The sequence below is a fragment of the Ensifer sp. Root142 genome (assembly GCF_001426785.1).
GTDB classification, from domain to species: Bacteria; Pseudomonadota; Alphaproteobacteria; order Rhizobiales; family Rhizobiaceae; genus Ensifer; species Ensifer canadensis.
Genome location: NZ_LMFK01000048.1, coordinates 1 through 113,938 on the forward strand (window position 1 = coordinate 1; position 113,938 = coordinate 113,938).

Here is a 113,938-nt window from a genome sequence, read left to right on the forward strand (position 1 = left end):
GCCGTGTCGCACAGACGGGCTTGGAACCTGGAACCGATACTTTGAGGATGACGACATGTTTTAACTAACTTGACACAGAGGTTCCCATGTGAGGTTTCACCAGCGCTGCGGCAGCGTTTTCACGGGTCTGTGCGACAACGACATTGCAAGTGCCGTCCGCGACCGGCTGACGACAAACCCGGCTGAGCGGAAACTCCTATACTGGCTGACACTAAATTCCCATATACCTTACGTGCCTAAGCAGGGAGGCAATTTCAAATGCGGCAGTGACGCAGCTGAAATTGCCAATACGAAAGTCTGCGAGCTGACCGAGCTGTGGGCTGACGTTTTTGACGGCGTCGCGTCTATTGCCACAGACCCGAACCTGCCGCCGACCGACATCTTCATCGTTGGTGACCATCCCACGCCGTTGTGGGAACGTGCAGCGGCAGAGCATTTCACCCCCCACAAGGTGCAGTGGCACCTGTTGCGCGACAACCGCACCACAACCCACGGAGAGTGACGCCTACCCGCCCGTGGCCGCTTTGATCAGCGCTTTGGCATCGTCGCTGTCCCAGGCCGCCGGGCCATTCATCGAGCCGATCAGGCATCCCTTGTCGTCGAGCAGCAAGGTTGCCGGCAGGCCGAAGGCAAGGCCTTCCTTCTTCAGATTGTTGAAGACGCCCATTGACGCATCGCGATAGTAGCGCAGGTCGTGCACGGCGGTCTCGTCGAGGAAGGCCTTCGGCTTCTCGTCGTCGCCGACGTCGATGTTGATCGCGACCACCTCGAACTTGTCGCTGCCGAGGGACTTCTGCAGCGCGTTGAGGGCAGGCATTTCCTCGCGGCAGGGGCCACACCAGGTGGCCCAGAGATTGACAAGCATCGTCTTGCCGGCAAAGGCGGCAACCGTCGTCGGCTTGCCGTCCGGGTCGTTGAAATCGAGTGCGATCGGGCGTGGCGAGGCGGCCGGCGACATCGCCGCCACCTGGCCCTTCATGAACGGCGTCAGCGAGGCGACCTTTTCGCCCGTCAACGGGCAGACGGCAGCTGCCGTTTCGGTCGGCTCGGCATTGCCAGACCCCGTCTCCTTCACGTATACCGCAGCCGCACCGATGATCACGCCGAACAAGGCGGCGAGCGCGAACAATTTCACGGCCGGGGGGGATTTCTTCTGGTCCGGCATTTCATTCTCCAAGGCGGGCATTCTTCATGGCTGACGGCAATTCCGAGACAAAAACCTCCAACCAGATGTGGGGCGGTCGCTTCGCCTCGGGTCCGGACGCGATCATGGAGGAGATAAATGCCTCGATCGGCTTCGACAAGAAGCTCTATGCTCAGGACATCCGCGGCTCAATAGCGCATGCGACCATGCTGGCGCATCAAGGCATCATTTCGGCCGAGGACAAAGACAAGATCGTTCACGGTCTCAACACGATCCTGTCAGAGATCGAAAGCGGCCAGTTCGAATTCTCTCGCCGCCTCGAAGACATCCACATGAACATCGAGGCCCGGCTTGCGACCCTGATCGGCCCGGCCGCCGGCCGGCTGCACACGGCCCGCTCGCGTAACGACCAGGTGGCGCTCGATTTCCGTCTGTGGGTCAAGGAAGAGCTGCAGAGGACCGAAAAGGCGCTGACCGGCCTGATCGCCGCCTTCCTCGACCGCGCCGAGGAACATGCCGAGACCGTCATGCCCGGCTTCACCCATCTGCAGACGGCCCAGCCCGTCACCTTCGGCCATCACTGCATGGCCTATGTCGAGATGTTCGGCCGCGACCGCTCGCGCGTGCGCCACGCCATCGAGCACATGGATGAAAGCCCGATCGGCGCGGCCGCCCTTGCCGGCACCGGCTTCCCGATCGATCGGCACATGACCGCGAGCGCACTCGGCTTTGCCGGCCCCACCCGCAATTCGATCGACACAGTTTCGGACCGCGACTTCGCGCTCGAATTCCTGTCGATTGCCGCAATCGCCGCCACGCACATGTCGCGCCTTGCCGAAGAGATCGTCATCTGGTCGACGCCGCAGTTCGGCTTCATTCGTCTGTCCGACGCGTTTTCGACCGGCTCCTCGATCATGCCGCAGAAGAAGAACCCCGATGCCGCCGAGCTGGTGCGCGCCAAGACCGGCCGCATCAACGGCTCGCTGATCGCGCTTCTGACCGTCATGAAGGGCCTGCCGCTCGCCTATTCCAAGGACATGCAGGAAGACAAGGAACAGGTCTTCGACGCGGCCGAGAGCCTCGAACTCGCCGTTGCCGCGATGACCGGCATGGTGCGCGACATGACCATTCGGGCCGACCGGATGAAGGCGGCTGCCGGTTCCGGCTATTCGACAGCGACCGACCTTGCTGACTGGCTGGTACGCGAGGCCGGCCTGCCCTTCCGCGACGCCCACCATGTCACCGGCCGCGCCGTCGCCCTTGCGGAACAGAAGGCCTGCGACCTCGCCGACCTCTCGCTTGAAGACCTGCAGTCGATCCATCCTTCGATCACCGCCAAGGTGTTCGACGTGCTGACCGTCGAGGCCTCGGTCGCCAGTCGCACGTCCTTCGGCGGCACCGCACCGAACGAGGTTCGCAAGCAGATCGCCTGGTGGCGCGCGCGCAACTGATGCTTGTCCCCCGAGACCGCGTTGCGGTTTCGGGGCAACGACGTGCCTGAGCGCAAGGGGCTGAATCCCGTCGCAGAATCAGGGTGCACAAGCGCCGGAAAAATCGATAAGACATCGCACCAGCATCAGTCCCCGCGAAGGAAAATCACGATGACATTCACGAAGGCGGCCCGGTTTGCGCTTCTTCTGGCGATCCCCGGGCTGGTTCTTGTCGGTTGTGGACGCAAGGGCGACCTCGACCGACCCGGCTCGACGGCGCCGATCAACACCCTGGCCCCTGCCGGAACTGTCGAAAAGAAAGAACAGGCTGACGACCGCCCTTTCCTGCTCGATCCCCTCCTCTAAGCCGAGCCACGCCCCGTGAACCATTTCGAATACCGCGACGGAATTCTCTACGCCGAAGACGTGCCGGTGACCGACATCGCCCGCGCCGTCGGAACGCCCTTCTACTGTTACTCGACGGCGACGCTCGAGCGGCACTACAAGGTCTTCTCCAAGGCCTTTGCCGACGTCGATGCGATGGTCTGCTACGCCATGAAGGCCAATTCGAACCAGGCCGTGCTGAAGACGCTTGCGCGCCTTGGCGCCGGCGTCGATGTGGTGTCGGGCGGTGAGTTGCGCCGCGCGCTGGCCGCCGGCATTCCGGCAAGCCGCATCATGTTCTCCGGCGTCGGCAAGACCCCGCAGGAAATGGACCTGGCGCTCGAGGCCGGCATCTACTGCTTCAACGTCGAGTCCGAACCGGAACTCGAGGTCCTGAACCAGCGCGCCGTTCGCGCCGGCAAGCGTGCTCACGTCTCCTTCCGCATCAACCCGGATGTCGACGCGCGCACCCACTCGAAGATCTCGACCGGCAAGAAGGAAAACAAGTTCGGCATTTCGTGGGAGCGTGCCCGCGCCGTCTACGCCCATGCCGCGACACTGCCCGGCATCCAGGTCACCGGCATCGATATGCATATCGGCAGCCAGATCACCGAGCTGCAGCCCTTCGACGACGCTTTCAAGCTGCTGCGCGAACTGGTCGACACGCTACGCAGCGACGGCCACGCGATCGATCACGTCGATATCGGCGGCGGTCTCGGCATTCCCTACAAGGAAGACAACAATCCGCCGCCGCTGCCCGATGCCTATGCCGAAATCGTCAAGAGCCAGCTGCAGTCGCTCGGCTGCAAGATCGTCACCGAGCCGGGCCGGCTGATCGTCGGCAACGCCGGCATCCTCGTGACCGAGGTCATCTACGTCAAGGATGGCGGCGACAAGACCTTCGTCATTGTCGACGGCGCCATGAACGACCTGATCCGCCCGACGCTCTACGAGGCCTATCACGAGATCAGGCCGGTTCGCATTTCAGCCGCCAATGCGCCCCGCATCAAGGCCGACGTCGTCGGCCCGGTGTGCGAGACCGGCGACTATCTGGCGCTTGACCGCGAAATGGCCATGCCGAAGCCGGGCGATCTCTTCGCCATCAGTTCTGCCGGCGCCTATGGCGCTGTCCAGGCGAGCACCTACAACAGCCGGCTGCTGATCCCGGAAGTGCTGGTCAAGGGCGATCGCTTCCACGTGATCCGGCCGCGCCAAAGCTACGATGACCTGATCGGGCTTGATTCGGTTCCGGACTGGCTCGACTGAGCAGTCTTTCGGATCGGACGATGATCTGTGGATCGCCCGCGCGGGCGATCACGATTTTGTTGTCGCCCTCGTCTTCGCCACAAACGATGTTATCCTGATCATTCAATAGGTCGGTCACGAGCGGTCATGAGCGACCGAAAGGGAACTTGGGCGGATGACGCAATTCCGGCAGGATGAAACGCCACAACCGAAGTCGTTTGCCAGAACGCTGGCGCTGAAAAGGTTTGTCGCGCGGGCGGTGTTGATCGCCGAGCAGGTTTTGCCGCGCGCCCTCGTTCCCGCTTCGATCGTGCTCCTGTTTCTGTCGGCCGCCTGGCTCGGCCTCTTCCGCATTGCTCCGCTTTGGCTGCATGCCGCCCTGCTTCTGGGCTTTCTCGTCGCCTTCATCGCCTCCCTCGTTCCGCTGACCCGGTTGAGATTACCTGGGAACGTCGATGCCGATCGGATGCTGGAAGAGCGCAACGCCCTTCCCCACCAGGCGATCCGTGTTCAGGACGACATTCCGGCAACCGGCGGCGCCTTCGGCGAGGCGCTGTGGCGCGAACATCAGACGCGCATGGCGGGGATGATCCGTGCCCTCGACACGGGCCTGCCGCGTCCCGACATTGCCCGCCACGACCCTTTCGCGCTGCGGGCGCTGCCGGTTCTGATCGCCTGCGTCGCTTTCGCCTATTCCTATTCCAACCGGGCGGGGCTTCTCTCGGACGCCTTCCACCTGCCGCAGCCAGCAAGCGAAGTCGCCGACATCCGGGTCGATGCCTGGGTGACACCGCCCGCCTATACCGGGCGTGCGCCCGTCTTCCTCACGGGCCGCCAGGGCGTCGCGTCCCCATCTGACGAAACGGCGGCGATTACCATTCCGCAGTTCAGCGATCTGACCGTGCGCGTCACTGGCGCCGGCACGGAAGAAGCCGTCCGCTATTCGGAACACGGATCGGCCGACGCGATCGTCATCCCGACCGCCGGGGAAAAGCCGGACGAAAAGACTGCGTCAGCGGAACCGGCCGCCCAGAAGGCGCCCGACAATGCCGTGCGCAATCACCTCTACAAGATCGTAAAGGACGGCGAACTCTCCGTCGGTGGCCAGAAGTGGACGTTCAAGATCACCCCCGACAGCGTGCCTCAGATCGCCTTTGACGGCCTGCCAAAGCCCACCCCAAATGCCTCGCTCGACATCGCCTTCCTGGCGAGCGACGACTACGGCATCGCTCAGGCCTGGGCTGAGATCAAGCCTTTGGACGAACAGGCGAAGGACGCACGGCCGCTCTATCCGCTTCCCGAGTATCGTCTCGACCTGCCGCGCCGCAACGCCCGCGAGGCCAAGGGCACGACCAGCCGCAACCTCAGCGAACATCCGCTGGCCGGCAAGCGCGTTCGCGTCACCCTCGTTGCCCGCGATGCCGCCGGTCAGGAGGGGAGAAGCGTGCCGCAGGACATGATCCTTCCGGCGCGGCAATTCTTCAATCCGCTGGCGGGCGCCGTTGCCGAACAGCGACAGGTCTTTGCACTCAACGCCAACGACCTGCCGCGGGCGATCGACCTCAATGACGCGATCGCCAGCTTCGCCGAGGAAACGATCCCCAACCTCACCCATTTCCTGCTCCTGAAATCGGCACGTTCGCGCATGGCGCTGGCGCGCAACGACGACATGCTGCGCGACGCCGCCAAGCATCTCTGGGAAATCGCGCTAGGCATCGAGGATGGCGATCTGTCGCTCGCCGACCGACGTCTGCGCGATGCGCAACAGGCGTTGTCGGATGCGCTTGATCGCAATGCGCCCGACGAGGAAATCGCCAAGCTGATGAAGGAACTGCGCGAGGCCATGCAGGAATATATGCAGGCGCTGGCCAAGGAGGCCGCGAAAAACCCGCGCATGGCCGCCAATCCGGATCAGAACAATGTTCTGCGCCAACAGGATCTGGACAGGATGATGAACCAGATCGAGAACCTGGCGCGATCGGGTGCGCGCGACCAGGCCCGTCAGATGCTGTCGGAGCTTCAGCGTCTGATGAACAACCTGCAGGCCAACCGCGGCCAGCAACAGATGGGCGAACAGAACAACGCCATGCGCGAGCAGATGGACAAGCTCGGCCAGCTGATGCAGGAGCAGCAAAAGCTGATGGACGAGACGTTCAAGCTCGACCAGGCGCAGCGAGACCGCATGCAGCGCGGCGACCCGCTGCAGGGCGAGGACAACGAGCTTTATGGTCAGGACATGCCGCAGGATCCGGGCCAGCGTGGTGACGAGAACGGCCAGCCCAGCCCGCTCGACGACATGACCGCCGAGCAACTGAAGGAAGCGCTGAAGCAGCTGAAGCAGCAGCAGGATGCGTTGGGCAAGCAACTCGGCGAACTGCAGAAGGGTCTGGAGAGCCTTGGCATCAAGCCCGGCAAGGGGTTCGGCGACGCCAAGCGCGAAATGGAAGGCGCCTCCGGCTCCCTTGGCAAGGGCCAGGGCGAACCGGCCGTCGGCAGCCAGGGCCGCGCACTGCAGGCGCTGCGTGACGGCGCCCAGGACATGATGAACCAGATGCAGGCCCAGGGACAAGGACCCGGTCAGGGCGTCCCGCAATACGGCCAGAATGGTCGCGACCCGCTCGGTCGACGCCAGCAGAATGCCGGTCCGGACTTCGGCGACCAGGTGAAAGTTCCCGATGAAATCGACACCCAGCGGGCGCGTGAGATTCTCGACGAAATCCGCCGCCGCCTTGGCAACACGCTGTCGCCCGAGGCCGAGCGCCAGTATCTCGAACGCCTGCTCGACATGCGCTGACCCTCGGCCAAAAGAGCCGGAAACGACGACGGCCCTGGAGCGGAAACGCGCCAGGGCCGTATTCAATTTGTCAGATCGCCAAACAATCAATGCCTCGCCCACGATCGGGCGATGGAGGGGGACCCGTCAGGCAGCGAGCGCCAGGGCCACCGCCTTGCGGATGTCAGGCAGGGAAAAGGGCTTGGAGATGACGTCGACGATCTTGTCGGCGAGATCGTCGGCCCGCTCGCGCTGTTCGGCGTAACCGGTCATCAGCAGGATCTTCATCGCCGGAAAGGCTGCGGACGCCTGATGCGTCAATTCGATGCCGTCCATGACGGGCATGCGGATATCTGACAGCAGCAGATCGAAATTCTCGGTCTGCAGGCAGGCAAGCCCATCTGCGCCGTCTCCAGCCTCCACGGTCTCATGTCCATCGAGCCTCAAGGCCCGGGCGACGAAGGAGCGCAATGCATCCTCGTCCTCGGTAATCAGGATCTTCGCCATCATGGCCTCCCGCGTTCGCTGCAACGGCACGGCTCTCTCGCGAAGAGGCCGGCCCATTCCAATGGATACGGCAACACTCACAAGAATCGTGAGGCAGTCCGCAGCGGCACGTGGCATCCCAGGGGGCGAAACGCGACACGACCCCAAACAACCAGCTTTTTCTTTGTGTTCGGTAAACGCCGGGCGGCTGGATTTCGGAATGCGCGTTTTACAGCGGCCCTGCTTCGAGCGCTGAACGCGGCCTGGAGGTCATTACAGCGCCGCGATCTCAAACGCCGCAGCGCTGCACATTCTCGTCTCTACTCGGCGTCGCCGGTGACGACGCCAACGAAGGGCAGTTCTCGGAACGCGTAAGCCACGTCCATGCCGTAGCCGACGACGAAATGATCAGGGCATTCGAAGCCAACATAGTCGGCCTCGAGCTCGACCTTGCGCTTGACGCGCTTGTCGAGCAGCACCGCAATGGTGACGTTGCGCGCGCCGCGCTCGTACATCAGTTCCTTCGCAAAACGCAGGGTGCGCCCGGATTCCAGGATATCGTCGATCAGGAGCACGTCGCGGCCATGCACGTCGCTATCGATGTCCTTGATGATCTTTACGCCCTGGGAGACCGTGCCGAGCCCGTAGCTCGACAGCGTGATGAACTCGACTTCCGGTGCCAGGCCGGTGTTGTGCATGGCGCGGATCAGGTCCGCGGCAAAGATGAACGAGCCCTTGAGCACCGCGATCACCAGAAGGTCCTTGTGCGGACCCTCGACGATCATGTCGGCAAGCTCGGTGTTGCGTGCGGCGATCGTCTCTGCCGTATAAAGGGGCTCGATATTCTTTCCGCGAACGACGGGCATGCGGTTTCTCCAGCGTTTCATCCGGAAGACAAACGCCTTCCCTTTTGCGCCCGCTTAGCACAATCAGCGCACGGAGACACCGTTTTCGGCGAAGGAAACCTTCACCTCGGGCATTTTTCCACCTGCATATGGGAGCCTGGTCACGAAGCGGCGGCTCTCGCCGGGTGCGATGGCGGCACCCTCCGGCATCAATCGCGTCGCCGTAACCTTGCGGCCATTGCTGACCACATCCACCACGACCAACGGCAGTCGCTGCAGGGCGGAAGAGGAATTGTCGATGGAGCCGTAGACCGAAAGTACCCGCATGCCGCCGGAATAATCGAGCGACGCAGTGACGTCGGTGATCGCCAATGGCTCGCTTTCGACCCCGTCACCGGTCGAAAGGACGATGATAGCCGCAAACGCCGCAAGGGCGAAAGCTGCGACAAGCGCGGCGAACCGGCGTGCCGGCATGGCGCGCAACCAAGTCTCGGCGAGAGACAACAGGCGCCTGAGGGCGGCCTTCTCGTCGCGAACGACCGTCAATGTCGGGCCGTGGCGTCGAGTGTGCCGCCGATTGTCATTGAAAACGGGATAGGGATTGCGGCGGGCCGTCGCCGAAACGGTCTCGAATTCGGCGTCGACATAGTCGACGCGGCGCGGCGCGGGTGCAGCTTCGCGTGGACCGCGGTCCGGTGGCAGCAGATCGGCATAGGCCGCGGCTCCAGCCGATTTCGTGCGGAATGCCTGCATCGCCTTTTCCTCCTGGATCGCGGACGGACCTGCCATCCATGCGAAACCATCGGGCAATGCGCCGATCCCTGGCGGTGCAAGAATCAGGGCATTGCATCAAATCTTTCCGACACGTAAACCGAAATGGTTAATGCTTCGGAAAGAGGCCGTGAAAGCGGCGTCTTTTCATGAAAAATTAACCGCTGCTTAACCATGATTCCGCTGGCGGTTTTGCCTTTCGGCGCTTGGCGTCCTATGCGCAGATAGCCGTCCCCAAGCAGAACCGCACGGGTCGTGAGAGAGATGGGTACCCATTGATTCATTTTGAGAACGTCGGATTGCGTTATGGCATGGGGCCGGAAATTCTCCGGGACCTGACCTTCGACATTCCGCGCCGGTCGTTCCAATTCCTCACCGGCCCCTCCGGCGCCGGCAAGACGACGCTGTTGCGCCTGCTCTTCCTCTCGCTGCAGCCGACGCGCGGTCTGATCCGCATGTTCGACCGCAACATTTCGTCGATCCCGCGCGAAGAGTTCCCCATGCTGCGCCGGCGCGTCGGCATCGTTTTCCAGGACTTCCGCCTGCTCGATCATCTGACCACCTATGAGAACGTTGCGCTTCCGCTGCGCGTGCGCGGCAAGGACGAATCGAGCTACCGCGCCGACGTGCTCGAACTGTTGAAATGGGTTGGGCTTGGCGAGCGCATCAATGTGCTGCCGCCCGTACTTTCCGGCGGCGAGAAGCAACGCGCGGCAATCGCCCGCGCGCTGATTGACCGCCCCGAAATCCTGCTTGCGGACGAGCCGACCGGCAACGTCGACCCGCCGATGGCCCGCCGCTTGCTGAACCTCTTCCTCGAACTCAACCGGCTCGGCACCGCCGTCGTCATTGCCACCCACGATCTGTCGCTGATGGATCAGGTCGAGGCGCGGCGCATGATCCTTTCGCAAGGGCGGCTCGATATCTATGAGTGAGGGCCGCACCAAACGCACCCATGAGGTGCCGGAGCAGCAACCGGAACCGCAGCAGCAGCCGCGCCGCACGGAGATGCGCGTGCGCCCGATGGGGCCGATCGTGCCGTCGACGAACGTGTCCGGTCACGCGCTGATGTGCGTGATCGCGATCATGTCGTTCCTCGCCTGCCTCACGCTCGGCGGTGTCAGCATGGTGCGCGCCACGGCCCAAAGCTGGCAGAGCCAGATTTCCCGCGAGATCACCATCCAGATCAAACCGGACGACGGTCTCGATATGGAAAAGGCGCTTGCCGATGCGCGAGATCTGGCCCTGACCTTCAGCGGAGCGACAGGTGGCAACATCGTCGACCGCGCAGCAACGGCCCGCCTGCTTGAGCCCTGGCTCGGCGAAGGCCTCGATCTCGACGAATTGCCCGTTCCCCGCCTCGTCATCATCACCATCGATGAAAACAATCCGCCCGATTTCGCAGCCATGCGCAAGGCGCTGACCGAGATCATCCCGCAGGCCTTCCTCGACGATCACCGTACCTGGGTCGACCGCCTGGTGGCGATGGCAAACACCACGGCAATGATCGGGACCGGCGTGCTGATCCTCGTTTTCTCGACCATGGTGCTGACCGTCATCTTCGCCACGCGCGGCGCACTGTCCGGAAACCGCCATATCGTCGAAGTGCTGCATTTCGTCGGCGCCGAGGCAGGATTCGTGGCATCGGAGTTCCAGAAGCATTTCCTCAGAATAAGCCTCAAGGGGGCCGGCGCCGGCGGGCTGCTGGCGGCGCTGTTCTTCGCGCTTGCTGGCTACTGGCAATCGCGCACATTGGCGACGCCGGAAACGGACCAGGCCACCGCCCTCTTCGGCACGTTCACCATCGGTTACAGTGGCTATCTCGGTATTCTTGCCATCATGATCGTCATTGCGGTGTTGACGACGCTGACGGCTCGGCTCACGGTAACGCGCACGATCTACGAGATCGACCTGATCCGCTCTGATCCCGGACGTACGGATACCTACCAAAGCTGACGCCCAGATGTTTCACCTTTATTCGATCCATTCCTTGCCGCAATCTGGCGCTATCTGAAGAGAATCATGATGGCGCAAGGACTTCGCGGGAGCGGGATGGCCGGAGGAGGCAAATGGCAAGGCGGGGCCGAGCAGGAACGCCGACCCCGTAGTCCCTTGCGCAAAATTCTCCGCCGGACCTTTTTCATTCTGCTTGTGCCGTTCGCGATCGTGGTCGCGGCCTTCCTCAATTTCGCCGATACCGTCGCGTCCATGCAACCGCCGGAAGACCCGAAGGCGGAAGCGATCGTCGTCTTGACCGGCGGCTTCCAGCGCATCGATCAGGCGGTCGACCTCTTGAAATCCGGGGCCGGCAAAAGGCTGCTGATTTCGGGCGTCCACCCGGCGACCACCGGCAGCCAGATCCGGCGCAACACCCAAAGCTCGGCCGATCTCTTCAAATGCTGCGTCGACATCGGCCACGAGGCGATCGACACGATCGGCAATGCGACCGAGGCGAGCCAATGGATCAGCGATCACGGCTACAAGCGCGTACTTGTTGTGACCAACAACTACCATATGCCGCGAAGCCTGCTCGAGTTGCGTCGCGCCCGCCCGGAGACCGAATTCATCGCCTATCCTGTCGTCAACTCCGACCTCAAGACGACGAACTGGCTGCGCAATCCGATGGTGCTGAAATCGATCCTGCTGGAGTTCGGCAAGTATTCCGTCGCCTCCGTGCGCGATATGGCCGGTGCCCGCCCGGCGAGCGGATTGCGCACCGTTCCCTCGCGTGCGACACCGGCCGAAGAATAATCGCTGCCACCCCTTAATCAGCAAAGTGACGACGGGCGGTTTTCCTTCGGCGTTTATTCGTGTACGCAGCGATCCATCGGCCCACGGGCTGGATATCCCTGAACTCGCCTCGAGAGCCTGCTGATGATCGTCCTGCGTTCGGTCCTTTTCAATCTGGTCTTCTACGTCAATCTGATCCTGCAGATGATTGTCTTCACGCCGGCCTATTTTCTGGTGTCGCGGAAGAAGGCCTGGTTCGTTCCGAAGAACTGGGCGCGCAGCAATCATTGGCTGTTCAAAAAGATTGTCGGCACGACCTTCGAGATCGAGGGCTTGGAGAACATCCCCAAGAGCGGCTACATCTTCGCGCCCAAGCACCAGTCGTTCTGGGATGTCTATGCGCTCCTGCCCTGGCTCAACGATCCCTTCTTCATTCTCAAGCGCGAACTGACCTGGATCCCGCTCTTCGGCTGGTACGTCCGCAAGCAGCGCATGGTGCCGGTGAACCGTGCCGCGCGTGGCCGGGCCATGACCGAAGTCATGGATCGGACCAAGCAGGAAATGGCGTCCGGCCGAGAACTGATCATCTATCCCGAAGGCACCCGCAGGCCGCCCGGCGCACCGCCGCACTATAAATATGGCATCGCCCGACTTTACCGTGACCTCAACGTGCCTGTTGTGCCCGTCGCCATGCATCCAGGCCTGTTCTGGCCGCGCCGCAAGTTTCTGCGTTTCCCCGGCCATTTCAAGGTTCGCGTGCTGCCGCCGATCGAGGCGGGCCTCGATCCGGACGAGTTCCTCGCCAGGCTGATCGAGGTGACCGAGACGGCAAGCGACGAGCTTCTGATCGAGACGGTCAGAAACAACCCGCATCTGCCGCTGCCGCCGACGGCAAAGCAGCGCCTTGCCGAACTGAAGGCGATGGGCCGCGGCTAAACCGAGCCTGATCCCGGACATTATGCGTTAAGGGTCGCCACGACCTCTTCCAGCCAATGGTCGCGAATGCCCATCTCCTTGAGGTGGGCAAGCGTGTTGAACACGTATTCGCTGTTCGGACCCGACTTTCCCGACGAGACGGCGACGATCGCCGCAGCCTCCGGAGCGCTCAGCGCTCCGGCATACTGCACATGGGCGCGGTCGATCACATAGGTCAGCGCCGGAACCCGCCGCCCGTCGGCAAGCTGCACCGGCATCGTCTTTTCCTTGTAGACATGCGTGACAAGCTCGCGTTCCCGCAAATAGTCGATCACCGCCGCCCTCTCGCCGTTGTCGATGCGAAAAGCCGCGCCGATGCACGAGCCGCCATAGTCGAGCCCGAGCACCAGGCCCGGCCGCTGCTGAGTACCGCGATGCACCCAAGAGCGCACGCAAAGCGACCGACGATAGCCAAATGCCCGCGCCGTCGATCTTTCCTCGAACCGGAAGCCCGGGTTCCACATCAGCGACCCGTAGCCAAAGACCCAAAATTCGTCCATATCCACTGTCATTCAATCCGCGCTGTCTGCTCATCGCCGAATCGTCGGCTCATCGGTGGCCAGCCATGTCGGTTTTTCTACGGCACAGCATCTCGGCACGGAAGAGACAAGTCGTTCCCGTGCATAGAATGAAAGATAATAAGCAGGATCGGCGGCGCCACCCGAAAGGCGGCCGCGATCTGAGTTTGGTGGAGTACGCGTTACCATGACCGCAACCGCAGTCGCCAATCCCTCGCCGGTCAGCCGGAAGTTTCGCTGGCTTATCGCCGGCATAGTGATCGTCTGTGCCGCCTATTCGGCCGGCTGGTATGCCGTCGCCGACCAGGTCGAGAAGCGCCTGACGACCCAGCTCGCGGACGGCCGGGCAAACGGGCTCGGCGGCGAGTGCACGAACATGGACGTGCGCGGCTTCCCGTTCCGCATCGGCCTGTTCTGCGACAAGGTCAATCTCGACGACACCCGCCGCGGTGCCTCCGCCTCCTTCGGCGCGCTTCGGACCGCGGCACAAGTCTACCAGCCCAGCCATGCGATCATCGAGCTCGATGGTCCGGCCGAACTGCGCGTTTCGCCCGACCTCAATGTCTCGGCCGACTGGACGCTGCTGCATGCAAGCGTCAGGGCGACCCTTTCCGGGCTCGACCGCAGTTCGCTGACCTATGACAACCTGACCGGCACCGTGCGTCTGCCGCTGACCGGCGACAGCTTCGGCTTCGGCGCCAGCCACGGCGAAATGCACCTGCGTCAGAACGGCAACGATCTCGATGCGGCCTTGAGCGTCGACAAGCTCGATCTTCGTCCTGAGAACGGCGCAAGCTTCGCGCCACCCGCCAATCTTGCCGCCGACCTCACCTTTGTCGACAAGGCGAGCTGGATGGGCTCCGGCATCCCGACGCCGGCGATGCTGCGCGGGAGCAAGGGCGAACTGCGCCAGATGACAGTCGACCTTGGCTCGGGCATGAACGCCAAGCTGTCGGGCCCCTTCTCGGTCAACGACCAGGGGCTGATCTCCGGCGAGTTTTCGCTGACGATGACCAATATCGACGCCTGGCGCACAAACCTGGTCACGCTGATCCCCGACGATGCGAACCTGGTCAACAACACGGCCAACATGCTGAAGGCGCTGGCCAACGGCAAGAACGAGGCGACAGTCAAGCTCAACGTGCGCGACGGCACCGCCTTCCTCGCCTTCATCCCGATCGGCGTGCTGCCGACGCTCTGATCCCGGTGCAGCGAAAAGCCGCTCGCTCTGGCGGCCTTCGCGAGAATACAAAGAGCCCGGGGCGTGGATGATCCACGCCCCGGGCTCTTTCGTTTATCGGCTACTTCTGATCCATCGCGTGACGGCCGAAGTCCGGCATGGCCGTGTCCTGACCTGCCTGGATGATCGACCGCCGGATCGCGCGGGTGCGGGTGAAGAGATCGAACAGCTTGTCGCCGTCGCCCCAGCGGATTGCCCGCTGCAGATAGGCGAGGTCCTCGGAAAACCGCGACAGCATTTCGAGGATCGCGTCCTTGTTGTGCAGGCAGACGTCGCGCCACATGGTTGGGTCGGACGCGGCCAGGCGGGTGAAGTCGCGGAAACCGGACGCGGAATATTTGATGACTTCGGATTCGGTCACCGCTTCCAGATCGTCCGCCGTGCCGACGATGTTGTAGGCGATGATGTGCGGTAGGTGCGAGACGATCGCCAGCACCTTGTCGTGATGCTCGGCATCCATTTGCTCGACCATAGAACCAAGCGTTTCCCAGAACAGCCGCAGCCGCGCGATCGCTTCCTCGTCCTGGCCGTCCGGCGGCGTCAGGATGCACCAGCGACCGCGGAAGAGGCCGACGAAGCCGGCGTCCGGACCGGAATGCTCGGTACCGGCGATCGGATGCCCTGGCACGAAATGAACCGTGGCGGGCAGATGCGGCGCCATCTGGGCGATGACCGAGCCCTTGGTCGAGCCGACATCGGTGACGATCGCGCCAGGCTTCAGGTGGGCGGCGATTTCCGCGGCCACCGCACCGGACGCACCGACAGGCACCGACACGATGACGAGATCGGCACCGCGCACCGCATCGGCAGCCGACAGCGTATAGCGATCGCCAAGGCCAAGCTCCTCGGCGCGCGAAAGCGTCGCTTCGCTGCGGGTCGAGATCACCAGGGTTTGGGCGAGCTGCTTGTCTCGGATTTCCCGGGCGATCGATGAGCCGATGAGGCCGATGCCGATAAGTGCGATCGTTTCAAACTGCTGTGTCATCATTTCCGTCCCATGAATTCTGTCAGTGCCGCGATCACGCCCTCATTGGCTTCCTGCGAGCCGATGGTCATGCGCAGGGCATTGGGAAAGCCGTAGGCCGCAATCGCACGCAGGATGTAGCCGCGATGAGTGAGGAACGTATCCGCGTCGTTCGCACGCATGCCGTCCTCGTCCGGGAAATGGATGAGCACGAAGTTGGTAACCGATAGCGTGATCGTGAGACCGATCGATTCCACCGCGCGGCTGACACGCTCCAGCCAGACGAGGTTATGGTCGACCGCCTCAGCGACGAAGGCCTGATCGCGCACGGCCGCGGCACCGGCTGCAATCGCCGCCGCACTGAGGTTGAACGGCCCGCGCACGCGATCGACCGCGTCGATCACTTGCGGCGGAGCGTACATCCAGCCGATACGCAGACCGGCAAGACCGTAGATCTTGGAGAACGTCCGGGTCATGACGACGTTGCGGTTGGCCGACACCAGTTCGAGCCCGGCCGCATAATCGTTGCGCCGAACATATTCGGCATAGGCGGCATCGAGCACCAGAAGCACGCCCTCGGGCAGGCCCGCATGCAGACGGCGAACTTCGTCGACGGGAATATAGGTTCCAGTCGGGTTCGCCGGATTGGCGATGAAGACGATCTTCGTGCGCTCGGTGACCGCCGCGAGAATGGCATCGACGTCGACGGTCGCGTTGCGCTCCTTGACCATGACCGGCGTACCGCCGGCGGCCATGATCTGGATCTTGTAGACCACGAACCCGTGCTCCGTGATGATGCCTTCGTCGCCGGGCGCCAGATAGGTGTGGCACAGGAGACCGAGCAGTTCGTCCGAGCCGTTGCCGCACAGGATGTTTGCCGGGTTGAGCCCGTGCACAGCACCGATCGCCGCGCGCAGCGCCTGGGCCTGGCCGTCGGGGTAGCGCTCCAGGTTGAAGGCCGCGGCCTGGAAGGCCTCGATCGCCCTGGGGCTGGCGCCGAGTGGCGTCTCGTTGGACGAGAGCTTGTGGACCTTGGCGACACCGGGGGCATGCTCCTTGCCGGGCACATAGGCGGCAATGTCCAGAATGCCGGGACGCGGCTGCGGGCTCTTCGAGGCAAGGCTCATCGGATCAGCTTTCAAGGCAGGAAATGAGGCCAAGCCAATACCGGCGCAATCGGCATTTGTCGAGGGTCGGCAAGCCCGGCAGAGTGGCGATCAAGGCTGGGCGCGCGGGCGCTCCCGGGTGCTCGGGATACCCTGTGGCGCCAGCACCGGCACGAACACGCGCCGCGACGCACGCGCGGCAACCGGCAGGCCCTGATAAAGCCGCTTCTGCGCCTCCACCACGATCACGCCCGAGAAGACCGGCCAGAGCGAGCGGCCAAGCCGCTCGAAGCCCCGGCGCAGGCGCAGGATCATCTTCAGCTTCGACGGCGGGAAGAACAGTGCCTCCGACGAGGCGCCGGGTGTGAAGTTCGTCTCGCGCAGAAGCGCCGTCAGCTGACCGCGCGAATAGGGCCGCCCCGAGCCGAACGGCGTATGCTCCATGCGCGCCCAGACACCACGACGATTGGGCACGACGATCACCAGCCGGCCGCCCGGCGCCAGCACCCGCCAGATCTCCTTCATCGTCTCGCGCGGGCTTTCGGCAAATTCCAGCGAATGCACCATCAAAACCCGGTCGATGGAAGAATCGGGCAGCGGCAATTCCTCGTCGAACACCAGCGCGGTCGACGACAACTCGGCAACCGGCCAGTTCACCGCCCCCTGCCCCGCCGGCATGAAAGCAAAGGTCCGCTCCGTGTCCTTCCGGAAACGCTCGAGATAGGGCACGGCATAGCCGAGCCCGACAAGCCGCTCCTCGGGCAGGCGCGCCCAGACCGAAGACAGCGCAATGGTGACGGACTGTTCGGCCATGCGGCCCAGTTCGGAGTGATAGAATTCTCGGAGGTCGACGATATCGGTGTGCATGCGCAACATGTTAGCCTTGAAGCGGTAGACTTCAAGGCAAGCCTCGCTACATTCGGCGGCAGTCACCACAGCACCGCATGCTCATAGAGCGTGCAAAGGGGCGCTGTAGCGTTAAACTCGCCGCATGATTTGTCCTTTGATCGACCGCGATCGAAGGCGCCTGCAGCAGAAGCCCGATCGGAAGACACGCCATGGCCGCGCTCGAACTTGACCTCTTTCTTTGCCGCACCGACAATTTCGGCGTGCTGCTGCACGATCCGGTAAGCGGCGCCACCGCCTCGATCGACGCGCCCGAGGAGCAGCCGATCCTGGAGGCCCTGGAGCGGCGTGGCTGGACGCTCACCCATATCCTCACCACCCATCACCACGGAGACCATGTCGCGGCCAACGTCGCGCTCAAGGATCGTTTCGGCGCCACCATCATCGGGCCGGCGGCAGAGGCGGCCAATATCCCCGGCATCGACAGGAGCGTGCGTCACGCTGAACGCTTCGATTTTGCCGGCCACCCGGTCGACGTCATCGAGACGCCCGGCCACACCGCCGGCCATATCTGTTTCCACCTTCCTGAGGATAAGCTGCTCTTTGCCGCCGACACCCTGTTTGCGCTCGGCTGCGGCCGCCTGTTCGAGGGAACGCCGGAAACGATGTGGCAGTCGCTCAGCCGACTTCTCGCCCTGCCCGACGACACTACTGTTTATTTCGGCCACGAATACACGCTGTCGAACGCCCATTTCGCCGTGACGATCGACCCGGACAATGATGCATTGAGGGAGCGTGCGGCCGAGATCGAAGAAACCCGCTGCGATGGCGGCTTTACGGCGCCGACGACCATCGGCCTCGAAAGGCGCACCAACCCGTTCCTGCGCGCCGCCGACCCGAAGATCCGCGCGCATCTCGGCATGGAAGGGGCGACCGATGCGGCTGTCTTTGCCGAAATCCGCAAGCGCAAGGATAATTTCTGATGACGGCCGATCAGGAACTGACGCCGGCCGCCATCATCGAGATCCTTGGGCTGACGCGCCACCCCGAAGGGGGCTGGTATGTGCAGACCTTCCGCGACGCCAACGGCGGGCCGCGCGGCCACTCGACGGCGATCTACTATCTGCTGGAGCGCGGCGAGCGCTCGCACTGGCATCGGGTACGTGACGCCGCCGAGGTCTGGCATCACTATGCTGGCGCGCCGCTGGAGCTCAGCATTGCCGCCGACAGCGAGCCTGCAACGGTTCTGCGCCTCGGCCCCGGCATTCTCGGCGGCGAGCGCCCACAGGGGCTCGTGCCGCCCAACTGGTGGCAATCCGCCGTCTCGCTCGGCGACTGGACGCTTGTCGGCTGCACGGTGGCGCCGGGCTTCGATTTCTCAGTCTTCGAGATGGCGGCCCCCGACTGGGCGCCGCCTGAGAAATAGAGCATTTTCAGGAAAAGTGTGAAGCGGTTTTCCGCCCGGAAGGTTACTCTGCCGGCTGCACCGCCGTGCGCGCCTTACGAAAGATCATGTCCTTGGCCGCCAGCACCGCGCCGCCCGTCACGAAAAGGCATGCGGCGGCGATACGCCATGACGGCTCGGCAAAACCGAACAGGATGAGGATCAGCGTCGACAGAACCGGTGCGGCGTAGCTGGCAACGCCGAGCAGCTGGATATTGCCGTTCTTGACGCCGAAGTCCCAGGCATAGAAGGCGGCACCGACCGGCAGCAGGCCGAGGCCCGCAACCGCCAGCCACTCGAACGTCGTTTCCGGCCAGACGGTCGTCTCGAGACCAAGATGGCAGACGAACGAGAGAAGCGATGTCGCCAGGCAGAAGCCGGTGACGACGTCGGTCGAGACCGCCTCGAAGCGGCGCGTCAGCAGCGAATAACCGGACCAGGTGAAGGCGCACAGCAGGGCTGCGCCGTACCCCATCAGATAGGCGTCGTCAAAGGCGATACCGTTGCGGGCGATGATCATGATCGTTCCCATCAGGCCGGCAAAAGCGCCGGCAACGTGGTACCAGCGCAGCCGCTCGCCCGGCAATAGGGCAGAGCCGACGACGATCAGCAGCGGCCAGAGATAGGCGATCAGACCGGCTTCGACAGCCGGCGCGTTGCGAAGTGCGGTAAAGTAGAGAAAGTGATAACCGAAAAGACCGGCGATGCCGGTGATCCAGACCTTCGCCGGCTGCTTCAACAGCGCCAGCCGCTCCGGCTTCAGCGCGAGAACGACGACCCCCGGAATGCTGCCGATGAGGAAACAGATGGCTGACAACTGGAACGGCGGCATCTTGCCGGATGCAGCGGTAAACAGCGCCAGGAGCGACCACATCAAAATGGCGGTTGCACCGATCAACGTTGCCTTGAATTTCATGTCTTATCCCCTCGTGCAGCCTCCAACTGCATAATTCCTTAGATCGGAATCGATTTAAGGAGAAAATTATGCAGCAAGCTTCAAGCGCTACAGCGCAGCACGTCACGTTTGACGCGCTGCGCTGTAGCGGAAACCGGCGCGGATAAAATCACGACTCGGCGCGAAATGTTAGTACTCGGCGTGAAATGTTAGTGATAATCTCCACCATTCGGTGGATCAACCGCCGAATCGCGTCGCGGAAACCGTCACGGGGCCAAGCTTGGTCGGGATGCGCACATAGACGGGCGCATAGACATCGACGACATCAGATTTGGCAAACCAGATTTCCATGGTCTGCAGCTGCCTGAGATATTCGACGTCTTCGCGCCCCTTCTTGTAGCCCGCCTTCGGAACAAAGCGGATGCCGCAGACGATCACCTCGCCTTCGAATCCCTTGGTCTTGAACGGCCTGGTCCCCCTCGCCGACAGCTTGATGTCGAGACGCGATTCGCCGTCGAAGATCGGAAGGGTATTGGGGCAGACGCGGGCATTACCGGGAATGATAAGGCCGGACAAGGGATCGAGCACGTTGCGCATGTCGCGCGAGGTCACCGGCACCCAGTTCTTCGGCAGCGGCGTGCGCTTCGGATTCATGCTGGCATGCACGACGTTGCCGTTGCTGTAGGTGACGCTGATCGCCCGGCCCTTCTTGCCGCTGCGATAGGACATCGAATATTCGTTTGCGCGCAGATAGTCGCGGCCGATGACGCCGGAAACACGGGTCTGCCCCGAAGTCCGGCTGAAAATGTCGACGAGGCCGGCCGAATGCAGCGTTCCTGATATCGTGTAGCGATTCTTTACAAGCGCCGTATGGAACGACGCTCTCGCAAGCGGCAAACCGGCAAGCGAGATGCTGTAATCCGTCTGATGTTCGATATCTGCAGCAAGCGATGCTGTGGAAAACATTGCCACTGACAACAGCGCTACCGCGCGAGAACCGATGCGCAACTTCATGCCCTGAGAGATCCATTACTCGAATGCCGTCGCCATGCCTTGGAATGCAGGTCGTTTACGGCTTTTCTACGCCTTTTCCGACAGATCCGGCGGCCGGAACGCTACCGCATCATGGACCTCTGCTGCATCCGCAGGACAACAGATAGCGCATCGTAAATCAGCTTGGAATGACTCGCGTGAAGCATTATTGTGGCCGCGATCGAGCTTGCCTGATGCAGAAACAGCCGGGAGAAACGGCGGTTTTCCGAGAATGCAAGAGGTTTGGCTTGACGGGCGGGCTGTCTCTGACTATAGAACCGCAACTTTCCAATAATGGCCAACAGGAACGCGGCCTGGGCTCTGGGCCCGCTACCGCATCGTCCGGCGGCGATAAAGAGAATAGGTGTACCATGTCCCGTAGTTGCGAATTGACCGGCAAGGGCGTCCAGTCGGGCAACAATGTCAGCCACGCCAACAACAAGACCAAGCGCAAGTTCCTTCCGAACCTGTGCAACGTCACGCTGATTTCCGATGCTCTCGGCCAGCGCTTCCGCCTGCGCGTTTCCGCAGCGGCTCTCCGCTCGGTTGAACACCGCGGTGGTCTTGACGCTTTCCTCGTGAAGGCCGACGAGAACGAGCTGAGCATGCGCGCTCGCCTGCTGCGCCGTCAGATCGTCAAGAAGAACGCTGAAGCCGCTGCCGCTTAATCAGCGCCAGCGTCTGTCTTCGACACGACTTTAAAAAGGCTTGCGGGTTTATCCGGCAAGCCTTTTTCTCGTGTTTAATTTGCAGATTTTCATCGGCCCGGCGTTCAAGCCTGGCTTCCGCTCAACTGGTGGCATCTCCCAGGATAAAAAAATGCTGATCAACCGCACGTTCTTCATCTATGTCGCGTTCATGACCTTGGTGGTCGTGGCCTCAAACTTCCTCGTTCAGTATCCGCTGCCGGGCTCGATCGCCGGCATGCAGCTCGGCGACCTCCTGACCTGGGGTGCCTTCAGCTATCCCTTCGCGTTCCTCGTCACCGACCTGACCAACCGCCATTTCGGCCCGCGCATTGCGCGTCGTGTCGTCGTTGTCGGCTTCCTCGTGGCGATCGTTCTGTCCTTCTTCGCAGCGACGCCGCGCATCGCCATCGCTTCCGGCTCCGCCTTCCTGTTCGGCCAGCTGCTTGATATCTCCGTGTTCAACAAGCTCCGCCGCCAGAGCTGGTGGCATGCGCCGCTGGCAGGCTCGCTGATCGGCTCGGCGCTCGACACGGCCATGTTCTTCTCCTTCGCCTTTGCGCCGTTCTTCGTGTTCTTTGGGCCGAATGACAGCTTTGCGCTGGAGACAGCACCGCTGCTCGGCATCCTTGCGACCGAGGCTCCGCGCTGGATCTCCTGGGCGCTCGGCGACCTGACGGTGAAGATCCTCTGCGGCATCATCATGCTTTTGCCCTACGGCGCGCTGATGAGCGTGATCAAGCCGATGCCATCAGGCAAGGCGACAGCCTGATACTACAGCGCAGCGCGTCTTATAGACGCGCAAAGGTCGCTGTAGCACTTTGAATTGCTGCATGTTTTGATCCTTAAATCGAATACGATTTCAGGAAACATGCAGCAGCAGAACAAGTGATTGATGACGGGGCCGAATGGCCCCGTTTTCATTTGATCAGGCGGAATTCCAGCATCAGATTGCGCTCGAGGATCGAGTGGTTGTCATCGGAGATGACGATGACGCGGACATCGCCACTGGCGCCAGCGACCACGTCGAGGCCCTCCATGTTGTCGATCTGATAGCCCATGTCGGCTTCGAGAATGACGTCGCCGTCGACCACGGCGCCAGGCCGAATGCTGGCTCCCGGAATGCGGCGGATGCGCATGCCGAGACCGGAGGCGAAGTTGAACCGACGTTCCAGCAGCAGAAGGTCGCCATCGGGCAGGAAAGCGCCGTCGGTAACGGCGTAGGGATCGGTACGGGTAACGGCAAAGGCGCCCTTCATCGGGCCATCGAGAATGCCTGCCAGAAGATTGTCCGCCTTGTCGACGCTGCGCTCGGACACGGTGACGGCAGCGCCGCCGAGCGGGCCATCCTTCGGCGAAATCGCCACGGTCTCAAGCCCGCCATTGTTGCGCAGCTCGGTTGTTGGAAATGGCAGCGGCATGCTGCCGACCGGCCCCGAAGTCGAGAAACCCGGATCCGGGTAGATATCGATGCGGTGGGCCTGCTCGTAGCTGACGATCACCTCGCCCTCGCGCAGTGCCAGACCTTCGGAATCCACCTTCCATTTCTCCAGCCCGACCGCGCCGCTCCTGTCCGCCATCGGTGTTGCCGTCAGGTCCGTGAGACCGGAAAGCCTGCCGTTCGCATCACGGATCACCGCCCCTTCGAGCCAATGCCCCGTATCCATGACGGCGACGAAGGAGGTGCCATCCGGCCGGAATCGGATCGCGGATACGGCGCCGAACAGCGCATTGGAAGACGTCATCTCCAGGCCGCCGATGAATTCCAGCTGACCGAACCGCGTCTGGTTGGAGCCGACCTTGAATGGGTCTATCTGCCGGCTGCGAATGGGCAGCGTCTCGCTGCCGCCGGCGGCCAAAGCCACGCCGGTCGAGGCCAACAGGGAAAGAACGAGGAGACCGCGGCCAAGCATCTGGGGGAGTTCCTTCGGGCGGGCAGAATAGGCGGGGAGGAGATGGCAACCGCGGCAGCGGCCTAGGGGATGAACGGGGCGACAGACGGTCGCCCCGGTTTCGCGAAAGATTAGCTAGCGCGGCGCATGCGCCCCGGACGGCGGCGCATGCTTTCGTCTTCGAACAGATCGGCGAGCTGCTCGGTCATCGCGCCGGCCAGTTCATCCGCATCGACGATGGTCACGGCGCGGCGATAATAGCGCGTTACGTCGTGACCGATGCCGATTGCCAAAAGCTCGACCGGCGAGCGCGTCTCGATCTGCTCGATCACGGCACGCAGGTGCCGTTCGAGATAGTTGCCCGGATTGACCGACAGCGTCGAGTCGTCGACCGGCGCGCCATCGGAAATCATCATCAGGATGCGGCGCTGCTCGCGCCGCGCCATCAGGCGCTCATGCGCCCAGATCAGCGCCTCGCCGTCGATGTTTTCCTTGAGCAAGCCCTCGCGCATCATCAGGCCGAGATTGCGGCGTGCACGCCGCCACGGCGCATCGGCCGACTTGTAGATGATATGGCGCAGATCGTTGAGGCGGCCCGGCGATTGTGGCTTGCCACCGGCCAGCCACTTCTCACGCGATTGCCCGCCCTTCCACGCCTTGGTGGTAAAGCCAAGGATCTCGACCTTGACGCCGCAGCGCTCCAGCGTGCGCGCAAGGATGTCGGCGCAGGTCGCGGCAACCGTGATCGGCCGGCCGCGCATGGAGCCGGAATTGTCGATCAGGAGGGTCACGACCGTATCGCGGAAATTGGTATCCTTCTCGCGCTTGAACGACAGCGGCTGCATCGGATCGATGACGATGCGCTGCAGGCGCGCAGTGTCGAGATAGCCCTCTTCCAGGTCGAACTCCCAAGAGCGGTTCTGCTGCGCCATCAGGCGGCGCTGTAGCCGGTTTGCAAGCCGCCCGACGGCACCTTGAAGGTGCGAGAGCTGCTTGTCGAGGAACGCGCGCAGCCGGTCGAGTTCCGCCTCGTCGCAGAGCTCTTCCGAGGCGATGGTCTCGTCGAACTCGCGGGTGAAGACGGTGTAGTCGACTTTCTCGTTGAAGTCGGCAAACGGCTGGTTCGGGCGCTTGACCTCGCCGGGCGTCTCGCTGTCCTCGTCACCCTCGTCCTGCAGGTCGTCGTCGGAGATCTCCGCGCCGTCCATCTCGCCTTCTTCCATCTGCTCTTCAGCAGCCTGGTTTTCGTCGGCAGGGGCCGCATCGTCGCCGGCTTCCTCGTCGCTGGCGTTTTCGTCCTGCTCCTGGCTGCGCGGCTGATCCTCGTCGGTCTCGCTTTCCTGCTCGTCCGGCTCGATGTCGTCGTCGCCGTATTTCTCGGCAACATCCATCGATGTCAGCATATCGCGCACGACGCGGGCGAAAGCCTGCTGGTCGTTGAGCGTCGACGACAGATTCTTGATGTCGCCGGCAGCCTTCTCCTCGATGAAGTCGCGCCAGAGATCGAGCACCTTACCGGCGGATGCCGGCGGCTTCTCGCCGGTCAGCTTCTCGCGCACCAGCAAAGCAACAGCCTCGCCGAGCGGTGCATCGGCCTGCTTGCTGATCGCGCCGAAATTGGCCTTGGAATATTTCTCTTCGAGCATCGAGCTCAGGTTCTTGGCAACGCCTTCCATGCGCAGCGAGCCGATCGCCTCGACACGCGCTTGCTCGACGGCATCGAAGATCACCCGCGCGTCGGCGCCCTGCGGCGACATCGTCGCGTGGACGCGTGCGTCATGACAGGCCTTGCGCAGCGCCATGCTGTCGCCGAGACCGCGCGTCACGGCAAGTTCCTGCCGCGTCGGCCGCTTGGAGATTTCGGGCAGACGGATGCGTTCGCCTGTTATGCCCGGTCGCTCGTTGGCAAAAGCCACCTCGACCTCGGCATCGCCCGCGATCGATCGGATGCAGCCGGAAAGCGCCCGCTTGAACGGTTCGGCTGCATTTTCGCGCGTGGTCGGCTTTGCCTTGGAGTTCGAGCTCACGACAGTTCCTTCTTCAGCCAGATGCGATGATGCCTGGTGGGGCATCATCGAGTTTGCCACAGGGTCACAAGTCCGCCTTTCCCGGGGAAAGACGGACGATGGATCAGGCGGTGGCTTCAAGCACGATGTTGGCAGCGCTTTCCTTCAGCTCGATGCCGAAAGCGCGCTGATAATGCTCGGCGACAAGCGCCCGCTCCAGCTCGTCGCACTTGTTGAGGAAGGTCACGCGGAAGGCAAAGGCGATATCGCCGAAGATATAGGCGTTCTCGGCCCAGGTGATGACCGTACGCGGGCTCATGACCGTCGACAGGTCGCCATTGATGAAGGCGGCGCGGGTAAGATCGGCAACGCGCACCATCTTCGATACCGTCTCGCGGCCCTTGTCGGCGGTAAAGCCCTTGACCTTGGCGGCGACGATATCGACTTCCTTGTCATGCGGCAGGTAGTTGAGCGTCGTCACGATCGACCAACGGTCCATCTGCGCCTGGTTGATCTGCTGCGTGCCATGGTAGAGGCCGGTGGTATCGCCGAGACCGACCGTGTTGGCGGTTGCAAACAGGCGGAATGCCGGGTGCGGACGAATGACGCGGCTCTGGTCGAGCAGCGTCAGGCGGCCGGAGGATTCCAGCACGCGCTGAATGACGAACATCACGTCCGGGCGGCCGGCATCGTATTCGTCGAAGACGAGCGCGACGTTGTGCTGGTAGGCCCAGGGAAGGATGCCGTCCTTGAACTCGGTGACCTGCAGGCCGTCCTTGACGACGATCGCGTCCTTGCCGACGAGGTCGATACGGCTGACATGGCTGTCGAGGTTGACGCGCACGCACGGCCAGTTGAGGCGCGCTGCGACCTGCTCGATGTGGGTGGACTTACCGGTTCCGTGATAACCCGAGACCATCACGCGTCGGTTATGGGCAAAGCCTGCGAGAATGGCGAGCGTGGTTTCGCGGTCGAAGAGGTAGTCCGGATCGAGATCCGGCACGTAGGCGTCGGCCTTCGAGTAGGCGGGAACGCGCAAATCCGTGTCAATGCCGAAAACGTCCCGAACCGAGACGGTTGTGTCGGGGAGGTTGGAAATGTCGAGGTCAATCTTGCTCATCATGTCTCCAGAGCGGCCACCGGACGGCACCCGCGCATTCGCCTGCAAAAGTGCTTCTGTAATAATCCGCGTTGTTAGCAGAAACCAGCCTGTTTTAACAATTGGTAGGCTTGAATTACTGCGCGAAAACGCTCCTCCGATCCCCTGTCCCCGCCATTGGCATCAGGGTGGTGTTTCTTGACCAGATCCTTGTAGGCCGCCTTGATATCGCTGGCTGTCGCCGAAGCGCTAAGGCCGAGCGTTTCATAGGCCTTGGCTTCGAGCGTCTTCAGCTTGCGCTGGCGCGGCTCAGGACGGCCGGCGCGCGCTTTTGCCTCACTGACGAACCCGAAGGGATCGCGCATGCGCGCCTGCGCCCCGGCAGAGCCCGAACGGGTCTGCGATTGGGTCGGACTATTCTTGGCATTCTTGTTGACGCCGACCGTCCAAGTCGGACGATGCCCGGTCACCGCTTCCTTCTGATAGCGCGCGACTTCGCTGTCGGACAGACCGGAGAAGTAGTTGTAGCCCTTGTTGTATTCCTTCACATGCTCGAAGCAGAACATGAAATACTGCCCCTCGGCGTTGCGGCCGACGGGTGCGCGATGAACGCCCTTCTTGTCGCAGCCGTCCCACTGACAGGTGGGGGCGGCCGGCTCTGCGCGCGGCTCGACCTTGCGCCGTGTCCGAATGCGATCGAAGTATTTTGAATCGAGTCTCATGGCGCTCATTATGGGGGTTGGCCGGGGCCACAACAAGAATTGACAAAGCGGAATGTTGCTGGCTTTGTGCGGGCATTTTGCGCCGCCTAGGCCGCGCTGCCGGACCCGACCAACATAAGGGCATCCAGCAACCAAGGAAATGGGACGGAAGAATGTCGCTGCGGGACACGATCGAACAGAAATTGACCGAAGCCTTCCACCCCGAACGGCTGGCCGTGATCAACGAGAGCCACCTGCATGCGGGTCATCATCCTGATTTCGACGGCGGCGGCGAAACCCACATGCGGGTCCGCATCGTTGCCGACGCCTTTGCCGGCATGAGCCGAGTGGCGCGCCATCGCGCCATCAACGACCTGTTGAAGCCCGAACTCGACGCCGGCCTGCACGCGCTGGCCGTCGAGCCTGCAGCCCCCGGTGAGCCGACGCGCTGGTAGGCATCAGCCGATCGGCGTCTGGTCCTCGGCCGGGCGGATCCTGAGTTTCGTGATCCGGTTCTTCACCCGCTTCATCACGATGAAGCGCTTGCCATGGAAGGTGAAGGCCTGGCGCTCCTCCGGGATGCTTTTCGACTCGTGGATCACCAAACCGGCGACCGTCGTCGCTTCCTCATCCGGCAGTGACCAGTCGAGCGCACGGTTGAGGTCACGGATCGGCACCGAGCCGTCGACCACGATGGACCCGTCTGCCTCCTGGCGAACACCCTGGATATCGAGATCGTGCTCGTCGGCGATATCACCGACGATCTCCTCCAGAATATCCTCCAGCGTCACCAGTCCCTGAACCTGACCGTATTCGTCGACGACGATAGCAAGATGCAGCTTGCGGCGCAGGAAGGCGTTGAGCTGGTCCTTGAGGTTGGTCGTGTCGGGGACGAACCAGGGTTTCTGCGCGATCTTGACGATGTCGAGGTTTTCCGGCTCGACATCCGGCTCGGCAAGCGCGCGCAGCAAATCTTTCGAATGCACCACCCCGATGATGTTGTCGGTGGAGCTCCGCCACAGCGGCAGGCGCGTGAACGGGCTCTGCAGGATATCGCGCACGCAGATTTCAGGCGGATCGTCGGCGTTGATCGCCCGCATATTGGTGCGGTGGATCATGATGTCGGAAATCTCGAGTTCCCCGAGATCGAGCACGCCGCCGAGCCGATCCCGGTCGGCCTTGATGACCGAGCCTTCGCGGTGCAGCAGGTCGACTGCGCCGCGCAGCTCGTCATGCGCCGAAAGCATCGACATGTCGGACGAAAGGTTGACGCCGAAGAGAAACAGGATGCGCCGCACGATGCCGTTGACAAGGCTCGACAGCGGCCCGGCCACGGCGACGAAGGGGCGAACCAGCGGCGCGACGGCAAGTGCAAAGCGATCCGGCGACGCAATCGCCCAACTCTTCGGCAGCACTTCGGAAAAAATTACCAACAGCACGGTCATGACGACCGTGGCGATCGCCACGCCCGAATTGCCGAGCAGGCCGATCAACAGGCTCGTCGTCAAGGACGAGGCGAGAATGTTGACGAGGTTGTTGCCGATCAAAAGCGCGCCGATCAGCCGATCGCGGCGCTCGATCAGGCGATTGACGATACCCGCCCGCTCGTCGCCATTGTTCTCAAGCGAATGCATGCGCGAGCGCGAAGCCGCAGTCAGAGCCGTTTCGGAGCCCGAAAAGAAAGCGGAAAACAATAGCAGGCAGAAGACCGCGGCAATCGACAGCCAGTATTCGCCGAGAAATGCCAGGAATGCTTCGCCGGTCATTGCGGGTGCTTTTCCCTCAGGAAGCTCAGGACCTCGGAGGCCGGCACATCGTCGGCGACGAAGGACTGGCCGATGCCCCGGGTCAGGATGAAGGTGAGCTTGCCGCCCTTGACCTTCTTGTCCTGGGCAATCGCGTCCATCAGCTTTTCAGCCGGCGGCAGGCTACCGGGGATTTCGGTCATGCGCGTCGGCAGGCCGACGGCTCTCAAGTGCGTTTCGACCCGGCTCGCATCATCGGCGCTCGCAAGGTTCATGCGCGTCGAGAATTGATGCGCCAGCACCATGCCGATCGCCACGCCCTCGCCATGCACCAGGCGGGCGCTGTCGTATTCGGTGGCGGCTTCCAGCGCGTGGCCGAAGGTGTGGCCGAGGTTGAGCAGTGCACGCAAACCGTTCTCGCGCTCGTCCGCCGCCACGACATCGGCCTTGGCCTGGCAGCTCACTGCGATTGCCTCGATGCGCGCAGCCCCGCCGGAAAACACCGCCTGCCAGTTTTTCTCCAGCCAGGCGAAGAAGTCCGGCTTGTCGATCAGCCCGTATTTCGCAACCTCGGCATAGCCGGCGCGGAATTCGCGCGGGCTCAGCGTGTCGAGCACATCCGTGTCGGCAAGCACCAGATCCGGCTGGTGGAAAACGCCGATCAGGTTCTTGCCGTGCGGCGAATTGATACCGGTCTTGCCGCCGACCGAGGAATCGACCTGCGCCAGCAGCGATGTCGGGATCTGGATGAAGCGCGAGCCGCGACGCACGATACCGGCCGCAAAGCCGGTCAGGTCGCCGATGACACCGCCGCCAAGCGCGATCACCGCGTCGTTGCGCTCGATCCGTGCACCGAGTATGGCTTCGCAGGCGGGAATGAGATGCTCGAAACTCTTGGTCTTTTCGCCCGCCGGCAACACCAGCGACACGGCTTCGATGTCTCTCTGCTTCAGGCTCGCCATCAGCGGTTCGAGATAGCGCGGACCGACGTTTTCGTCGGTGATGACGGCCACCTTGCGCCCCTTGAGGCGCGAGGCGATCTCGTTGCCGGCAGCAGCGATCAGCCCCGGACCGATCAGAATGTCATAGGAACGATCACCGAGATCGACGCGAACCTTGCGCTCGGCAGCAGGCATCACATGGCTATTCATCATTTGGCACTTTCCGGAAATCTATGACGGCGGTGAGAACGTCCTCCACCATCGTCTCCTTGCTCACATCGCGCGACATCACCGTCAGATCGGCTTCGGCGTAGATCGGGTAGCGGGCGCGCATCAGGTTTTCGAGCGTCTGCTTGGGGTTCTCGGTCTTCAACAGAGGACGTGTGTCGCGCTTGTTGACCCGCTCCCAGAGCACGTCCAATTCGGCATTGAGCCAGATCGTCAAGCCGCCGCGCTTGATCTGGCGGCGCGATCGCTCGTTGATATAGGCGCCGCCGCCGGTGGAAACGACACGGGGGCCGGTGCGCAGCAGGCGTTTCAACACACGTGCTTCCAGCGCCCGAAATTCGTCCTCGCCGTAGCGGGCAAAGAGATCGCTGATCGTCATGCGCGAGACGCGCTCGATCTCGTGGTCGGAATCGACGAAGGGAATGCCGAGCGCCTGCGCCGCCAACCGGCCGATCGCGGATTTTCCGGCGCCCATCAGGCCGATGAAAACGAGATTGCGTTTACCGAGCGCAAGCTTCGCCCGTTCGGCAAGCGTCGCGGAAACCGGTTCGATCACGTCGTTCATTGGACTTCTTATTCCCCATTCCCTTCCGGTATCGACAAATCGGGGTGGAGCGTCAAGCCGTCGCGCGCGTCCGTGCATGCTTCTTGAACTTGGCGAAAGGGGCGTTCATATAGATCGGGCATCTACCAAAGTGCGGCGCGTCCGGTCCAGCGCGCACACGGTTGCCCCAGCACATTCAACGGCTGCATGATTTTATCCTTAAATTCGTTCCGGTTTAAGGGATCCTGCGGAGGAAACTGAAATGCCCACCCTCTTCCGGTTCCTGTTCTTCTGCGGCGTCATCGCCGGGCTGATCTACGGCACGATGATCGCGCTCGTCACCTTCGTCGAGCCGGTCGAGCGCAACGTGACCGTGAAGATCCCATCCGAACGGGTCAACAAGACACAATGAGCGATCTTTCCGCGGCACACGTCGAGGCCTTCCTCGAAATGATGAGCGCCGAACGCGGCGCCGCCGTCAATACGCTGCAATCCTACGAGCGCGATCTGGAAGACGCCTTGTCCCACATGCGCGGCCGCGGAACGGGGCTGACGAGTGCGGCGACCGACGATCTCCGGCATTATCTCGCCCATCTGGCGGGCCAAGGCTTCAAGCCGTCCTCGCAGGCGCGCAGGCTGTCGGCGCTCAGGCAGTTCTACAAATTCCTCTATGCAGAAGGCCTGCGCACCGACGACCCGACAGGCATACTCGATGCGCCCAAAAAGGGTAGAAGCCTGCCGAAGACGCTGAGCATCGACGACGTGTCACGACTGATCGGCCGGGCCGAGACCGAAGCCGAGGCGACGGCAGGCGGACCGGAGCGGCTTTCCAAGCTGCGCATGCACGCTTTGATGGAGCTTCTTTATGCCACCGGCATGCGTGTCAGCGAACTGGTGTCGCTGCCCGCAAGCGTGCTCGCCCAGAACGGGCGCTTTCTCGTCGTCCGTGGCAAGGGCAACAAGGAGCGGCTGGTGCCGCTCTCCCAGGCCGCGATCCGCGCGATGCGTCTTTATGGGGCAGCCCTCGAAGAAGAAACGGCAAAAGCCGACAGGGGCGAGCGCGAAAGCCCGTGGCTGTTTCCGTCAACGGCAAAGGCAGGTTTTCTCCCCCGCCAGGTCTTTGCCCGCGACCTGAAATCACTGGCGGCGCGTGCCGGCATCCGCGTGGCGACGATCTCGCCGCATGTGCTGCGTCATGCCTTCGCCAGCCACCTGCTTGCCAACGGCGCCGACCTTCGTGCCGTCCAGGAACTGTTGGGTCACTCGGACATTTCGACGACACAAATCTATACACATGTTCTGGAAGAACGGCTGCACGACCTCGTGCAAAACCATCACCCTCTTGCCAAACAGGCGAAAAAACAGGATTAGGACCGCCGGGCAGGCTGGTTTCGGCCGGCAGATCCTTGTGGCAAAACGATCGGAAACGCATCTCATGCACAACTATCTCGATTTCGAAAAACCTATCTCCGACCTCGAAGGCAAGATTCTCGAACTGAAGAAGCTCGCTGGCGAAGACGAGAGTGTGAACACTTCGGATGAGGTCGAACGGCTCGAGACACGGGTCCGCGATGCGATGGCCGAGATCTATTCGAAGCTGACGCCGTGGCAGAAGACCCAGGTCGCCCGCCACCCCTCGCGTCCGCATTTCCTCGATTACGCCTCGGAACTGTTCACCGAGTTCACGTCGCTTGCCGGCGACCGCAACTATGGCAATGACGAGGCCATCCAGGCCGGGCTTGCGCGTTTTCGCGGCATGCCTGTCGCCGTCCTCGGTCAGGAAAAAGGCAGCGATACCAAGTCGCGCATCAAGCACAACTTCGGCAGCCCGCGCCCTGAAGGCTACCGCAAGGCGATCCGGGTCATGGAAATGGCCGACCGCTTCGGCCTGCCGCTGATCACGCTGATCGACACCGCCGGTGCCTATCCCGGCGTCGGCGCGGAAGAACGCGGCCAGGCGGAAGCCATCGCCCGCTCGACGGAAATGTGCCTGAACGTGCGCGTGCCGATCGTCACCGTCGTCATCGGCGAAGGCGGCTCCGGCGGCGCAATCGCGATCGCCACCGGCAACCGCGTCTATATGCTCGAGCATGCGATCTACAGCGTCATCTCGCCGGAAGGCGCAGCCTCGATCCTCTGGCGCGATTCGACCCGCGCCAAGGAAGCCGCCAGCAACATGAAGATCACCTCAGAGGACCTGAAGGCGCTCGGCGTGATCGACGGCATCATTCCCGAGCCTGTCGGTGGCGCGCACCGCGATCCGCAATCGGTGATCGCCCGCACCGGAACGGTGATTGCCGACGCTCTGAAGGAATTGTCCGGACGCAACGGCGACGAATTGCGCACCGATCGCCGACAGAAGTACCTGAATATCGGCCGGAACCTCTGATCCGACGCGATTGTTCGCCGAAAATTCGCAACCACAAATCGGACTGTGGCCAAATCTTGGCCATATTCGTACGGTCATGAACAACGGCGTGCGCAGCGTGCCCTGCAGGGTTAAGAATTCGTGAAGTATAATGGCTTACTGATTCCCTAAGGGCCCTTCTGCGAACGCGGCTCTCACTGACGAATTTTGGTTTGAACGGGCTTTCGCCGATGCGCTTGAGAAACCTTGTAGCCACCGCCGCTGTCGCCGCGCTGCTTGCCGGCTGCACCAACGATGCCCTGGATACGGCGACGGTCGATCTTTCGACTGTCAAGAACAAGACCGAATATCAGCTCTCGAGCAAGATGAGCGCCAAGATGAGCGAGCTCGGGATGCAGAAGACATCCCCGATCGCGCTGCGCATCTTCAAGGAAGAAGGCACGCTCGAAGTCTGGAAGGCCAACACGTCCAACCGCTTCCAGCTCTTGAAGAGCTACAAGATTTGCGCCTGGTCGGGCAAACTTGGTCCGAAGGTGAAAGAAGGCGACCGTCAGGCGCCGGAGGGCTTCTATCCGCTGTTCCCGCAGCAGCTGAATCCCAACTCGAAATACTATCTGGCGATCAACACCGGCTACCCCAACACCTATGACCGCGCCAACGGCCGTCAGGGTACGCATCTGATGATCCACGGCGCCTGTTCGTCGTCCGGCTGCTACTCGATGACCGACGAGCAGATGATCGAGATTTTCGCCATGGCGCGCGACGCCTTCAAGGGCGGACAGCAGAGCGTCCAGCTGCAGGCATTTCCTTTCCGCATGACCGCCGAGAACATGGCGCGTCATCGCAACAATCCCAACATCGATTTCTGGAACATGTTGAAGGTCGGCTACGATCAGTTCGAAGTCACCAAGCGTCCTCCGGAAATCAATGTCTGCGAGAAGAAATACGTCTTCAACCAGCAGGGCAGCGCCGCCTTCAACCCGGGCGGCACGTGCCCGGCGATGTCGACCCCACCTGCCTTGCAGATGGCCATGTCGACTTTCGAAAAGGGCTATAAGCTCGACTACGACAAGGCCATGAAGAAGTATGACGGCATGGTCTGGTATGAGCCGAGCGAGGCCGAGCGCAAGGCGATCGTCGCCAAGCAGCGCACCGGCCGCGAGCTTGCCTACGCGCCGACCGGCAATTCGATCGATGCCGGCAAGCTGATGAAGGCAAGCGACCTCGAAAAGAAGCTAGCCGCGCAGAAGGAAGCCGAAGAAACCAAGCTGGCTGTCGAGATCCAGAAGAAGGAACTGGAAAAGGCGACACAGGGTGGCACCCATGTGCCGGTTCCGGCCGCCAACCCGATCCCCCAGCCCGTGCTGCAGGCAGCCGTCGAGCAGCCGGCCAAGAAATCCTTCTGGAGCCTGTTCTCCAGGAGCGAACCCGCAGAACAGGCACCGGCACCCGTCGCCGAAGCTCCGGAGCAACAGGCTGCCGTTCAGCCGCAGACACAACCGGCAGGCACAGCGGCAAAGCAGACACGGTCGGCTGGAGCCCAGCAAAAGGTTCAGCCCGAGACGACCGCCGTGGCATCGGCAAATGCCGAAGGCGCCGTCGAGCCTGCAGCCGAAGCGCCTGTTGCCGTGGAGCAGCCACCGAAGAAGCGGCCGTTCTGGAAGATCTGGGGCAATTGATGCCTGGCGAAGAGAAGACGATTTACGACCTCAGGGGGCTTAAGTGCCCCCTTCCCGTTTTGAAGGCGCGCAAACGCATCGCCTCCATGGCTGCAGGCGCGCTGCTCGAGATCGAGACGACCGATCCGATGGCGGTGATCGATATCCCGCATTTCTGCCGGGAAGACGGCCACAGCCTCGAAGCGGCCTCGCCGGCCGACGGCGGTTATCGCTTTCTGATCCGCAAGGGCGCTTGAAGCCAAACAGCAGCGTCCTTGGTCTTGAACCGTCCGCACCGCGTCCCTTGTGTAATGCGTTCGCGCTGGCAGACCTGATGCGACGCATGCGCCCGTGGGTCGGGTTTCCTTGACGAAAGGCGTGGCCGTGTTGATAGGGCAATCGTCGTCGCGGTCCTCAGTGGAGCGGATGAGGGCGATGAAGCGCAAAATGGATCGGAATATCGTCCGCGGTTGCGAACTGGCCAGCCACCCCTATGAGCAACGGATCGTCATTCTCGAGCGGAACGGTGCTATCGCCACCCCCGGTGATCAGGTGAGACCATGGTGGAAGAATTGGACGCGCAGCGAAGCCGTCGTCAGCGCGACGAATAACGTCGTGTGATTTTCGCGACCAAAGGCCCGTTCGACCACCGACTAAGGTCCCCTAGAGTCGGACCTTAGTCGCCGCTAGATTTTGCAGGATCGTACAGAGTGAATGTCTGCCAAACTGACAACCAGCGTGCGAAATCCGATTTATCGCGTTTTTTGCCTGTGATGCCGGAATTGGCGGTCGCATTTTTAAAGAACAGGGAACATAAAAACACTAGCAGGTGATCGGGCAAATTTCATGGACTCCGTTGGGAACGACACAGAAACCGCCAAGCAAACCTTCCTGCTGAACCTGCGCCAGGCAGCAACCTTGAGAAACCTGCTGTCGACATTCCAGCGACTGCGGCTTGAGGTGCAGTTCATCATCATTGCCTCCTTCGTCGTTGTGGCGTTGATGATCGCACTCGCGGTCTGGACGACGAACCGTCTGGAAAAGACCGTCTTCAATAGCGTCGGCTCGCTCGGCGCTGCCTATCTCCAGACATTTGTTGCGCCGCTGATCTCCGAGGAGGACATCAAACGCGGCGTGCTGCCGCCATTCGTCGAAGACAAACTCAAGCAGCTGCTGGGCACCAGCGCGCTCGGCCAGCATGTCCACGAGCTGAAGATCTGGGGGCCAGACGGAAGCCTGATGTATTCGACTTCGGGCAAGGAGATCGACGAGGAGGTTGTCTTCGAAGAGCTACAGCGCGCCTTGGCGGGCGAGATCGTCGTTTCGCGTACGATGATCGAGAAACACGAATACACCGGTGACGAGCAGCGCGGCATGTACATCGAGGTCTACGCCCCGCTCGTGCGAAACGAAGCCGGCAAGGTGCTGTTGGTCGGTGAATTCTACGAGCGCCCCGATTTCCTGGTGGGCGAACTGTCGACGGCCTGGCGGGAGACGATCAGCATCGTGCTTCTCGTCTCGGTCCCGATGCTGGCGCTCCTCTTCCTGATCGTTCGTAGCGGCAGCCTGCTCATCGATCGCCAACACGCCGCCATCCGCCACAGCCTGCGACGCGCGCTGGAACTCTCCAACCAGAACCGACGGCTGCGTGGGGCTGCGGAAACGGCGCGGCTCGAGGCCGGCAAGCTCAATGAGATGATCCTCGACCAGATCGGTACGGATCTGCACGATGGTCCGGTCCAGCTGTTGACCTTGCTGAAGCTGAGGCTGAGCGATATGGCCACGCAACCGATCGGCGGCCAGTCAGCGGATCCGGTAAGGCGGCAGGATATCGACAAGCTGGTCAGTACGGTTACGACGGCACTTGAGGAGCTGAGGAACATTTCGACCGATCTCGTGCTGCCGGAGCTCGACGACATGTCGCTCAGCGACACGATCCAGCTTGCGGTAAGGCGGCACGTGGATGTCATCGGCCGCGAGATCGATGTTGTCGGACTGATCGCCTCGCAGACGGTCGATCCACACCTCAACATCTGCGTCTATCGTTTCATCCAGGAAGCCCTGATGAACAGCGAGCGACATGCGCCGGGCAACCGCCAGCACCTGCGCTACGGCACGCGCCATAACCGCCTCTTCATCACCGTGGCCGATGTGGGCACCGCACCATCGACGACTGTGTCCGTGCGCAGCACCGGCCGCACAGGGCTCGGCACCATCACGCAGAAGCGCCGCATTCGCGCATTTGGCGGTCGCATGCGTACCATCCGCCGGGCGAGCGGAACGGTGGTAACAGCGGTTCTGCCACTCGATCACAGCGGCGGCTCGTTCGATCGTCACTAGAGCATGTCGTCACCGCAAAACCGCTTTGCGCGACATGCGCTAGTTGATGCGCCGTGATGCGCTGCGTTCGGCAGAGCCGTCCGGCAACACATCCAGGCGCTGCGCCGCCAGCACCACTTCCACACGGTTCCTGACGTCGAGTTTCTGCATCAACACCGTCATGTAATGCTTGACGGTCTTTTCGCTGATATCGAGGCAGGCCGCTATTTCGCGGTTGGTGCTGCCACGCATGAGATGGCGAACGATCTGCTCTTCGCGCAGGCTCAGGCGTCGTTGTGCCTGGGATCGCCGACGGATTTCCGCTGTCTTCATGGCCATGATGACCTTGGTCGCGAACCCCGCCGTGATGAACGTTTCACCGTCATAGACCGTGCGTATGGCCTCGTGCAGGTCGCTGGCGCTGCTGCCCTTCAGCACATAGCCAGAGACCCCGTAGTTCAGGACTTGTATCGCGGTTTCAATGCTTGAATTTGCGGTGAAGACGATGATCCGCGTGTCTTTGTATTTTTGCGTAACCAGCTCGATAGCCGCAATGGCATCGCCGGGCATGCTCAAATCGAGCACGAGAACTTCAGGTGAAAATTCTTCAACTATTTTCAAAGCATCGACCGCGTTTTCGCCCTTCGCGACGATCTCGAGGTCACTTTTTCCAGAATATAAGCTGACCAGTCCTTCCAGGAGGATCGGATGGTCGTCAACAAATGCAACTGATATCGACATGGTCGTTGCTCTCCCTCCGCAACAAACATGCTAGTTCATCAGATCAGTGTTTTAAAGAAGACACTAACTTCTAGTTAATTTGGCAAGCACAGAAATATCGGTCCGACGTGGCGAAAGCCGCGGACTAAACATCGACAATACCGCGCAAATACTCGCCCTTTTTGATTTAAGAGGCCGACAAGCACCGTATGGGAAAAACCGGACAAAGGTTCGTTGACTTCAATCTTTACAGGCAGTTATAGATCTGACACCGCGTGTTCATTGGTGAATCCACGCGTCCATGGCACAAACATCGCCATTCTCAGAGCGGTTTCGGCAAGTTAGAAGTAAAGCCAAAATATTAGCCCAAAAATGTTTATGCGCCTGCTGAAACATCACCCGAAAGTACTACAGATTTTAACCGTTTCCCGCGCCATTTGCAGCAAAAGACGGCCGGCGTCACGCAAACAATTCTAGAATTTCATTCCAGGCACCACGAGAGGATTATCGGAAAGCGCCTGCGCGTCGGGACGATCAATGCGTGGCTTGCCCGTAAAGGCATCGAAAAGGTCGCGCACGAATGCTTCGCTCAACCCCTTGGTGATCAGCACCATACGCGTGCGCCGATCAGCCGGATCCGGCCAGACGGACAGCCGCTCCGGCGTGTGAAAGACATTCTGCACGCCATGCAGGACCAACGGCCGCTCCGGATTGTCGGAGACTGCGACAATCGCCTTCATCCGCAACAGCTTCTCGCCATGGGCCGAGCGCAATAGATCGATGAACATGTCGAGCGCCATCGGCTCGATCGGCCTGTCATGCACGATGCTGAACGAACGGATGTCCGCCCCGTGGCGCGTCGCATCGTGATGATGGTGGTGGTGGTGGTGGTGGTGGTGGTGGTGGTGGTGGTGGTGGTGGTGATCATGATCGCGATGGTGGCCGTGGTCGCCGTCATGATGATGCTGATCGTGGAGATGATGCCCATGATCGGCTTCGTCCTGCAGCCAGCGGCCGACATCGGCGATCTTCGACGCCGGGTCGTAAAGGCCGCAGGCAAAGAGCGCGCCCCGCCCTGCTTCGGGACTGTCGCCATCAATGAACGGCGCGCGCGGATTGAGCGCCCGCAGTCGCAACCGTAACTCGTCCAATTGTGCCTGGTCGGCAAGGTCCGCCTTGCTGATGACGATGCGATCGGCGACCGCGACCTGCTTCAGAGCTTCCTCGTGGTTGGCAAGCGTCTGCAGCCCGTTGACCGCATCCACCACAGTCACCACGCCATCGAGACGAAAACTCTGGGCAATCACCGGGTTGCCGATCACCGATTGCAGCACCGGCGCCGGGTCGGCAAGTCCGGTCGTCTCGATGACGACGCGCTTCAGCGGCTTGATCCGGCCGGTCTGCATCCGGTCCATGAGGTCGGCAAGCGTATCCACCAGCTCGCCGCGCACCGTGCAGCACAGGCAGCCGTCGGAAAGCTCGATGACGCCGTCGCTTGAGGCTTCCACCAACAGGTGGTCGATGGAGACATCGCCGAATTCGTTGATGATGACGGCCGTATCCGAGAGATCCGGGTCCTTCAGAAGCCGGTTCAGCAGCGTCGTTTTGCCCGCACCGAGAAAACCGGTCAGGATCGAAACCGGCACGGCCGGCAGTGGGCTAACCATTGGAAACTCCGATCAGAGGCTCGGCCGCGGCACCGGGATCGGCACATTGGCGACATCGCCCTGGCCAGCCGGATCGGCGCCCACCTTGGCCAGCTTGTCGCCGCTGCCGGGGATGAGGCCGGCAAAGGCCAGCTTCAGCGGACGGCCGATCTCGTGGATGAACGGCGAGAGCAGCTTCTGCCGCCCGGCTTCGTCACGCCCTTCGCTGCGCACCTTGGCTGCCGCTTTCGAGCAGATCTGCTTGCTGACATCGGCAACCAGGTCGCGCGTTTCACCATAAGGCGCGATCTGTACCAGCGACGGCTTGGCTGTTCCCGATGTCGTCAGCGCCGTCTGCAGCAGGCGCGCGGATTCGTCGGCACGGGCGCCGAGGCTGTCTTCGCCAAGCACGACGGAAACGACGCTGCGGCCATCACGCGTCGCCGAGGAGACCTGGTTGAAACCGGACGCGCAGATGAAACCGGTCTTCATGCCGTCAGCGCCTTCGAACCGGCCGATCAGCATGTTGTAGTTCGCATAGTCCTTCTTGCCGGTGGTGAACCCTTCCAGCGAGAAATAGGACGCGTATTCGGGAAACTCGCGCTTCAGCGTGATCGCCAGCACGGCAAGGTCGCGCGCGGTGGTGTACTGGCCGGGCCCCGGCAGGCCGTTGGCATTGATGAAATGCGACGACGTCATGCCGATGCGGCGCGCTTCGGAATTCATCCTGTCGATGAAGGCGGGCTCGGAACCGCCAACGGTTTCGGCGATCGCCACGGCCACGTCGTTCGCCGACTTCACCAGCATCATCTTCAGCGCGCTGTCGAGCGTCATCGCCTGGCCGGGCTTGTAGAACATCTTGCTCGGCGGCTCCGAAGCGGCGTTCTTGGTCATCACCACAGGGCTTGTCAGCGCCAACTGTCCCGACTTGATCGCCCGGAAGGTGGTATAGGCCGTCATCAGCTTGGTCAGCGACGCCGGATACCATTTCTGGAAGATGTCCTGATGCTCGTAAACCTTCAACGTATTGACGTCGACGACGAGCCGCGGATTGGCAACCGCCGGCATAGCCATGAGAAGGCTCGCGCAGGCACCGGCCACGATACCCACTGCTCTTGCCTTGCCTCGCATGAAAAATCCTGCTGTCACCACCATAGTCCTCGAAATTCCGCTGTTGCCTCGTCTCGTCCGGCTATTTAGCCTATATGGCGAGGAGATGGCAAAGCCCATTCGTTGGCTGCTGCGCCAATCCACCGCAGATAGATGTGATCGAACAGACCGACAGGACTCAACTCATGCCGATTCTCAACCGCGCCGCCGAACTGCAAAACGAAGTCACCGAATGGCGGCGTCATCTGCACAAGAACCCCGAGCTCCTGTTCGCGGTGGAAAATACGGCAGCCTTCGTCGAAATGAAACTGAAGGAGTTCGGCGTTGACGAAATCGTGACCGGCCTTGGTCGGACCGGCGTCGTCGGCCTGATCAAGGGCAATCTCGGTGCTGGCCGCACCATCGGCCTGCGCGCCGACATGGATGCGCTGCCGATCACCGAGACATCAGGCAAGTCCTGGGCGTCGGAAACTTCCGGCAAGATGCACGCCTGCGGCCATGACGGCCACACCGCCATGCTGCTCGGCGCGGCCAAATATCTGGCCGAGACCCGCAACTTCGCTGGCAGCGTCGCGGTCATCTTCCAGCCGGCAGAAGAAGGCGGCGGCGGCGGCAACGAGATGGTCAAGGACGGCATGATGGAGCGCTTCGACATCGCCGAAGTCTACGGCATGCACAATATGCCTGGCATGCCCGTCGGGCATTTCGGCAGCCGCGTCGGCGCGATCATGGCCTCGACCGACGAGTTCACCATCACCATCAAGGGCCGTGGCGGCCATGCGGCCCAGCCGCACAAGACGATCGACCCGATCGTCATCGGCACGCAGATCGTCACTGCATTGCAGACAATCGCGTCGAGAACGGTCGATCCGCTCGCTTCCGTCGTGGTCTCGGTCACCAAATTCAACGCCGGCTTTGCCCACAACGTCATCCCGGAGGAGGCGGTGCTCGGCGGCACCGTGCGCACCCTGAAGCCCGAAGTGCGCGATATCGGCGAGACCCGCATCCGGCTGATCGCCGAAGGCATCGCCGACGTCTATGGCGCAACCGTCGATGTCTGGTACAGCCGCAACTATCCGGTGACCGTCAACCATGAGGACGAGACGGGCTACGCGCTGAAGGCAGCGGCGGAAATTGCCGGCGAAGGCAATATCAGGCCGTCGCTCGATCCGATGATGGGCGGCGAGGATTTCTCCTACATGCTGCTCGCCCGCCCGGGGGCCTTCATTTTCATGGGCAACGGCGACACCGCCGGGCTGCACCACCCGGGCTATGACTTCAACGACGAAGCGATCCCGCACGGGATTTCCTATTGGGTGAAACTCGCGGAAACGCGACTTGCCGCCTGAGGCGCGAGCGGGAGGCGGCACGATGCATCAGATCGACAAGATAGACCGTAGAATTCTCAACATCCTGCAGGCGGATGGCCGGATCACCAATCTGGAGCTTGCCGATCGCATCGGCCTGTCACCGACGGCAACAAGCGAAAGACTGCGCCGGCTGTTGAAGGAAGGGTATGTTTCGGGCTTCGGCGCCCGTCTCGATCCGCAGAAGCTCGGCTTCGGCCTGCTCGTCTTCATCGAGGTCATGCTCGACAAGACGACGCCCGACGTGTTCGATCAGTTCGCGATCGCGATCAAGCAGGCGCCGGCGGTTCTCGAATGTCACATGGTCGCCGGCGGCTTCGACTATCTCGTCAAGACCCGCTTCGAGGACATGGCGGCCTACCGCAATTTCCTTGGCCAGGTGCTGTGGACGCTGCCGGGCGTCAAGGAAACCCGCACCTATGCTGTCATGGAAGAGATCAAGAACGACGGGCCACTGCCGCTCGTCTGAGACCAAATAAGAATGACCCCGGGAGCCGATGGGATCCCGGGGCAAGCACTTTAGTACGGCACCCCTGAACCCGCGCTTACGCCGCGTCGAGCGACGCCATGTCGATGACGAAGCGGTAGCGGACGTCGCTCTTGACGACACGCTCGTAGGCTTCGTTGATCTCCTGGATCTTGATCGTTTCGATCTCCGAGACGATGTCGTGGGCGCCGCAGAAGTCGAGCATTTCCTGGGTTTCCTTGATCGAACCGATCATCGAGCCGGAAATGCTGCGGCGGGCCGGAACCAGCGCGAAGGCATGGACCGGCACGGCATTTTCCGGAATACCGACCAGCACGAAATCGCCGTCGACCTTCAACAGGTTGAGATAGGCGTTCCAGTCGATCTCGGCTGCGACCGTGCAGATGATCAGGTCGAACTGGCCCTGAAGCGTCTTGAAGGTTTCCGGATCGTTGGTGGCGAAGTAGTGGTCGGCACCGAGCTTCAGCCCGTCTTCCTTCTTCGACAGGCTTTGGCTGAGCACCGTCACCTCCGCGCCCATGGCGTGGGCGATCTTGACGCCCATATGGCCGAGACCGCCCATGCCGACGATCGCGACCTTCTTGCCGGGACCGGCCTTCCAGTGACGAAGCGGCGAATAGAGCGTGATGCCGGCACACAAAAGCGGTGCCGCCGCGTCGAGCGGCAGGTTTTCCGGGATCGACAGGACATAGCCTTCCTTGACGACGATGCTGTCGGAGTAGCCACCCTGCGTCGCTGTCTTGCCGTCGGCCTCGACGCCGTTATAGGTCACCACCAGACCTGGCATGTAATGCTCCAGATCGACGTCGCGTGTCGCGCAGGTGGTGCACGAATCGACGAAGCAGCCGACGCCGGCGCGGTCACCCACCTTGAATTTGGTGACCTTGGAGCCGACGGCGGTGACGATGCCGACGATCTCGTGGCCGGGGACCATCGGGAAGGCCGAGTTGCCCCATTCGTTGCGTGCCTGGTGAATGTCGGAGTGGCAGACGCCGCAATATTTGATGTCGATCACCACGTCGTTGTCGCGCGGCTCGCGACGTTCGAAGGTGAAGGGCGTCAGCGGTTTCGACGCGTCGGTCGCCGCATATCCTCTTGCAATGGCCATCAGTCTGTCCTTCAATTTTGGGAGATGCGAAATGACCGGAGCGTTACCGGCAGATCGCAGGCAGGGACTATGCGTTCGCGATCGGCAAAAGCGTTATCGCGATCCTGCAAAGTTTTTGCCCGATCCTGCAAGAATGAAAAATATATGATGGCAATAGCGCTTCGAAGCCTTATCTGAGCATTGCCGCACACAATGCTAAGCCGCTGGAAAGACCACAGAATATGACAGCCACGCGACAGACTGCCAGACAGGACATGATCGACGTCATTGCCCGGATCACCGGGAAGGACGGCGACCACCAGACCGCAATCCCAGGTTTGAGCATTCATCGCCATTCCGGCGACGCACCCGTCAATTGCGCGGCCTACAAGCCGAGCCTTGCGATCATCGTCCAGGGCGCCAAGCGCGTGGTACTCGGCGACGAGACGCTGATCTATGGCGCTTCCGATTATCTGCTGACGTCGATCGACCTGCCGGTGTTGTCGCAGGTCTGCAAGGCTTCGGCCGACGAGCCTTATCTCAGCTTCGCCTTCCAGATCGATACGGCCAAGATTCCGGCATTGCTCGACTTTCTGGCGCAGGGGCATATGCCGGCCTCCGCCTCGCCGCGCGGCATGACGGTCAGCAAGATCACACCTGACCTCGAAGATGCAGCACTCAGGCTCTTGCGGCTACTCGACCGGCCCGACGATATTCCCGCACTGCTGCCGCTGGTCGAGCAGGAAATTCTGTATCGCCTGGTGACCGGCCCGCACGGCCACCGGCTTCGCCAGATGGCAACAGTCGAAAGCCAGCCGCATCAGGTCGGCCGCGCCGTCGCCTGGCTGAAGGAGCACTATTCCCGGCCGCTGCGCATCGACGACCTAGCGAGCCGGGTCTCGATGAGCGTTTCGTCGCTGCACCACCATTTCAAGGCGATCACCGCAATGAGCCCGCTGCAGTACCAGAAGCAGTTGCGGCTGCAGGAGGCGCGGCGGCTGATGCTGGAAGAAAGTCTCGATGCCGGAGATGCCGGCCATCAGGTCGGCTACGAGAGCCAGTCGCAATTCAGTCGCGAATATGCCCGCCACTTCGGCGAGCCGCCGTTGCGCGACATCGGCCGCGTGCGCCGTACGTTGGTCGAGCGCTTCTCCGGCGAGGCGGAGATGCTGAGCGAGGGGTGATACGCCTCAGGTTCTTTCGATATCCCCGGGAATATCAGCTACGCTCGATATCCCGCCTGAGCACGATCGACGTCGTCAGATCCTCGACGTTGTCCATGGTCGCCACTTCGTTGCGCAGTTCATTCAGCGCGTTGATGGAGCCGACCTCGACCTCGACGACCAGATCGAGCTGGCCGCTGACGGAGGAAACCTTGCGCACGGAAGAAAAGCCGGCGAGCCGGTCAAGCACGCCGATCGACGGCGTACGCTGCAGCGTGACGAGCAGGAAGGCCTGGATCTGCCCCTCCTCCAGCTGGCCGATATCGGCGCGGTAGCCGCGAATGATGCCCGCCTTTTCCAGGCGGGTGACGCGCTCCGTCGTCGCACTTCGGGAAAGCCCGATCCTGCCCGCCAGCGACTTCATCGGGATGCGCGCCTCCCGCGACAGGATGCTGAGGATCGTCCGGTCGATCGCGTCGATGTCCTGCATGATTTCCGCCTCCGAGCGCGCCGACAAGATGACGGTTATTATAAACATAATGTCGGTGCAACCGGCATAATGCCGGATGCATGCGTCGGCCGCTCGTGCAACTCTGCCTCTCAAGACGAGGGTTCCCATGAACGACATGCTGAAGACGACACCAGACTTTTCTATCGACGCTGCGTCAGCACTGCTGAAGCAGCATTACGGCCTTTCCGGCACGCTGTCGCTGCTGGCCAGCGAACGCGACCAGAACTTCAAGGTCGAGGCCGCCGACGGCGCCACCTATATCCTGAAGGTCGTCAATGCCGCCGAGCCCGAGGTCGAGAGCGACTTCCAGACGGCGCTGCTCAGCCATGTCGGAACCTTTGCCGCCGAATTGCCGGTGCCGCACATCAAGCCGACATTGGCCGGCACCAGCCTTGCCGGAACCACCAGCCAGCACGGCGTCAGCCACAGGCTGCGCCTCGTCAGCTGGGTCTCGGGCAACCCGCTCGCCGAAACCGGCCGCAGCACCAGTGCGCTCCAGTCGCTCGGCCAGATGCTCGGCCGCTTCGACGCCTCGCTGAAAGGCTTCATGCATCCGGGTGCGTTGCGCGACCTCGACTGGGACATTCGCAAGGCCGGCCGTTCCAGGGACAGGCTGAACCACGTAACCGAGCCGGATGACCGCGCATTGCTGGAGCGTTTCCTTGTCCGCTTTGCAAAGTCGGTGGAGCCGAGGCTGGCGACACTGCGGTCGGCTGTCATCCACAACGACGCCAACGACTGGAACGTACTGGTCGACAAATCAGATCATGACCGCATCTCCGGGCTGATCGATTTCGGCGACGCACTCTATGCGCCCGTCATTGCCGAAGTCGCCATTGCCGCCGCCTATGCCGGTCTCGACCATCCCGACCCGATCGGCGCCACCGCCGCCATCGCCCGCGGCTTCCACGCGGAATATCCGCTGCTCGAAGAGGAAGTCGATCTTCTCTTCGACCTCATCGCCATGCGGCTCGTCACCTCGGTGACGATCTCGGCCTCGCGCCGCGCCCACACGACCGACAATCCTTACCTTGCCATCAGCGAAAGGCCAGCCTGGACGCTCTTGCGCAAACTCGACCGGATGAACCCGCGCTTTGCCACCGCGATCCTGCGCAAGGCCTGCGGCTTCGAGGCAGCTCCGGGAACGCGCGGCGTTACCGCCTGGATTAGCGAAAACCGCAAGGCGCTCGCGCCGCTGCTCGAACGCCCGGCCGCGACCTACCCAGCAGCGCTCGTGCCCTACGGCGACCCTGATCATCCGATGACGGTGAAATCCGCCGGTGAACAGCCGGATGAGGCCCAGGCGATCTGGGAAGACTATTGCCGCGAAAACGGCGTCGATCTCGGCATCGGCCCCTGGGGTGAGGCGCGCACCGTCTATGCCGGCGAAATGTTCGTCTCACGGCTGGTCGAGAACACCCGCCGCACCTGCCATCTCGGGCTCGACCTGTTCATGGCAGCCGGCACCAAGGTGTTCACACCGATCGCCGCCACCGTCGTCAGCGTCGAGATCGAGGCGGACCCGCTTGGTTACGGCTGCCTGATTGCGCTTCGCCACGAACCCGAGGGCTGCCCGCCCTTCGTGTCGCTCTGGGGTCATCTGGCGCACGAGACAATGGGCCGGATCAAGGCTGGCGACCGGCTCGAAGCCGGTGCGCTCGTCGGCGAAATGGGTGCTCCGATGGAAAACGGCGGCTGGGCGCCGCACCTGCATTTGCAGCTTTCCATCGACGCAAACCTTTCGGCGACCGAAATCCTCGGCGTCGGCGAACCGCAATATCTCGACGTCTGGGCCGAGCTCTTCCCCGATGCGCGCACCTTCGCCGGCATTGCCGAGGAGTTTTACGCAAAGAGCGGTCGTGCGCATGACGAGATCGTCAAGCTGCGCAAGGAACTGCTGCTGCCGAACCTGTCGATCTCCTACGAAAAGCCGATCAAGTTCGTGCGCGGCGAAGGCGTCTGGCTGATCGACGACAGTGGCCGCGCCTATCTCGACTGCTTCAACAATGTCTGCCACATCGGCCACGCCCATCCCGCGGTCGTCGAGGCGATGACGAAGCAGGCGGCGATCCTCAACACCAACACGCGCTATCTGCACGACAATATTGTCGCCTATGCGGAACGGCTGACCGCGACGCTGCCGAAAGAACTGACAGTCGCCGGTTTCGTCAACAGCGGCTCGGAGGCAAACAGCCTGGCGCTGCGCATGATGCGCGCGCATACGGGCCGTGAAAACGCCATCACGCTCGACTGGTCCTATCACGGCACCACGCAGGAGCTGATCGACATCAGCCCCTACAAATTCCGTCGCAAAGGCGGCAAGGGCCCGAAACCGCATGTCCATGTCGCTGCCGTTCCCGACAGCTATCGCGCGCCCGCCGATTGGCCGGCAGAAGAACACGGCAAGCGCTTTGCCGAAAGCGTCGCAGAGCAGATCGCGGCCATGCAGGCAAAGGGCGAAGGCCTCGGCTTCTTCATCGCGGAATCGATCCCGAGCGTTGCCGGCCAGGTGTTCCTGCCCGAAGGCTACTTGAAGGAAGTCTATCGCCTGGTGCGCGAAGCCGGCGGCGTCTGCGTCGCCGATGAGGTTCAGGTCGGCTTCGGCCGTGTCGGCAGCCACTGGTGGGCGTTCGAGACTCAAGGGATCGTTCCCGACATCGTCACCATGGGCAAGCCGATCGGCGACGGCCATCCGCTGGCCGCCGTCGTCACCACCCGCGAGGTCACCGACAGCTTCAACAACGGCATGGAGTACTTCAACACCTTCGGCGGAAACCCGGTTTCCTGCGCCGTCGGCCTTGCCGTGCTCGACGTCATCGAGGGGCAGGACCTGCGCGGCAACGCACTTGCTATCGGCAACTACCTCATCGGCTCCTTCCGGGCGATGCAGGCGCGTTACGAGGTGATCGGCGACGTCCGCGGCATGGGGCTGTTCCTTGGCATCGAACTGGTCAGCGACCGCAATACCAAGGCACCCGCCACCGAATTTGCCCGGGCCGTTTCCAACGGCGCCCGCCAGCGCGGCGTGTTGATGGGCACCGAAGGGCCACATGACAACGTCTTGAAGATGCGTCCGCCGATGATCTTCTCGAAACGCGACGCCGATCATCTGCTCGCCGTCCTCGAAGAGACCTTTGCGGATGTGAGCAGGAAGCTCGGTTAAGACCGGGCTCGATACCGCCGAAACGATAGCCAGTTGGCCGGGACGCGCACGTGCCCCGGCAGCGAAGACGCGTGCCTTTAAAACTGCATAACAAGAGGAGAACAGGACAATGAAACTTGGAATTCTAGCACTTGCGAGTGCGGCGTTTCTCGCCGGAACGGCAGCCAGCGCCGCCACGCTTGATGTCGTCAAGGAACGCGGCGAACTTCGCTGCGGCGTCAGCCAGGGCGTGCTCGGCTTTTCCGCGCCGAACGACAAGGGCGAGTGGAGCGGCTTCGACATCGACTTCTGCCGCGCGGTCGCTGCGGCCACGCTCGGCAACCCGGACAAGGTGAAATACGTGCCGCTCTCGACCAAGGAGCGCTTCACCGCGCTGCAGTCGGGCGAAGTCGATCTGCTTTCGCGCCAGACCACCTGGACGCTGTCGCGCGACAGCGATCTCGGCATGAGCTTCGTCGGCGTCAACTACTATGACGGCCAGGCCTTCATGGTGCGCAACGACCTCGGCGTGAAGAGCGTCAAGGAACTCTCGGGCGCCTCCGTCTGCACGGAAACCGGCACGACCACCGAGCAGAACATGGCCGACTACTTCAGCTCCAACAACATCCAGTACCAGGTCATCGCTTTCGAAAAGCCCGACCAGACGATCCAGGCCTTCAACACGGCGCGCTGCGACGTCTATTCGACCGACGCCTCGGCGCTCTACGCCCAGCGCCTGACGCTGAACGACCCGGACCGCTTCGTCGTGTTGCCGGAAGTCATCTCCAAGGAACCGCTCGGACCGGCCGTGCGCCAGGGCGACGAGCAGTGGTTCAAGGTCGTTCGCTGGACATTGTTCGCGATGATCGAGGCCGAAGAACTTGGTATCACCAAGGAGAACGCGGCCAAGATGCAGGAAAGCGGCACGGTCGGCCAGAAGCGGTTCCTGGGCATCGACAACGAAGCCGGCAAGGCGCTGGGCCTCGGCCCGACATGGGCCTTCCAGGCGATCTCCGCCGTCGGCAACTATGGCGAGGTCTTCGAAAAGCACCTGGGCAAGGACAGTGCGCTCAAGATCGACCGCGGCCTCAACAAGCTGTGGAGCCAGGGCGGCCTGATGTACGCGCCGCCGGCGCGCTGATCGCAGGCAAATCCGGAGAAGGTCTTCCCTCCGGAATTGCGCCAATAAATAGACCAACCAACCATGCGCCGCGGCCCTCACCGCGGCGTTTTTCGCTTCTGGCGTTTGACAAGGAGCGGTTGCATTCTGTCTGTCTGCTCGGAGCGAGGCGTTGCGCAACGCCGCTTGTGGCAGCTTTCCCAAGGGGGATCTGGAGGTTCCGACAAAACGTACGGCGATGATGGACAGCGGACAGTCGACAAGTCAGGCCTCGTCATAGCAGATCGGGAAATCCCGACACCAGCGAAGACTTCCCTCATCCCTGTGCCTGTCACAGGGATCCAGCCAGCCCAAGTCCTTGGGCTGAAAAGTCCTCTGACCCGACCGACGTCGGATCGCTGGATTCCGGCACAAGGCCGGAATGAGGGCGTGGGGATGCCCCTTTCGTCAAACAGCAGGATCTGTCACCGTCTGACATTTCCGACGCCGGAGCGTTTTTTCTGGTCAACCGACAGGTGGGGCGCAACCCTTCAGAGTTTGACGATCGTCTTGCGCGCAAGCAGCCCCTGCGGCGCGAAGAGAAGCACGCCGATGACGAGCAGGATGGTGAAGGCATCGCGGTAGCTGAGCAGGCTTTCCGGCAGATAGGCCTGCAGGAACACCTCGATGAAGCCGAGCAGGAAGCCGCCGGCAACGGCGCCGGAGAGGCTGCCGAGCCCGCCAATGATCGCGGCGATGAAGGCCTTCAAGACCGGCAGGAAGCCCATCAGCGGATCGACGCTGCCGCGCTGCGCCACCCAGAGAATGCCCGCGACGCCCGCGAGCAGTCCCGAAATGGCAAAGGCGGTCGCAACCACGGCATTGGCGCGAATACCCATCAGCCGGACGATGGCGAAATCCTCCGAAGCCGCACGCATCGCCCGGCCGAGAACGGTGGTGCGCAGGAAGAGGTTGAGCCCGACGAGCATGATGACCGTGACCAGGATCGATGTGCCTTGGATCAGGCCGAGGTGAAGGCCACCGATCTCGATCGTCCCGGAAAAGCTCTCCGGCATCGGCACCGGCTTCGGCCGCGCCGAAATGAAGTTCTGGAAGATGACGCGCAGGATGGCGCTGACGGCAAAGCTGGTGAGAAGCAGCGTCGTGCCGCTCGCGCCCCGCACCGGCCGAAAGGCGATGCGCTCCATCAACATGGCAAGCGCCACCGCGATCATCAGCGCGCCGAAGATGGCGAGCGGAAAGGGCACGCCCAGCAGAAGGGCGAAGCACAGCCCGTAGCCCGCCGCCGTCATCAGTTCGCCATGGGCGAAATTGATCAGCCCCATGATCGAGAAGACGACCGCGAGCCCAAGCGCGAGAAGCGCATAGGTGCCGCCGAGGCTCAGCGCGTTGACCAGCTGCTGCAGGAACATGTCCATCGTTGTGACCTCTTTGCCCCCGGCCTCAAGCGCCGAGATAGGCACCCTGGATTTCAGTTGAATTGCGAAGTTCGGCGGCAGTGCCGGAGAGCACGATGCGCCCGTTCGCCATGACATAGCCCGCGTCGGCGATTTCGAGCGAAAGTGCTACGTTCTGCTCGACGAGCAGGATCGTCAGGCCCTTCTGGCGCAGACCGGCGATCAGGTCGAAGATCAGGTCGACCACCTGCGGCGCCAGCCCGAGCGAAGGCTCGTCGAGCAGCAAAAGGTCGGGCGACGACATCATCGAACGGGCGATCGCCAGCATCTGCTGCTCGCCACCGGACAGCGAACCGGCTTTCTGGCTAAGACGTTCTTTCAGGATCGGGAAACGCGACAGCATGTCCTCGCGCACGTCGGATATCACCCCGCGCGCCTTGTGCATGGCGCCGCCAAGCAGCAGGTGTTCGTCCACCGTCAGGCTTGGAAAGATGCGCCGGCCTTCCGGCGTCAGCGTCATGCCGAGCCTGACGATCTGTTCCGGCGGCAGGCCGGAAATGTCCTGGCCATTGAACGACACCCGCCCCGCCTTCTTTGCCGCCAGGCCCATCAGCGCATTCAGCGTCGAGCTCTTGCCGGCGCCGTTGGCGCCGAGCAGCGTGACGATCTGCCCTTTGTTGACGGTGAGATCGACCCCCTTCAGCGCCTCGACGGCACCATAGGCAACCTTGAGGCCGCTCACTTCGAGCAGGGGCTTCTGAGCGGGAATTTCACTGTGCATCATCGGGGCAAAGTCCTTGCCATGGATTGCGAGACGGCCCTGCAGGCGGCCGAACGATCTCCGGCGCGGCGCCGAAGATCGCAAGTGGTGGCGGCTCAGGGGGCCGGAATGTCGGCCGCGGCGGGAACGCCCTGGCTGATCAGCTCGCGGTTGCCACCTCCGATGCGAACCAGCGAGACCGAACGCAATGGCATGCCTTGCGTGCCGGCGTAGCTGATCGGGCCGGTGACACCCTGGACGTTTTCGAGCGAGGCGATGGCGTTGCGGATGGCGACCGGGTCGATGCTGTTGGCTTCGGTCACGGCAGCGTCGATGACCTTTCCGAGGTCGTAGCCGTTGGCAATGTAGACCGTATCCGGCACCTGACCGAACTTCTCCTTGTACTTCACGTTGAAGTCGGCGAGCGGGCTGCCCTCACTGGCAAACCCGGCCGTGGTGAAGACCACGCCGTCGACGGTGGCGCCAAGTCCGAATGTCGTCGGCGAATCGATGCCGTCGCTGCCGAGGATCGGAATGGTGACGCCGGCGCCGCGCAGCTGGCGGATGAAGGCCGGAAAATCGGGCTCGTAGGCAGCCGTCATGATGACGTCGGGTGCCGGATTCATCGCCTTGATCTTGGTGACTTCGGCGCCGAAATCCTGCTGGCCCATGCTGAAGGTGCCTTCGCCCAGAAGCTCGCCGCCCTTGGCCTTGAAGGCTTCGCCGAAATATTCCGGAAGCTTCAGCGTATAGGCGCTATCGGGAGACTTGAGGATGTAAGCCTTCTTGTAGCCCTTCTCGACGGCGTAGGCTGCGAGCACTGCGGCCTGGACGTTGTCGGCGGGATAGTTGCCGAACATGTAGTCGCCGACAGCAAGCGGCATGGTCGGGGTGGTCGCACAGAACGAGAAGGCAGGGATTTGCGCCGCCTGCGTCACCTGGCCGGCGGCGATCGACGGATCGGCATCGCAAGGCGTGATCATGATCTTGACGCCCTGATCAACCAGTTCCTGCGCCACCAGTGCCGTCTGGGCAGCGTCCGAGCGCGTGTCCTTGGCCACCAGCTTGATCGGGAACTTGCCGGCAGCGCCGCCAGCCGCGTTGATTTCCTCGACGGCCATTTCCAGGCCCTTCAGCGACGGCTGGTCATAGGGAGCAAGGCCGCCGGTCTGGGCGGTGGCAAGACCGATGACCAAATCTTCGGCAAATGCCGGCAGCGGCGACAGCGCGAAGCCGCTAAGGATGGTGGTGAGGCACAGTGCCCTGAGATTCGATTTCATCGGTAAGCTCCCTCTTTCTGATTTCGTTTGCTGATCAAGCTGGATTGTGAAGGCTGCCTGTGCCCGGCCGGACACCGGTGGCCTCGACAACCTCATGCTGCGCCTGCGCTGACGAACGGCGACGGCCGATATAGGCTTCGATCACAGCCGGGTTGACCTGGATCTCCGCCGGTGTGCCGATGGCGATCTGCTGGCCCTTGTTGAGGACGACGACGATATCGCAGAGCCGCATGATCAGCTTCAGGTCATGCTCGACGACGAGCAGGCCGAGGCGGTACTTCGTGCGGATGCGGTCGAGCACGTGCATCAGTTCCTGCGTTTCGGCAGGGTTCATGCCGGCCGCCGGCTCGTCGAGCAGCAGGTAGCGCGGCCTCAAGGCCAGTGCGCGGGCGATCTCGAGACGGCGTTGCGCGCCATAGGAAAGTGTTCCGGCAAGCTGGTCGGAAAAGCCGTCGAGCCCAACCTCTGAAAGCACCAGCCGGGCGCTTTCCATCGGGTCCTCGCCATTGCCCTTCAAAGCACTCGCCGCCACCGTGACGTTTTCGAGCACGGTCAGGTTCTTGAACAGGCGGATGTTCTGGAAGGTGCGCGCGAGGCCGGCGACCGGAACCGCGTGAACCGACAGCGATGCGATATCTTTGCCGTCGATCAGCACGCGGCCACTCGACGGCGGAACGACGCCGGAGACGCTGTTGATCAGCGTCGACTTGCCGGCCCCGTTCGGGCCGATGAGACCGGTCACGAGACCCGGCTTGATCTCGAAATTGGCGTTTTCCAGCGCCACAAGTCCGGCGAATTTCTTGCCGAGATTTTCGACCTTGAGTGTTCCGCCCGGTGGGACCGGAGCAATTTTTTGCGCGCTGTCGGAGGCTGTCGCAGGCTTTGCGGCAAAGCGCTTCAACCAGGCAAGACGCTCATCCAGCTCGCGGACCCCGAAGATCCCGTCCTGGAGCCGATACATCACCACCAGGATCGCAACGCCGATGCCGATATCCGTGAGACCGAAGACGGTCGGAAGCGTGACGAAGCCGAGGTCGACACCGCCTTCGAGTTTGCGCAGAAGCTCGACGATCAGCATGATCACGGCCGTTCCGCCGACCGCACCCGAAACGGTGGTGACGCCACCGAGGATCAGCATGGCGAGCAGCACGAAGGTCAGGTTGAAATAGAAGTCCTTGGGCGAGAAGGCGCCGAGGAAATGCGCCAGCAACGCGCCCGCCGCCCCTGCCAGAATGGCGCCGAGGACCCAGCCGACAAACCGATGAAGCCTGACATTGACGCCGACGGCGGTCGAGGCGATCTCGTCCTCACGTGAGGCCCTCAACTTCAGCCCCGCGCCCGAATCCCGGTAGAGACGGGCGATGGCGATGGCGGCCACCGCAAAAGGCAACGCCACCCACAGATTGACCGCGCGCGGGATGCCGAAGAAGGTCTGGCTGCCGCGGGTGATATCGGTCGAGGCGACCAACACGACATGGACGATCACGAGAAAGCCGAGCGTCGCGATCGAAGCCGATGAACCGGCAAGGCGCGCGACGGGTATTCCGATCAGCACCGCGACTAGCGCCACGACCACCAGCGCCACGGCAAGCGCCGGCAGGAACGACATGCCGATGCCGGCGAGCCATTCCGGCAGGTGCGGCAGCGCCGTCTTCTGGACGATCGGGTTGATGGTGAGAAGGCCGGACGCATAGGCGCCGATCGCCATGAAGCCGACATGGCCGAAGGAAACGATGCCCGAATTGCCAGCATACATGCCGATGCCGAGCACTGCGATCACGTTGATCATGAACAGCGTCACGAGGCGCTCACCGCTCCCCGGAAAAACCAGCGAAGCGACGGCAGCGGCCACCAGCAGCGGCAACGACGTTAAAAGGATACCGACGACGGTTTCTCGCCTGACGCGGACCATCTGCATTCCCCCGAATTGTCGGCCCGCCTTTGTTTTTGGCTCGGGCCAGTTCCCGTAATGAAAGTTATCCCATCGCGATCAAATGTCAATCTTGTTTCAAAAAACATTCTCTGCTAGCAATTATGTAACAAAAATTAGAAATCGGGGTTCAAGCCATCATTTTTGGGAGGCGGAAATCGTGGCAATCCGGGATCGACTGACAGACGGGGCTATTACTTTCACACGATCGGAACTGAAGATCGTGCGGCAGCTCCTGTCGAACTATCCGGCAGCGGGATTGAATACCGTTGCCTATCTGGCTTCGTCGGCGGGGGTCAGCAATCCGACCGTGGTGCGCTTCGCCAACAAGCTTGGCTTCGAGGGCTATCCGGAGTTTCAGAAGGCGCTGCTCGGCGAAGTGCAGGAACGCATGAGTTCGCCGCTGTCGATGCTCGACGAGCGGCGGCCGTCGCTGGAACAGGAGAACTTCTACCAGTACTTCCTGCGCGCCAGCATCCATGCGCTCGAAGCTTCGATGCAGATGCTGCCGTCGGAGGATTTCGAGGCGGCGGTCGATGCGGCGGCAGACACGAGCGCACGAGCGCATTGCCTCGGCGGTCGGTTCAGCGGTTTTCTCGCCGGCCTGCTCTGGTCGCATATGAAGCAGCTGCGCGGCGACACCCGCTGGATCAACGGCAGCCAGGCCGACCAGGTCGACCAGCTCGTCGATCTCGGCAAACGCGACGTGCTGTTCGTCTACGATTACCGCCGCTACCAGAACGACACCATTCGCTTCGCCAAGCAGGCGGCCGCACAAGGCGCACGGATCGTGCTGTTCACCGACCGGTGGCTTTCGCCGATCGCCGAATTCGCCACCGTCACGCTGACGGCGCCGGTCGATACGGTCTCGCCCTACGACACGATGGTGCCGGCGATCGCCCAGACGGAAGCGCTGATCGCCGCGCTGACGGCCCGTCTCGCCACCCAATCGCGCGCCCGCATCGAGAAGATGGAGGAGCTGCGCCGCGGCTACGCCATCACCGAAGACGCTCTCAACCCGAACGTCGACGACGGCCGCTGACTATCTGCCGAAAGGCCAGGACCACAACCGAGGAGAATCCGAATGAGTGCCGTTACAGTGAAGGTCGGTGACGACATGCTGAGGCGCGACAGCGACTACGAGCGCGGCCGCACGTCCGTGCTGTTCGTCGACATGCAGCGCATCTGGTGCGAACCCAATCTCGATCCGACCCACCCGCAGGACGCCGACAGCTACTATCACAAGCGGCTGCGCCAGACGGTGATCCCCAACCAGGTCCGCATCCTCGAGGCGGCCCGCAGTTCCGGCTGCGAAGTGCTGCACACCATCATCGAGAGCCTGACGCTTGACGGCCGCGACCGCTCGCTCGACCACAAGCTTTCCGACATGCATGTGCCGAAGGGCTCGCCCGAGGGCCAGGTCATTCCCGAACTGGCGCCTGTCGACAACGAGATCGTGCTGCCGAAAACCTCTTCCGGCGTCTTCAACTCGACCAACATCGACTACATCCTGCGCAACCTCAACACCCGCTATCTGATCATCGCCGGCGTCATCACCGACCAGTGCGTCGACATGGCGGTGCGCGACGCCGCCGACCGCGGCTATCTCGTCACCGTCGTCAGCGACGCCTGTGCGACCTACAGCCCCGAGCGCCACGAAGGCGCCCTTCGCGCCTATTCCGGCTACTGCTGGACCACCGATACCGACACCGTCGTCAACCGCCTTCAGGGCCTGCGCCAAGCCTGAGCCGCTGCCGAAGATCTTGAGACAAGAGGGGAATTCATGACCGAGACCAACAACGGCAAGGCTCATTCCGCACTGACGGAACTCGCGACCTTCGTCACCACCGACATCGCCGGCATCACCCGCGGCCGCAGCTTTGCCGCTGCACAGATCGACGACTATCTGCGCAAGGGCGTCGGCTGGGTGCCTGCCAATCTGGCGCTGACACCCTTCGACCAGATCGCCGAAAACAATCCCTGGGGCTCGGCCGGCGACCTCAGGCTGATGGCCGACCCCGCCAGCAAGGCGCGCGTCACCTGCCTGCCCGACGTCACCCCGCTGCATTTCTATCACTCCGATATCACCGACCTCAAAGGCGACCCGTGGGAGTGCTGCGTTCGCAGCTTGCTCAAGCGCACGCTTGAGGAATTCGAGCGCGAGGCCGGGCTGAAAGTCATCTCCGCCGTCGAGCAGGAGTTCCAGCTTCTCGGCGTCGACTGGCCCGACGCGCCGTCCTTCGGCCTGCGCGCGCAACGCCGTGCCGAACCCTTCGGCCCGCTGTTGATGACGGCACTGCAGGAGGCGGGCGCCGAGCCGGAAATGTTCCTGCCCGAATATGGCAAGGACCAGTTCGAGATCACCTGCCGCCCGGCGGATGCGCTGACCGCTGCCGACCGTGGCGCCACGATCCGCGCCATCACCAAGGAAGTGGCCGCCCTCTTCGGCTGGAACGCAAGCTTCGCACCGAAGACGAGCGCCAACGGCGTGGGCAACGGCGTGCACCTACATGTCAGCTTCACCGATCTTGACGGCAATCCTGTCACCTTCGACGCGTCGCGCCCGGGTCGCCTGTCGAAGGTCGCCGGGTCTTTCGCCGCCGGCGTTATCCGCCACCTCCCGGCGCTGACCGCCTTCACCGCCCCGTCGGTGCTCTCCTACATGCGGCTCGTTCCGCACCATTGGAGCGCTGCCTATACCTGCCTTGGCGAAAAGAACCGCGAGGCGACGCTCCGCATCTGCCCGACGCTGGATCTGCCCGGCAGCAATCCGGCCAAGCAGTTCAACATGGAGTACCGCGCCGCCGACGCCTGCGCGAGCCCGCATCTGTCGCTGGCCGTCCTGCTCAAGGCCGGCCTCGAAGGTATCCGGGCTGGCCTCGAACAGCCGCCGCTGATCAACTCGGACCCGTCCGATTTTTCCGACGCGGACCAGAAGAAGCTCGGCATCCGCCGCCTGCCTGCAAGCCTGCCGGAAGCGCTCGAAACGCTTGCCGAAGACAAGGTGGTGACCGGCTGGTTCGCCAAGGACTTCCTCGATTGCTACGTCGCGATGAAGCGCAAGGAAATCGAGATCGTCGACGGCCTCTCCCCCGACGAACTCTGCGCCCGCTACGCGGCCGTCTACTGATACGGATAGGCTCCCATGACTTCGACAACGGCCATCAAGAGCCCCGACGACCGACGCGGCAGGCACGACGCCCGCCAGCCGCTTCTGGCGATCGACGAGCCGCCGCCCTATGCGGTGTTTAACCCGGACGGCAAATCGCCGTTCCTGCTTTTGTGCGAGCATGCGTCCAACCGCATGCCGCGTGCACTCGGTGACATGGGATTGCCCGAACACGAGCGCCAGCGCCATATCGCCTGGGACATCGGGGCCTTGGCACTCGCCCAGCATCTAAGCCTCAGCCTCGACGCGCCGTTGTTCTTCACCAACTATTCAAGGTTGGTGATCGACTGCAACCGTCCGCTTTCGGCGCCGTCCTTCATTCCGGAAGTGAGCGAAACGACGGAGATCCCGGCCAACCGGGATCTGAGCGAGATGGAGCGACAGCAGCGGATCGATACGCTGTTCAGGCCCTTCGCCGATGCCGTTTCCCGGCGCCTTGATCTACGGCAGGCAAGGGGTGAACGGCCGTTTGTCGTTGGCGTGCACAGTTTCACCCCCGTCTATTTCGGCAATCAGCGCCCGTGGCAGGCGGGCATTCTCTATCGCGATGCCGAGGCTTTCGCGCAGTCGCTGATCCGGGACCTGAGTTCGGAAGAGCAACTGACGATCGGCGACAACGAGCCCTACAACATCCACCCGGACGAGGATTATACGGTGCCGGTGCATGCCGACGCGCGCCAGCTGCCGGGCGTGCTGATCGAAGTCAGGCATGACCTGATCGATACCGACGCGGGCGTAAAGGCGTGGGGTGAGCGGCTGACCCGTTGTCTCCAGACGAGCCTCAGGGAGTGCCGCCCGTGACCGAAGGCCTTTACGCCAGGGACGGACACGCGATTGCCAACCTGCAGAAGCTGCGCTTCTTTCCGCTCGCCATCGCCGGCGGCAAGGGTGTACGTCTCGTCGAGGAGAACGGCCGCGAGCTGATCGACCTTTCCGGCGCCTGGGGAGCTGCAAGCCTTGGTTATGGCCATCCCGCCCTGGTCGAGGCCGTGTCGCGGGCTGTTGCCAACCCGGCGGGCGCAAGCGTTCTCTCCGCCGCCAACGCACCGGCGACCGCCCTTGCGGAAAAACTGCTCGGCCTTTTCCCCGGCAAGGGACGCAACAAGGTGTGGTTCGGCCATTCCGGCTCCGACGCCAACGAAGCAGTCTTCCGGGCGATCGCCAAAACCACCGGCCGCACCGGCGTCATCTCTTTCATTGGCGCCTATCACGGCTGCACCACCGGCTCGATGGCCTTTTCCGGCCACAGCGTCCAGGCGGGTGCGACCAAGGCGGAGGGGCTGATCCTGCTGCCCTACCCCGATCCCTACCGGCCTTATCAAGGCGACGTTACAGGCGAGGCAATCCTCGACCTCCTGAAACAGCAGTTTGCGACCTCGGCACCGCCGGAGCGGATCGGCTGCGCCTTCATCGAGCCGATCCAGTCCGACGGCGGGCTGATCGTGCCGCCGATGGGGTTCTTCGAAAAATTTGCCGATCTCTGCCAACGGCACGGCATCCTCGTCGTCTGCGACGAAGTCAAGGTCGGGCTCGGCCGCAGCGGCAGGATGCACTGCTTCGAGCATGAGGATTTTGTGCCCGATATCCTGACGGTCGGCAAAGGGCTCGGCGGCGGCCTGCCGCTTTCGGCAGCGATCGGCCCGGCCGAGATCATGGATTGCGCCACGGCCTTTGCGATGCAGACGCTACATGGCAACCCGGTGTCGACAGCTGCCGGCCTTGCCGTGCTCGAAACCATCGAGCGCGAGGGACTGGCCGAAGCTGCCCACCGAAAGGGCGAACGTTTGCGCCAGGGCCTGCGGCAGCTTTCCGGGCGTCACACGCTGATCGGCGATGTGCGCGGACGCGGCCTTGCCTGCGGCGTGGAGCTGATTGCCGACCGCGACAGCCGTTCACCGGCAGCAAGAGAAACGGCCAAGCTGATCTACCGCGCCTATGAGCTCGGCCTCGTCGTCTATTATGTCGGCATGAATTCGAACGTTTTGGAGATGACCCCGCCGCTGACGATCTCGGACGCGGACATCGACCAGGCGCTCGACATTCTCGACCGCGCCTTTGGCGATGTCGTAGCCGGCCGGGTTTCAGACGCGGTGCTTTCAGAATTCGCCGGCTGGTGAGGCAGTCCTACCGGCGTCTGCCGTCGGTGGGACCCGCGTCTACCAACCCTCGTCAAGAACACGCGTGAGCATGTCGGCAAAAAAGTCGGCGCTTTCCCGGCTGAGGCAGAGCGGCGGCTTGATCTTCAAGACGTTCAGGTGGTCGCCGGTCGGCTGCATGATGACGCCAAACTCAAGAAGGCGATCGCAGATGGCCGCGGTCTCTTCTGTCGCGGGCTCCAGCGTTTCGCGATCGCGGACGAACTCGACACCGAGATAAAGCCCCATGCCGTGCACGGCGCCGACCAGCGGAAACCGCTGCTCCAGCGCTTCGAGCCTCGTCTTGAGGTAGCCGCCGACGACGCGCGCGTTGTCCTGCAATTTCTCCTCTTCGAGAAGATCGAGCACCGTCTGACCGACGATGGAACTCACCGGACTGCCGCCTGATGACGAGAAGAAATAACCTTCCTTCTCCAGGGCGTCGGCAATCTCACGCCGCGTGATGACGGCGCCGAGCGGATGGCCGTTGCCCATGCCCTTGGCGATGGTGATGATATCGGGCACGACGCCCTGTTCCTCGAAACCCCAGAAATAGTCCCCGAGCCTGCCGTAACCGACCTGCACCTCGTCTGCGATGCAGACACCACCGCGCTGGCGAACCATGGCATAGACGGCGTCGAGATAGCCTTTCGGCAAGGGAATGCCGCCGGCGTTGCCATAGACCGGCTCACAGATGAAGCCGGCAAGGCCTTGCCCCCCGTCCTCCAGTTCGCGCAATTTGGTCGCAACCGACCGGACGTAATTGTCGGTCGTGCCGGCGCCGCGGAACGGGCCTCGATAGGTGTTTGGCGCCACCACGGCATGCACCCAGTCAGGGCGGGTCTCAAGCGCCTGCGGGTTGTCAGCGATCGAGGTCGAGACCGCGTCGCTCGCCACCGTCCAGCCGTGATAGGCCTCGAGCAGACTGACGATGTTGCGCTGGCCGGAAAAGGCCCAGGCGAGCCGCAAGGCGAGATCGTTCGCTTCCGAGCCGCTGTTGACCAGGAACACCGTGTCGAGGCCATCGGGCGCGAGTGCTGCAAGCCGCGCGGAAAACTCGGCGACCGAAGCATAATGGAAACGCGAGTTCGTATTGAGCAGCGACCATTGCCGGCCGACCGCTGCCGCCAGCCGCGGATGTCCGTGGCCGAGGATGGTGACGTTGTTGACCATGTCGAGATAGGCCCTGCCCTCGACGTCGAACAGATGTTCCTTCCAGCCGCGTTCGATCTGCGGTGGATTGCGATAGTAGTTTTTCTGCTGCCTGGCGAAGTGCCGCTTGCGGCGGTCAAGCAGGTCGGTCGAATGCGGTCTCGGCGCATCGCAGTCGAAACCGAGGATGCCTGATGGTGACGGGCAGAGCATGCGCCACGCATCCGCCTGATGGGCCGAGACAAACAGCGGCGGGTTCAGTCCCGGTTCGCGGCAGAGCTGCACCCGGATCAGGCCAAGCCCATGGCCGGCCTCGACCACCGTGCCGATCGGCGTGCCGGCAGCAACCGTCTCTTCCGTATCCTCGGACGGTTCGAGACCGGAGAGATGGAGAACGACCGCCCCACCGTTCAGGACCATCCGCCCGTCATGCCATTCGGGTCGGCCGGCAAAGGGTGCCCTGACGACAGTCCCGGTCGGCAGGCAGAGATCGACATGCAGGGCGAAGGTCGGCATCGGCGCGGACGCCCGAAGCGCGCTCTCGGTCATCCGGTACTCGCCATACCGGGTCGACGCCATCCCGATCGCGTGCGCCGCCGTCTGCAGCAACGAGGCCGGCAGCGCCTCGTGCTGCCAGCGCTCCTCGGGAAGCAGCGGGCTCAAGATGGAAAGATCGATCTGGCGCACGCCGGCAGGCTCGATGTCGACGAGCAATCCCTCACCCACCACCGGCATCGTCGCCTCCGGTACCGCATCGACGGCACGCAGGATCGCGTATTGCATCATGGCCGGCGGTACGGAGACGGCAACGTCGAAGATCTCGCGCTCATGGGCCGCGTTGCCCTGCACATAGGCGTTCTCAGGATCGATGGTGAGCTGCTGCTCGGAACTGGCGATCAGAACCGCGGCACGCGCAACGATCAGCGGCCACAATGCCTTCAGCTCGTTTTCCTCAAGCGGGCAAACCGCGTGAAAGGCCCTGATGGCCGGCAGAACGAAGAGAGGATCGCCATCGGCATGATGCAGCAGCGAAGCGCATGTGACGGCGAGCTCTGCGACGAGCCAGCCCTTCAGAATATCGCCGAAATCGATGACGCCATCCGGGATCGGCCGGCCGGCCGCATCCGGTTGGCCGACGACATTGTCGTCAGTCACATCATGGTGGATCGCCTGGAGGCGCAGATCGGCCGTCAGCGGCTGCAGCCGGCGCATGGCCCCGACCATCGCCTCGGCGATGCGCTTCTTCAGGCCCTCGTCGGTCATGGCGGAAAGCAGGTGCAAGGCGACCGGTGCGGCGTGGCGTAGATCCCATTGCAGCTCGCGGTCGAGGCCCGGATGATCGAAATCGCTGAGTGCCACCGCCAGCCGCCCGGCAATGTCGCCGAGCGCGGCCACGGTTTCCGCTGTCAGATGTTTGCGCCGCGTCAACGGCACGCCATCGAGATAGGTCAACAGGCGAACGCGATAGTCCTCGCCGCGCACCGTCACATCGACGATGTCGTTGCCATCGAGCGCGCGCATGACCTGCGGCACCCGCACCGAGCCGGTCTGACGGGCGAGATGCAACAAGGCGGCGTTCTGGGCTTGCAGTTCCAGCGGATCGTAGGCCGCTCGGCAGATCTTCAGGACGAAAAGTGCCTCGCCGGTGTCGATCCGGTAGTTGCGATCCTGCTGGCTGCCCAGTTCGGTCAGGGTGCCGGAAAGGCCGAAATGCTCCGAAAGAATGCGCGCAGCGTCCTCGGGCGTCACATCGGGCCTTGGCAATTGCGTGCGAAGCTTCAGCGCGTCTTCAACCATAATGTCGCCTCCATCACATCCGGCATCATGCCGACTTCCGAATCGACCGAACGGGTCTCCTGACTATTGCGACACACCTTCAAGGCGATAGCGCGTCCCGGGATAGAGCAGGCGCGCCGTCGTCACATTGGCGGTGTCGGACCAGGTGCGACGCCGGATCATAAGACAAGGCTCGTTGCGGTCGATGCCGAGCAGCTTGCATTCCCATGGCTGCGGCGACACCGCCTCGACGATCTGTTCGGTGCGGGTGATCGGTGCGACCGCCGTCAGATAGGCGTTCGGCGTCATGTCGCGGAAATCCTGCTCCATGTATTTCGGGCAGATGGCCGGGTTGACGAACCGGTCCTCGATCTGAATCGGCAGGCCGTTTTCCGAATGCACCATGATCGAATGGAAAACTCGTGCGCCGGTAACAAGCCCGAGCGCATAGCCGATTTCCGAAGGTGCTACCTCCTCCTGCATCAGCGTCATGCGCGAAGTATGGGCGTGGCCGCGCTCGCGGATCTCGTCGGCGATGTTGCGCACTTCCAAGAGCGCCGTGCTGCCCTTGTGTGCTGCGACGAACGACCCTACCCCCTGAACGCGGGTGATCGCCCCCTCGGTCGCCAGCTCCCGCAGCGCCCGGTTCGCGGTCATGCGGCTGACGCCGAGATCGGCGACGATCTCGTTTTCGGAAGGAATACGATGATGTGCCGGCCATTCCCCGCTGTCGATGCGGGTGCGGATGAACTGCTTCACCGCCTCGTAGCGTGGCACCGGTCCGTCCTCGAATGCGGCCATTTCGATCCTTCGCCTGAGTGCCGTTATTGGCATTTTTCCCGCCCTTTCCGGAAAGCAAACAAATCATGCGTATCCGGCAATGATTCTTTTCGTTCATTTCGCGCTTGCGCGCCACAGCAAAATATCTATAGTTCCATATACAACTACGTACAGGAAAATCGCAACATGGCAACTTTTCCCGTCAACCGGCTCTTCGCCGACCATGTGCTTCTGCCGACAGGCTGGGCGCAGAATGTCGCCATTGCGCTCGATGCGTCAGGCGGCATCGCCTCCATTGAGACCGATCAGACGATCGCCGACGGCGACGAACGCGTTGCCGGACCGCTCATTCCAGCCGTCGCCAATCTGCATTCCCACGCCTTCCAGCGCGCCATGGCGGGCCTCGCCGAGGTCGCCGGCAGCGGCAACGACAGTTTCTGGACCTGGCGGGAAGAAATGTACCGCACCGTCGGACTGGTGAACCCCGACGACGTCGAGGCGATCGCCGCCAAGCTCTACATGGAGATACTGAAGGGCGGCTTCGGCCATGTTGCCGAATTCCATTACCTGCACCACACCGCCGACGGCACGCCCTATTCCGACCCGGCCGAGATGTCGCTGCGCATTCTCGCTGCCGCGCAATCGACCGGCATCGGCCTCACCCATCTGCCGGTCTTCTACGCTCATGCCAATTTCGGCGGCGTCGCCCCGAACGTCGGCCAGCGCCCCTTCCTGCATGACCCCGATCGTTTCCTCGCACTCCTGGAACGCCTGGCGCCGATCTGCCGCGACAATGGCCAGACGCTCGGCTACGCCATCCATTCACTGCGCGCCGCGACCCCGGAAGAGATGCGCACGATCCTCGAACGTGCACCCGTCAACGGACCGATCCATATTCACGTCGCCGAACAGACCAAGGAAGTCGAAGACAGCCTTGCCTGGAGCGGTCGCCGCCCTGTTCAGTGGTTGCTCGACGAAATGCCCGTCGACGAGCGCTGGTGCTTGATCCACGCGACCCATCTGACCGACGAGGAAAGACAGCGGCTGGCACGGTCGGGCGCGGTCGCCGGCCTTTGCCCGGCAACGGAAGCCAATCTTGGCGACGGCATCTTTCCAGCCGTCGACTACATCGCCGAAGGCGGACGCCTCGGCATCGGCACCGACAGCCATGTGGCAACCAGCGTCGCCGAAGAACTGCGGTTGCTGGAATACGGCCAGCGCCTGCGCGACCGGCGTCGCAACCGGCTCGCCGCCGGCCCGGGCGCATCGGTCGGCCACACCATTTTCGATGCGGCCCTCAAGGGTGGCGCCCAGGCTGTCGGCCATAAGGCTGCCGGCATTGCAGTCGGTGCCCGCGCCGATTTCGTCGTGCTCGACGGCTCCAATCCGTACATCGCCGCCGCAAGCGGCAATCAGATCCTCGACCGCTGGCTGTTTGCGCTCGGCTGCGAGACCGTCCGCGACGTCATGGTCGCGGGACAGTGGAAGATCCGCAACGGACGCCATGATCGGGAGGAAGACATCGACCGTGCTTTCGCGCGGGTGCTTATGAAACTGAAGTAGCAATCGAAGCGACTATCAAAAAAAGGGGAATGCGCATGTCGATCAGCAAACTGAAACTCACCCTCGCCGCCACCGGCCTCGTGCTTGCCGCTTCTGCCGGCAACGCCAGCGCCTCCTATTGCGGCGACGGCAAGACCGTTACCTTCGCCGGCATCGACTGGGAAAGCGGCGCGTTCATCACCGAGGTGATGAAAACCATCCTGTCGAAGGGCTACGACTGCCAGGTGGATTCGATCCCCGGCAATTCGGTGACGCTCGAACAGGCGACCGCCAACAACGACGTCCAGATCTTCGCCGAGGAATGGCTCGGCCGCTCCGACATCTGGAACAAGGCTGTCGAGGAAAAGAAGGTCGTGGCCATCGGCAAGACCTTCGTCGGCGCCAGCGAAGGCTGGTTCGTGCCGGAATACGTCATCAAGGGCGATGCCAGCCGCAACATCGAGGCCAAGGCGCCGGACCTGAAGAGCGTCTCGCAGCTTTCCGATGCCAAGATCGTCGAACTCTTCGCCGATCCGGAGGAGCCGTCCAAGGGCCGCTTCCTCAATTGCCCGTCCGGCTGGACCTGCGAGGGCGTCAGCACCGCCAAGCTTGATGCCTACAAGCTCGGCGAAACCTATGTGAACTTCCGTCCCGGCACCGGCACGGCGCTCGATTCCGCAATCACTTCGGCCTATCTGCAGGGCGAGCCGATCCTGTTCTACTACTGGTCTCCGACCGCGATCATGGGCAAGTTCAAGCTCGTCCAGCTTGAAGAGCCGGCCTACAACGAAGCCTGCTGGAAGGAGCTTTCGAGCGCCACCGGCAAGCGCGACCAGGGCTGCGCCTTCCCGTCCGTCGATGTTTCCTACGGCGTCAACAGCACCTTCGCCCAGGAAGCCCCCGAGATCATCGCCATCCTCGAAAAGGCGACCTTCCCGCTGGAAGACGTCAACGGCAGCCTTGCCTACATGACCGACAAGAAGGTCGATGCGGTGGCGGCAGCGGCCGAGTTCCTGAAGACCAAGGGCGACATCTGGGGCAAGTGGGTCTCCGACGAGGCCCGCGGCAAGATCGAAGCCAGCCTGAAGTAAAGTCCGTTCGGTCGGCCGACGCGGGTCTGATGCGCCTCGCCTCTGTCTGAGACAGGGCGGTCCCATCGGACCCGCGCCGGCCCCACCCTTCGACACCCCGAGGCAAGCGCCATCGGCGGCGGCATTGCGTCCGTCATGGCCCGAGCAAGGAACGACATCCGATGTTTCCGGATTCCCTCAATCTCTCCATCCGCGCGCCGGTGAACGAGTTCATCCAGACGCTGGTCAGCAGCTATGGCTGGGTCTTCAAGGCGATCAGCGCGGTGATCCTGAAAGCCGTGCTGTTCATCGAATGGATCCTGCGCGGCCTGCCCTGGTGGGTCGTCATCCTCGCCTTCATGGCGCTTGCCTGGCAAAGCTCCAAGCGCTGGACGCTGACGGTCGCCGTCGGCGCGCTCCTGTTCTTCGTCGGCGTGCTCGGCCTCTGGGATCTTACCATGCAGACGCTGGCGCTGATGCTGATGGCGACGCTGGTGTCTGTGGCCATCGGAGTTCCCATGGGCATTCTCGTCGCCAAGAGCCGGCTGGTGCGCAACATCACGCTGCCGGTGCTCGACGTGATGCAGACCATGCCGAGCTTCGTCTATCTGATCCCGGCGCTGATGCTCTTCGGCCTCGGCAAGGTGCCGGCGATCCTCGCCACCATCATCTATGCCGTGCCGCCACTGATCCGCCTCACCGACCTCGGCATTCGCCAGGTCGACCACGAGGTGGTCGAAGCGGCAACGGCCTTCGGCGGCAGCCCCAACCAGATCCTCTTCGGCGTCGAACTGCCGCTGGCAACCCCGACGATCATGGCCGGCCTCAACCAGACAATCATGATGGCGCTGTCGATGGTGGTCGTCGCTTCGATGATCGGCGCGCGCGGCCTCGGCGAGCAGGTGCTGAACGGCATCCAGACGCTTGACGTCGGCAAGGGCCTGGAAGCCGGCATCGGCATCGTCATTCTGGCAATCGTACTCGACCGCATCACGCAAGGTTTCGGCAAGAACCGGACGGAGGATCCCCGCAATGGCTGATATCGAGATCCGCAACGTCTACAAGATCTTCGGCCAGGACGCCAAGGCGGCACTCGCCATGGCCAAGGACGGCCTCGACAAATCTGAGATTCTCGCCCGCTCCGGCTGCAGCGTCGGCCTCAACGACGTCAGCCTGACGATCGGTGCCGGCAAGATCTTCGTCATCATGGGCCTGTCCGGATCGGGTAAGTCGACGCTGGTGCGCCACATCAACCGGCTGATCGAACCGACCAGCGGCCAGGTGGTCTTCGACGGCAGCAACATCCTCGAGCTCGACGCCAAGGCGCTTCGCACCTTCCGCATGCACCGCGTCAGCATGGTGTTCCAGAGCTTTGCCCTGATGCCGCACCGCACCGTGCTGCAGAACGTCGTCTACGGCCAGCGGGTGCGCGGCCTTTCCAAGGCCGACAGCCGCGACATCGGCATGAAATGGATCGAGACGGTCGGGCTCTCAGGCTACGACGCCAAGTTCCCGCATCAGCTGTCGGGCGGTATGAAGCAGCGCGTCGGCCTTGCCCGGGCGCTGGCCGCCGACACCGATGTCATCCTGATGGACGAAGCGTTCTCGGCGCTCGATCCGCTGATCCGCGCCGACATGCAGGACCAGTTGCTGCAGCTGCAGCAGAACCTGTCGAAGACCATCGTCTTCATCACCCATGACCTCGACGAGGCTTTGCGCATCGGCTCGGAAATCGCCATCCTGAAGGACGGCCAGGTGGTGCAGGTGGGAACGCCTGACGATATTCTCGACAAGCCCGCCAACGACTATGTCGCCCGGTTCGTCCAGCGCCGCCAGGGAAGGCCAGAAACTCATGACTGAAACCGTCACGCTTGATGGACCGGCAACCTGGGTGGAGATCGCCGCGGTCGCAGATGGCGCTCGGCTGACGCTTTCCGCGGCCACTCGCGAGCGCATCGTCCAGGCCCGCGCCGTGGTCGAGGCGCTGGTCGATCGCGGCATTCGCGGCTACGGCATCAACACAGGTGTCGGTGCGCTTTGCGATGTCATCATCGACAGGGAAAACCAGCAGGCGCTGTCGCGCAACATCATCCTCAGCCATGCCTGCGGCGTCGGCGAGCCGCTCGGGCGGGCCGAGGCACGGGCGGTAATGGCCGCCCAGATCGCCAATTTCGCCCATGGCTATTCCGGGGTGCGCATTGAGACGGTCGAGACGCTGCTGGCGTTGCTCAATGCCGGCCTCATTCCCAATATCCCCTCGCGCGGCTCGGTCGGCTACCTCTCTCATGCCGCGTCCATCGGCCTCGTGCTGATCGGCCATGGCTCGGCAAACGACGGCAAGGCAACAGTCGGCGGTGCCGAAGCCTTGCGTCGGCTCGAGCTCCAGCCCCTGCAGTTGCAGGCCAAGGAGGGCTTGAGCCTCGTCAACGGCACGCCCTGCGCCACCGGCCTTGCCGCGCTGGCGCTGTCGCGCGCACAAAAACTCTTCGCCTGGGCGGATGCCGCATCGGCGCTGACCTATGAAAACCTCGGCAGCCAGGCCAATGCCTTTGCCGCCGGCCCGCTGGCGCTGCGGCACTCGTCCGGACTGCAGGCGGTCGGCAAGACGCTGCGCGACCTTCTGGAGGATAGCCCAATGCTGGCGGCAAGCGCCGGCACGCGCACACAGGATCCCTTGAGCCTGCGCGCCGTGCCGCATGTGCATGGCGCCGCCCGCGACGCCTTCGACCATGTGGCCGAGGTGGTGGACCGGGAGCTGGCAAGCCTCACCGACAACCCGGCCGTTTCAGGCACGCCGGAGGCGCCGGAGGTGCATTCGCAGGCTCATGCGGTTGGAGCAGCACTCGGTCTCGCCATGGACAGTCTCGCGGTCGCCGTTGCCGAAGTTGCGGCGATATCTGAGCGTCGCATCGACCGGCTGGTCAACCCGCTCGTCAGTGGCCTGCCCGCCTTTCTCGCCGGCGACAGTGGTGTTTCCTCCGGCTACATGATCGCCCAGTATACGGCGGCTGCCCTTGCCGCGGAGAACCGTCGCCTAGCAGCCCCCGCCAGCCTTGATGGTGGCATCACCTCGGCGCTGCAGGAGGATATCCTGACGCACGCCACGCCCGCCGCCTGGAAGGCGCTTGAAATCGTCGACAACCTCGAGCGCATTCTTTCAATCGAGCTGCTCGCGGCCGCACAGGCCTATGACCTGCAGCCCCGCGCAACGGCCAAGGCGAAACGCACCGAGGCGCTCTACCAGCGCATCCGCGCCGTCGTTCCCGTCTATGCAGACGACCGGCCGATGAACGAGGATTTCGACCGCATGCGGCTCGTCATTCAGGAAGAGACGCCATGAAGCTCCTGCCCGCCTCCGGCCACAAGCGCATGCCCTGGAAAAACGGCGGCGGCGAAACCATCGAGATATCAGTCTTTCCGGAAGGCGCATCGCTTTCGGAGTTTGACTGGCGGGTGAGCATGGCGACCGTCGCAAGCGATGGCCCCTTCTCTGCTTTTCCCGGCATCGACCGCACGCTGTCGATCCTTAAAGGCAACGGCATGACGCTCTTGATCGAAGGCCGCGACCCGGCCCGATTGACGGAAGCGGATGCGCCCCTTGCCTTCCCCGCCGACGTCGCCACATCGGCCAGCCTGATTAACGGCACGATCGTCGACCTCAATGTCATGACCCGCCGGGGCAAGCTCATCCATCGGGTGCGCCGGCTGGCGATCGACGGCGAGCATTCGCTGGCGAGCGAGGCTACCACCACCATGGTCTTTTGCCATCGCGGCGCGGTGGAGCTGGATGGTAACGGCCAGACGCTTGCGCTTTCCGTCGGCGATGCGGTGATCCTCGAGGGGCCGGTTGCGGCCACGGTGAAGGCGCCGGCGCCGTGCGAGGTGTTTCTCATCGAGATCGACCCGGCGCCGAGCGTCTGACTGCGCCTGGTGCCGGCGGCCAGCTCCGCGCCGCTCTCCGATCGCGCAACCTCAGCTTACAACCGAACGGACGGCGCCAACACCAACGGCTACTTTGCGTCGCTGGCGCTGATCTCCTTCTGCTGCGTCACGATCGCCTCCGTCTGGATCTTGGTGTTCTCGCCGACGGCGATTATCCAGCGCTCCCCCTCCTTCACCAGGATGTAGAGCGGGCTGCCTTCCGCTTCTCCGAGGATCGGCGAGCCATCGTCCAACACCGGGCGCTGGCGCCGGGAGATAGCGTCGAAATCCGGCAAGCCTGAGCATTCTCGACGCTCCTCGCCAGGATTGGCACCGATTTTTCCGTTCATAATTCGGTAACCATACGGCGTGTTACCCGGGGAACAGCGCATTCGACGCCACACGATAGTCTCCATGCCACGGTTTGACAGTCTCTCAACAGCAAACACAAGGCTTGGAGGATACGGACATGATCAAGACCGGTTTCGGCGTTTCCATCACCGTTCTGGCCTTCTCTCTGGCAGTGATCGCCTTCATGAATGTGGCCCTGTCCCAATATCGGGCGGCAGAAATTGCCGACATCACCCTGCCCGACTACAGCACGATCACCTCGTCCATCCATCGCTAAAGCGCGCCGTCTCGATTTCCACCGGGCAGGAAACCGGGTGGCTTGCCCGACGCTGAGGGGCAAGAATGCTCGATCAAACGATGGAGCCAGCCATGATGTCCCTGCTCACCCTCCACGCGTTGGCAGCCACACGAGGCGACGGTCTTCGCCTCGAACTCCTCACCGCTATCGCCCAAGAAAACCTGATGTCCGTGGCCGGCAAACACGGCGTTTCACTTTACGCAGGCATTGAGCGCCTTGATGGCCTCATCGGCTCCCGCGAGATCGACCCTGGTTTGCGCAGCGCCGGCCGATCGAAACGTCAGTTCAGCGCTTTGCGCTAACGCCGATTGCAACGCGTCCCTGTCAGCGCCGACGTGAACAGTCAGGAGATGAGGCGTGCGGATATCGACTCCGCGTACTGCAAACGCCTTGCCGCCGATCCTCAAGTCACCCGCGGATGCGCTCTTCTCGGTGAGATTCCAGCTGTTGTTGAAGAGGCTGAGGTGAAACGCCTGATTGCGGTCGGCATACAGGATGAGCGCGACCTTTCGGTCGACGTTTTTCGACATCAGACAGCCTTTTCGTCCCCCATCCAATGGGTCTCCAGTCCAACTGCCCACCTGAAATTTTTGCTCAGAGCTTTCGCGCTTCGCCTCGTCCTGGTCACTTCCATCGCGCTCCATCTGCGGCGGCTTTCCGTCGGACCTGAACTGCAGAGCGTACTGGCTTTTGCCGATATCGGTGGCCTCGCAAACCGTCATGGCCTCGCCCTTGAAGGGGTTGGTGTAACCGCATCCGCCAGCCACTTCCTTCATCTCGAATTCAGCCGCTTCCTTACCGGGGTCCACAACGATCCTGTTGACGCTCTGCAACTGACTGTCCGGGTCGGGCTTCTCGGCCTCGCGTCCTCGGAAAGTCACTGCAACGCCGGACTTGAGGAAAACCGTGAAACCGGATCGGCCGTCTGGATAAACCGATTGTACCAGCATGCCGTCACATTGGCTCGTCCAGTCTTCACCTGCAACGATGAGGCTCTCACAGGTGCCGGTCAGCGTTCCCGTGGTCAGATCATCCGTGAGGGCCTGAGACTGGGCCGGCAGACTGATCAGCATACACGCGGCCAAGATAGCGGAAAACGGGCCAGCACGGAGTTTCGAAACTGCAATCGTCATAGTATTCGCCGAATCGCTCATATATTCAAAGTTGCGTTTAGCCTACAACGGCAATGGTCGGCCCGCCAGCGTTCCGCGCTGACAGCAGGAGGCTGAATTGGCAGCAGCAACCTGGGCGGGCAGCCATTGGCTACGACCGGTTCAGGCACCCCCAGAGCTTCGAGACCCGCTTTTCTCCAGATCTCCCTGATAGCCGCACTCTTGGCGGCAAGGCGACGGGCGAACCTAAGTACGGCGATCGCCATGATCGCGGCCTGACCGTTGCGCAGTCGGCCGGCGCTATTCTCCGCGTCAGGCAGAGCCGGCCGGTCTCCTTGAAACGTGAACGGCCGATGTCCTGGTGGAGAAACCTCCCTTCCCATTGTCGGCACGAACAAAGACTTCCCCTGGCATGACTTTGCTGCTTGGATGGACCGCACCGGCCGCCTCATGGCCGATGCCCATCCGTTGCCAGGAAGTTTCCGATGTCGAGCGATCATTCCCACCTCTGGCCCGGCGTTCCCCTCGCCCTGGGGTCCGCCGTTCTCTTCGGCGCCTCGACGCCGCTTTCAAAACTTCTGCTCGGCACCATTGACCCCTGGCTGCTCGCCGGCATGCTTTATCTCGGCGCCGGGATTGGCTTGGCGATCGTTCACCGCGCCCGCGCCCTGGTCGGACTCGATGGCGTCGAAGCGCCGCTGGCGCGCGCCGATATTCCCTGGCTGATTACCGTGATCCTGTTCGGCGGCGTGCTCGGCCCGCTGTTGCTGATGTTCGGCCTATCCCAGACCACGGCCGCCTCCGGATCGCTGCTCCTCAACCTCGAGGGACTGGCGACAATGGCGATTGCCTGGCTGGTGTTTCGCGAGAATGTCGATCGCCGCCTGCTCCTGGGCGCAGCCGCAATTTTATGCGGCGCGGTTCTCCTGTCGTGGAACGGTGCAGGCCTGAGCCTCGATCGCGGCAGCCTGCTGATATCAGGCGCCTGCCTTGCCTGGGGCATCGACAACAATCTGACGCGAAAACTCTCCTCCGCCGATCCCGTCCAGATCGCCATGATCAAGGGTTTGGCTGCCGGCGCCACCAACCTCGCCCTTGCCCTGTCGCTCGGCGCCTCGCTGCCGTCTGTCGGCCTCACGGCAGCAGCCGCCCTCGTCGGCTTCCTCGGTGTCGGCATCAGCCTCGTCTTCTTCATGCTCGGCCTGCGCCATCTCGGCACGGCGCGCACTGGCGCTTACTTCTCGCTCGCCCCCTTCATCGGCGCCCTTCTCTCGATCGCCCTCTTCCGCGACACGATCACCCTGCAATTCCTCTCAGCCGGCCTGCTGATGGCCTTTGGCCTCTGGATGCACCTGGCCGAGCGCCACGACCACGAACACACCCACGAGGCGCTCGAGCACGAACACGCCCATATTCACGACGAACATCACAACCACAGCCACGACGGCCCGGTCACCGAGCCGCACTCCCACTGGCACCGGCACGAACCGATGCGGCATAAGCATCCGCATTACCCGGACCTGCATCACCGGCATAGTCATGGGTGAGGGCGTTTAGGTGCCCTGAAATTACCTCTGAGACGGCTTGAAAGTGCGTCGAAGTTGCGGATTTTGGAGCATATCGGAAATGCAAATTTTCCGGACTTGCGTGGCAAAATTCCGGAAAAGCGCGAGCTATAGCGGCGATGGTTCGCGCTGGTGCGGGACGGACCGGGCATTCTGTGCCTGATCCGCCTGGGGATTGATCCCCGTTATGCCTGGACCAGCATCTTGACAACCTCATCGGTCGTCCAAAGGCCGTTGGCCATGTAGCGGAAATTGATCAGCGCAGAGAGATAGCCGTCACCCTCCGGCAACTTCGGCGCAGCGACCGCATCGCGAACGATGCCGACTTCGAAGCCAAGTTCGAGGAATTCGCGGCAATGCGACTCCACGCACATATTGGCGAGCATTCCTGCCAGGATGATCTGGTCAACGCGCTGCTTTCGCGCCTGCAATGGCAGGTCGTTGGCTTGCGGGCCGTATAGCTTGTGCGGCGAGCAAATGATCGTCTTCCCGTCCTCGATGTACGCTTTAAATTCCGGAAGGAAATCTGCGCCGGAGCCACGAAATCCGTCCTGCGTGTATGGGCCTTTTCGATCGAAGATGCCGACCTTATGCTGGAAGACTTCGAGTGGGCCTTGGATTTTCCACGAATGGTCCCAGTGGTAATAGTAGTGCGGCGAAATTGCCACGACGATGTCGGCTGCTTTGGCGGCCTCGAAAAGGCGGCCAAGGTTTGCGACTACGTTGTGCTCGGTCACACTCTCTCCCACGACCGGCCAGGCAAGGCCCTTCGGGCTCATGAAATCGATTTGCGGGTCGATCACGACCAGGGCCGCACGCGATCGGTCCAACTTCATGTTGCCCTTTTCAAGGGCCGGATTTGGTGGATCGGCATAGGGATCATTGGTGGCCGCTTGCGCTCCTCCGCCGCCGACAGCAGTGAGCGCGGTCGCCGCCGTGATCCCGGCGACGGCACTTAAGAAGGATCTGCGGGGTGGGTTGCAACAATTATCATCATGCATATCGAAAGCCCTTTTGTGTTGGATGGGTTGACTGAATCACCGTCTGGGTCTCAAACGTCCGAAAGGACACAGTTCAGGTGATTTCGGACATGCCTCTGATGTCGCCTTTATCCGCCGACCGCGGTGACAACGGCAGGGGAAACACACCGAAGTCGATAGATCGCCGCACCGGGAGGACAAAAGTGTTGAGGCGATGAAAGGAACCTATCAGCCGACCGCAGCTTGCGAAATTATACCGAGGTTTAAAGAAGCTAGGCGTATGTGTTGGGGACGCCGTCCCGCGTGTCGTTTCCATGTCGCGTGCAGTAGCCGCGCCCTGCAGCGGAGGTCCGATTTGGTCGCCCCCCCCCACTCGACAGCAGAACCCAGGCTCGCATGCGCCTCGCTGCGGACATGTCGCGCCGACGCAATGATCTGGAGAGCCGCATCAAGGACGCCACCATTGCTCAACGGCGTCATCAACGTTGCCAGCATAGGCACCGAACACCGCGACCTGGGGGATAACATTCGTTCGTGGCAGGCAGAGTTGGCCCAAGAGCCGGAGCCCGTCAGCCCAGTCACTCTGCACCCGGCAGCGATCGAGTCGTACCGCCGCTCGCTGAAAGACCTGCGGAAGGTGATCGAGCGGAACCCGAAGAGCGCAGACGCCTATTCGAGGCTGATGCGCCAGTTGATCAAGGAAGTACGGGTCAGAACTTGGAGAAGCGCAAGCCCGATATCCAACTCATTGGAAAGCTAAGGAGTTCCTTTGCAGAGACCCAACCTAAGGTACGAGCGGGGTGTCTAATGGTAGCGGAGGAGGGATTCGAACCCCCGACACAAGGATTATGATTCCTCTGCTCTAACCTACTGAGCTACTCCGCCGGGTACCGCGTCAGGGCTTCGAAGGTGAAGCCGTCTTGACTGGACGGGCGGCTTATAAGGCCCGGTTCTGCCTAGTGTCAAGCCAAGTCGCGGGGAAAATGTGAAGTTTTCCCGCGCGATCGGAAATGACTGCCTCAGGCAGCCGCAGGCGCTGCCAGAAGCACCTTCAATGCGGCTTCCGCACCGGCCTCACGCTCGGATTTGCGGATGAAGCCGCCGCCATAGACGCGGGCGTCTTCGCCGACGCCGGAATAGAGCGCGCAGGCCTGGCCGGGCGCGATGCCGGCTTCGCCTTCGGCAAGCTCGACATAAAGACCCTCGGCGTCACGCTTCAGGATAGCGGGCGCCGGCTGGCGGGTGGAGCGGACCTTGGCGAAACAGTCGAAGCCATCGGCTGCCACGTCTTCAAGATCTTCATCGCCCAGCCAGTTGACGTCGCGCAGGTAGACGCGGCGCGTTTCCAGCGCTTCCTTGGGGCCGACGATGACGCGGCGCGAGCGGGCGTCGAGATAGACGACATAGAGCGGCTCGCCGGTGGCGATGCCGATGCCGCGGCGCTGGCCGATGGTGTAGTGCAAAATGCCGTCATGGGTGCCGAGTATGCGGCCATCGAGATGCACGATCTCGCCGGCAAGCGCTGCATTCGGCTTCAGCTTGGAAACGATATCGCTGTACTTGCCCTGCGGCACGAAACAGATGTCCTGGCTGTCGGCCTTCTGGGCAACGACAAGGCCCATCTCTTCGGCCAGCACCCGCGTTTCGGCCTTGGAGAGGTGACCGAGCGGGAAGCGCAGATAGTCGATCTGCTCCTGCGTGGTGGCAAAGAGGAAGTAGCTCTGGTCGCGATCGGCGTCAGTCGGGCGATAGAGCGCCCGCTGGCCGGCATAGCGCGGGTTCGGGCTCGGCCGCGAGCGGATGTAGTGGCCGGTCGCCAGCGCATCGGCACCGAGCTCCTTGGCCGTCGCCAGGAGATCGGCAAACTTGACCGTCTGGTTACAGGCAACGCAGGGGATCGGCGTTTCGCCGGCGACATAGCTTTCGGCAAACGGGTTGATCACCGTTTCGCGGAAGCGCGCTTCGTAATCGAGCACGTAATGCGGGATGCCGAGCGTTTCGCAGACGCGTCGCGCGTCGTCGATGTCCTGGCCGGCACAGCAGGAGCCGGCACGGTGGACGGCGGTACCGTGGTCGTAGAGCTGCAGCGTGATGCCGAGAACGTCGTAACCCTCGCGTTTGAGCAGGCCCGCGACGACGGAACTATCGACGCCGCCGGACATGGCGACAACGACACGCGTATCTTCGGGCTTGCGGTCAAAATTGAGAGTATTCACGGGATCCAATCCGGCCTTCGGGTGGCAGCGACAACGCTCGCCCCTGTTTCACGCTTCATGCGATGCAATGCCTGCGCGATAGCACGCGGCACGCGTTCGGCTTCTACAGCGCCGCGCGTCTTATTCAGACGCGCCAAGGTCGCTGTAGCACGACAATGTCCAGAGTATCTTCTCCGCTTTCTTGAAAGCGGGAGGCTCCAGTCGCCGACATATAGAAACTTGTCCGCCCGGCGGCAAGGGCGGTGCTATGGCGCAAGGCCGGTCAGGGCGGTCCGTCTCAGATCAGTTTCAGCCGCATGGCGCGGGCGATCGCCTGCATGCGGTTGACGGCGTCGAGCTTGCGGGTCGCGCTCTTGAAGTAGCTGCTGACCGTATAGGTGGAGATGCCAAGGATGATGGCGATCTCGTCGCTGCTCTTGCCGGCTGCGGCCCAGCGCAGACACTCGATCTCGCGGCTCGACAGCTTTTCGCGCGCCGAGCTGCCGGTGTCGAAGGTGCGTTCGAGGCATTCGAACAGCTGCACGAGGGAAAGATAGAGCGTCGCCTGCTCGACGCCGACAGGCGGGTCGCGTCGTCCGGACAGCATGGCGACGAAGGGATCGCCGCTGCTGGTATGCAACTGGACGGCGAAATGGCGCCCCATCTCCGGATGCGCCAGCAGCCGGTGCACCATCGCCTCGTCGGTCGGTTTGCCGGCCGCATCGAGCAGCTCGGCGCCGCCGGTTACCGGCAGCTTGGTACCGCGCAGGCGCTCGACGAGCACGCTCGACTGAAAGGTCTCGCAGGCGTCGTACTGGCGCACCAGCTCCGACGGCCAGTTACTCAGCACCAGGCGCTCGGAAAAGCGCTGCTGCTCGGCCAGCGGCAGGCGCGCGATCATGAAATGGCCGAAGCCATAGCGCGCGATCAACCGCCGCATCAGGTGCAGAAGTTCGTATTCCGTGCGGACGGCAGCCGTATCGATTTCGGAAATCATGTCCGCCGTCTCAGCCTCGCGCAGCAAGGCTGGTTCATTCGATTCCTTCATCTCTGATCACCACATCACCGGTGCCAACGCACCTGGTCGAGAGAATACAAACAGCCCCGAAAATCATCCGGTGCATGAACTTCACCCGGCAGCCAGAATACAGCCACCCTCTCCGGCATGCCCGCGAAAGCAACGCGACCGGTTGTGAAAATATGACGATGCACCAAGAATGATTCGGGAGCGCACAAACGTCGCTCATCCTTTATTTCGGCGCCTCGTTACCAAGAATTTTAGTTAAAGTGAAATGTGGTAATTGCATGGCTCCCATGTAAAATCCGCGATAATCCAAAGCTTTCCGGGCATTAAGGCGGCTCTTGTCGAGCGCGACAGGCGTCGCGATCGCCGGCGGGACGTTGCGGAAGTGATCGAGGGAGTGTGCGGAAGTATTTAAAATTATGAGCAAATTGTTACCGACCGCTTAGGCAAATGTTAAATGTGGCGGGCTAAGGTCAGCAACATATGGTCTTGAGTTTGTGTAGAGAGTCCCATGACCGAAATGATGCGACCACGTGTAAAATATGTCATCGGCCCCGATGGCAGTCCTCTGACGATTGCGGATCTGCCGCCGGCGAATACCCGGCGCTGGGTTATTCGCAGGAAGGCTGAGGTGGTTGCCGCTGTCCGCGGTGGCCTTTTGAGCCTTGAGGAAGCGTGCGAACGCTATACCCTCACTGTCGAGGAATTCCTTTCCTGGCAGTCCTCCATCAACGATCACGGTCTGGCCGGCCTGCGCACCACACGCATCCAGCAATATCGCCACTAAAAGCCCCCAACAGGGCCATAGGTCGAACGGCGGCTCCGGAATTTCCGGTGGCCGCCGTCTTCGTTTTCCGTCGCCCGCTCCGCCCCGTCTTTCAATAGGCAACATTTCGGCGACAGTGCGTTTCCCCTTCGCGTTCGCCAAACCGGTTTCGAATGCTGCAGTCATGCGATAGCATCTTCAGCAACACGCAAACGTTGAATGTGAAGGGATGCTGAGATGGATATCGCCCACGAAGAAATCGGTTCGCACGGCCGCTACTCGACAACCGTCGAAGGCTATACCGGCGAGATGACCTATTCCCGCTCATCGCCGAAACTGATCATCGTCGATCACACGCTCGTTCCCGACGAGTTGCGCGGCAAGGGCGTCGGCCAGGCGCTGGCAAAACATGCAATCGACGAAGCGCGCAAGGGCGGCTGGAAGATCATTCCGCTCTGCCCGTTCATGCGCGCGCAGGCGCTGCGCCATCCCGATTGGCAGGACGTGATCCAGGCCTGAGGCGGCAAACCACCAAAGTTCCGAAATGGGAAAACCCGCCCGACAGATGCCTGTCGCGCGGGTTTTTCGTTCTTGTGACAATCGTGCCGGATCGGGCCATGCCATCGGCATCGCCCGACAAAGAATGAAAATCATCTGCCTCGAAACGGCTAAGGAGCTTACGCCCTGAGACGCGTCGTCGTATCCCGTTCCTCGAGCGCCGCCGCCTTCGCAAATTCGGCCTGCACTTCTTCAAGTGCAAGTTCGGCCGCATCCTGCTGCGCCTTCAGTTCACGAATGGAGACCTGAAGATTGTCGGCTCTTTGACGAGCAGCCTTGGCGAAAGTGGGATAGGCAAAATGCGAGGGATCGGAAATGCCCGACTTCTTTTCCTCGAAAACAATCTGATTTTCCAGATCCTTGGTCATCCGTTCGAACTCAGCCATCATCATCTGAAGCTGGCTCAGCTGACGCTGCTTCTCCCTGACCTGAAATTCCTTCAGGCGGACAAGGCTCTCACGTGCTTTCATACGCAATACTCCCGTGGATAACGAGACCCCGGTTACTGATTTGGCCCGTCGAGCCTGCCCCAACAGACAGAAAACGAAAATCGACAGCGATATTAACAAAAGCCTACCGCTGGTAACCTTTCGTTTACGGGCATCGTTAATCATAGGGGTGATGATTTAAGGCTCCGTAAATACTGAGGCACGAAATATGACGGCCCCGGCATTAACGAGTCAGAAGAGTCAGATAGCGGCATTTCCTCATGTTTCGCATGAAAAGTGCCATTTTGGATTCACGTTTGAAATCAGGGAACTGCTAAAAATATTTAACAATCTCGATACAGCTTGCCAGAGTGAATCAGAATTTGTTAACCATTTGATGGCAGCCTCCAAATCAGGCAACGACTGGATCCGTATCGCGTAAGGGGGCCACGATGACCTTGGGCGGCGGAAAAGGGGAAGAATATGCGGGTTCTACTAATTGAAGACGACAGCGCAACGGCTCAGAGCATTGAGCTGATGCTCAAGTCCGAGAGTTTCAACGTTTACACCACCGATCTCGGTGAGGAAGGCGTCGATCTCGGCAAACTCTATGACTACGACATCATCCTTCTCGACCTCAACCTTCCGGACATGTCCGGTTACGAGGTCTTGAGAACACTGCGTCTTTCCAAGGTGAAGACGCCGATCCTCATTCTCTCCGGCATGGCCGGAATTGAAGACAAGGTTCGCGGTCTCGGCTTCGGCGCCGACGACTACATGACCAAGCCGTTCCACAAGGACGAGCTGGTGGCGCGCATCCATGCGATCGTCCGCCGTTCCAAGGGTCATGCCCAGTCGGTCATCTCGACCGGCGAACTGATCGTCAATCTCGATGCCAAGACGGTGGAAGTCGGCGGACAGCGCGTCCACCTCACCGGCAAGGAATACCAGATGCTCGAGCTGCTCTCGCTGCGCAAGGGCACGACGCTCACCAAGGAAATGTTCCTCAACCACCTCTACGGCGGTATGGACGAGCCGGAACTGAAGATCATCGACGTCTTCATCTGCAAGCTGCGCAAGAAGCTTGCCAATGCTGCCGGCGGCGCCAACTACATCGAAACCGTCTGGGGCCGTGGCTACGTTCTGCGCGAGCCGGATGGTGCCGAATACGCCGAAACCGCCTGATTTCGAGCTTTCTTCCGGGCGCGGCATGGACCCGCATATCCAGGCATGACGCCAACGGACGCCTTTTGAACAAACCCGCCCTTCGAGGCGGGTTTTTTCGTTATGGTCGCCCCTTCCCTCGGTGATCAGGTGCTTCCTGGTGTCAAAGGTCCGAAGGTGGTGACATGCGCCTGCCTCGGCCTTGATCTCGGGTGTCATGCAAAAAGTGCCAAGACGAGACAGCAAAAAGCCGCAGCAACTGCCGCGGCTTGTTCAGTCCGGAAACACGTTTATTGCGGTTCAGGCCGCCATCGACTGGCTGGCAAAGACGCTCGTCAGGATCTTGCGATCGAACGGCTTCAGCAGGAAATCATCGGCACCGGCGCGCTTGCCGGCCATCATCTTCTTCAGATCCGCCTCGACGACGCAGTAATAGATGCGCACAGACGCACCATTCGGCAGTCGCCTGATATTGGCGATGAGATCCAGAGCGCCCTCCAGGCCGGCGTCGACCACGAGAATATTCGGCAGCTCGGCTTCGCAGCGCACCAGCGCCTCAAGGCCGCTCGGCGCTTCGTAGACAAGGAAGCCCATGCCGGACAGGATACGTTTCCCAACTTTCCTGACGACATCCGAGCCGTCGGCAATCATCAAGCGCCGCATGTCCAACTCCTTCATGACTTACCTATACGCGTGCTCGCACGCTTGGAACAACCCTACACAAATTTGGCAAAGATTTCGTTACGGAGCTTGCTTAACACAGGCTTTCCGAAGCGTTTTAAAGCGCTGAAAACATTAATGTTTTGAGCGGACCGGTCAAAAGCCGGCAAAAGCAGGCGCTCAATCGGTGGCCACGCAAATATCCGGCGCGGGGGCCATCACCACACCGCGCCGGACATGTATCAAAACAGCAAAGGCAGCGCCGGACTTAGGCGTCGGCCGGCTTCATACGCGCCGTGAAGATGATCTCTTCGCCGGTCGAAACCACATCGATCGTCATGCCCGCTTCCTCGCCGAGCAGCACCGTGTAGTAGGGCTGGATCGAATGCGCATCGACCGCCTCTTCCGGCGTGCCGGACAGAAGTTCGACCAGACGCGGCGGCACGCGCATCATCCGGCCCTTGCAGGCCAGCGTGAACACCGCGTCGAGTTCGGGATTTTCGAGCGTGATGTCGATGACGCCACCGCGCGGGATCGCCCCATAGGCAATGAGGAAGAGGTTGAGGAGCAGCTTGACCCGGTTCTTGGCGATGATGGCGCGCGGCCCGTGCCAGTTGACCTCGGTCTTCTTCTCGGCGGCGGCAAAGTCCTTGGCCGCCTTTTCCGCTTCGCCTGTGTCGATCGACGCGCCGACCGAGCCGGAGGCGCCGAAGGCGAGACGGGCGAACTTCAGGCGGACGGACGCATTGAGAGCGCTGGTGCGGATGAGGTCCATGGCGTCGGCATCGGCGCCGCCCTCGTCCAGAAGTTCCAGGCCATTGTTGATGGCGCCGACCGGCGAGATGATGTCGTGGCAAACCCGGCTGCACAGAAGCGCGGCCAGATCGGGTCCCGTCAATGTCAGGTTCGGATTCGTTGCCATCGTCTTTCCTTGTTCGGTTCCATCGGCATGCGGACATGAGGCACGCGCTCGGGCAGAGCCGGTAAAGCCTCAGGCGCTAAGACGCAAGCCATGGGCTGCCCGGCGCAGCCGTTCATCAGTGGATCATAATGACACCACATTTGGTAAACCGATTGTTAAGACCATCGGTTCAAATTGCAGGGAAATGGTCCAGACCCCCGCTGGCCGCGCCGTCACAGGCGATGCCGGCCATAGCAAACCCGCAAGCGAGTGATTTTCGCGCCTGACGGAGGAAACGATGCAGCAGATCATGAAGGCAGCCACGATGGCCAGCCGCGCTATCCTGGCGACGATGTTCCTGATGGCCGGCGCCATATCCGCCGCCCATGCCCAGCAGGCGAATAGTCAATATTCGATGCAGGAGATCGTCGATGCCGGTCACGGCTTCTTCGGCGAAACCTCGGGCGGCCTCGCCAAGGTGGTGGAGCGCGCCTTCGAACGTTACGGCCTGCCGAACGGTTATATCCTCGGACAGGAAGGTTCCGGCGCCTTCATCGCTGGCCTGACCTACGGGGAAGGCGAACTCAACACCAAGAATGCCGGCCAGCACAACGTCTTCTGGCAGGGCCCGTCACTCGGCATCGACTGGGGCGGACAGGGCAGCCGCACGATGATGCTGGTCTACAACCTTCCGAGCGTGCCATCCCTCTACAAGCGGTTTGGCGGCGTCTCCGGTTCGGCCTATGTCGTGGCCGGCGTCGGCATGACGGTGCTCACCGACGAACACATCGTCGTCGTCCCGATCCGCACCGGCATCGGCGCCCGGCTCGGGGTCAATGTCGGCTATCTCAAGATGACGCAGAACCCGACCTGGAACCCCTTCTGACCTAACTGCATGTTTTCTTGAATCCTATTCGATTTAAGGAAAAAACATGCAGCAATTTAAAGTGCTACAGCGACCTTTGCGCGTCTAACAAGACGCGCGGCGCTGTAGATGGCGGGTGCGCTTTGGCGAAATCCCGCGTCAAATACTTGCAGCGCACGAAACGTCATGTTTAGTGCAGGAAAGTAACATCAAGCGCCTTGCTCTGACTATGATGGTCGGGCGGGGCGTTTGCTTCCGGTCCAGCTTTGAAACGGCCAGCTCGTGATTGAATTCTCGCTCCTCTTTGCCCTGGGCTTCCTGACGGCGATCATCATCGGCCTTCTCGTCGCGCCGGCCATTCACCGCCGCATCGTGCGCTTTGCCGAGGATCGCCTGAAAGCGACCATGCCGCTCAGCCCCCAGGAAGTGCGCGCCCAGAAAGATGCCGCCCGCGCCACCTTTGCCGCCGAGAACGCCCGCACGCAGCAAGCCCTGAAGCGCGAGCGCGACAAGGGCGTGTCGCTGATGCTCAACAACGAGAAGACACTGCAGGAGGCGCGCCGCCTGAACGGCGAGAATGCCGATCTGCATTCCCAGCTTGCCGACATGAACGTCGAAGCCGCCGACATGCGCTCGGCGATCCGACAGTTCGAGCAGCGACTGGAGCGCATGAAGGTTTCGCTCGAAACCGTCGAGCGCGACAACGCCGGCAAGGCGGAAACGATCAAGACTCTGACCAATCAGTTGGCGCAACAGGCCGCCGCCATCGACAATCTGCGCCTCGACCTTGCCGCCGGCGAGACAGAGGCCGAAAACCTCAAGAGCCGCGTCGCGACGCTCCGCGACGAGCGCGATGCGCTGCGTGCAGATCTGAAGACGGAAAGCGCGCATGCCAAGGAAATGGAGCTGCGTCTTGCCCGTGACGAGAGCCGCCTGCAGCGACTGGAAGACAAGCTTTCGCGGGAACTGGCTGCAGGCGCCGATCGCGAAAGCGCGCTCGAGCGACGCGCCGATGAAATCGAACGACTGAAGACCAAGGTGAAAGACGTGAACCAGGACATGCGGGATGCCGCCAAGGTGTTGCGCGCGGCAGGTATCGCCTTCCCAGCGCGCAAGGACCGTCGCGCAAGCGGCAGCGAGCCGTCGGAGGGCGTTGCCGCGCACCCTGCGCAGCCCATCGAGCAACCGGGCGTGCCGCCGCTGGAAACTGCGGCGCTTTCGCATGAACTCAAGAACCGTGCGGCCGCCGTGTCGGAACGATTGACCAATTCCAAGACGACCGCCCATGACGATGCCTTGCGCGAGGAAGTGGCGGAAATTGCCGCCGGCATGGTGGCTCTGACGGCAACGCGCGAGGGCGCCGCCTCGCCGATCCTCAGCCTGCTCGCGGGTGACGAAAACAACGATGCTGCCGGCCGCAAGAGCCTGGCAAAGCGGGCAAAGGAAATCCTGCCGAAGGAATAGGCACTTTCTGTGCGCGTCAGATCCGGTCGTTGATCAAGGCGACCTGATGCAGCGCGATGCCGGCTGCCATCGAGACATTGAGGCTGTCGAGCCCGGGCCGCTGGCGAATGCGGGCGGTGCGTACGGATTTCAGGATGGCCGGCGGCAGCCCCTCACCTTCCGTTCCGACGAGCAAGGCAGTGCGCCTGGCCGGCGGTATTCCGCCGATGTCGGTTTCGCCGGCCGGCGACAGCCCCCAGATCGCAAAGCCCTCGGCCTGCAGCCGTTCGATCAGCGACGCCGCCGACCCTTCGCGCGCAAACGGCACCGTCAGCACCGAACCGACGGAAACACGGATCGCCTTCCGGTACATCGGATCGCAGCTCGTCTCATCCATCAGCACCGCATCGACGCCGAAGGCCGCGGCATTGCGAAACAGCGAACCCATATTGTCATGGTTGGAGATGCCACAGGCTGCGAGGACCAGGCTTGAAGCGGGAAGCGAGGCAAGCAGCGTGTCCCGGCCGACAATGCCGTCACGGCGCCCAAGTGCCAGCACACCACGGTGCATGTTGAAACCGGCGATCGCGTCGAACACCGGTGCCGCCGCCACATAGACGGGCACGTCAGCGGGAAATTCCGCCAGAATGGCCTCCACGCCGGCCACACGGCTTTCGAGAAGCAGGATGGCCTCGGCGCCAAGCCCGCTGTTGGAGCGATGCGCCGCCGCCAGCATGCGCAGCACCACCGTGCCTTCAGCGATGAAACGCCCCTGTCGGCCCGTCAGGTCGCGCTCCTTGATCGACACGAAGCCGGCGATGCGCGGATCTGCCGGATCATCGATGCGGATCGGAGGCGAGGCGCTTGAGCTCATACCGTCAGTTGGTCCTGACGGTGATGTCGGCCACGATGCGGCCGGCGGCGATATCGAAAACGATGGCGCGCGGCTCGGCGCCGGGCAGATTGCCGTAGAAAAGCACCTGCGAGCCCGACAGCGCGACGTTGGTCACCGTGAAGCCGGCCGGGAGGGCGGCAACCGCATTGACCGGCGCCTCGCTCGGAACGGCGATGGCTGCGGATTGCGCCTGCGCCTTTTCGTCCGTGCGGGTCAGCTTGTAGACAATCGTTCCGAGGACAGCCATAAGCATGACCAACATCACGCCTGCCGAGACGAGTTGCAGCCGCACCATCTTGCGGCGAACATTCTCCATCGCCGGGTCTAGCGGCTTGTCTTCCTGGTCATCGGGCGCGGTCGCGGTCATGATTGGCCTTTTATCGGAATTAAAACGGAATGAACGACCCCTTTAAACAAGCAGCAGCCAATAGGAAAGTCCTGACGGCGGGCGAGGACGCCGCAGGGCGGCTCGATTCCTTCCTGACCGAGGCACTTTCGGGCGAGTTTTCCCGCAACCGGATCAAGAGCCTGATCGAGCAGGGTGCTGTTTCGATCAACGGCAAGCTGGTGACCGAACCGAAGAAGAAGGTCCAGCCGGGCGACCATTTCGAGATCGACCTGCCCGAGCCGGAAGATCCGGAGCCGAAGGGCGAGGATATCCCGCTCGACGTGCTCTATGAGGACGACCACCTTATCGTCCTGTGCAAGCCGGCAGGGCTTGTCGTTCATCCCGGCGCCGGCAATTGGACGGGCACGCTGGTCAATGCTCTCATCCACCATTGCGGCAACAGCCTCTCGGGCATCGGCGGCGTCAAGCGGCCCGGTATCGTCCACCGCCTCGACAAGGAAACGAGCGGGGTCATGGTCGTCGCCAAGAACGACGCCGCCCATCGCCATCTGTCAGACCAGTTTGCCGATCACGGCCGCACCGGCCCGCTCGAGCGTGCCTACCGGGCCGTCGTCTGGGGCCGTCCGCGCCAGTTGAAGGGCACCATCGACGCCCCTCTTGGCCGTGCGGGAGACCGCACCAAGCGCGCCGTAAAACGCGAGGACAGCGACGACGCCCGCGAAGCGATTACCCATTACGAGGTCGTCGAGCGTTATCTGGAAAAGCCCGACGGCACCAGCCTGGCATCGACGGTGGAATGCCACCTCGAAACCGGTCGCACCCACCAGATCCGCGTGCACATGGCTCATATCGGCCATCCGCTGATCGGCGACCCGGAATATGGCGCGGCCTTCCGCACCAAGGCCAACCTCCTGCCGGAGGCGGCAAAGTCCGTGGTCAGCCAATTCCACCGCCAGGCCCTGCATGCCTTCATGCTGCAGTTCGAACATCCGTCGACCGGCGAGACCATGCACTTCGAGGCCCCGGTGCCTGACGACATGGCGGCCCTGGTCGAGGCCCTGCGTGGCGGAACGTAACGCCACCTCTTGAATTTCGGCCGCAGGATTCCAATTTTAACTGCGCCTCTATTCGTGATCTGTCTTGCCTCCGGCGTCACATGTTAGTGAAACCGGACTCCTTGAATCATGCTTTCGCCGTACTTATTTTGTAGCCTCGTGGGGTCTTGACGAAGACCCACATGCCCGGCCTGCCGCCCGGAGGCCGGAGACTATAAAGGGGGGTGCTTCATGGCCCGAAACAATTTGCCGTCCATTGCCGCTGGTGAAGGCGGCCTCAATCGTTATCTCGACGAAATCCGCAAATTTCCCATGCTCGAGCCGCAGGAAGAGTACATGCTCGCCAAGCGGTATCAGGAGCATGACGACCGCAACGCCGCTCACAAGCTCGTCACCAGCCACCTGCGCCTCGTCGCCAAGATCGCGATGGGTTATCGCGGCTACGGCCTGCCGATCGGCGAAGTCGTGTCTGAAGGCAACGTCGGCCTGATGCAGGCCGTCAAGAAGTTCGAGCCCGATCGCGGCTTCCGCCTGGCGACCTATGCCATGTGGTGGATCAAGGCCGCCATCCAGGAATACATTCTGCGCTCCTGGTCGCTGGTCAAGATGGGTACGACCGCCAACCAGAAGCGGCTGTTCTTCAACCTGCGTCGACTCAAGGGCAAGATCCAGGCGCTCGATGAAGGCGACCTGAAGCCCGAGCACGTCAAGGAAATCGCCACGACCCTGAAGGTCAGCGAGGACGAGGTCATCTCGATGAACCGTCGCCTGTCCGGCGATGCTTCGCTGAACGCGCCGATCAAGGCGAGCGAAGGCGAATCCGGACAATGGCAGGATTGGCTCGTCGACGACCACGACAATCAGGAACAGATCCTGATCGAGCAGGACGAGTTGGACAGCCGCAAGGCCTTGCTCGCCAACGCGATGAAGGTGCTCAACGATCGTGAACGCCGCATCTTCGAGGCGCGCCGCCTTACCGAAGATCCGTTGACGCTCGAAGACCTGTCGACCGAGTTCGATATCAGCCGCGAGCGCGTGCGCCAGATCGAAGTCAGGGCCTTTGAAAAGGTCCAGGACGCCGTCCGCAAGGCGGCGTTGGAGAATGCCCAAGCCTTGCGCGTCGTCGAAGGCGCATAGGTCCGAGGCTTGGCATAACAGGAAACGAAAAAACCCGGCGAAGTTCTCGCCGGGTTTTTTGTTGTTCCTGCTTCAACTCGTCCGGCCCTATTGGCCTGTCGCTGCCGTATTGCCTGACGATCCCCAAGCGCGCATCGCCTGGCTGAAGGCTTCGTTGCCACTCTGGCCCTTTTCAAGCGTCAGCAAGGCGCGGCGACCGTTGCGGTATGTCAGCGGGATATCGATCCAGCCGCGGCTGCGCAGCAGTTCGGTATTGCTGCCAACCGCTTCGGCGAAGTCGTTGAGCGCGATCATGTGGAAGTCGTCGGTGATCTTGGCGGGTACCGCGATCAGCGCATCGCCACGATCCTGCTCCGTCCGCTTCATCGAAACGCGCTGCACACCGTCGATGGCGCCGCCTTCGAAGTTCTGCGGCAGCGAGAACACGAACTCGATCACGTGGCTTGCCGGCAGGGACGGATCCGCATTGCGCTTGATCGTCATCAGCGCCGTCAACCCGCGGTCCGGCACGGTGATCTGAGCCTGGATTGCCGGTTCCGGCTTGGCGTCGCCACCCGGAGACTCCTCCTTGACCGACCAGGCGACAGTTCCCGGAATGGCGGTCGGAGAGGATTGGCCAAGCCGCTCTTCGTAGAGGAACATCTTTTCGCCGTTGGCAACCGCAACATCCGGCTGTGCCGGCTGAGCGCCGGGTTGCAGACCTGTACCAGGCGTTCCGGCGTCGGTACCAGGCGTACCGGCCGCTTCTTCCTGCGGTTTTCCGGCTTCGGTCTGCGGTGCGACCGACTTGCCTTCCTGCGCGGCACTTTCACCGTTCAAGACAGCCGGGCCGGCATCGGTTTCCGAGCCATCGGCAAGCAGGCGCTGGGTAAATTTCGTCGACGTGTTGTCCGGAACAGCCGTGTCGTCATGCGCGCCGGGCTGTTGCGTCACGGTCTCGCCGGTCGGCGCCGGGGGCGTGCTCTGCTGTTCCGCCGGCGTCTCACCCTTGCCGGAAACGGCCGACGTTATCGAAGCGACCATGCCGGAAATCCAGGCATTGCCCGCCTCCCGGTTCTGCCAATAGGCAAATCCGCCGCCACCGAGCACGAGCAAAAAGCCGGCGGCGATCACCAGGCGCTTGACGCTGAAGCGCGAAGGCTTTGGCGTCGTGCTATACGAAGTCGGCCGCGCCGGCATCTCGATGCCGCGATCGATATCCTTGGCCGTTGCCGCTCCCGCACCTGCCGCCGTCGCACCGCCTTCAAGACCCAGAAGATCGTCAATGTGATCCCAGGCCGTACCCGCGCGCTCCTGCTGGCTTGCGGATTCCGCCGAGTTTGCGGCCGGCGTTAGCGATGTCTTTTCGACCGGCCACGACCAATCGGAAATTTCGGCGTCGCTGGCCTTTTGAGCGGGGCGCTCGGTGATCGAGGCAAACGGATCGTCGTCGTCGAACGACCAGGAACGGCTGGCATCTGCTTTCGGCGCCACCGGCTCTATTTCGACAGGCTTTTCCTCGACGGGATGCATGCCGAGCAACTCAGGTGCACCGGCATCGTCGACCCCGTCGTCCGGCTTCGCGTCCAGCGAGGCAGGTGCAGGCTTCGTGTCGTCCCAGTCCGGCAGTTCCCATTCCGAACGCGCTGACGTTTCCGAAGCAGGCTCGACAGCGGGCGCATCCCAGATCGCTTCCTGCACCGATTCGGGCTCAGGCTCGATGGCCGGGGCAACCGGCGCGTGGTCAAAGACCTCTTCAGCGGCAGGCTCGGCGGATGCGACGATTTTCTCATCATGCGCGTGTGCGTCGGCCGGCTGCTCGTCCTCGACCGGCGGCTGCCAAGTCGGCTCGGCCTGCTCTTCGACGGCTTCGGCGTATTCGGCTGCTACCTCGACATATTCGGCCGGTGCTTCCGCGGGCACGGTCTCGGCATAGCTTTCCGTCTGCTCATCATGCTCGGCAACTGCGTCGGCGTAAGCAGGCTCGGCATCGCCGACAACGTCGTCTTGTGCCGGTTCTTCGGCTGCCGCCGTCACCGGCTCGCTTTCGGCCTGTTCGACCGGCGTCTCGACGACATCGCCCGGTTCCGGTTCCGCCTCAGCGGGCACGACCGCTTCCGCGACTTCAGCCTCGGGCTCGAACGCGTCGACCGCCGGCAGGGCCTCAGCATACTCGCTGTCGACCTCGCCGATCGCGTTTTCGAGTTTTGCCAACTGACGATTGATCATATCGTCCGACGGACGCGGATTCATATTTTCGAGTTGGCGACGCACGGCGGCGCGCGCCTTCTCGTAGACCTTATCCCGCATTTCCGGTGTGTTTTCCGACAGGCCGTCAACGGTCCTGCGAATAACTGCAACAAAATCCGCCATCAGAACTTTCTCATACGCTCAGGCATGTGTTTGCGATCACGACGCAATGTCAGTCCGCCGACACTAGTCCTCAAAGGGGTCCGTCACAAGTATTGTGTCGTCCCGCTCCGGGCTGGTCGAAAGAAGAGCCACCGGTGCACCGATGAGTTCCTCGACCTGGCGAACATACTTGATCGCCTGTGCCGGAAGATCTGCCCAGCTGCGTGCGCCGACAGTCGATTCCTTCCAGCCTTCAAGTGTAATATAGACTGGCTTTGCCGAAGCTTGCTGCGCCTGGCTTGCCGGAAGATGATCGATCTGCTGTCCGTCGAGAGTATATCCGACGCAAATCTTCAGTTCATCAAGGCCATCGAGCACGTCGAGCTTGGTCAGCGCGATGCCGGTGATGCCGTTGGCAGCGACCGACTGGCGCACGAGCGCAGCATCGAACCAGCCGCAGCGGCGCTTGCGTCCGGTAACGGTGCCGAATTCGTGGCCGCGCTCGCCGAGGAACTGGCCGATCTCGTCGTGCAGTTCGGTCGGGAACGGGCCCTCGCCGACGCGGGTCGTATAGGCCTTGGTGATACCGAGAATGTAGCCGAGCGAGCCCGGGCCCATGCCCGAACCGGCGGCGGCCTGACCTGCAACGGTGTTGGACGAGGTTACGAACGGATAGGTGCCATGATCGATGTCGAGAAGCGTGCCCTGCGCGCCTTCGAACAGGATGCGGGCGCCCTTGCGCCGCGCCTTGTCGAGCAGCACCCAGACGGTTTCCATGAACGGCAGTACCTTGTCGGCAACCGAAGACAGCTCGAGCATGATCGCGTCATGGCTGATTTCCGGTTCGCCGAGGCCACGCCGCAGCGCGTTGTGGTGCGTCAGCAGGCGATCGACCTTGGCCGGCAGGGTTTCGAGGTCGGCAAGGTCCATCACGCGGATCGCACGACGGCCGACCTTGTCTTCATAGGCCGGGCCGATGCCGCGGCGGGTGGTGCCGATCTTGGTGCCGCTGTTGGAGGCAGCGTCTTCGCGGAAGCCGTCGAGTTCGCGGTGCAGCGAAAGAATGAGCGTGGCGTTGTCGGCAACACGCAGGTTCTCCGGGGTGATCGTCACGCCCTGCTTGCCGAGCTTGTCGATTTCAGCGATCAGCGCATGCGGGTCGATGACCACGCCGTTGCCGATGACGGCGAGCTTGCCGGGACGCACGACGCCGGACGGAAGCAGCGACAGCTTGTAGCTGACGCCGTCGATCACCAGGGTATGGCCGGCGTTGTGACCGCCCTGAAAGCGCACGACGATATCCGCGCGTTCCGAGAGCCAATCTACAATCTTGCCTTTGCCTTCATCACCCCACTGGGATCCGACCACCACGACATTCGTCATAATTCTCTTCCTGTTGACGCGCGCAAGTAGGGTTGCGCTGTTCTCAAAACCCGCGCATCTATACTGTGTTGTCACCGGGAAAGCGACCCCGTTATGACGGGCGTTCCGCCCTTTTTGCATGACAAGCGCTGGATTTAGCGCCTATATCTTGCGTCTCTCCCGCCCTTGCGGCAATCAATCCCCGTCATCCCAGCAGGTTGCAGCATCGTGAATTCCAGGGCTTATTTCTATCTCTGCGTCACCGCACTCTTCTGGGGCGGCAATTCGGTCGCCGGAAAAATGGCCGTCGGACATGTCAGTCCGATGATGCTCACCACCCTTCGCTGGGTGTTTGCGCTTCTCATCATCCTGGTGCTAATGACGCCGCAGATCCGCCGCGATTGGCAGAAGATCAAGCAGCATTGGCTGCAGCTGCTGGCCTATGGCGTCATCGGTTTCACCACCTTCAACGCCCTGCTCTATTCTGCGCTGAAATATACCAGCGCGATCAACGCGGTCATCCTGCAGGCCGGCATCCCCATGCTGATCTTCCTGTTCAATTTCATGCTGTTTCGAACCCGCGCCTCGATCGCACAGGTGATCGGCTTCACCGTGACGCTGATCGGCGTGCTGATCACCGCCGCGCACGGCGACATCGCCAGCCTGCTGCAACTGGAGTTCAACTTCGGCGACGCCCTGATGATCGCCGCCTGCATCGTTTACGCCGCCTATACCGTGGCACTGCGCTGGAAGCCCACGATGCATTGGCAGAGTTTCATCGCCGCACCCGCCTTCGGCGCCCTGCTCAGCGCCATTCCACTGCTCTTCTGGGAGATCGGCAACGGCACGGCGATCTTTCCTGACACGACCGGCTGGATCATCGTGCTCTACGCCGCCATCTTCCCGTCATTGATGTCGCAGGTGCTCTATGTCCGCGGCGTCGAGATGATCGGCGCCAACCGTGCCGGGCTCTTCATCAATGCCATCCCGGTCTTCGGCACGCTGCTGTCGGTCATGCTGGTCGGCGAGACCTTCCACACCTTCCATTTCATCGCCCTGCTGCTTGTTCTCGGCGGCATCGCCATTGCCGAGAAGGGCCGCCCGAAACACTAATACCAACCCGCACGGATATTGACCTCTTCCGGCCGAGCCGGCGCCCCTCTTTCAGGCGAGCAACCGCTCCATGTAGAGCGCATCCTCGCCGTAGCTTGCAAGCTTGCTTGCCAGCCGCTCGTCCATGCGGACGGAAAACCCCTGCCGCTCCCAGAAGCCGCGCGAACCGTTGACCGACACCAGCGACATCGAGTGGTAGCCGTCCGACCGGGCGATATCGGCGAGCAGCGGCACGACGTTGCCCCCTGCCCCGGATCCACGGGTCTCAGGCAAAAGCGCCAGGTCGTGAATGTACCAGGTGTCGGCGGTTTCAGGGATCTCGCCGAGCACCGCGTTCAGCGCGGGCGGCGCACGGCGGATCCAGGGGTGGCTCAAGACATAGCCTTGAGTGACGCCGCCGACCTCCAGCATGAAGCAGCCCTCCGGGCTCAGTTCCAACCGATCGGCAAGCACGTGATCGTCCTCGGGGAATGCCTCGTGAACCACCAGCTGGATTTCGGAGACCGAAACGAGATCGGGAAGGCTGGCCTCGCGCCAGCGGAATGCCTGTCGTGTCATTGCCGTCATCAATGTTTCAAACCGAAAGAACGCACCGGTTTGCTCCGATGCGTTCCTGGTCATTCTCGAATTCAATCATCTGCCCGCCTTGGCGAGCGGGCCATTCGCCGGCGCATAGGTCACAAAATCATGGCCGATTTGCGCCCTTCAGCCTTGCGCACCAGGCGGTGCGCAAGGCTGCTGCATCGATGATCAATCGATGTTGAACACCAGCGGCTTTGCCTGGCGGATCGCGCCGTTGGCGCGCAGCTTGTCGAGCACGTCATCGGAAACCGGGCCGTCGACATAGAGCAACGCGATGGCGTCGCCGGCTTCCTTCTCGCGACCGAGCTGGAAGTTGGCGATGTTGACGCCGGCATCGCCGAGGGTCATGCCGATGAAGCCGATCATGCCGGGTACGTCGGTGTTGGTGATGTAGACCATGTGGCTGCCGACATCCGCATCAAGGTTGATGCCCTTGATCTGGATAAAGCGCGGCTTGCCGTCGGAGAACACCGTACCGGCGACCGAGCGGGTCTGGTTGGCGGTCTTGACCGTCAGCTTGATGTAGCCGTCGAAGACGCCGGTCTTGTCACGCTTGACCTCGGAAAGAATGACGCCCTTTTCCTTGATCATGATCGGAGCCGAAACCATGTTGACGTCGGCCACCTGCGGCCGGATGAGACCGGCGAGCACGGCACTGGTCAACGCCTTGGTGTTCATCGCTGCGGTCGCGCCATCGTAGAGGATCTCGATTTCCTTGATCGCGCTTTCCGTCACCTGCCCGACGAAGGCGCCAAGCACGTCGGCAAGCCGGATGAAGGGCTTGAGGATCGGGGCTTCTTCGGCGGTGATCGAGGGCATGTTGATGGCGTTGGAAACGGCACCCTTGACGAGATAGTCCGACATCTGTTCGGCGACCTGCAGGGCGACGTTTTCCTGTGCTTCCGTGGTCGACGCACCGAGATGCGGCGTGCAGACGACGTTCGCCAGGCCGAAGAGCGGGCTTTCCGTCGCAGGCTCGACCTCGAACACGTCAAAGCCGGCGCCGGCAACGTGGCCGGACTTGATCGCGTCGGCCAGCGCCTTCTCGTCGACGAGGCCGCCGCGGGCGCAGTTGATGATGCGCACGCCCGGCTTGGTCTTGGCCAGAGCTTCGGCATTGAGGATGCTGCGGGTCTTGTCCGTCAGCGGCACGTGCAGGGTGATGAAGTCGGCCTGGGCCAGCAGCTCGTCGAGCTCGACCTTGGTGACGCCCATTTCCTCGGCGCGCTCCTTCGACAGGAACGGGTCATAGGCAAGCACATGCATCTTGAGGCCGATGGCGCGCGAGCAGACGATCGAGCCGATGTTGCCGGCGCCGATGACGCCGAGCGTCTTGCCGGTGATTTCGACACCCATGAAGCGGGACTTCTCCCACTTGCCGGCCTGCGTCGAGGTGTCGGCGGCCGGAAGCTGGCGGGCAACGGCAAAAAGCAGCGCGATGGCGTGTTCGGCCGTGGTGATCGAATTGCCGAAGGGCGTGTTCATGACAATGATACCGCGGCGCGAAGCGGCCGGAATATCGACATTGTCGACGCCGATGCCGGCACGGCCAATGACCTTGAGATTGGTCGCAGCGGCGATCAGCTTCTCGGTCGCCTTGGTGGCCGAGCGAATGGCAAGACCGTCATAGTTGCCGATGATTTCGGCGAGCTTGTCCTTGTCCTTGCCGAGCTTCGGCTGGAAATCGACTTCAACGCCGCGGTCGCGGAAGATCTGGACGGCGGTTTCCGACAGTTCGTCGGATACGAGAACGCGAGGTGCCATGATGGCCTCCTTGAGAAGATCAGGTCTGAACGGGAATGCGGTACAAGGGCTTCGCTCCCCATCGAGAGCGAAGCAAACGCTTGGGTTAGGCCGCTGCCAGCGACAGCGTCGCCTTCTGGGTCTCAAAAGCCCAGGTCAGCCACGGCATCAGAGCTGCCATGTCGGATGCCTCAATCGTGGCACCGGCCCAAATTCTGAGACCGGACGGTGCATCGCGATAATGGCCGATGTCGAACGCGACACCTTCTTTTTCGAGCAGGGCGACAACGCCCTTGGCAAAGGCTGCCTGTCCATCCGCATCCAGTGCGGCGACGTCCGTGTCGACGATCTTCAGGCAGACCGACGTATTGGAGCGGGTTTCGTCCTTGACCGCCAGATTGGCGATCCAGCCGTTGGCTGCAACGAAGTCGAAGATCACCTTGGCATTGGCGTCGGCACGCGCCATCAGGCCCTTGAGCCCACCGACCTTCTCAGCCCAGACGAGCGCATCGATGTAGTCTTCGACGCAGAGCATCGACGGCGTGTTGATGGTCTCGCCGATGAAGATGCCTTCGATCAGCTTGCCGCCCGAGGTCATGCGGAAGATCTTCGGCAGCGGCCAGGCCGGCACGTAGGTCAAGAGGCGTTCGACGGCACGCGGCGAAAGAATGATGACGCCGTGCGCGCCCTCACCGCCCAGTACCTTCTGCCAGGAGAAGGTGACGACATCGAGCTTGGCGAAATCGAGGTTCTGCGCAAAGGCGGCCGACGTCGCGTCGCAGATGGTCAGACCCTTGCGGTCGGCGGGAATGAAGTCGGCGTTCGGAACGCGCACACCGGAGGTCGTGCCGTTCCAGGTGAAGACGACGTCACGGTCGAAATCGACCTTGGAGAGATCGGGAAGTTCGCCATAACCGGCTTCGAACTTGCGCACATCGGCGAGCTTCAGCTGCTTGACCACATCGGTCACCCAGCCGGCGCCGAAGCTTTCCCAGGCGACCATGTCGACGCCACGCTGGCCGAGCATCGACCAGAGTGCCATTTCGACGGCGCCGGTATCGGAAGCGGGCACGATGCCGATGCGGTAATCGGCCGGCACTTCAAGAATGTCACGGGTAAGATCGATGGCCTGCTTGAGCTTCGTCTTGCCGACCTTGGCGCGGTGCGAACGACCGAGCGGAGCGCCGGAGAGAGCATCGAGCGACCAACCGGGGCGCTTCGAGCATGGGCCAGAAGAAAAATGGGTGTTGTTCGGACGGATGTCCGGCTTGGCAGGCTTCGTCATGTGCTATCCTTCCAGATAGATAGCCCTTCGTTGGGGAAGGGTGTCCCGCCGTCGGAAATATTGCGGGTCCGGAAGGAAGTCAAGCGACTTGTGTCGCAATCGAGAATATTTATGGCGTCGCAGGCAATATCAGCAAAGATGGGGCTGCGCCTGCCGACCGATTGTTACCAGAACGAGAAACGCAGGCCCGCTCTGATCTCGTGACGGGAAAGTCCATTGTCGAAACCCTTTGCCCCGCTCGCACCCGCTAGCGCCTCGGCGCCGAAGCCGAACATCTCGCCGTCGCCGATATGCGAATAGCGGTAGCCGACATCGAGCTTCAGGCGATCGCTGAGGTCGTAGGAGACGCCGGCCATCAGCGCATAGGTGAAGCGCCAGCTGTCGCGACCATCAAATGAGGTTGTGGCCGGAGCGCCGGCACAGGCGCCGCCGCCGGCAACGCAGCTCTCGCTGGCAAAGGCGGTATTCCAACGCAGATTGGTCGCCCCGATACCGGCGCCGAGATAGGGCGTGAAGCCGGCGAGCGTTCCGAAGTCGACATAGGCGTTCGCCATCAGGCCCAGCGCGGAAAAATCCGCCGTCGCGGCAAAGGCGCAGGACGTGCCGGCACCCTGCCCCGCGCAGGGGCTTGCAGTAAGCGACGAGCCGTCGAAACGACCCTCGAAATAATCGGCCGTGAGGTCAGCGCGGAAAGTGTCGGTGATCTGGTAGCCGAGGCCGATGGTGCCCGAAAGCGGTTTATCGAAGCGTGCACCGTCGAACGGAATATTGCTGTAACCGGTCCCCAGATCGAAGGTGCGGTAGCTAGGATCGCCTTCGTCGCGCCAGCCGGCGTACCCGATGTCGCCGCGCAGGTAGAGGCCGCTGCTGCCGGTTGCTTCCTGGGCAATCGTGATTTCGGGGGCGTCGATCAGGGTCTCGTCTGCGGCAACTGCCGGACCGGAAAGCAACAGGCCGACACCGAACGCGGCTCCGCAGATCCCGTTTCGCCATTCCATGCCCATGCCCTTTCGCTGCCATTGCCATCGCCGAATAGGATCCACCCACCAGCTGCTTCGTTCAGCGTTAACTATTGCAGACAGAGGTTAACTCGCGGTTAACCATGCCCGTTAGGATTTGCGCAAAGCTTTGGGCGAAACGACAAAGGCCGCCCCGGGGGCGGCCTTCATGATTTCAGCGTCATATGTCTTACTTGTAGACGATCGGCTCCGGCTCGTAGGGAACCTCGCAGACATTGCCGAAGGAGTAGCGCAGACCAGCGCGTGCCTCGTGGATGTAGAAACCCTCGTCGAAGCCCGGGCCGCCGCCGTTGTTGTAGCCGAACATGTCGCCATCATCGACCTGGCGGAAGCGGTAGCCAACGTCTGCCTTGAGATTGCAGGTCAGGTCGATCGCAGTACCGGCCATGAGCGCGTAGGTGAAGCGCCAATCGCTCTCGCCACCGTGATCCGTCGTCGGGTCGCAATCTGCCGGATTGCTGACACTGCAGCTGGTGTTGCGCAGTCCGTCCCATTTCACGTGCGTGGCACCGATACCGGCACCGACATAGGGGGTGAAGGCGCCGTAGGTGCCGATGTCGACATAGGCGTTGGCCATCAAGCTCCAGGCGGAAACCGAGCTTGTGTCACTTGACACGCAGGGACCCGCGACGATCCCGCAGCCGCCTAAGGTCGAGCCGTTGAAGTCGCCACCGCCCCAGTAGTCGAGCGTGACGTCGGTGCGCAGATAGTTGTTGAACTGGTAACCGACACCGCCGCCAATGACCCAGGAGTCATCGATATCGGCCGAGGCGAACTCAGCGATAGAGCCGCCCGGGCCTCCCTGGTAGTAATTCGCGCCGCGCAGGTCGTTCCAGGCGTAGCCGACGTCGCCGCGCAGATACCAGCCGCTGGTCTGGATCACTGGCTCGACGATAGGCGCTTCGACAGGCGGTTGGTAAATGTCGGCAGCAAAAGCTGCGGTGCCGCTGAGCAAGACTGCAACAACGCCACTCAAAATTCTCTTCATGGCCCACTCCAATACATTCGGTTGCTTGGTGCACCATGAAAGTGGTGTCCAAATCCTGACGTTGGTTATGGATAATGAGGGGGAAAGGTTAAACTCCGATTAACTACAAACGTTTACCGTGTGCATTAAGGAACGTTAATACTCCGGGCTGCGGCAACTTGTTCTTTGGCGAGCAAAGAAAAGGCCGGTGATTGTCACCGGCCCTGGAGGAAACTTCTGAAGGTACGCTTTTAAGCAGCGTTACGCGCGCTGCCGATGACATTGATCAGCCCGTCGACGATCCGCTCGACCTGGCCGCGGTCATCGCCCTCGGCCATGACCCGGATCAAAGGCTCTGTACCCGACGGACGGATCAGCAGGCGGCCGGACTTGGCAAGCTCGGCTTCCGCATCGGCAATCGCCTGGCGCACGGCTGCATCCTCGAGCGGCTTGCCGGCGGACACGCGCACATTCTTCAAGACCTGTGGCACCGGCTCGAAACGGTGGCAGACCTCGCTCACCGGCTTGCCCAGGCGCTTGACGACCGCAAGGATCTGCAGGGCGGCCACGAGACCGTCACCGGTCGTGCCGAAGTCCGACAGCACGATGTGGCCGGACTGCTCGCCACCGACATTCAGGCCGTCCTGGCGCATCTGCTCGACAACGTAGCGGTCGCCGACCTTGGTGCGGCGCAGCTCGATACCACGGCCCTTGAGGTAACGCTCCAGCCCCAAGTTGGACATGACGGTTGCGGCGATCGCGCCGCCACGCAGCGTGCCATCCTCGGCCCAGCTGTCGGCGATAACAGCCATCAGTTGGTCGCCATCGATCACGGTGCCGTTCTCATCGACGATCAGAACCCGGTCGGCGTCGCCATCAAGCGCGATACCGATATCGGCGCGCACCTCATGCACCTTCCTGGAAAGGGCCGCCGGATGGGTCGAGCCGCAATCGAGGTTGATATTGACACCATTCGGCTCGGTCCCGATCGACACCACCTCGGCGCCGAGTTCCCAAAGCGCCTGGGGTGCAACCTTGTAGGCGGCGCCGTTGGCGCAATCGATGGCGATCCGCAGGCCCTGAAGGGTGACGTCGCGCGGCAAGGTGCGCTTGGCATGTTCGAGATAACGATAGATGTCGCCGTCGACGCGCTTGGCGCGGCCGATGTCTTCCGCCTTGGCGAGCTGGCCGGACAGATCCTGATCGAGCAGGGCTTCGATCTTGGCTTCGATATCGTCGGAGAGCTTGTAGCCATCAGGGCCGAACAGCTTGATGCCGTTGTCCTGGAACGGATTGTGCGACGCGGAAATCATCACGCCGATATCAGCGCGCAGCGAGCGCGTCAGCATGGCAACGCCGGGGGTCGGGATCGGTCCGAGCAGGAACACATCGAGACCCGCAGCCGTAAAGCCGGCGACCATGGCGTTTTCAAGCATGTAGCCGGAGAGGCGCGTGTCCTTGCCGATCACCACCCGGTGGCGATGGGCGCCATTGCGGAAGATCGTACCGACTGCAATGCCGACCCGCATGGCGAGGTCCGGCGTCATCGGAAAGATGTTGGACTGACCGCGGATACCGTCCGTGCCGAAATACTTGCGCTTCATAAGAACTCCATCGTTCTGCTGGGTCAATGCAGGCTTTGCCTGCTTCACCTGTCTGCGTGCTCCGCGACTGGGTTTCATTGACCAGACCTCATATCATTCCGGCTGTTACCGTGGCCCCCGCGACCTTGATGCCGAAGCAAAGGCCGAGAGTATTTCGTTTCTTCTTTGACACAAAACCAATGCAAACGGCAGCGACGATAGCATCAGAAATCATTACATCGCGTTACCAAGTGCAATCCTGCACATACAGCGCCGCGCGTCTTATTAGACGCGCAAAGGTCGCGGTAGCACTTCGAATTGCTGCATGTTTTTATCCTTAAATCGAATGCGATTTAAGGAAAACGTTGCAGTAGCAACAAAAAGCCGCCGCACCCTCCGGCGCGGCGGCTTCTGAGATAAGCGTCTGAAACCAAAACCGCTATTGCGGCTGCGGCTCGAACCCACCTTCGGATTCTTCGCCCTTGTTACCCGACGAACCCTCTTTCTTCACGCCAGCGGAAGGCACGGCGGAGCCGCGATGCGGCGGGGTGTCGTCGCCGAGGTCGCGCGCCGGCTTTTCGCCGCGGATCAGCGCTTTGATCTCTTCGCCAGTCAGGGTTTCGTATTCGAGCAGCCCTTCCGCCAAAGCCACGAACTCGTGGTTCTTGTCGGTGAGGATCTTGCGGGCGGTCTCGTAGGCCTCATCGATCAGACGACGGATTTCGTTGTCGATCTTCTGAGCGGTCGCTTCCGAAACGTTCTTCTGCTGCGCAACGGAGTGACCAAGGAAGACTTCCTGCTGGTTCTCGCCGTAGGAAACCTGGCCAAGCTGGTCGGAGAAGCCCCATTGCGTCACCATCGCACGAGCAAGCTTGGTCGCCTGCTCGATGTCGGACGAAGCGCCGGAGGTGATGTTCTCCTTGCCAAAAGTCAGTTCTTCGGCAACACGTCCGCCCATCATGATGGCGAGCCGCGAGACCATCCACTTGTAGCTCATGGAATAACGGTCGCCTTCCGGCAGCTGCATCACCATGCCAAGCGCCCGTCCACGCGGAATGATCGTCGCCTTGTGCAGCGGATCGGCCGAGGGAACGTTGAGCGCCAGGATTGCGTGTCCGGCTTCGTGGTAGGCGGTCAGCTTCTTTTCGGCTTCGGTCATGGCAGAGGAGCGGCGCTCCGCACCCATCATGATCTTGTCCTTGGCGTCTTCGAACTCGAGCATGGTGACGACGCGCTTGTTGCGGCGCGCAGCCATCAGGGCCGCTTCGTTGACGAGGTTCATCAGGTCGGCACCGGAAAAGCCGGGCGTGCCGCGGGCCAGAACCTTGAGGTCGACATTCGGCGCCAGCGGCACGTTGCGAACGTGCACCTTGAGGATGCGCTCGCGGCCGTTGATATCGGGGTTCGGCACCACGACCTGGCGGTCGAAACGGCCCGGACGCAGAAGGGCCGGATCGAGAACGTCGGGACGGTTGGTCGCCGCGATCAGGATGATGCCTTCATTGGCCTCAAAGCCGTCCATTTCGACCAGCAACTGGTTCAGCGTCTGCTCGCGTTCGTCGTTGCCGCCGCCGAGACCGGCGCCGCGATGGCGACCGACGGCGTCGATTTCGTCGATGAAGATGATGCAGGGCGCATTCTTCTTGGCCTGTTCGAACATGTCGCGCACACGGCTTGCGCCGACGCCGACGAACATTTCGACGAAGTCCGAACCGGAGATGGTGAAGAAGGGAACGTTGGCTTCGCCTGCGACCGAGCGGGCAAGCAGCGTCTTACCGGTACCGGGAGGGCCGACGAGCAGCACGCCGCGCGGAATACGTCCGCCGAGCCGCTGGAACTTCTGCGGGTCGCGCAGGAATTCGACGATTTCTTCCAGATCCTGCTTGGCTTCATCGACACCGGCAACGTCGTCAAAGGTGACGCGGCCATGCGCTTCCGTCAGAAGCTTGGCCTTGGATTTGCCAAAGCCCATGGCGCCTCGCGAACCGCCCTGCATCTGACGCATGAAGAACAGCCAGACGCCGAGGATCAAAAGCATTGGCAGCAGCGTGCCGATATAGCTCAGGAACCCGGAGGAGCCGTCGGTTTCCGGACGAACGGTCACCGTCACGTCCTTGGCTTCCAGACGCTCGGTGAGCGCGGTGTCAACCGAAGGTGCATAGGTCTGGAACGTCGCGCCGCTTTCAGAATAGCTGCCGATGACCTTGGAGCCAGTGATCACGACTTCCTTGACGCGGCTCGCATCGACGTCCTTGAGGAACTGCGAGAACGGAATCTCGCGCGAGCCGGTGCGCTCGGTCGGTTGCTGAAACATGCTAAACAGCGCGATCAGCAAAAGCGCTATGATTGCCCATAGGGCAAAATTACGAAAATTAGGGTTCATCGAACTCCCCGGAACCTGTCACGACCCGCACATTTCGCCGGGCCGCTTTCTTGCCCCTAACATAGGGTTCTGGCGACGCCTTGCCAAGGCAAACCGCCAACTACCGTTCCATTTCTGTCAACAGATCGTGAACCGGCGACCGAACATAGGGCTGACGCCCGAACAATCCGGCAATCATCTCCGCCATGATCAGGTCGAAACCCGGCAAAAAGGTGTCGTAGGGGCCTATGCGCGGCTCAACGTCGGTCTTCGCGACGCAATTGTCGTCTGTGGATACAACACAAGGCGCGGAAACCGACGCCCGCTTGGCAACGCCCGGTGGCAGTCCTGCGGCAATAAGTCTCTCCTGTTGCAGGCCGCCATCGTTGGTGGCGCCGATCTGCACCATGCCATTTCCGACATTTCGAACCGTAAAGCGGCCGTCCCAGATGCCGGCTTCGCCGGGCCTCAGCGCCAGAAGCCGCAGATCACGCGCCTCGCGATAGAGGTAAAGGCCGGTCGCACGCCTGTCGAACACGACGCGTCCCGCCGTCAGCCGTCCGGGTTCGTCCCGCTCGAGAAACGCCATCAGTCGCGTGACCGTTTCCGCGGCCAGTGGATGCGTCCTGCCACCGACGACGGCAGCCATCGCCAGAAGCGCGCGGCGGCAGTCGGCGTCGACGCATCCGGCGACAGCAGCGCCCGCAAAGCTCACCACGAGGTTTTCGTGAACGCGCGCATGAAGCTTCAGCCAGGCGGCGGCCCTTGCCGAGGAGCGCGCCCGCGACGCAGCATCCCATGCGGCAGCCACTTCGCCACCCGTTTCGGCGAGGCGCTCGCGGGTGCGCACACGCTCAAAGCGCATATTCATGTTGCTCGGATCGTCGAACCAGCCAACGCCCTCCGCGCTCAGAAAAGCGCGTATGTCGGCGCGGCGAAGGCCGAGAAACGGGCGCAACACCCAGAAGCGCCTGTCGTAGAGCGTTGCGCGGGCCATTCCGGCGCCACCGGGCCCCTGCCCACGCTCGGACCGCATCAGGATCGTCTCGCGCTGGTCATCGAGGGTGTGCCCGGTGACGATGCAGGTGGCCCCGAATTCATCGGCAGCGCTCGCCAGCAGTTGATAGCGCTCGTTGCGTGCCGCGGCCTGAATTCCCGCCGTCGGCTTGTGGCCGTCCCAGCGTTTGACCATATGTGCAATGCCGAGGCTGGCGCAGAAGGCGGCGATCGCCTCCGCTTCATCGGCGGAGCCGGGCCTCAGGGCATGGTCGACCGTGCAGGCGGCAAGGGAAAGGTCGGCTTTGCCGGTTGCCTCGATCGCCCGGTGCAGGGCAAGAAGCAGTCCCTTGGAATCGCTACCGCCTGAGACAGCTACGAGCAGTCGGGCGGGCCGATGGAAGAATGAAAGAAATCGTTTCGCCGTTTCGAGAACGGCCAGGTGCGCCGGCGTCTCAGCAGCCAAAGCGGCTTTGCTCGCTCGTCACCTTTGCGCGCACGGCCGGCGAGGCCTTCGGGTAGCGCTTGTTCACCTCGCGCAACGTGGCGCAGGCGGTTTCCTTGTTGTCGAGCGCGCCAAGCGACATGCCGAGTTTCAGCAGCATTTCCGGAGCCTTCGGCGATTTGGCGTGCGCCTGATGCGCATTCAGGAACGTCTTGGCGGCTTCGCTGTACTTGCCCTGCGAATACTGCGCTTCGCCCATCCAGAAGCTGGCATCGGCTGCCTTTTCGCCCTGCGGGAACACATCGAGATAGTCGCGGAACTCCTGTTCGGCGGTGCTGTAGTCGCCGGAAAGCACGTGCCCATAGGCCGACTGGTAGAGGTCGCCGGGGTTGTCCAGCGCTGCCGTCTGCCGCTGGCTATCCGGATTGGCGTTGAGCCCGCCATCGGTGCCCGGAAGTGCTACGCCGGGATCGACACCGGGAGGCGTGGCGTTGGCGCCAGGCTGTGCGTCTGTCGTCGTCGAAATCGGATTGCCGCTCTCGTCGAAGACGATCTGGCCGAGCGTCGTCGGCGGTGCCGCACCGGTCGTGCCCTGATTGGCACCCGATGCGGCCATGCCGGTGCCAGGATCGACAGGCGCCATCGTCTGGCTATCCGTCACCTGAGGGGTGACGGACGCCTGATCGCTGGACTTCGGCGTCTGCAATGCGCCGCTCTTCTTCGGGGAGGCCTTGCCGCTTTCCAGATCCTGGAAGCGGAACTCGTTGTCCTCCTGGAACTTCCGGATCTGCTCCTGCATCTGCAGGAGTTGGAAGCTCATTTCCTCGATACGCCCGTTGAGCGAGCGGATCTGTTCTTCAAGTTGGCCGACCCGTGTGGTTTCGGACGCCTGTACCTTCACGACGGGAAGACTGTGCGCCCCTGCCGTGTCGGCGTGTGTCGTTCGGGCCATGAGCCCGGAAAGCGGCATGGCGTTTACTGTCTGGCCCAGGCCCGAAAGGGCCGCGAGACCAAGCAGTCCAGCCACGACAAATTTCTTCATTTCATTTGTCCTGTTCGAATACCGGTTTTCCCACCCTGGAATCGGGGCCCGCAATACATCTCGCCGATTCATCTGGATGATTGCCGCACAGTTTTCCAATTACCCTGAAAAAGCAACGGAGTTCGGCCAAAGTGTGGTAAAAAAGCAAAGGGCGGCACAAGGCCGCCCTTATAATTTAGCGATGCGTGATCGGAAGATCACATGCCGGCGCCACCGAGAACGGTCACGGCGCGGCGGTTCTGCGACCAGCACGAGATGTCGTCGCAAACGGCAACCGGCTTTTCCTTGCCGTAGGAGATCGTCTTCAGGCGGTTGGCCGGAACGCCGCGCGAAATCAGATAGTCCTTGGTGGAAGCAGCGCGGCGAGCGCCGAGTGCCAGGTTGTATTCGCGGGTGCCGCGTTCGTCGGCATGGCCTTCGACGGTGACGGCGTAGTTCGGGTACTTGGCCAGCCACTGAGCCTGACGGTCGAGCGTCTGCTGGGCGTCGGCGCGGATCGAGGTCGAGTCCGTGTCGAAGAAGATACGGTCGCCGACATTGACGGTGAAGTCCTGCTGCGAACCCGGCGTTGCAGCGCCGGCGCCGAGACCAAGCTCGTTGGCATTGTTCGGCATGTTCTTCTTCGAGGCGCAGCCAGCGATGGCAAGGGTCATGACAAGTGCGATCATGACCGGGTTGCGAGCGATGGTCTGCATGCGGCCTGCGGCCGGGGTGTCAATTCGGCTCATGCGCCGGTCTCCTTGAGAAGTGTCTGAATTCACGGTTGCCAGACTGTAACCGGAAGCGGTTAATCGCTATTCAACAGTTATGGTTAACAAATCGATAATTTAAGCTCGGCGCCTGCTAGACCAGCACTTTGCGGCGAGAAAGCGGCATCGTCGCCACAATCCCCGCCGCAAAGGCGAGCCTGCTATTCAAGCCGCGGCGACCAGGCCGGGTCCGAGGCAAAGCCCTGTGTCGGGACGGCCTGCTCGTTGTAACCGGTCAGATCGATCGAGTAGAGCTGCGGTCCGCCGGCACCGGCGTTCTGGCGGAAGAACATCAAAACGCGGCCGTTCGGCGCCCAGGTCGGGCCTTCATTGTGGAAGCCTGTGGTCAGGATGCGCTCACCCGAACCGTCCGGCTTCATCACGCCGATCGAGAACTTGCCGCCCGACTGCTTGGTGAAGGCGATGAGGTCGCCACGCGGAGACCAGACCGGCGTCGAATAGGAACCGTCGCCGAAGGAGATACGACGCTGACCGGAGCCATCGGCACCCATGACGTAGATCTGCTGACGTCCGCCGCGGTCGCTTTCAAAGGCGATCTGGCCACCATCCGGCGAATAGGACGGTGCCGTATCGATCGCCGGCGTGCTGGTGAGCCGTGTCGTCGTGCGCGAGCGCAGGTCCATCGTGTAGATGTTGGCGTTGCCGTCCTGCTGCAGGCTCATGATGACGCGCTGGCCATCGGGCGAGAAGCGCGGCGAGAAGGTCATGCCCGGAAAGTTGCCGACAACCTCCCGCTGTCCGGTCTCCAGCTGCAGCAGGTAGACCCGCGGCTGCTGGTTTTCGAACGACATGTAGGTGACTTCCTGACGGTTCGGCGAGAAGCGCGGCGTCAGAACGATGTCGTTGGAGTTGGTGAGCGGTCGTGGATTTGCGCCATCCTGGTCCATGATCGCAAGCTGGCGCTTGCGGGCGGTCTTCGGGCCGCTTTCGGCAACGTAGACGACACGCGTATCGAAGTAGCCCTTTTCGCCGGTGATGCGCTCATAGATCGCATCGGCGATGATATGGGCAACACGACGCCAGTTTTCAGGCTGGGTGAAGAACTGCTGCCCGGTCATCTGCGTGCCGGCAAACGTGTCCCAAAGCCGGAACTCGGCCTTCAGGCGACCGTCGGCCTCCTGCGTCACGCGACCGGTGACGAGCGCCTGGGCGTTGATGACCTTCCAGTCCTCGAACCGCGGCGCGGCGTCGGGGTTGCTGATCTTTTCGATGAAGGCACCGCGGTCGATCGGCTTAAACAGGCCCGACCGCTTGAGGTCGGCTGCGACCACGTCCGAAATCTTCTTGCCGAGTTCACCCTGCAGGAAGTCGGTGATCGCGATCGGCAACGGTTCGACATTGCCCTTGTTGATGTTGATTTCAACGACCGCATTCGCCGGCGTCGCCGCCACGAAGGCGGCCAGCAGACCCGCTGCCACCATCAGGGCGCGGAAAAAAGAGCTCTTGATCATAGAGACAAGCCTTTCAGCTTAGTACGAAGGGTTTGCAGGGTTGGTTTGCTATCCGGCATGATTCCAATCCCGGCAGCTCTAGAGTGCGAAATCCGAGGGGTCGAAGTTCAGCACGAGGGTATTCCATCCTTTTTCGCCGTCATATTTTTCAGGCGGCAGGTTCTGTAGCGGTGCCGAGCGGCGGAGCGCGCGCAGCGTGCTGCTCTCGACGGCGCGGCGCGTTCCTTCCGGCCCCCCCGTGGCGGTCACCTCCGGCTCACCGACGATGTTGCCCGAGGGATCCAGTTGCACCCGGATCGAGACGCGCACTTCCTCGACGCCTGTGAGACCGGCCATCAGCGACCATTTGTCCTGGATCTGACCCTTCACACCGTCGATCTCGTTGGCGCTCAAGCCCACGCCGATGGTCTTCTTGCCACCGAGAGCCGCCTCCTGCGTCGAGCGCTTGGCGCCACCGGCAGAGGGATCTTGCCGGTTGAGAAGGGCGGCAATTTCGTCAGCGTTGAACTTGCTTTCCTCAGTGGAGGCCGCCTTCTTCTGTTCCTTCGGCGTCTGCTCGTTCTTGCGGTCAGGTGTCTTTGCCGACTGTGCCGGTTTTTCGACCTTGGGCTTGGCAGCCGGCGTCGGCACCTTTTCGGGCAACGCTTCGGCTTCCGGATTTTCGGCCGGCTTTTCTTCGGCCGGCGCCGGTTCCGGCTTGGTTTCGGGCTTTACTTCCTGCTTGGCTTCCGGCAGTGCCGCGACTTCGGTCGCCGGTTCGGAAGCAGGCTTCGTCTCCTCGACCTTCTTGATTTCCTGCTCGACCGGATCGGGCGTCGGTTCGGGCTTCTCGTTCTTTTCCGGCGAGGCCGTGGCCTCGCTCTTCGACGGCTTGGCGTTCGGCGTCGGCGGCGTTTTCAGGTCCGTGTCGTTGTCGCCGATGTTCTCGGCCGGCTGGCTCGTTTCCGGACGTTTGGTCGGAACCGGCGACGATGTTTCCTTCTTCGGTGCCTTCTTGTCGCCCTGCTGGACCTGGGTCATTTCCGAATAGGGTACGATATCGACAGGCAAGGCTTCGACGTCGGCGACCTGGAAGTCAGCCGGGCTGCCGAGCGAAACCAGCGCCCAGGTCAGAACCAGAGCGTGAAGCAGACCAGATGTGGCGAGACTGCCCTTCATGGCCAAGGATCACTTTTCCTGTTCTTGCAGCGTCACGAGGCCGAGGTTCTTGAACCCGGCAGCCGAGATGCGCGCCATGACCTTCATCACCGTGCCATAGTCGGCGTTGGTGTCGCCGCGGACATAGATGCGTTCGTTGTAGCCGGTGGTGGCAATCGCCTCGAGCTTGGGCACAACCTCTTCGATTGCGATCGGCGTTTCCTGCAGGAAAATCTCGCCGGCCGGGTTGACCGAAACGGTGATCGGCTGCGTATCGGAGTTGAGCGCCTTGGCCTGCGTTTCCGGCAGGTCGATCGGCACGCCGACCGTCATCATCGGTGCGGCGACCATGAAGATGATCAGCAGCACCAGCATCACGTCCACAAAGGGCGTGACGTTGATTTCGCTCATGATCGCTTTCTTGCCGCCGCGGCGGCGGCGACCGCCGCCCGACCCCTTGGCTCCGCCAACCGACATACCCATCAGCGTGGTCTCCGTGCTCTCTGGCGATTACTGCGCGGCCTGGCGCGGGTTCTGCAGTTTCTCGTCGATCTGCCGCGACAGGATCGCGGAAAACTCGTCGGCGAAGGCTTCCATACGCGCCGACAGTTTGCCGGCGTCGGCAGAAAACTTGTTGTAGGCGATAACGGCGGGAATAGCCGCAAGCAGGCCGATGGCAGTTGCCAGCAGCGCTTCGGCGATACCGGGGGCCACAACTGCAAGGTTGGTCGACTTCGAACCGGCGATCGCCTGGAACGAGGTCATGATACCGACGACGGTACCGAAGAGGCCGATGAAGGGTGCCGCCGAACCGATGGTCGCGAGCGAACCGAGGCGCGCTTCCAGCGATTCCGATTCACGCGCAAGCGTCACGTCCATGGCACGGTCGATACGCATCTGCAGGCCGATCGGCGAGCGAGCGCCGCGCTCGAAGCTCTTCTTCCATTCGCGCATCGCCGAGACGAAGATCGCCCCCATGCCCGCCGTCTGGCGGTCGGAGAGCGTGCGGTACAGCTCTTCGAGCGATTGGCCCGACCAGAACACCTGCTCGAAGCCGTCGAGCTGGCGACGGACACGGCCGTAGTTCAGCGTCTTGTCGACGACGATCGCCCATGTCCACACCGAAGCTGCAATCAGCCCCAGCATGACCAACTTCACGACAAAGCCCGCTTGCATGAACAGCGACCAGAGGGTCACATCGTGCGTCGCAGCGGCCAATCCAACCTGTTCCATCGTTTTCAGTCCCCGAATCCAAACACCCGGCAAGAGCGGCTCATGCTCGTGACCGGGTAGCCCAAACGTCCTGTTGCAAGAATGCCCCGGCGCCGCCGCTGGTCGCACCATCGCGACCTTTATTAGCTTATGGTTGCCTTCTTGCCGTCAATTTTGGTCAAAGGATGACGTGCACTGCACAAATCCTGATGGGCTGATTAAGACACCATTATGGTTAAGGGAGTGTTACCGTGCTGTGTCTTTCCGGCCGCACCTTGAGGCCAAGCGCCCATCACGGAACTTCCCTCGTCGGCGGGCGTTTTCTCGCCATGACCACGCAAACGACACGACATCGCGACCGGCGGTCCACCCCGCAGCACTTCGATCAGCGCGATCGCTTGATCCTGGCACTCTACGCGCAGTTGAAGGCCGAGCGGGAAACCCGCGCCGCGCTGGAAGAGGCACTCGCCAACGGCGTCCTATCCAGCGAGGTGCTTCAGGCAATCATCTCCGATCCGATCCCTGCCATCACCAGCGAAGATATCGCGGGCATCGAGCAGGCCCTCGCCCAAGACGCAGTCCGCGCGTCAGGCACCAAACCGCTGAACGGAGAACGCTGACCTGCGCAAGAACCCGCTCATCAAGCGACGGCACGAGCTGCAAGCATTGCTCGACGGCATGGGGCCCGCCGGCACACGCCGGATCTGGTGGCCTAGTTCGACTTAGCCGAGTTCTCTGACGATGGACACATTCGCCACGGCGCTTCGAAGGGCTGCGCCGCGACAAGGAGGCCAAGGCCGTGACACAGGAAAGACCGAAGATGACGAAGGAGCCCGAACCCGATGCGAAACGTGCGCCGAACCAAGCAGTGCGTGCGCAGGGCAACGCGAAGCGTGCCTCGCGCGAAACGCCGAGCGCGGCGAATTCGGTTACGGACGACACCGTTCTCGGCGTTCGCATCACCCATCCGGAGCGCGAGCTGTTCGAGGGAGGGCGCATCACCAAGCTCGATCTCGCCCGCCACTACGCCGTCGTGGCGGACAAGATGCTGCCCTTTGCCAGCGGTCACCTGCTGTCGCTGATGCGGTGCCCGCAGGGCGGACGCGGCCAATGCTTTTACCAGAAGCATGCCAGCGAGGGTTTTCCGGCCGAGATCCGCGAGACACCGGTGAAGGAATCCTCCGGCGACACCGAGAACTACATGTATGTGCGTGATGCCAAGGGTCTTGTTGCGGCGGTCCAGATGGGAACGCTGGAATTTCACATCTGGGGATCGCCGGTCGACAAGATCGAGACGCCGGACCGATTGGTGTTCGACCTCGACCCCGACCCAAGCGTCGATTTTTCAACCGTCAAGGACGCCGCACTCAGCCTTCGAGACGCGCTCGACGACATCGGCCTGCAATCGGTTCCGATGGTTACCGGCGGCAAGGGCGTGCATGTCATCGTTCCGCTGGCGCCACGCGCACCATGGGAGGACGCGAAACGCTTCGCCAAGTCGTTCGCGCAGGGCTTTGCCGACCGCGATCCGGATAATTTCATTGCCACCATGTCGAAGGCAAAGCGCCAGGGCAGGATCTTCATCGACTGGCTGAGGAACGAACGCGGCGCGACAGCGATCGCTCCCTATTCCACCCGAGCCCGCGCAGGTGGACCGGTGGCAACGCCCGTCAGCTGGAGCGAGCTTTCCAACCTCGACGCAGCCAACGGTTTCCATATCGCCGATATCCTCCAGCGCATCGAAAATGGAATGGAACCCTGGTCTGAGCTTGGCGATACAAGGCAGTCCCTGACCAAGAAGATACTGGATACGCTGGCCGAATAAGCGGGGCGGCTAGGCCGCCACCTGCCGCAGGCCCTCGATCCATACGTACGTCCGCATGATCGTCAACTGCACAAACGGTACGGGTTGCAACTAACCTCCTGGCAACGAAAAAAGCGCCCTTCAGAAAGGACGCTTCGATGCATGCAACAGCACGTGCCGGCTTAACCCACGCTTTGCCTTGCCTGTGTGAATTTCGTCGCCAGCGCTTCGGGCAGGCGGCGGGGACGGCCCTGGCCGTTGATCACCGCGATAATCACCTTGGCGGCGATCAGCAATTGCCCATCACGGCGGATCTCCTGCAGCAGCACCATCTTGGCACCGCCCGCTTTCTCCGTCACCGTGCCGATCGTCAGGATGTCGTCCATGCGCGCCGGCGCCTTGAAGTCGATCTCCATCCGATGCACGACAAAGACGAGACCCTCGCTGTCCCCCTCGATCGCCAGCGTCGCCTGCTCGACGCCGAGCAGCCGCAGGAAATCCGTGCGGGCGCGCTCCATGAAATGCAAGTAGCGGGCGTGATAAACGACGCCGGAAAAATCGGTGTCTTCGTAATAAACGCGCTGGACCAGTCGATGGCCGCCTTCGGTCAGTTCGCCTGCAATCGAGATCAGGGACATGCTTCTCTCCGACAAGAATTTCCCAAATCCTGTGCAGGAACAAAAAGGCATTTGCAAGCATTGCAGCTTTGTCACAAACCTATCCTACACGTGACACAGCTTTCCTTCCTGATCAGGAGAACCGTGCATGAAGATTGCGATCCTCGGCGGTGATGGTTTCATCGGCTGGCCAACGGCCCTTCACCTGTCCGACGCCGGTCATGACATCCATATTCTCGACAATCTCTCACGCCGCTGGATTGATACCGAGCTCGGCGTGCAGTCTCTGACCCCGATGGATTCGATCCAGGAGCGTACCCGCATCTGGCATGCCGAAACCGGCCGTCGCATTCATTTCAACCTGATCGATCTTGCCCGCGACTACGAGCTTTTGAAGAACTGGCTTACGCAACACCGCCCCGACGCGATCGTGCATTTCGCCGAACAGCGCGCAGCGCCCTATTCGATGAAGAGCGACCGGCACAAGAATTACACCGTCAACAACAACGTCAATGCCACGCATAATCTGCTGAACGCCCTCGTCGAACTCGAACTCGATGCACATCTGGTGCATCTCGGCACCATGGGCGTCTATGGCTATTCCACCGTCGGCGCGGCGATCCCCGAGGGTTATTTGCCTGTTGGCATCGAGACGATGGCGGGCAAAACCGTGAGCCAGGACATCCTCTATCCCTCGAATCCCGGCTCGATCTACCACATGACCAAGTGCCTGGATCAGCTGCTTTTCCAGTTCTACGCCAAGAACGATGGCCTCAGGATCACCGACCTGCACCAGGGCATCGTCTGGGGCACCCACACGGAGCAGACCCGCAGGCACGCTCAGCTGATCAACCGTTTCGACTATGACGGCGACTATGGCACGGTGCTGAACCGTTTCCTCATCCAGGCGGCGATCGGCTATCCGCTGACCGTGCATGGTACCGGCGGCCAGACACGCGCCTTCATCCACATCCAGGATTCCGTGCGCTGCATCGAACTGGCGCTGAAGAACCCGCCGGCCCGTGGCAGCCGCGTCGAAATCTTCAACCAGATGACGGAAACCCACCGGGTGCGGGACCTCGCCGAAATGATCGCCACGATCTCCGGTTCGCAGATTGCCTGGCTGCCCAACCCGCGCAAGGAAGCGGCGGAAAACGAACTCGTCGTGCACAACAAAAAGTTCCTGGGGCTTGGCCTTGATCCGATCCGTCTCAGAGATGGTCTGCTTTCCGAAATCGTCGATGTCGCCAGGAAATTTGCCTATCGCGTCGATCGCTCGCGCGTTCCGGCCGTCTCCGCCTGGACCAAGGATATCGCGATGCGCATCAACCACGACCCTGAGGGCAAGCGGCTGAAATCCGTTTCATGACATCACTTGACGATCACCCGGAGGGGCTCCGCCCCTCCTCCCCTGCCTCGTCCGATCATGCATTCGTGACGCTCGTCACCAATGCCGACTATGCGCTCGGCGCCCGCGCGCTCGTCCGCTCGATCCGCCTGACGAACACCCCGGCCGATATCGTCGTTCTCCACACTGGCGGCGTTGCCGCCGACGTCCTTGCGCCACTCTCAACAATCGGCTGCCGCCTTATCGAAACGAAGCTGCTGCCGCTCTCGGAAGCCTTCAACGAGCGCCACGGCAAGCGCAACGTCCACGACAAAGCGCCCTTCACCAAGGGGCGCAAGCCGGCTTTTCATTCGCCGCTCGACAATTTCTGCAAGCTGCGGCTCTGGCAGCTGACAGAATATCGCCGCTGCGTGTTCATCGACGCCGATGCGATCGTTCTCAGAAACATCGACCGGCTGTTTGGCTATCCGGAGTTTTCCGCCGCGCCGAATGTCTATGAAGGTCTTGCCGATTTTCACCGTTTGAATTCCGGCGTCTTCGTTGCCGAGCCATCCATCGCGACGTTCCGCGCCATGCTCGAAAGGCTCGACGCGCCTGAAGCCTTCTGGCCCCGCACCGACCAGACCTTCCTGCAGAGCTTTTTTCCCGAATGGCATGGCCTGCCGGTGACCATGAACATGCTGCAATATGTCTGGTTCAATTTGCCAGAACTCTGGGACTGGTCGTCGATCGGCGTGTTGCAC

The 113,938-nt window shown here is 62.2% G+C and carries 107 protein-coding genes, 1 tRNA gene and 1 pseudogene (1 of these 109 cut by a window edge); 53 read left to right on the forward strand and 56 right to left on the reverse strand.

Going from position 1 to position 113,938, the window contains the following annotated elements; translation table 11 throughout:
• The first annotated feature begins 88 nt into the window (after window positions 1–88).
• Window positions 89–502, forward strand: coding sequence for a hypothetical protein (locus ASD52_RS33605; protein WP_057226548.1), 414 nt, complete (start codon window positions 89–91; stop codon window positions 500–502).
• Between the two features lie 3 nt (window positions 503–505).
• Here ASD52_RS33605 and ASD52_RS33610 read toward each other — a convergent pair whose 3' ends face one another.
• Window positions 506–1,165 carry a TlpA disulfide reductase family protein gene (locus tag ASD52_RS33610; protein WP_025424633.1) on the reverse strand — a complete coding sequence of 220 codons (660 nt, stop codon included), beginning with the start codon at window positions 1,163–1,165 and terminating at the stop codon, window positions 506–508.
• Window positions 1,166–1,191: 26 nt separating this feature from the next.
• Between ASD52_RS33610 and argH the strand changes: the two genes are divergently transcribed.
• From argH to ASD52_RS33630, 4 genes are all read left to right on the forward strand, one after another.
• On the forward strand, window positions 1,192–2,595 hold the full coding sequence (argH, locus tag ASD52_RS33615; protein WP_025424634.1) for an argininosuccinate lyase: 1,404 nt from the start codon (window positions 1,192–1,194) through the stop codon (window positions 2,593–2,595).
• Between the two features lie 150 nt (window positions 2,596–2,745).
• Entirely contained in the window at window positions 2,746–2,940 is a 195-nt protein-coding gene (locus ASD52_RS33620; RefSeq protein WP_038575652.1) for a lipoprotein, read from the forward strand.
• Between the two features lie 15 nt (window positions 2,941–2,955).
• Window positions 2,956–4,224: a diaminopimelate decarboxylase gene (gene lysA / locus ASD52_RS33625; protein ID WP_025424636.1), complete on the forward strand. Its 1,269-nt coding sequence runs from the start codon at window positions 2,956–2,958 to the stop codon at window positions 4,222–4,224.
• A gap of 154 nt (window positions 4,225–4,378) precedes the next feature.
• Entirely contained in the window at window positions 4,379–6,997 is a 2,619-nt protein-coding gene (locus ASD52_RS33630) for a TIGR02302 family protein (protein ID WP_025424637.1), read from the forward strand.
• A gap of 126 nt (window positions 6,998–7,123) precedes the next feature.
• Here the strand turns inward: ASD52_RS33630 and ASD52_RS33635 are convergent, their stop codons facing one another.
• From ASD52_RS33635 to ASD52_RS33645, 3 genes are all read right to left on the reverse strand, one after another.
• Window positions 7,124–7,483: a response regulator gene (locus ASD52_RS33635; protein WP_025424638.1), complete on the reverse strand. Its 360-nt coding sequence runs from the start codon at window positions 7,481–7,483 to the stop codon at window positions 7,124–7,126.
• A 299-nt stretch (window positions 7,484–7,782) separates the two neighbouring features.
• Window positions 7,783–8,328: a hypoxanthine phosphoribosyltransferase gene (gene hpt, locus ASD52_RS33640; RefSeq protein ID WP_025424639.1), complete on the reverse strand. Its 546-nt coding sequence runs from the start codon at window positions 8,326–8,328 to the stop codon at window positions 7,783–7,785.
• 63 nt (window positions 8,329–8,391) lie between these two features.
• A complete protein-coding gene (locus tag ASD52_RS33645; RefSeq protein WP_225906529.1) occupies window positions 8,392–9,096 on the reverse strand; it encodes a hypothetical protein in 705 nt (234 codons plus the stop codon).
• Between the two features lie 257 nt (window positions 9,097–9,353).
• On the opposite strand from ASD52_RS33645, the gene ftsE reads away from it, so the two are divergent.
• The 4 genes from ftsE (at window position 9,354) to ASD52_RS33665 (ending at window position 12,744) form a co-directional block, all read left to right on the forward strand.
• Window positions 9,354–10,013 carry a cell division ATP-binding protein FtsE gene (ftsE, locus tag ASD52_RS33650; protein WP_063934108.1) on the forward strand — a complete coding sequence of 220 codons (660 nt, stop codon included), beginning with the start codon at window positions 9,354–9,356 and terminating at the stop codon, window positions 10,011–10,013.
• Complete coding sequence (locus tag ASD52_RS33655; protein WP_025424642.1) at window positions 10,006–11,034, forward strand: ABC transporter permease; 1,029 nt, start codon at window positions 10,006–10,008, stop codon at window positions 11,032–11,034. The genes ftsE and ASD52_RS33655 overlap by 8 nt, the downstream gene beginning before the upstream one ends.
• A 96-nt stretch (window positions 11,035–11,130) precedes the next feature.
• Entirely contained in the window at window positions 11,131–11,829 is a 699-nt protein-coding gene (locus tag ASD52_RS33660; RefSeq protein WP_025424643.1) for a YdcF family protein, read from the forward strand.
• Window positions 11,830–11,952: 123 nt separating this feature from the next.
• The gene (locus ASD52_RS33665; RefSeq protein WP_057206564.1) at window positions 11,953–12,744 is read left to right on the forward strand and encodes a 1-acyl-sn-glycerol-3-phosphate acyltransferase; all 792 of its coding nucleotides are present in this window, start codon (window positions 11,953–11,955) and stop codon (window positions 12,742–12,744) included.
• A 20-nt stretch (window positions 12,745–12,764) separates the two neighbouring features.
• Here ASD52_RS33665 and ASD52_RS33670 read toward each other — a convergent pair whose 3' ends face one another.
• Entirely contained in the window at window positions 12,765–13,295 is a 531-nt protein-coding gene (locus ASD52_RS33670; RefSeq protein ID WP_038575656.1) for a gamma-glutamylcyclotransferase, read from the reverse strand.
• Between the two features lie 193 nt (window positions 13,296–13,488).
• On the opposite strand from ASD52_RS33670, the gene ASD52_RS33675 reads away from it, so the two are divergent.
• Window positions 13,489–14,502, forward strand: coding sequence for a DUF2125 domain-containing protein (locus tag ASD52_RS33675; RefSeq protein ID WP_025424645.1), 1,014 nt, complete (start codon window positions 13,489–13,491; stop codon window positions 14,500–14,502).
• A gap of 100 nt (window positions 14,503–14,602) precedes the next feature.
• On the opposite strand, the gene ASD52_RS33680 is transcribed toward ASD52_RS33675, so the two are convergent.
• The 3 genes from ASD52_RS33680 to ASD52_RS33690 all read right to left on the reverse strand — a co-directional run bounded on the left by ASD52_RS33680 (window position 14,603) and on the right by ASD52_RS33690 (window position 17,487).
• Window positions 14,603–15,529 carry a prephenate/arogenate dehydrogenase family protein gene (locus ASD52_RS33680; RefSeq protein WP_025424646.1) on the reverse strand — a complete coding sequence of 309 codons (927 nt, stop codon included), beginning with the start codon at window positions 15,527–15,529 and terminating at the stop codon, window positions 14,603–14,605.
• On the reverse strand, window positions 15,526–16,632 hold the full coding sequence (hisC, locus tag ASD52_RS33685; RefSeq protein ID WP_025424647.1) for a histidinol-phosphate transaminase: 1,107 nt from the start codon (window positions 16,630–16,632) through the stop codon (window positions 15,526–15,528). Before hisC ends, ASD52_RS33680 begins: the two co-directional genes overlap by 4 nt.
• A gap of 90 nt (window positions 16,633–16,722) precedes the next feature.
• A complete protein-coding gene (locus ASD52_RS33690) occupies window positions 16,723–17,487 on the reverse strand; it encodes a class I SAM-dependent methyltransferase (protein ID WP_025424648.1) in 765 nt (254 codons plus the stop codon).
• Window positions 17,488–17,669: 182 nt separating this feature from the next.
• Here ASD52_RS33690 and gloB point away from each other — a divergent pair, with 182 nt between their 5' ends.
• Window positions 17,670–18,440: a hydroxyacylglutathione hydrolase gene (gene gloB / locus ASD52_RS33695; protein ID WP_025424649.1), complete on the forward strand. Its 771-nt coding sequence runs from the start codon at window positions 17,670–17,672 to the stop codon at window positions 18,438–18,440.
• Window positions 18,440–18,883, forward strand: a complete 444-nt coding sequence (locus tag ASD52_RS33700) for a cupin domain-containing protein (RefSeq protein ID WP_025424650.1) — start codon at window positions 18,440–18,442, stop codon at window positions 18,881–18,883. Before gloB ends, ASD52_RS33700 begins: the two co-directional genes overlap by 1 nt.
• A 43-nt stretch (window positions 18,884–18,926) precedes the next feature.
• On the opposite strand, the gene ASD52_RS33705 is transcribed toward ASD52_RS33700, so the two are convergent.
• Together ASD52_RS33705 and ASD52_RS33710 are read right to left on the reverse strand one after the other, a co-directional pair.
• Complete coding sequence (locus tag ASD52_RS33705; RefSeq protein ID WP_025424651.1) at window positions 18,927–19,817, reverse strand: EamA family transporter; 891 nt, start codon at window positions 19,815–19,817, stop codon at window positions 18,927–18,929.
• A 216-nt stretch (window positions 19,818–20,033) separates the two neighbouring features.
• Window positions 20,034–20,810 carry a DUF3108 domain-containing protein gene (locus ASD52_RS33710; protein ID WP_025424652.1) on the reverse strand — a complete coding sequence of 259 codons (777 nt, stop codon included), beginning with the start codon at window positions 20,808–20,810 and terminating at the stop codon, window positions 20,034–20,036.
• A 389-nt stretch (window positions 20,811–21,199) separates the two neighbouring features.
• Here ASD52_RS33710 and rpmB point away from each other — a divergent pair, with 389 nt between their 5' ends.
• Together rpmB and ASD52_RS33720 are read left to right on the forward strand one after the other, a co-directional pair.
• The gene (gene rpmB / locus ASD52_RS33715) at window positions 21,200–21,496 is read left to right on the forward strand and encodes a 50S ribosomal protein L28 (protein ID WP_025424653.1); all 297 of its coding nucleotides are present in this window, start codon (window positions 21,200–21,202) and stop codon (window positions 21,494–21,496) included.
• A gap of 151 nt (window positions 21,497–21,647) precedes the next feature.
• Window positions 21,648–22,286 (forward strand): queuosine precursor transporter, encoded by a 639-nt coding sequence (locus tag ASD52_RS33720; RefSeq protein ID WP_025424654.1) that lies wholly within the window; start codon window positions 21,648–21,650, stop codon window positions 22,284–22,286.
• A gap of 148 nt (window positions 22,287–22,434) precedes the next feature.
• On the opposite strand, the gene ASD52_RS33725 is transcribed toward ASD52_RS33720, so the two are convergent.
• From ASD52_RS33725 to ASD52_RS33740, 4 genes are all read right to left on the reverse strand, one after another.
• Window positions 22,435–23,427, reverse strand: a complete 993-nt coding sequence (locus ASD52_RS33725; protein WP_025424655.1) for an esterase-like activity of phytase family protein — start codon at window positions 23,425–23,427, stop codon at window positions 22,435–22,437.
• 110 nt (window positions 23,428–23,537) lie between these two features.
• A complete protein-coding gene (gene cobT, locus ASD52_RS33730) occupies window positions 23,538–25,433 on the reverse strand; it encodes a cobaltochelatase subunit CobT (protein WP_025424656.1) in 1,896 nt (631 codons plus the stop codon).
• Between the two features lie 103 nt (window positions 25,434–25,536).
• On the reverse strand, window positions 25,537–26,532 hold the full coding sequence (gene cobS / locus ASD52_RS33735) for a cobaltochelatase subunit CobS (RefSeq protein ID WP_025424657.1): 996 nt from the start codon (window positions 26,530–26,532) through the stop codon (window positions 25,537–25,539).
• A 74-nt stretch (window positions 26,533–26,606) separates the two neighbouring features.
• Window positions 26,607–27,242: a J domain-containing protein gene (locus ASD52_RS33740; protein WP_025424658.1), complete on the reverse strand. Its 636-nt coding sequence runs from the start codon at window positions 27,240–27,242 to the stop codon at window positions 26,607–26,609.
• A 143-nt stretch (window positions 27,243–27,385) separates the two neighbouring features.
• Here ASD52_RS33740 and ASD52_RS33745 point away from each other — a divergent pair, with 143 nt between their 5' ends.
• Window positions 27,386–27,667, forward strand: a complete 282-nt coding sequence (locus ASD52_RS33745) for a BolA family transcriptional regulator (protein ID WP_057217890.1) — start codon at window positions 27,386–27,388, stop codon at window positions 27,665–27,667.
• Window positions 27,668–27,670: 3 nt separating this feature from the next.
• Here ASD52_RS33745 and ASD52_RS33750 read toward each other — a convergent pair whose 3' ends face one another.
• Genes ASD52_RS33750 through ASD52_RS33760 form a run of 3 tightly spaced genes read right to left on the reverse strand, consistent with a single transcriptional unit; the run spans window position 27,671 to window position 30,691 of the window.
• A complete protein-coding gene (locus tag ASD52_RS33750) occupies window positions 27,671–28,978 on the reverse strand; it encodes an HlyC/CorC family transporter (protein WP_025424660.1) in 1,308 nt (435 codons plus the stop codon).
• Complete coding sequence (aroB, locus tag ASD52_RS33755; protein ID WP_025424661.1) at window positions 28,975–30,108, reverse strand: 3-dehydroquinate synthase; 1,134 nt, start codon at window positions 30,106–30,108, stop codon at window positions 28,975–28,977. The genes ASD52_RS33750 and aroB overlap by 4 nt, the downstream gene beginning before the upstream one ends.
• Entirely contained in the window at window positions 30,101–30,691 is a 591-nt protein-coding gene (locus ASD52_RS33760; RefSeq protein WP_025424662.1) for a shikimate kinase, read from the reverse strand. The genes aroB and ASD52_RS33760 overlap by 8 nt, the downstream gene beginning before the upstream one ends.
• A 241-nt stretch (window positions 30,692–30,932) precedes the next feature.
• Between ASD52_RS33760 and ASD52_RS39505 the strand changes: the two genes are divergently transcribed.
• The 7 genes from ASD52_RS39505 (at window position 30,933) to ASD52_RS33790 (ending at window position 37,036) form a co-directional block, all read left to right on the forward strand.
• The gene (locus ASD52_RS39505) at window positions 30,933–31,082 is read left to right on the forward strand and encodes a hypothetical protein (RefSeq protein WP_025424663.1); all 150 of its coding nucleotides are present in this window, start codon (window positions 30,933–30,935) and stop codon (window positions 31,080–31,082) included.
• Window positions 31,079–32,041 carry a site-specific tyrosine recombinase XerD gene (gene xerD, locus ASD52_RS33765; protein ID WP_025424664.1) on the forward strand — a complete coding sequence of 321 codons (963 nt, stop codon included), beginning with the start codon at window positions 31,079–31,081 and terminating at the stop codon, window positions 32,039–32,041. Before ASD52_RS39505 ends, xerD begins: the two co-directional genes overlap by 4 nt.
• 64 nt (window positions 32,042–32,105) lie before the next feature.
• Complete coding sequence (locus ASD52_RS33770; RefSeq protein ID WP_025424665.1) at window positions 32,106–33,059, forward strand: acetyl-CoA carboxylase carboxyltransferase subunit alpha; 954 nt, start codon at window positions 32,106–32,108, stop codon at window positions 33,057–33,059.
• A gap of 209 nt (window positions 33,060–33,268) precedes the next feature.
• Complete coding sequence (locus ASD52_RS33775; protein ID WP_025424666.1) at window positions 33,269–34,717, forward strand: murein L,D-transpeptidase family protein; 1,449 nt, start codon at window positions 33,269–33,271, stop codon at window positions 34,715–34,717.
• On the forward strand, window positions 34,717–34,953 hold the full coding sequence (locus ASD52_RS33780; RefSeq protein WP_025424667.1) for a sulfurtransferase TusA family protein: 237 nt from the start codon (window positions 34,717–34,719) through the stop codon (window positions 34,951–34,953). Before ASD52_RS33775 ends, ASD52_RS33780 begins: the two co-directional genes overlap by 1 nt.
• 178 nt (window positions 34,954–35,131) lie before the next feature.
• A complete protein-coding gene (locus ASD52_RS33785) occupies window positions 35,132–35,317 on the forward strand; it encodes a hypothetical protein (protein ID WP_025424668.1) in 186 nt (61 codons plus the stop codon).
• A gap of 225 nt (window positions 35,318–35,542) precedes the next feature.
• Window positions 35,543–37,036 carry a histidine kinase gene (locus ASD52_RS33790; RefSeq protein ID WP_025424669.1) on the forward strand — a complete coding sequence of 498 codons (1,494 nt, stop codon included), beginning with the start codon at window positions 35,543–35,545 and terminating at the stop codon, window positions 37,034–37,036.
• Between the two features lie 39 nt (window positions 37,037–37,075).
• Here ASD52_RS33790 and ASD52_RS33795 read toward each other — a convergent pair whose 3' ends face one another.
• From ASD52_RS33795 to ASD52_RS33805, 3 genes are all read right to left on the reverse strand, one after another.
• Window positions 37,076–37,756, reverse strand: coding sequence for a response regulator transcription factor (locus tag ASD52_RS33795; protein WP_025424670.1), 681 nt, complete (start codon window positions 37,754–37,756; stop codon window positions 37,076–37,078).
• Between the two features lie 452 nt (window positions 37,757–38,208).
• Window positions 38,209–39,402 carry a GTP-binding protein gene (locus ASD52_RS33800; protein ID WP_057226549.1) on the reverse strand — a complete coding sequence of 398 codons (1,194 nt, stop codon included), beginning with the start codon at window positions 39,400–39,402 and terminating at the stop codon, window positions 38,209–38,211.
• A 12-nt stretch (window positions 39,403–39,414) separates the two neighbouring features.
• On the reverse strand, window positions 39,415–40,485 hold the full coding sequence (locus ASD52_RS33805) for a D-alanyl-D-alanine carboxypeptidase family protein (RefSeq protein ID WP_025424672.1): 1,071 nt from the start codon (window positions 40,483–40,485) through the stop codon (window positions 39,415–39,417).
• 191 nt (window positions 40,486–40,676) lie between these two features.
• On the opposite strand from ASD52_RS33805, the gene ASD52_RS33810 reads away from it, so the two are divergent.
• Window positions 40,677–41,840: a M20 aminoacylase family protein gene (locus ASD52_RS33810; protein ID WP_025424673.1), complete on the forward strand. Its 1,164-nt coding sequence runs from the start codon at window positions 40,677–40,679 to the stop codon at window positions 41,838–41,840.
• A gap of 22 nt (window positions 41,841–41,862) precedes the next feature.
• Window positions 41,863–42,327: an Lrp/AsnC ligand binding domain-containing protein gene (locus ASD52_RS33815; RefSeq protein WP_025424674.1), complete on the forward strand. Its 465-nt coding sequence runs from the start codon at window positions 41,863–41,865 to the stop codon at window positions 42,325–42,327.
• Between the two features lie 76 nt (window positions 42,328–42,403).
• On the opposite strand, the gene ASD52_RS33820 is transcribed toward ASD52_RS33815, so the two are convergent.
• Window positions 42,404–43,453: an NAD(P)-dependent alcohol dehydrogenase gene (locus ASD52_RS33820; RefSeq protein WP_057226551.1), complete on the reverse strand. Its 1,050-nt coding sequence runs from the start codon at window positions 43,451–43,453 to the stop codon at window positions 42,404–42,406.
• A gap of 221 nt (window positions 43,454–43,674) precedes the next feature.
• Here ASD52_RS33820 and ASD52_RS33825 point away from each other — a divergent pair, with 221 nt between their 5' ends.
• The gene (locus ASD52_RS33825; protein ID WP_025424676.1) at window positions 43,675–44,616 is read left to right on the forward strand and encodes an AraC family transcriptional regulator; all 942 of its coding nucleotides are present in this window, start codon (window positions 43,675–43,677) and stop codon (window positions 44,614–44,616) included.
• Between the two features lie 34 nt (window positions 44,617–44,650).
• Here the strand turns inward: ASD52_RS33825 and ASD52_RS33830 are convergent, their stop codons facing one another.
• Window positions 44,651–45,133, reverse strand: coding sequence for an Lrp/AsnC family transcriptional regulator (locus tag ASD52_RS33830; RefSeq protein WP_051509126.1), 483 nt, complete (start codon window positions 45,131–45,133; stop codon window positions 44,651–44,653).
• A gap of 79 nt (window positions 45,134–45,212) precedes the next feature.
• On the opposite strand from ASD52_RS33830, the gene ASD52_RS33835 reads away from it, so the two are divergent.
• Both ASD52_RS33835 and ASD52_RS33840 read left to right on the forward strand, forming a co-directional pair.
• A complete protein-coding gene (locus ASD52_RS33835) occupies window positions 45,213–48,269 on the forward strand; it encodes an aminotransferase class III-fold pyridoxal phosphate-dependent enzyme (protein ID WP_057217892.1) in 3,057 nt (1,018 codons plus the stop codon).
• A gap of 109 nt (window positions 48,270–48,378) precedes the next feature.
• Window positions 48,379–49,389 carry an amino acid ABC transporter substrate-binding protein gene (locus tag ASD52_RS33840; protein WP_025424679.1) on the forward strand — a complete coding sequence of 337 codons (1,011 nt, stop codon included), beginning with the start codon at window positions 48,379–48,381 and terminating at the stop codon, window positions 49,387–49,389.
• Window positions 49,390–49,898: 509 nt separating this feature from the next.
• Here the strand turns inward: ASD52_RS33840 and ASD52_RS33845 are convergent.
• The 4 genes from ASD52_RS33845 to ASD52_RS33860 form a co-directional block, all read right to left on the reverse strand.
• On the reverse strand, window positions 49,899–50,786 hold the full coding sequence (locus tag ASD52_RS33845; RefSeq protein ID WP_025424680.1) for a branched-chain amino acid ABC transporter permease: 888 nt from the start codon (window positions 50,784–50,786) through the stop codon (window positions 49,899–49,901).
• Between the two features lie 25 nt (window positions 50,787–50,811).
• The gene (locus tag ASD52_RS33850) at window positions 50,812–51,549 is read right to left on the reverse strand and encodes an ABC transporter ATP-binding protein (RefSeq protein ID WP_107028043.1); all 738 of its coding nucleotides are present in this window, start codon (window positions 51,547–51,549) and stop codon (window positions 50,812–50,814) included.
• A 92-nt stretch (window positions 51,550–51,641) separates the two neighbouring features.
• Window positions 51,642–52,805 (reverse strand): ABC transporter substrate-binding protein, encoded by a 1,164-nt coding sequence (locus ASD52_RS33855; RefSeq protein WP_025424682.1) that lies wholly within the window; start codon window positions 52,803–52,805, stop codon window positions 51,642–51,644.
• 34 nt (window positions 52,806–52,839) lie between these two features.
• The gene (locus tag ASD52_RS33860) at window positions 52,840–54,717 is read right to left on the reverse strand and encodes a branched-chain amino acid ABC transporter ATP-binding protein/permease (protein ID WP_057226595.1); all 1,878 of its coding nucleotides are present in this window, start codon (window positions 54,715–54,717) and stop codon (window positions 52,840–52,842) included.
• A 178-nt stretch (window positions 54,718–54,895) separates the two neighbouring features.
• Between ASD52_RS33860 and ASD52_RS33865 the strand changes: the two genes are divergently transcribed.
• The 5 genes from ASD52_RS33865 to ASD52_RS33885 are packed head-to-tail and all read left to right on the forward strand — an operon-like array spanning window position 54,896 to window position 60,021.
• Entirely contained in the window at window positions 54,896–55,777 is an 882-nt protein-coding gene (locus ASD52_RS33865) for a MurR/RpiR family transcriptional regulator (RefSeq protein WP_025424684.1), read from the forward strand.
• Window positions 55,778–55,819: 42 nt separating this feature from the next.
• Window positions 55,820–56,482 (forward strand): isochorismatase family cysteine hydrolase, encoded by a 663-nt coding sequence (locus ASD52_RS33870; protein WP_025424685.1) that lies wholly within the window; start codon window positions 55,820–55,822, stop codon window positions 56,480–56,482.
• Window positions 56,483–56,518: 36 nt separating this feature from the next.
• A complete protein-coding gene (locus ASD52_RS33875) occupies window positions 56,519–57,865 on the forward strand; it encodes a glutamine synthetase family protein (RefSeq protein WP_025424686.1) in 1,347 nt (448 codons plus the stop codon).
• Between the two features lie 15 nt (window positions 57,866–57,880).
• Window positions 57,881–58,705 (forward strand): N-formylglutamate amidohydrolase, encoded by an 825-nt coding sequence (locus ASD52_RS33880; RefSeq protein WP_025424687.1) that lies wholly within the window; start codon window positions 57,881–57,883, stop codon window positions 58,703–58,705.
• Window positions 58,702–60,021: an aspartate aminotransferase family protein gene (locus ASD52_RS33885; RefSeq protein WP_025424688.1), complete on the forward strand. Its 1,320-nt coding sequence runs from the start codon at window positions 58,702–58,704 to the stop codon at window positions 60,019–60,021. The genes ASD52_RS33880 and ASD52_RS33885 overlap by 4 nt, the downstream gene beginning before the upstream one ends.
• Before the next feature lie 39 nt (window positions 60,022–60,060).
• On the opposite strand, the gene ASD52_RS33890 is transcribed toward ASD52_RS33885, so the two are convergent.
• The gene (locus tag ASD52_RS33890) at window positions 60,061–62,988 is read right to left on the reverse strand and encodes an aminotransferase (RefSeq protein ID WP_057226553.1); all 2,928 of its coding nucleotides are present in this window, start codon (window positions 62,986–62,988) and stop codon (window positions 60,061–60,063) included.
• A gap of 63 nt (window positions 62,989–63,051) precedes the next feature.
• On the reverse strand, window positions 63,052–63,795 hold the full coding sequence (hutC, locus tag ASD52_RS33895; RefSeq protein WP_025424690.1) for a histidine utilization repressor: 744 nt from the start codon (window positions 63,793–63,795) through the stop codon (window positions 63,052–63,054).
• Between the two features lie 138 nt (window positions 63,796–63,933).
• Here hutC and hutF point away from each other — a divergent pair, with 138 nt between their 5' ends.
• From hutF to ASD52_RS33925, 6 genes are all read left to right on the forward strand, one after another.
• Window positions 63,934–65,310, forward strand: coding sequence for a formimidoylglutamate deiminase (gene hutF / locus ASD52_RS33900; protein WP_057226555.1), 1,377 nt, complete (start codon window positions 63,934–63,936; stop codon window positions 65,308–65,310).
• A gap of 35 nt (window positions 65,311–65,345) precedes the next feature.
• Entirely contained in the window at window positions 65,346–66,380 is a 1,035-nt protein-coding gene (locus ASD52_RS33905; RefSeq protein ID WP_025424692.1) for an ABC transporter substrate-binding protein, read from the forward strand.
• Between the two features lie 161 nt (window positions 66,381–66,541).
• Window positions 66,542–67,399 carry a proline/glycine betaine ABC transporter permease gene (locus tag ASD52_RS33910; RefSeq protein WP_025424693.1) on the forward strand — a complete coding sequence of 286 codons (858 nt, stop codon included), beginning with the start codon at window positions 66,542–66,544 and terminating at the stop codon, window positions 67,397–67,399.
• Complete coding sequence (locus tag ASD52_RS33915) at window positions 67,392–68,219, forward strand: betaine/proline/choline family ABC transporter ATP-binding protein (protein ID WP_025424694.1); 828 nt, start codon at window positions 67,392–67,394, stop codon at window positions 68,217–68,219. The genes ASD52_RS33910 and ASD52_RS33915 overlap by 8 nt, the downstream gene beginning before the upstream one ends.
• A complete protein-coding gene (gene hutH, locus ASD52_RS33920) occupies window positions 68,212–69,699 on the forward strand; it encodes a histidine ammonia-lyase (protein WP_057226557.1) in 1,488 nt (495 codons plus the stop codon). Before ASD52_RS33915 ends, hutH begins: the two co-directional genes overlap by 8 nt.
• Window positions 69,696–70,280, forward strand: a complete 585-nt coding sequence (locus tag ASD52_RS33925) for a HutD family protein (RefSeq protein ID WP_025424696.1) — start codon at window positions 69,696–69,698, stop codon at window positions 70,278–70,280. Before hutH ends, ASD52_RS33925 begins: the two co-directional genes overlap by 4 nt.
• 89 nt (window positions 70,281–70,369) lie before the next feature.
• Here ASD52_RS33925 and ASD52_RS33930 read toward each other — a convergent pair whose 3' ends face one another.
• A complete protein-coding gene (locus ASD52_RS33930) occupies window positions 70,370–70,630 on the reverse strand; it encodes a hypothetical protein (protein WP_144239125.1) in 261 nt (86 codons plus the stop codon).
• A 119-nt stretch (window positions 70,631–70,749) separates the two neighbouring features.
• Between ASD52_RS33930 and ASD52_RS39010 the strand changes: the two genes are divergently transcribed.
• A complete protein-coding gene (locus tag ASD52_RS39010) occupies window positions 70,750–70,908 on the forward strand; it encodes a hypothetical protein (RefSeq protein ID WP_156408099.1) in 159 nt (52 codons plus the stop codon).
• A gap of 212 nt (window positions 70,909–71,120) precedes the next feature.
• Here the strand turns inward: ASD52_RS39010 and ASD52_RS33935 are convergent, their stop codons facing one another.
• Window positions 71,121–72,062 carry a hypothetical protein gene (locus ASD52_RS33935; protein ID WP_025424698.1) on the reverse strand — a complete coding sequence of 314 codons (942 nt, stop codon included), beginning with the start codon at window positions 72,060–72,062 and terminating at the stop codon, window positions 71,121–71,123.
• Window positions 72,063–72,526: 464 nt separating this feature from the next.
• Between ASD52_RS33935 and ASD52_RS33940 the strand changes: the two genes are divergently transcribed.
• Window positions 72,527–73,588 carry a DMT family transporter gene (locus ASD52_RS33940; RefSeq protein WP_025424699.1) on the forward strand — a complete coding sequence of 354 codons (1,062 nt, stop codon included), beginning with the start codon at window positions 72,527–72,529 and terminating at the stop codon, window positions 73,586–73,588.
• Window positions 73,589–73,791: 203 nt separating this feature from the next.
• Here ASD52_RS33940 and ASD52_RS33945 read toward each other — a convergent pair whose 3' ends face one another.
• Complete coding sequence (locus ASD52_RS33945) at window positions 73,792–74,442, reverse strand: isochorismatase family cysteine hydrolase (RefSeq protein WP_025424700.1); 651 nt, start codon at window positions 74,440–74,442, stop codon at window positions 73,792–73,794.
• Window positions 74,443–75,049: 607 nt separating this feature from the next.
• Here ASD52_RS33945 and ASD52_RS33950 point away from each other — a divergent pair.
• Window positions 75,050–75,346, forward strand: a complete 297-nt coding sequence (locus tag ASD52_RS33950) for a hypothetical protein (protein ID WP_025424701.1) — start codon at window positions 75,050–75,052, stop codon at window positions 75,344–75,346.
• 48 nt (window positions 75,347–75,394) lie between these two features.
• On the opposite strand, the gene ASD52_RS33955 is transcribed toward ASD52_RS33950, so the two are convergent.
• From ASD52_RS33955 to ASD52_RS33965, 3 genes are all read right to left on the reverse strand, one after another.
• Window positions 75,395–75,471: transfer RNA gene (locus ASD52_RS33955), tRNA-Met, on the reverse strand.
• A gap of 134 nt (window positions 75,472–75,605) precedes the next feature.
• Window positions 75,606–76,802 carry a tRNA 2-thiouridine(34) synthase MnmA gene (mnmA, locus tag ASD52_RS33960; protein WP_025424702.1) on the reverse strand — a complete coding sequence of 399 codons (1,197 nt, stop codon included), beginning with the start codon at window positions 76,800–76,802 and terminating at the stop codon, window positions 75,606–75,608.
• Between the two features lie 277 nt (window positions 76,803–77,079).
• On the reverse strand, window positions 77,080–77,829 hold the full coding sequence (locus tag ASD52_RS33965) for a LuxR family transcriptional regulator (protein ID WP_025424703.1): 750 nt from the start codon (window positions 77,827–77,829) through the stop codon (window positions 77,080–77,082).
• A 487-nt stretch (window positions 77,830–78,316) separates the two neighbouring features.
• Between ASD52_RS33965 and ASD52_RS33970 the strand changes: the two genes are divergently transcribed.
• Complete coding sequence (locus tag ASD52_RS33970; protein WP_003527546.1) at window positions 78,317–78,592, forward strand: DUF1153 domain-containing protein; 276 nt, start codon at window positions 78,317–78,319, stop codon at window positions 78,590–78,592.
• A gap of 216 nt (window positions 78,593–78,808) precedes the next feature.
• Window positions 78,809–79,090, forward strand: a complete 282-nt coding sequence (locus tag ASD52_RS33975; protein WP_025424704.1) for a GNAT family N-acetyltransferase — start codon at window positions 78,809–78,811, stop codon at window positions 79,088–79,090.
• A gap of 158 nt (window positions 79,091–79,248) precedes the next feature.
• Here the strand turns inward: ASD52_RS33975 and ASD52_RS33980 are convergent, their stop codons facing one another.
• Window positions 79,249–79,599 carry a hypothetical protein gene (locus ASD52_RS33980; RefSeq protein WP_025424705.1) on the reverse strand — a complete coding sequence of 117 codons (351 nt, stop codon included), beginning with the start codon at window positions 79,597–79,599 and terminating at the stop codon, window positions 79,249–79,251.
• 441 nt (window positions 79,600–80,040) lie between these two features.
• Here ASD52_RS33980 and ctrA point away from each other — a divergent pair, with 441 nt between their 5' ends.
• Window positions 80,041–80,742: a cell cycle two-component system response regulator CtrA gene (ctrA, locus tag ASD52_RS33985; RefSeq protein WP_025424706.1), complete on the forward strand. Its 702-nt coding sequence runs from the start codon at window positions 80,041–80,043 to the stop codon at window positions 80,740–80,742.
• 279 nt (window positions 80,743–81,021) lie between these two features.
• On the opposite strand, the gene ASD52_RS33990 is transcribed toward ctrA, so the two are convergent.
• Complete coding sequence (locus ASD52_RS33990; protein WP_025424707.1) at window positions 81,022–81,384, reverse strand: response regulator; 363 nt, start codon at window positions 81,382–81,384, stop codon at window positions 81,022–81,024.
• Between the two features lie 265 nt (window positions 81,385–81,649).
• On the reverse strand, window positions 81,650–82,303 hold the full coding sequence (locus ASD52_RS33995; protein WP_025424708.1) for a histidine phosphotransferase family protein: 654 nt from the start codon (window positions 82,301–82,303) through the stop codon (window positions 81,650–81,652).
• 277 nt (window positions 82,304–82,580) lie between these two features.
• Here ASD52_RS33995 and ASD52_RS34000 point away from each other — a divergent pair, with 277 nt between their 5' ends.
• Together ASD52_RS34000 and ASD52_RS34005 are read left to right on the forward strand one after the other, a co-directional pair.
• A complete protein-coding gene (locus ASD52_RS34000) occupies window positions 82,581–83,168 on the forward strand; it encodes an EipA family protein (protein WP_025424709.1) in 588 nt (195 codons plus the stop codon).
• 261 nt (window positions 83,169–83,429) lie between these two features.
• Window positions 83,430–84,611, forward strand: a complete 1,182-nt coding sequence (locus ASD52_RS34005) for a hypothetical protein (protein WP_025424710.1) — start codon at window positions 83,430–83,432, stop codon at window positions 84,609–84,611.
• Window positions 84,612–84,627: 16 nt separating this feature from the next.
• Here ASD52_RS34005 and ASD52_RS34010 read toward each other — a convergent pair whose 3' ends face one another.
• Window positions 84,628–85,464, reverse strand: coding sequence for an RNA methyltransferase (locus ASD52_RS34010; protein WP_057206589.1), 837 nt, complete (start codon window positions 85,462–85,464; stop codon window positions 84,628–84,630).
• Between the two features lie 4 nt (window positions 85,465–85,468).
• Window positions 85,469–85,852, reverse strand: coding sequence for a hypothetical protein (locus tag ASD52_RS34015; protein ID WP_025424712.1), 384 nt, complete (start codon window positions 85,850–85,852; stop codon window positions 85,469–85,471).
• 29 nt (window positions 85,853–85,881) lie between these two features.
• Between ASD52_RS34015 and ASD52_RS34020 the strand changes: the two genes are divergently transcribed.
• Window positions 85,882–86,910 (forward strand): RluA family pseudouridine synthase, encoded by a 1,029-nt coding sequence (locus ASD52_RS34020; RefSeq protein WP_057221564.1) that lies wholly within the window; start codon window positions 85,882–85,884, stop codon window positions 86,908–86,910.
• Between the two features lie 210 nt (window positions 86,911–87,120).
• Window positions 87,121–88,026, forward strand: coding sequence for an RNA polymerase sigma factor RpoH (gene rpoH / locus ASD52_RS34025; RefSeq protein ID WP_025424714.1), 906 nt, complete (start codon window positions 87,121–87,123; stop codon window positions 88,024–88,026).
• A gap of 87 nt (window positions 88,027–88,113) precedes the next feature.
• On the opposite strand, the gene ASD52_RS34030 is transcribed toward rpoH, so the two are convergent.
• Both ASD52_RS34030 and ASD52_RS34035 read right to left on the reverse strand, forming a co-directional pair.
• Window positions 88,114–90,378, reverse strand: coding sequence for a hypothetical protein (locus ASD52_RS34030; protein ID WP_057226558.1), 2,265 nt, complete (start codon window positions 90,376–90,378; stop codon window positions 88,114–88,116).
• Between the two features lie 63 nt (window positions 90,379–90,441).
• On the reverse strand, window positions 90,442–91,740 hold the full coding sequence (locus tag ASD52_RS34035; RefSeq protein WP_057206594.1) for an adenylosuccinate synthase: 1,299 nt from the start codon (window positions 91,738–91,740) through the stop codon (window positions 90,442–90,444).
• A gap of 207 nt (window positions 91,741–91,947) precedes the next feature.
• On the opposite strand from ASD52_RS34035, the gene ASD52_RS34040 reads away from it, so the two are divergent.
• Entirely contained in the window at window positions 91,948–92,832 is an 885-nt protein-coding gene (locus ASD52_RS34040) for a DMT family transporter (protein ID WP_057206595.1), read from the forward strand.
• Window positions 92,833–92,883: 51 nt separating this feature from the next.
• Here ASD52_RS34040 and ASD52_RS34045 read toward each other — a convergent pair whose 3' ends face one another.
• From ASD52_RS34045 to tolQ, 14 genes are all read right to left on the reverse strand, one after another.
• A complete protein-coding gene (locus ASD52_RS34045; protein WP_057206642.1) occupies window positions 92,884–93,390 on the reverse strand; it encodes a GNAT family N-acetyltransferase in 507 nt (168 codons plus the stop codon).
• A 192-nt stretch (window positions 93,391–93,582) separates the two neighbouring features.
• The gene (gene serA, locus ASD52_RS34050) at window positions 93,583–95,178 is read right to left on the reverse strand and encodes a phosphoglycerate dehydrogenase (protein WP_057217916.1); all 1,596 of its coding nucleotides are present in this window, start codon (window positions 95,176–95,178) and stop codon (window positions 93,583–93,585) included.
• A gap of 85 nt (window positions 95,179–95,263) precedes the next feature.
• Window positions 95,264–96,442, reverse strand: a complete 1,179-nt coding sequence (locus ASD52_RS34055) for a phosphoserine transaminase (protein WP_057226560.1) — start codon at window positions 96,440–96,442, stop codon at window positions 95,264–95,266.
• A gap of 164 nt (window positions 96,443–96,606) precedes the next feature.
• Window positions 96,607–97,440 (reverse strand): outer membrane protein, encoded by an 834-nt coding sequence (locus ASD52_RS34060; RefSeq protein WP_057226597.1) that lies wholly within the window; start codon window positions 97,438–97,440, stop codon window positions 96,607–96,609.
• Between the two features lie 190 nt (window positions 97,441–97,630).
• Complete coding sequence (locus tag ASD52_RS34065) at window positions 97,631–98,449, reverse strand: outer membrane protein (RefSeq protein ID WP_057206601.1); 819 nt, start codon at window positions 98,447–98,449, stop codon at window positions 97,631–97,633.
• 230 nt (window positions 98,450–98,679) lie between these two features.
• Entirely contained in the window at window positions 98,680–100,032 is a 1,353-nt protein-coding gene (gene glmM / locus ASD52_RS34070) for a phosphoglucosamine mutase (RefSeq protein ID WP_025424723.1), read from the reverse strand.
• A 418-nt stretch (window positions 100,033–100,450) separates the two neighbouring features.
• The gene (gene ftsH / locus ASD52_RS34075; RefSeq protein ID WP_025424724.1) at window positions 100,451–102,394 is read right to left on the reverse strand and encodes an ATP-dependent zinc metalloprotease FtsH; all 1,944 of its coding nucleotides are present in this window, start codon (window positions 102,392–102,394) and stop codon (window positions 100,451–100,453) included.
• A gap of 100 nt (window positions 102,395–102,494) precedes the next feature.
• Entirely contained in the window at window positions 102,495–103,835 is a 1,341-nt protein-coding gene (gene tilS, locus ASD52_RS34080; protein ID WP_025424725.1) for a tRNA lysidine(34) synthetase TilS, read from the reverse strand.
• Window positions 103,825–104,856, reverse strand: a complete 1,032-nt coding sequence (ybgF, locus tag ASD52_RS34085) for a tol-pal system protein YbgF (protein WP_025424726.1) — start codon at window positions 104,854–104,856, stop codon at window positions 103,825–103,827. The genes tilS and ybgF overlap by 11 nt, the downstream gene beginning before the upstream one ends.
• A gap of 197 nt (window positions 104,857–105,053) precedes the next feature.
• Window positions 105,054–105,584: a peptidoglycan-associated lipoprotein Pal gene (gene pal, locus ASD52_RS34090; RefSeq protein WP_025424727.1), complete on the reverse strand. Its 531-nt coding sequence runs from the start codon at window positions 105,582–105,584 to the stop codon at window positions 105,054–105,056.
• A 182-nt stretch (window positions 105,585–105,766) separates the two neighbouring features.
• Window positions 105,767–107,077 carry a Tol-Pal system beta propeller repeat protein TolB gene (gene tolB / locus ASD52_RS34095; RefSeq protein ID WP_025424728.1) on the reverse strand — a complete coding sequence of 437 codons (1,311 nt, stop codon included), beginning with the start codon at window positions 107,075–107,077 and terminating at the stop codon, window positions 105,767–105,769.
• A 78-nt stretch (window positions 107,078–107,155) separates the two neighbouring features.
• A complete protein-coding gene (gene tolA, locus ASD52_RS34100; RefSeq protein WP_025424729.1) occupies window positions 107,156–108,235 on the reverse strand; it encodes a cell envelope integrity protein TolA in 1,080 nt (359 codons plus the stop codon).
• Between the two features lie 9 nt (window positions 108,236–108,244).
• Entirely contained in the window at window positions 108,245–108,697 is a 453-nt protein-coding gene (gene tolR, locus ASD52_RS34105; protein WP_025424730.1) for a protein TolR, read from the reverse strand.
• Window positions 108,698–108,724: 27 nt separating this feature from the next.
• A complete protein-coding gene (tolQ, locus tag ASD52_RS34110; RefSeq protein ID WP_025424731.1) occupies window positions 108,725–109,447 on the reverse strand; it encodes a protein TolQ in 723 nt (240 codons plus the stop codon).
• A gap of 308 nt (window positions 109,448–109,755) precedes the next feature.
• Here tolQ and ASD52_RS34115 point away from each other — a divergent pair, with 308 nt between their 5' ends.
• Both ASD52_RS34115 and ligD read left to right on the forward strand, forming a co-directional pair.
• A complete protein-coding gene (locus ASD52_RS34115; protein WP_025424732.1) occupies window positions 109,756–110,046 on the forward strand; it encodes a hypothetical protein in 291 nt (96 codons plus the stop codon).
• Between the two features lie 78 nt (window positions 110,047–110,124).
• Window positions 110,125–111,251 (forward strand): annotated as a pseudogene (gene ligD / locus ASD52_RS34120) (non-homologous end-joining DNA ligase); the annotation flags it as partial.
• 161 nt (window positions 111,252–111,412) lie between these two features.
• On the opposite strand, the gene ybgC reads toward ligD, so the two are convergent.
• On the reverse strand, window positions 111,413–111,868 hold the full coding sequence (gene ybgC / locus ASD52_RS34125) for a tol-pal system-associated acyl-CoA thioesterase (RefSeq protein ID WP_025424733.1): 456 nt from the start codon (window positions 111,866–111,868) through the stop codon (window positions 111,413–111,415).
• Between the two features lie 127 nt (window positions 111,869–111,995).
• Between ybgC and ASD52_RS34130 the strand changes: the two genes are divergently transcribed.
• Both ASD52_RS34130 and ASD52_RS34135 read left to right on the forward strand, forming a co-directional pair.
• Complete coding sequence (locus ASD52_RS34130) at window positions 111,996–113,216, forward strand: NAD-dependent epimerase/dehydratase family protein (RefSeq protein WP_025424734.1); 1,221 nt, start codon at window positions 111,996–111,998, stop codon at window positions 113,214–113,216.
• Window positions 113,213–113,938, forward strand: the 5' portion of a protein-coding gene (locus tag ASD52_RS34135) for a glycosyltransferase (protein WP_057206609.1). Its footprint extends 138 nt past the window's final position; the window shows 726 of its 864 coding nt (coding positions 1–726); its start codon is at window positions 113,213–113,215; its stop codon lies off the right edge, out of view. The genes ASD52_RS34130 and ASD52_RS34135 overlap by 4 nt, the downstream gene beginning before the upstream one ends.

Coding starts and splice junctions, on each gene's coding strand:
- ASD52_RS33610 (WP_025424633.1), bottom strand. CDS start 1,165: ATGCCGGACCAGAAGAAATCCCCCCCGGCCGTGAAATTGTTCGCGCTC.
- argH (WP_025424634.1), top strand. CDS start 1,192: ATGGCTGACGGCAATTCCGAGACAAAAACCTCCAACCAGATGTGGGGC.
- ASD52_RS33620 (WP_038575652.1), top strand. CDS start 2,746: ATGACATTCACGAAGGCGGCCCGGTTTGCGCTTCTTCTGGCGATCCCC.
- ASD52_RS33630 (WP_025424637.1), top strand. CDS start 4,379: ATGACGCAATTCCGGCAGGATGAAACGCCACAACCGAAGTCGTTTGCC.
- ASD52_RS33635 (WP_025424638.1), bottom strand. CDS start 7,483: ATGGCGAAGATCCTGATTACCGAGGACGAGGATGCATTGCGCTCCTTC.
- hpt (WP_025424639.1), bottom strand. CDS start 8,328: ATGCCCGTCGTTCGCGGAAAGAATATCGAGCCCCTTTATACGGCAGAG.
- ASD52_RS33645 (WP_225906529.1), bottom strand. CDS start 9,096: ATGGCAGGTCCGTCCGCGATCCAGGAGGAAAAGGCGATGCAGGCATTC.
- ASD52_RS33655 (WP_025424642.1), top strand. CDS start 10,006: ATGAGTGAGGGCCGCACCAAACGCACCCATGAGGTGCCGGAGCAGCAA.
- ASD52_RS33660 (WP_025424643.1), top strand. CDS start 11,131: ATGGCCGGAGGAGGCAAATGGCAAGGCGGGGCCGAGCAGGAACGCCGA.
- ASD52_RS33665 (WP_057206564.1), top strand. CDS start 11,953: ATGATCGTCCTGCGTTCGGTCCTTTTCAATCTGGTCTTCTACGTCAAT.
- ASD52_RS33670 (WP_038575656.1), bottom strand. CDS start 13,295: ATGACAGTGGATATGGACGAATTTTGGGTCTTTGGCTACGGGTCGCTG.
- ASD52_RS33675 (WP_025424645.1), top strand. CDS start 13,489: ATGACCGCAACCGCAGTCGCCAATCCCTCGCCGGTCAGCCGGAAGTTT.
- ASD52_RS33680 (WP_025424646.1), bottom strand. CDS start 15,529: ATGATGACACAGCAGTTTGAAACGATCGCACTTATCGGCATCGGCCTC.
- hisC (WP_025424647.1), bottom strand. CDS start 16,632: ATGAGCCTTGCCTCGAAGAGCCCGCAGCCGCGTCCCGGCATTCTGGAC.
- ASD52_RS33690 (WP_025424648.1), bottom strand. CDS start 17,487: ATGTTGCGCATGCACACCGATATCGTCGACCTCCGAGAATTCTATCAC.
- gloB (WP_025424649.1), top strand. CDS start 17,670: ATGGCCGCGCTCGAACTTGACCTCTTTCTTTGCCGCACCGACAATTTC.
- ASD52_RS33700 (WP_025424650.1), top strand. CDS start 18,440: ATGACGGCCGATCAGGAACTGACGCCGGCCGCCATCATCGAGATCCTT.
- ASD52_RS33705 (WP_025424651.1), bottom strand. CDS start 19,817: ATGAAATTCAAGGCAACGTTGATCGGTGCAACCGCCATTTTGATGTGG.
- ASD52_RS33710 (WP_025424652.1), bottom strand. CDS start 20,810: ATGAAGTTGCGCATCGGTTCTCGCGCGGTAGCGCTGTTGTCAGTGGCA.
- rpmB (WP_025424653.1), top strand. CDS start 21,200: ATGTCCCGTAGTTGCGAATTGACCGGCAAGGGCGTCCAGTCGGGCAAC.
- ASD52_RS33720 (WP_025424654.1), top strand. CDS start 21,648: ATGCTGATCAACCGCACGTTCTTCATCTATGTCGCGTTCATGACCTTG.
- ASD52_RS33725 (WP_025424655.1), bottom strand. CDS start 23,427: ATGCTTGGCCGCGGTCTCCTCGTTCTTTCCCTGTTGGCCTCGACCGGC.
- cobS (WP_025424657.1), bottom strand. CDS start 26,532: ATGAGCAAGATTGACCTCGACATTTCCAACCTCCCCGACACAACCGTC.
- ASD52_RS33740 (WP_025424658.1), bottom strand. CDS start 27,242: ATGAGCGCCATGAGACTCGATTCAAAATACTTCGATCGCATTCGGACA.
- ASD52_RS33745 (WP_057217890.1), top strand. CDS start 27,386: ATGTCGCTGCGGGACACGATCGAACAGAAATTGACCGAAGCCTTCCAC.
- ASD52_RS33750 (WP_025424660.1), bottom strand. CDS start 28,978: ATGACCGGCGAAGCATTCCTGGCATTTCTCGGCGAATACTGGCTGTCG.
- aroB (WP_025424661.1), bottom strand. CDS start 30,108: ATGAATAGCCATGTGATGCCTGCTGCCGAGCGCAAGGTTCGCGTCGAT.
- ASD52_RS33760 (WP_025424662.1), bottom strand. CDS start 30,691: ATGAACGACGTGATCGAACCGGTTTCCGCGACGCTTGCCGAACGGGCG.
- ASD52_RS39505 (WP_025424663.1), top strand. CDS start 30,933: ATGCCCACCCTCTTCCGGTTCCTGTTCTTCTGCGGCGTCATCGCCGGG.
- xerD (WP_025424664.1), top strand. CDS start 31,079: ATGAGCGATCTTTCCGCGGCACACGTCGAGGCCTTCCTCGAAATGATG.
- ASD52_RS33770 (WP_025424665.1), top strand. CDS start 32,106: ATGCACAACTATCTCGATTTCGAAAAACCTATCTCCGACCTCGAAGGC.
- ASD52_RS33775 (WP_025424666.1), top strand. CDS start 33,269: ATGCGCTTGAGAAACCTTGTAGCCACCGCCGCTGTCGCCGCGCTGCTT.
- ASD52_RS33780 (WP_025424667.1), top strand. CDS start 34,717: ATGCCTGGCGAAGAGAAGACGATTTACGACCTCAGGGGGCTTAAGTGC.
- ASD52_RS33785 (WP_025424668.1), top strand. CDS start 35,132: ATGAAGCGCAAAATGGATCGGAATATCGTCCGCGGTTGCGAACTGGCC.
- ASD52_RS33790 (WP_025424669.1), top strand. CDS start 35,543: ATGGACTCCGTTGGGAACGACACAGAAACCGCCAAGCAAACCTTCCTG.
- ASD52_RS33795 (WP_025424670.1), bottom strand. CDS start 37,756: ATGTCGATATCAGTTGCATTTGTTGACGACCATCCGATCCTCCTGGAA.
- ASD52_RS33800 (WP_057226549.1), bottom strand. CDS start 39,402: ATGGTTAGCCCACTGCCGGCCGTGCCGGTTTCGATCCTGACCGGTTTT.
- ASD52_RS33810 (WP_025424673.1), top strand. CDS start 40,677: ATGCCGATTCTCAACCGCGCCGCCGAACTGCAAAACGAAGTCACCGAA.
- ASD52_RS33815 (WP_025424674.1), top strand. CDS start 41,863: ATGCATCAGATCGACAAGATAGACCGTAGAATTCTCAACATCCTGCAG.
- ASD52_RS33820 (WP_057226551.1), bottom strand. CDS start 43,453: ATGGCCATTGCAAGAGGATATGCGGCGACCGACGCGTCGAAACCGCTG.
- ASD52_RS33825 (WP_025424676.1), top strand. CDS start 43,675: ATGACAGCCACGCGACAGACTGCCAGACAGGACATGATCGACGTCATT.
- ASD52_RS33830 (WP_051509126.1), bottom strand. CDS start 45,133: ATGTTTATAATAACCGTCATCTTGTCGGCGCGCTCGGAGGCGGAAATC.
- ASD52_RS33835 (WP_057217892.1), top strand. CDS start 45,213: ATGAACGACATGCTGAAGACGACACCAGACTTTTCTATCGACGCTGCG.
- ASD52_RS33840 (WP_025424679.1), top strand. CDS start 48,379: ATGAAACTTGGAATTCTAGCACTTGCGAGTGCGGCGTTTCTCGCCGGA.
- ASD52_RS33845 (WP_025424680.1), bottom strand. CDS start 50,786: ATGGACATGTTCCTGCAGCAGCTGGTCAACGCGCTGAGCCTCGGCGGC.
- ASD52_RS33850 (WP_107028043.1), bottom strand. CDS start 51,549: ATGATGCACAGTGAAATTCCCGCTCAGAAGCCCCTGCTCGAAGTGAGC.
- ASD52_RS33855 (WP_025424682.1), bottom strand. CDS start 52,805: ATGAAATCGAATCTCAGGGCACTGTGCCTCACCACCATCCTTAGCGGC.
- ASD52_RS33860 (WP_057226595.1), bottom strand. CDS start 54,717: ATGGTCCGCGTCAGGCGAGAAACCGTCGTCGGTATCCTTTTAACGTCG.
- ASD52_RS33870 (WP_025424685.1), top strand. CDS start 55,820: ATGAGTGCCGTTACAGTGAAGGTCGGTGACGACATGCTGAGGCGCGAC.
- ASD52_RS33875 (WP_025424686.1), top strand. CDS start 56,519: ATGACCGAGACCAACAACGGCAAGGCTCATTCCGCACTGACGGAACTC.
- ASD52_RS33880 (WP_025424687.1), top strand. CDS start 57,881: ATGACTTCGACAACGGCCATCAAGAGCCCCGACGACCGACGCGGCAGG.
- ASD52_RS33890 (WP_057226553.1), bottom strand. CDS start 62,988: ATGGTTGAAGACGCGCTGAAGCTTCGCACGCAATTGCCAAGGCCCGAT.
- hutF (WP_057226555.1), top strand. CDS start 63,934: ATGGCAACTTTTCCCGTCAACCGGCTCTTCGCCGACCATGTGCTTCTG.
- ASD52_RS33905 (WP_025424692.1), top strand. CDS start 65,346: ATGTCGATCAGCAAACTGAAACTCACCCTCGCCGCCACCGGCCTCGTG.
- ASD52_RS33910 (WP_025424693.1), top strand. CDS start 66,542: ATGTTTCCGGATTCCCTCAATCTCTCCATCCGCGCGCCGGTGAACGAG.
- ASD52_RS33915 (WP_025424694.1), top strand. CDS start 67,392: ATGGCTGATATCGAGATCCGCAACGTCTACAAGATCTTCGGCCAGGAC.
- hutH (WP_057226557.1), top strand. CDS start 68,212: ATGACTGAAACCGTCACGCTTGATGGACCGGCAACCTGGGTGGAGATC.
- ASD52_RS33925 (WP_025424696.1), top strand. CDS start 69,696: ATGAAGCTCCTGCCCGCCTCCGGCCACAAGCGCATGCCCTGGAAAAAC.
- ASD52_RS33930 (WP_144239125.1), bottom strand. CDS start 70,630: ATGAACGGAAAAATCGGTGCCAATCCTGGCGAGGAGCGTCGAGAATGC.
- ASD52_RS39010 (WP_156408099.1), top strand. CDS start 70,750: ATGATCAAGACCGGTTTCGGCGTTTCCATCACCGTTCTGGCCTTCTCT.
- ASD52_RS33935 (WP_025424698.1), bottom strand. CDS start 72,062: ATGACGATTGCAGTTTCGAAACTCCGTGCTGGCCCGTTTTCCGCTATC.
- ASD52_RS33940 (WP_025424699.1), top strand. CDS start 72,527: ATGTCGAGCGATCATTCCCACCTCTGGCCCGGCGTTCCCCTCGCCCTG.
- ASD52_RS33945 (WP_025424700.1), bottom strand. CDS start 74,442: ATGAAGTTGGACCGATCGCGTGCGGCCCTGGTCGTGATCGACCCGCAA.
- ASD52_RS33965 (WP_025424703.1), bottom strand. CDS start 77,829: ATGAAGGAATCGAATGAACCAGCCTTGCTGCGCGAGGCTGAGACGGCG.
- ASD52_RS33970 (WP_003527546.1), top strand. CDS start 78,317: ATGACCGAAATGATGCGACCACGTGTAAAATATGTCATCGGCCCCGAT.
- ASD52_RS33975 (WP_025424704.1), top strand. CDS start 78,809: ATGGATATCGCCCACGAAGAAATCGGTTCGCACGGCCGCTACTCGACA.
- ASD52_RS33980 (WP_025424705.1), bottom strand. CDS start 79,599: ATGAAAGCACGTGAGAGCCTTGTCCGCCTGAAGGAATTTCAGGTCAGG.
- ctrA (WP_025424706.1), top strand. CDS start 80,041: ATGCGGGTTCTACTAATTGAAGACGACAGCGCAACGGCTCAGAGCATT.
- ASD52_RS33990 (WP_025424707.1), bottom strand. CDS start 81,384: ATGCGGCGCTTGATGATTGCCGACGGCTCGGATGTCGTCAGGAAAGTT.
- ASD52_RS33995 (WP_025424708.1), bottom strand. CDS start 82,303: ATGGCAACGAATCCGAACCTGACATTGACGGGACCCGATCTGGCCGCG.
- ASD52_RS34000 (WP_025424709.1), top strand. CDS start 82,581: ATGCAGCAGATCATGAAGGCAGCCACGATGGCCAGCCGCGCTATCCTG.
- ASD52_RS34010 (WP_057206589.1), bottom strand. CDS start 85,464: ATGAGCTCAAGCGCCTCGCCTCCGATCCGCATCGATGATCCGGCAGAT.
- ASD52_RS34015 (WP_025424712.1), bottom strand. CDS start 85,852: ATGACCGCGACCGCGCCCGATGACCAGGAAGACAAGCCGCTAGACCCG.
- ASD52_RS34020 (WP_057221564.1), top strand. CDS start 85,882: ATGAACGACCCCTTTAAACAAGCAGCAGCCAATAGGAAAGTCCTGACG.
- rpoH (WP_025424714.1), top strand. CDS start 87,121: ATGGCCCGAAACAATTTGCCGTCCATTGCCGCTGGTGAAGGCGGCCTC.
- ASD52_RS34030 (WP_057226558.1), bottom strand. CDS start 90,378: ATGGCGGATTTTGTTGCAGTTATTCGCAGGACCGTTGACGGCCTGTCG.
- ASD52_RS34035 (WP_057206594.1), bottom strand. CDS start 91,740: ATGACGAATGTCGTGGTGGTCGGATCCCAGTGGGGTGATGAAGGCAAA.
- ASD52_RS34045 (WP_057206642.1), bottom strand. CDS start 93,390: ATGACACGACAGGCATTCCGCTGGCGCGAGGCCAGCCTTCCCGATCTC.
- serA (WP_057217916.1), bottom strand. CDS start 95,178: ATGGCACCTCGCGTTCTCGTATCCGACGAACTGTCGGAAACCGCCGTC.
- ASD52_RS34055 (WP_057226560.1), bottom strand. CDS start 96,442: ATGACGAAGCCTGCCAAGCCGGACATCCGTCCGAACAACACCCATTTT.
- ASD52_RS34060 (WP_057226597.1), bottom strand. CDS start 97,440: ATGGAATGGCGAAACGGGATCTGCGGAGCCGCGTTCGGTGTCGGCCTG.
- ASD52_RS34065 (WP_057206601.1), bottom strand. CDS start 98,449: ATGAAGAGAATTTTGAGTGGCGTTGTTGCAGTCTTGCTCAGCGGCACC.
- glmM (WP_025424723.1), bottom strand. CDS start 100,032: ATGAAGCGCAAGTATTTCGGCACGGACGGTATCCGCGGTCAGTCCAAC.
- ftsH (WP_025424724.1), bottom strand. CDS start 102,394: ATGAACCCTAATTTTCGTAATTTTGCCCTATGGGCAATCATAGCGCTT.
- ybgF (WP_025424726.1), bottom strand. CDS start 104,856: ATGAAGAAATTTGTCGTGGCTGGACTGCTTGGTCTCGCGGCCCTTTCG.
- pal (WP_025424727.1), bottom strand. CDS start 105,584: ATGAGCCGAATTGACACCCCGGCCGCAGGCCGCATGCAGACCATCGCT.
- tolB (WP_025424728.1), bottom strand. CDS start 107,077: ATGATCAAGAGCTCTTTTTTCCGCGCCCTGATGGTGGCAGCGGGTCTG.
- tolA (WP_025424729.1), bottom strand. CDS start 108,235: ATGAAGGGCAGTCTCGCCACATCTGGTCTGCTTCACGCTCTGGTTCTG.
- tolR (WP_025424730.1), bottom strand. CDS start 108,697: ATGGGTATGTCGGTTGGCGGAGCCAAGGGGTCGGGCGGCGGTCGCCGC.
- tolQ (WP_025424731.1), bottom strand. CDS start 109,447: ATGGAACAGGTTGGATTGGCCGCTGCGACGCACGATGTGACCCTCTGG.
- ASD52_RS34115 (WP_025424732.1), top strand. CDS start 109,756: ATGACCACGCAAACGACACGACATCGCGACCGGCGGTCCACCCCGCAG.
- ybgC (WP_025424733.1), bottom strand. CDS start 111,868: ATGTCCCTGATCTCGATTGCAGGCGAACTGACCGAAGGCGGCCATCGA.
- ASD52_RS34130 (WP_025424734.1), top strand. CDS start 111,996: ATGAAGATTGCGATCCTCGGCGGTGATGGTTTCATCGGCTGGCCAACG.